The sequence below is a fragment of the Amycolatopsis samaneae genome (assembly GCF_039541975.1).
Classification (GTDB): Bacteria; Actinomycetota; Actinomycetes; order Mycobacteriales; family Pseudonocardiaceae; genus Amycolatopsis; species Amycolatopsis samaneae.
In genome coordinates this window covers 223832-335992 of the sequence record NZ_BAABHG010000007.1, presented here as the reverse complement: position 1 = coordinate 335992, position 112161 = coordinate 223832, and the positions used below count along the sequence as shown (strand labels likewise).

The window sequence follows — 112161 nt, the reverse complement described above, 5'->3', positions numbered from 1 at the left end:
GCGCGGACGCGGTGACCCCCAGCCAGGCGGCGACTTCCCCGATGGATCGCATGGCACGAGTTGACCTCAAGTCGGCTTGAACCCGCAATCTGTCCGGGTGACCTTGACGAAAACCGTTACCATTACCGGTCGCGCGGCACTGCTCACCGCGACCTTCCTCGGTACCTTCATGGCGCTGCTCGACGTCAGCGTCGTGAGCGTCGCGCTGCCGTCGATCCGCCGGGACCTGAACACCGACTTCTCCGCACTGCAATGGATCGTCGACGGCTACACCGTCGCGCTCGCGGCGGTGATCCTGTCCGGCGGCACGCTGGGCGACCGCTACGGCCGCAAGCTCGTCTACCTGGTCGGCCTCACCGGGTTCACGCTCGCGTCGCTGGCCTGCGGGCTCGCGCCGAACCTCGGCTTCCTGGTGGCCGCCAGGATCGTCCAGGGCGTCGCCGCGTCGGCGGTCATCCCCGGCGCCCTCGCGCTGCTCGCGCACGCGTTCCCCGAGCCGAAGGAACGCGCCAGGGTGATGGGACTGTGGGGCACCGTCGCCGGTGCCGCGTTCGTGGTCGGCCCGCTGGTGGGCGGTCCGCTGACCGACGGGCTGGGCTGGCAGACGATCTTCCTGATCAACATCCCGATCGGCGTGGTCGCGGTGTTCGCCGGGCTGCGCGGTATCACCGAGTCCGCCGACCCCGAGCACGGCGCGCTGGACCTGGCGGGGCAGGCGCTTTCCGTGCTGTGGGTCGGCGCCCTCACCTACGCGGTGATCGAGGCGGGCCGCGTCGGCCTCACCTCGCCGGTGCTCGCCGTCGGCGGGATCGGCCTGGCCGCGCTGGCGACGTTCCTCGTCGTCGAACTCCGCGCCGCGCATCCGATGCTGCCGGTCCGGTTCTTCGGCAGGCCACGATTCGCGGTCGCGATCCTGGCGTCGTTCGCGCTCGGCTTCGCCGCGTACCCGGCGGCGTTCCTGATCGGGATCTACCTGCAGCAGGTACGCGGCGCTTCCGCGACGGCCGCGGGCGTCCAGATGCTGCCCTACGTGCTCGGCAACCTCGTCGCCGCGTTCCTCGCCGGCCGGCTGTCCGCGCGTTTCGGCGCGGACCGCGTGCTGCCGGTCGGCTACCTGGTCACCGCCGTGGGCCTGGCGGGTTTCCTGCTGCTCGACGCGACGACCCCGTTCTGGCTGGTCACCGTGGTCTTCGCGGTACTCAGTTTCGGCGGTGGGCTGTCGATCACGCCGACGAATCTGGTCGGGCTGGCCGGGCTCCCCGGCAACCGCAGCGGGATCGCGTCCGCGACGGTCAACGCCGCCCGCCAGACCGGCACCGCGCTGGGTGTCGCGGCGCTGGGCGCGCTGGTGGCGCAGCGCGCGGACTTCTCCGCAGGCCTCCACCTCGCGATGGGGGTCGCCGCGCTGGTGCTGCTGGCGGTGACCGTGCTCACCGCGACGACCCTGCGCGGAGCCGGATGAGCCGGGGCGGACTATTCTCCCCGGTGTGGAGATCCTGTTTACGACCCTGCTGGTGATCGCCGGGCTCGCGACGGTGTGGTTCGCCGCGTATGTCGTCTACCGGCTGTACGCCGACCAGCGCTGAGCCCATGACCTCGAGTGGCGACGAAGCCATCGCGGCCGCGGAGAAGCGCGCCGAGAGCACGCGTGACCGGAACCTCCCGCAGTTCGACGACCTGCCGATCCCGGCGGACACGGCGAACCTGCGGCTGGGCCCGAACCTGAACGACGCGTGTCTCGCGTTGCTGCCCCTGGTCGGGGTGTGGCGTGGCGAGGGCGAGATCGACTATCCGACGATCGACGGCCCGCGTAAGTTCGCCCAGCAGCTCACGATCGCGCACGACGGCAGGCCCTTCCTCTACCACGAGGCGCGGTCCTGGCTGCTCGACGACGAGGGCAACGTCATCCGTCCCGCCGCCCGCGAGACCGGGTTCTGGCGGCCGCAGGAGGACGACACCATCGAGCTGCTGCTCACGCACAGCTCGGGAATCGTCGAGCTGTACTACGGGAAGCCGCTCAACCAGACGTCCTGGGAGCTGGGCACGGACGCGGTCATCCGTACCGCCACCGCCAAGGACGTCACCGCGGCGAAGCGCCTCTACGGCCTGGTCAACGGCGATCTCGGCTACGTCGAGGAGCGCGCCATGGTCGGCCAGGACATGCAGCCGCACGCGTCGGCGCTGCTCCGCCGCGTGGTGGGCTGACCGGGCGGATCCCGTGCGCTGGCGGCGGTACGGCGAGCACGCCGCGCTGCTCGACTGCGATTCGCTCACCCAGATGAGTGCCGCGCACGCCACGATCGTGGCCGCGCGGCCGGACGGCGTCGCCGAACTGGTGCCCGGTGCCCGCAGCCTCCTGGTCGTGGCGCACCCCGGCTCCTCCGCGCTCGACGACGTCCGCGCACTGATTGGGAAAGCCGATCTCACCCGGCCGCCGTCGGGCACTCCCCGGGAGATCACGATCGAGGTCCACTACGACGGCGAGGACCTGGCACTGGTCGCGGAGACGGCGGGGCTGTCCGAACGGGAGGTGGTCGACCTGCACAGCGGCGCCTCCTACACCGTGGCGTTCACCGGTTTCGCGCCCGGTTTCGGGTACCTGACCGGGCTGCCGGAGCCGTTGCGCCAGCCACGGCTGGCCTCGCCGCGGACGCGGGTGCCGGCGGGCTCGGTCGCGATCGCGGGCGAGTTCACCAGCGTCTACCCGTCCTCGACGCCGGGTGGCTGGCGGCTGCTCGGCCACACCCGCACGACGTTGTTCGATCAGCACGCCGAGCCGCCCGCGCTGCTCGCGCCGGGGGACCGCGTCCGGTTCCGGAGCGGGTGATGCGGGCGCTCGAAGTGCTGGCGACGGGACCGCTCGCGCTGGTGCAGGACCTCGGCCGCCCCGGTTACGCGCATCTCGGCGTGCCGCCCTCCGGCGCGCTCGACGTCGCGGCGCTGCGGCTGGCGAACCGGCTCGTCGGCAACGCCGAGTCGTGCGCGGGGGTCGAGTCGGTGCTCGGCGGACTGTCCGTGCGCGCGACGGCGTCGTGCACCGTCGCGGTGACCGGCCCGCCGGTGCGGGTCCGGCTGGACCGGCGGGAGGTCGGCTCGCACGTGGCGGTGCACCTGCGGGCCGGGCAGACGCTCACGGTCGGGACCCCGTCGACGGGCCTGCGGTGCTACCTCGCGGCGTCCGGCGGGATCGCGGCCGAACCGTCGATGGGCAGCCGCTCGCGGGACGTGCTTTCCGGGATCGGGCCGGACCCGCTGGCGCCCGGCGCGCTGCTGCCGCTGGGTACGACGCGGGGCGTACCGGCCGGTGCCGACGTCGTCGTCCCCCGGCCGGCGCCCGCGGAACTGGTCGTGCCGGTGGTGCTGGGGCCGCGCGACGACTGGCTCGACGACGTCGCGCGCGGGCTGAGCACCTGGTGGACGGTGACCTCCGCGTCGAACCGGGTCGGGCTGCGGCTGGACGGGCCGCCGCTGCGTCGCGCCGAGGCGTTCGCGGAGACCGAACTGCCGAGCGAGGGGTTACTCACCGGCGCCATTCAGCTACCCCCGAACGGGCTACCGGTGGTGTTCCTGGCCGACCATCCGACCACCGGCGGTTACCCCGTGGCGGCCACGGTGAGACAGGGATCACTCGATGCACTCGGACAGGTACGGCCAGGAACCAAGCTGAGGTTTGATCCGTCCTGATGGACGTGGAACAGGTAACGGTCAGCGGTGGTGGGGGTTTCGTCGACGTGAACACCGGCAAGCAGCCGGACCTGCCGGCGGCACTGCGGATCGCGCTCGCCACCGGCCAGCTGCGTCGCCCGCTCGTGGACACTCTCGACGCGCTCATCGCCCAGCTCGTGGACGGCGACTACCGGATCCTCGGCCCGCTGCGGCTCCCGGACGGACGGCCGCTCACCGCGAGCGCGGGCTGGCCGCCTGCCGACGACGCGCGGGTCACCTACTACCGCACCGCGATCAGGGACGGCCATCTGCCGGTCGCCGTCGTGCTCGCCGACGAGGACCGCGAACTCATCCTCGACGGCCACCACAAGATCGCCGCCTACCGCGCCGAAGACGTCGCCCCGTGCCTCATCCGCATCAGCCCCGGCACGGCCGCGGCGACCGAAACCGAAACCGCCTGCTGACCCAGGCCCCCGCTCGGGCATCCCCCGCCCTCCCAGGGGGGCGACCCCAGTAACAACGCTACCGCCGAGGTATGACGAAACCCCGGAAAACGGGGGTGAGCGGCCGGAGTTGTCCACAACGGCCGATGCCTGTGGACAGGCACCGTCACGGGGAGAAACCCACAGGTGCAAGCGTTTGCGCCCACCGGTGACAGCACGCCGCGACCCCGCCGACACCGGAAGTCCGCGCAGGGCTCCTTGCCCGCCCTGAACGCCAGTACTCCTGGTCCGTGGGGGCCTCCTTGAGGGACCCTGGGTCCCTCAAGGAGGCCCCCACGGACCTACCCCGCAGATACGAAGCACATCCGAGCCGTGCCCAGCAACGATCAGGACGCGTATTCGGCCTCGTAGGCCGCGATCAGCTCGGCGTGCACCGCGCCGGAATCCGGCAGCGCCCGGCCGTCCAGCGTGTGCACCCTGGTCAGCATCCGCACCGACGAGGCCAGGAAGACACCCTCGCCCGCCAGCAGGTCCGAAACGCGCAGCGGCTCCACCTTCACCGACCAGCCCCTCTTCTCCGCGCCGCGGAACAACGCGAACTGGGTCGTGCCCGGCAGGATCCCGATGCTCGACGGCGGCGTGTAGAGCGTGCCCTCCTTCGCGAGGACGACCGTCGAGGTCGGGCCCTCGAACACAGAACCGTCGGCTGCGGTGAAGATCACATCGTCCGCGCCGCGCCGGTTGGCCTCCCGCAGCGCGGCCATGTTGACGGCGTACGACACCGACTTCGCGCCCAGCAGCAGCCACGGCGCGCGCTCGGCGAGTTCCGGCGTGAAACCGCGTTCGAGCGTGACCGCCGAGACGCCTTCGGCGCGTGCGCGCAGCACCTTCGGGTCGACCTCCATGCCGAGCGCGAAACCGGTCGGCCGCCCGGCGGGATCGCCGTCGGCACCACGGGTGTAGAGGAGTTTCAGCACGATTTCCCGGCCACCACGCCAGTTCTCGATCACCGCGAGCGCCGCGCGTTCCCAGGCGGCGAGATCGGGTTCGGGCAGGTCGAGCATCGCCGCGGACCGCGCCAGCCGGTCGAGGTGCGCGCGCAGTTCCCTCGGGACGCCGTCGACCACGAGGATGGTTTCGAACACACCGTCGCCGCGGAGCAGGCCGAGGTCGTCCACCCGGATGTGGGCGGCATCGGGATCGGCCAGGGTTCCGTCGAGAAAGGCAAGCACGCGCATGGCGACACCCTACTCGCGAAAATTCGCACAAGCCGGTTACGCCGAGGCAGGACGGGGTATTGAGCCGCGGATCCCGCACCCGGTACACGAATCGACCGCGACGTCACACCGAACCGAAAGACTAGGCTGGTATTCATGCCGTACCACTCACCGCTGCTCGATGCTCCCGGCTCGATCGCGCCGCCCGAGGGACACCCCGAAGCGGGAGTGCCGTGGCACTGGGGCGATCCGTTCGCCGAACAGCGGACCGCCTCGCGCGGCGCCGTGGTGATCGACCGTTCGCACCGCGAGCTGATCGCGGTGTCCGGCCGCGAGCGGCTTTCCTGGCTGCACCTGGTCATCTCCCAGCACGTCACCGAACTCGCCGAGGGCAGCGGGACCGAGGCACTGGTGCTGGACAGCCAGGGCCGCGTCGACACCCACATGGTGCTCGCGCACCTCGACGGAACCGTCTGGCTGGACAGCGATCCCGGCGCCGCGGCCACCAGCGCGCTGCCAACGGGCGGACGGCAGCCCCTGCGCGAATACCTCGGGGCGATGAAGTTCTGGTCCGAAGTGGACATTCGCGACGCGACCGGTGAGCTGGCGCTGCTCACCGTCCTCGGGCCGGAGGCGGCCAGGCTGCTGAGCGCGGTCGGCGCCGAGCCGGGGCCGGAGCCCTACGCGGTGACAGCGCTTCCCGGCGGCGGGTTCGCCCGCCGGATGCCGTGGCCCGGCCGGTCCAGTGTGGACCTCGCGGTGCCGCGCGCCGACCTCGCCGAGTGGTGGCGGAAGCTGACCGACGCGGGCGCGCGCGCGGCCGGTTCGTGGACGTTCGACGCCCTGCGGGTCGAGTCCCTGCGCCCCCGTCTCGGCGTCGACACCGACGAACGCACGATCCCGCACGAAGTGGGCTGGGTCGGTTCCGCCGCGCACGTCGCGAAGGGCTGCTACCGCGGCCAGGAAACCGTCGCGAAGGTGCACAACGTCGGCCGCCCGCCCCGGCACATGCTGCTCCTGCACCTGGACGGCTCCCCGGAGATCACCCCCGAGACCGGCGACGCGGTGCGGGCGGGCGAGCGGGTCGTCGGCCGGGTCGGCAGCGTCATCCAGCACCACGAACTGGGGCCCATCGCGCTCGCGCTGGTCAAGCGCTCGACCTCGCCCTCGACGGAACTGCTCGTCGGCGACGAGGACCGCGTGGTGCAGGCCTCGATCGACCCCGACTCCGTCCCGGCCGAGGGTGCCGCGCCCGGCCGGGCGGCCGCGCAGCGGCTCCGTGGGTGAAGACTGTGATGACACGTGTTCACTTCACCCCTGGCGTGGGCCCCGGATGTAGAGCAGGATGACCCCGTGATCGAAGTCCGGCCTGGTGGGCGGCGGCGCATCGACCGCGTGCTCGCCCCGGGATACCTCTCCGACCTCGGTGAACTGCCCCTGGCGGTCCTTCGCGAGCGCCGGAACGAAGCGGCGCAGGAAGAGACGGATCTTTCCTACCTGCGCCGGTTGCTGCATGCCCGCATCGACATCGTGCGCGCCGAGCAGCAGCGCCGCAGTTCCGGCGGCGCCAGCAGCATCGTCGACCAGCTGGCCAGCATCCTGTCGGACAACGCGCTCGGGCCCGCCACCGGTTCGGGCAGGCACCAGCTGCTCGAACCGTCGAGAGCGGGCGAACACCGCAGACACGCCGAGGCGCTGATCGGCGACACCGACCTGACCGACGTCGGCTCCCTCACCGGCGATCGGCTGGCCGAAGCACTGAAGACCTACGCCGAAGAGGAGGCGTCGGTCTCGAAGTACCGGCGTCAGGTCCAGGGCGTGATGGACACGTTCAACGCCGAGATCGCGCGGCGTTACCAACACGGCGCGGCCACGGTCGACGAACTGCTCGACACCGAGCGCGGAGGCCGCGAGCAATGACGAACCCGGTCCTGGTCGAGGTTGTCCGGTCCGGGGTCGTGGAGAGCGTCCACCGTGGCGCGCTCGTCGTGACCGCGCCGGACGGCGAGGTGCTGCTGGAGCGGGGTGACACCACCTCGCCCCTGTTCCCGCGTTCCTCGAACAAGCCGCTGCAGGCGCTCGGCATGCTGCGTGCCGGGCTGGCGTTCGACCACGAACCGGTCGAAAACCTCGCGCTGACCTGCGCTTCCCACTCCGGCGAGCCCGAACACGTCAAGCGCGTGCTGGCGATGCTGGAGGCCGCGGGCCTGACCGAACACGACCTCGCGTGCCCGGCCGACTACCCGCTGCACGAGCCGAGCAAGCTCACGGCGCCCGGGCCGAGGAAGGCCGCGATGAACTGTTCCGGCAAGCACGCCGGGATGCTCACCACCTGTGTCCGCGCGGGCTGGCCGACCGAGGGTTACGAAGAACCGGACCATCCGCTGCAGCGGGTCATCCGGGACACCGTCGAGGAGTTCACCGGCGAGCCGGTCGCCGCCACCGGGGTCGACGGTTGCGGCGCGCCGCTGTTCGCCTTCGGCCTGCGTGGTCTGGCCGGCGCGTTCGGCAGGCTCGTGCGGGACGAGGAGGCACGCCCGGTCGCGGACGCGATGCGCGCGCACCCCTGGCTGGTCGCCGGGACCGGCCGCGAGGACACCACGCTGATGTCCGCTGTGGACGGTCTGCTCGCGAAGGGCGGCGCCGAAGGTGTCCAGGCGTACACCCTGGGCGATGGCACCGCGGTGGCGTTCAAGTTCGACGACGGCGGCAAGCGCGGTGCCGGGCCGCTGGCCGCCGCCGTGCTGCGCCGCCTCGGGGTGACCGCCGAGGGCCTCGACGCGCTGCACGGCACGGTGCTCGGCGGCGGGCGTCCCGTCGGCGAACTGCGCGTCGCCGGTCTCTGACTTCAGTTCGCGCGTTCGTGGGCGGACAGGTCGCCCCAGAAGTCCCGCAGCTCGGAGAACAGTTCCGCGAGCTCCTCGACGTTGCCGGAGCGGAGCGCGTCGAGGATGTCGTGCACCTCGTCGGCGGTCGTGTCGGACTCCAGGATCGAGTCGCCGAACAGCTGCACCAGCCCGCCGTAGTCGAGCTCGACCACCGAACCGGGGTGGAAGTTGTCCAGCCAGCGGCGCGTCTCGAACAGCACCCGGCCCGGCCCCGAATCGCCGAACGTCGCCGCCAGCAGCTCGCCCGCCTCGCGGGCCCGCTCGCGCGCGTCCCCGATCGCCGTCCGCCAGGACAGCTCCCTCGCCGGATCGTCCCGGCCCGAGCCCAGCACGAGCTTGCGCTCGTCCGGGTCGATGAGGACGAACCACGGCAGCGGCACGCTCCACGTCGTCGAGAGCGTGTGCGCGGCGTTCGTGGTCAGATCGGCCATCGCCGCCTTCGCCCGGGAGCGGACGCCGTCGGCGCTGAACTCCGCGGCCTCCAGGACCGTGTTCTTCAGCGCGGGGTGGGCGTCGCCGAGGAAGGAGACCAGCGCCGCCGCCGACCGCGCCCGCAGTTCCAGCGGGCAGACCAGCGGCGCGGGCCCGACCTCGCCCCCGCGACCCGGCGGGGACTCGTCGGGATCCAGCACCAGAACGTCGGTGTGCACACTCGCCGCCGGACGGCCGTCCGGGAGTTCGCCCGGCAGCAGTCCCCTGACCACGCCAAGCTGTGACTTGAGCCACATCAACTGCTCGCGACCGCCCGCGTCGACACGGCGCAGCTTCGCCGCGGCCACCGCCGCGCGCAGACGCGGATCCGGCGGATCGCCCAGCGCGAGCAGCGGCTCATACACCCGGAGGTAGGCCACGAAGGGTCGGAGCACCCGTGCATCGTGACACGCCGACCAGGGACTATCGCCACCGACCGGCCGGTAACCAGCGTCCGGCGGACACTGAGGCCACAAGCACACCGTGCCACGTCGCATCGAACCCCCGGGACACGGTACGGTGTCAGCAGGAAAGAATTGTCGAGACGATGCGGGGCCGCCGATTCCCCCGGCCGCCCCGCCCCTGTGCGAGGGGGTCGAGCCATGGGGCGCGGCCGGGCTAAGGCCAAGCAGACGAAGGTGGCGCGAGAGCTCAAGTACAGCTCCCACGAAACCGACTTCGATGCTTTGCAGCGCGAGCTGTCGAATAGTCCTCATCACGACACCGGGCGTGATGAGGACGACAAGCGCTACGAAGACCCATATGACGACTACGACGAGTACCGTCGTCGTTGAGCACTCGTGACACACGAGGGTGGTTCCGGGCCTGGCTCGGCAACCACCCTCGTGCGTCGTGTGCTGCCCAGATTTCGCCGTGACGTCCGCGTTCGCGACCGTCGCGGCAGGACAAAGGAGTGACGGGTGACCGACGTGGCGCGGGTAGGAGTGGTCGGTGCCGGGCTGATGGGCTCGGGGATCGCCGAAGTACACGCGAAGGCGGGACTGGACGTCCTCGTCACCGAGGTGAACCAGCCGGCGCTCGACGCGGGCCGGGCCCGGATCGAGAAGTCACTCCAGCGCGGTGTCAAGAACGGCAAGCTGTCCGCCGAGGACGCCGACGCGGCGCTCGGCAGGCTGCGGTTCACCACCGAGATCGGCGAGTTCGCCGACCGTGACCTCGTCATCGAGGCCATCCTCGAACAGGAACAGGCCAAGGTCGAGGTGTTCCGGCAGCTGGACAAGATCGTCGAGCGGCCGGACGCGCTGTTCGCGTCCAACACCTCCTCCATCCCGATCATGAAGCTCGGGATGGCCACCGAGCGGCCGCAGCAGGTCGTCGGCATCCACTTCTTCAACCCGGTGCCGGTGCTGCCGCTGGTCGAGCTCGTCCCGTCGCTGCTCACCAGCGACGAGACCGCGGCCCGCGCCGAGGAGCACTCGACGACGGCGCTGGGCAAGACGGTGATCCGCTCGCAGGACCGGGCCGGGTTCATCGTCAACTCGCTGCTCGTGCCATACCTGCTCTCGGCGATCCGGATGATCGAGTCGGGCTTCGCCTCCGCCGAGGACATCGATCGCGGCATGGAGCTGGGCACCGCGCACCCGATGGGCCCGCTGCGACTGTCCGACCTGATCGGGCTGGACACCATCAAGGCGATCGCGGACTCGATGTACGCGGAGTTCAAGGAGCCGCTGTACTCCTCGCCGCCACTGCTGCTGCGCATGGTGGACGCGGGCCTGCTCGGCAAGAAGACCGGGCGCGGGTTCTACTCCTACTCGTGACGCAACTTTCGTAGTCCGCGGCGGGTACTTTCTCGGCTGGTTCGCGTACCGGTACCGCCGATTGACTGGTGCCATGCCTACCGAGCCCGTCACCACGTTCGTCTTCGCCGCCGGCGCGAACGGGGTGTCCACGATCCCGAACGACCTCGTCCTGCGCGGCCACCGCTGCGTCGGCGTCGATCTGCCCGGCCAGCGGAGTACCGACGGCCAGTTCCGGCTGTCCTATCAGGCCCCGCAGGACCTCGCCGCGTTCGCGACCGAACGGTCACCGCTGGCCGGGGTCACGGTCGCCGAACAGATCGAGGCCACCGTCGAGGTCGTGCGCCGCGCGGCCGCGCACGGTCCGGTCGTGCTGGTCGGCGCGAGCATCGGCGGCGCCGCGATCAGCCTCGTCGCCAACCGGGTGCCCGAACTGATCGATCTGCTCGTCTACGACACCGCGCTCTGCTGCGTGGACCTGGCGACGCCGAACGACTGCATGGCGACTCCCGAGGCCGCCACCAGCCACACCGAAACGCTGCTCGGCTTCATCGCGGCGGACCCGGCGGTGACCGGCGCGCTCCGGTTCAACTGGCGGACCAACAGGCCCGAGCTGCTCGAAGCGGCCAAGACGGCGTTCCTCACCGACGGGACCGACGCGGAACTCTTCGGCTTCCTCAACGCGATGGCACCCGACGAGCTGCTCGCCAAGAGCACGACGGACTCGCGGGGCGACCTCGCGACCTGGGGCCGGATCCCCCGGGTCTATGTGCGGCACCTGCGCGACAACATCATCCCGCTCGCGCTGCAGGACCGGATGATCCGCGAGGCCGACGCCGCGACCCCGGACAACCGCTTCACCGTGTTCGACCTCGACGCCGGGCACGTGCCGAACGCGGCGAAGATGGCCGAACTCATCGGCCTGCTGGACCGCTGCGTGCCGGTGCGAAACTGACCGGTGCGTCGAAGGCGGCGCGCCGGGCGGCCCGGCGCAGCACGGTCAGTACCGCGGGCCCGACCAGGATGATCGCGGCCAGGTTCGTCACCGCGCGGCCGGTGTCCCAGCCCAGCGTCGAGGACAGCACCGTGTACACGGCGAACCGGTGCAGGTTCTCCAGCACCGGCGCGCCCGGCACGAACTCCAGGCCCGCGGTGGCCCCGGTCAGGTTGGACCCGAGCAGGAACGGCCAGTGCCACAGGTTCATCAGGAAGCCGAAGAAGTAGGCCGCGAACACGCCGTACACACCGAGCATCGCGATCTCGGTCCGGCCTCGCGGCCGTTTCGGCAGCAGTCCGGCGCCGAGACCGATCAGCGAAGAGGACAGCATCTGGAACGGCAACCACGGCCCGACCCCGGCGGTGAGCAGCGCCGAGGTGAACAGCGACGTCGAGCCCAGCACGAACCCGAAACCCGGCCCGAACACCCGCCCGGCGAGCACGAGCAGGAAGAACACCAGCTCGATACCGCCGGTACCCGCGCTGAGCGGGCGCAGTCCGGCGTTGATCGCGGACAGCACCCCGAGCATCGCGAGCGCCTTCGCGTCGATGCCGCCGCTGGACAGTTCGGCCAGCACGACCAGGATCAGCACCGGCAGGGTGGCCATGAAGACGAACGGCGCGTCCAGCCCGTGTGCCTGCGCCCCCGGCTGCGGCTGGGCGAACAACGGCCAGCCGAACATCGCCAGCCCGAGCACCGCCGCCACCGCGAGCACGAGCGCGGTGCGCGGACTGATCCGCACCGCCCTGCTCTGCGCGAGGAAGTCCGCCACCGTCCCGTCCTTCGTCAACGCAGTGCCTTCGCGACCTCGGCGACGGTGAGCCACGCCTGCGGCGCGAGGACCTTCGCGACCTGCGGGGCGAACGCGGGAGAGGCGACGACGACGTCCTTCGTGGGCCCGTCCGCGACGATCTCGCCCTCGGCCATGACGATCACGCGGTGCGCGACCGTGGCCACGAACTCGACGTCGTGCGTGGCCACCACGATCGCCCTGCCCCGCGCGGCCAGCTCGGCGAGCACCGCGGCGAACTGCCGTTTCGCCTGGTAGTCGAGGCCCCTGGTCGGCTCGTCGAGCAGCAGCACCGGCGGCGTCGCGGTGAGCTGGACGGCGAGCACGAGCGAAAGCCGCTGCCCTTCGGACAGGTCACCGGGGTGCAGGGCACCGTCGATACCGGGCGTGAGCCGGTCGAGCAGGCCGCGCGCGGTGCCGGGTGCCGCGCCGGACTCGTGGTCGGCCTGCGCGCATTCGGCGTCGACCGAATCGAGGTACAACAGGTCGCCGGGGGTCTGCGGGACGAGCCCGACCAGTGCCCGCGCCTGGCGTGGTTTGAGTGCGTGCGGGTCCGCGCCGCCGACGTCGACCCTGCCGCCCGACCGCGGACCGCTGCCCTGCACCGCCCACAGCAGCGACGACTTACCCGAGCCGTTGCGCCCCATCAACGCGAGGATTTCTCCCTGCGCGAGCCGCAGGTCGACCCCGCGCACCGCCGCCACGTCCCCGTACCGGACCTGGACGGAGCTCGCCTCGAGCGCGGGGCCCGAGCGCCCCAATGTGGCATTGGGTGCGTCCAACGCACCGAACGCCACATTGGGGCGCATCACCACCTCGGAAAGCCGGTCGCGCAACGGTCCGGCGCGACGGCGGGCGTCGCGGACCGACAGCGGCAGCGGCGACCAGCCCGCGAGCCTGCCCAGTTCGACGATCGGCGGCGCGACGTCGGCCGTCGCCAGGATCTCCGCGGGCGTCCCGGACCGCACCGAACCGTCGCCGGGCAGGTGGAGCAGGCGGTCGGCGTACTGCGCGACGCGTTCGAGCCGGTGCTCGGCGACGACGACCGTGGTTCCGAGGTCGTGCACGAGCCGGGTGATCGCGGCCAGCACGTCCTCGGCGGCGGTCGGGTCGAGCGCGGACGTCGGCTCGTCGAGCACGAGCACCTTCGGGTGCGCGGTCAGCACCGCGCCGATCGCGACCCGCTGCTGCTGCCCGCCCGACAGTGTCCGAAGTGGACGGTTACGCAGCTCGGCGATGCCCAGCAGGTCCAGGGTCTCCTCGACGCGCTTGCGCATGACCTCCGGCGGGACGGCCAGCTGCTCCATGCCGTACGCCAGCTCCTCCTCGACGGTGTCGGTGACGAATCCCGCCAGTGGGTCCTGACCGACCACGCCGACGACGTCGGCGAATTCGCGCGGCGGATGCTTCGCCGTGTCCTTGCCCGCGACGCGCACGCGTCCGGAGAGCAGCCCGCCGGTGAAGTGCGGGACGAGCCCGTTGATCGCCCCGAGGAACGTCGACTTCCCCGCGCCGGTGCGCCCGGCGACGAGGCACAGCTCGCCCTCCTCGACCAAAAGGTCCACAGTGGACAGTGTCGGCCTCGTCGCGTCCGGATAGGTGACACTCACCTGCGAGAACTCGATCACCGCGACACCTCCATGACCGGGACCGGACGCGGCGCCAGCCACGCGGGGACCACGCCGACCAGCAGCGAAAGCGCGTGCCATGGCGAAAGTTCGGGCCAGCGCAAGGGATTCAGCGACGGATAGAGATCCGTGGCGTCGACGTGCCCGGTCAGGAACAGCAACGCGCACGCGCCCACCCCGGACAGCGCGACCAGCGTCTCCTCCAGCCGCCACCGATCCGGCCGGTACCGCGTCCGCCGCACCCGGCGGCCGCCGAGGACGAATCCGACGGCGGCGGCGACGAGCCCGGCCACCAGCATCGGCAGCCCCAGCCACGTCGACGTCCCGTCGAGCACGCCGTAGACGCCGACACACACGCCCACCAGTCCGCCCAGCACACAGACGCCGATCAACGTCCGCACTCGCGGGCTCAGGTAGCCGCGCCGCCCGTAGCCACGGGAGTCCATCGCGGCGGCGAGCCGCAGCGATCGGTTCATCGCGTCCTCCAGCACGGGGATCACGACGCCCTTCAACGCCTTCATCCCGCGCTGCCGCCCGGCACGGAGCCGTCGCGCCCGCCGGACACGCTGGACGCTCTCGACGAGCTGCGGCGCGACCGACAGTGCGACCGTGACCGCCGTGCCGACCTCGTACAACGCCCCGGGGACCGCCTTGAGCATGCGTTTGGGGTTCGCCAGCGCGTTCGCCGCGCCAATACAGATGATCATGGTCGCCAGCCGGAGCCCGTCGTAGAACCCACCGAGCAGCTCCTCCGCCGACGTCGGCCCGAGCAGCGTGATCCCGGCCGCGATCGAGGGCAGCGGGATGCTCGGCAGGGTGAACAGGACGTGCCCGCCGTCCTCGCCGCCGATCAGGATCCGGAAGAAGATCCGCGAGGCTAGGACCAGGGCACCGACGTAGGCGTAGAGCCGGAAGGCCACGGCCCACGGCGCGTCGCTGCGCCGGTTCGCGACCACGAGTCCCGCCACCGCGATGATCAGCCCGAGCAGCAGCGGGTTGGTCGTGTGGCTCGCCGCGACGGCCAGCGACAACGCCCACACCCACCACGCGCCGGGATGCAGCGTCCGCGGCGCGCGGCCGAGGTTACTGAACGCCACGCCGGCGCCGCCGGGCCACGAACACGGCGGCGCCACCGACCACCACGAGCGCGGCCACGCCGAGCACGACGCCCCACGGGAAGCCCGCGTCCGCCGACGCACCGGTGGCCTGCGACGTCGCGGGCGGCTGCGCGGCGCGCACCGGCGCGACCCGCGGCGGCGGGTTGGCACCGAAGGACTTCCCGTGCGAGAACGCCCATCCCTCGAAGCCGCCCGGCGCCGGCTTGTGGGTGGTCGCGCCCTCCTGGCTCGACACCCAGGCCCCGTTCGCGCCGTTCCAGTAGCCCCAGAAGTCCGTGGCCGAGGGCATCGCGGCGCAGGATTCGGCGTCCGGGCCCGGTTTGCCGTCGATCCGGCAGGCCACCGCGAGCCCGTAACGCTGCGAGCCGGTCACGGCGAAGCCCGCGTTCTGCAGCGCGGTCATGCCGGTGGCCTGCTCGCCGGGCGCGCACCGGACGACCGGGTCCCCACCGAGGTCCCCGAAGTCCACGATCACCGTCACCCCGGCACCGTCTTGGCAGTAGCCCGGGACGCCCTTGCCCTGCTCGGCGGTCGCGGGCGTGCTCGCACCGGCTCCGCCGAGCAGCACGAGCGCGACGACGGCGAGCAGCCTCGCCAGGACCGCGGCGGACTGACGTGTGCGGGACATCGGGCACCTTTCCCGGTCCGTCGCAGGCGCCCCCGACCAGCGCACGACGGCGTCAGCCCCAGGACTCCCGGATGGACCTCGACAACTTCGGGAGCACCAGGCACGGGCGATCCGGCTCACGGTCACGGGCCGCTCACGGCTGCGGGTCAGCGCCGGACTTTCACCGGCTTCTCCCGGGCGAGGTGGTCTAACCCGCTGACGTTAACCCACGGGAGGCGGACTCCGGAAGCGACGCGAGCCACACCTACACTCACCGATCGTGGGACAGGGACAGCTTCGCGTCGGCCTCGTCGGTACCGGTCCGTGGGCACGGACGGTGCACGCGCCGAGCCTCGCCGATCATCCGGGGACGACGCTGAGCGCGGTCTGGTCCCGCCGCCCCGAGGCCGCCCGCGAACTCGCCGAGACACACTGCGCCACCGCCGCGGGCAGCGTCGAGGAGCTGTTCGCCCAGGTCGACGCCGTCGCGTTCGCGGTGCCGCCCGCCGTGCAGGCCGAGCTGGGCGTCCGCGCGGCCGAAGCGGGCAAGCACCTGATCCTGGAGAAGCCGCTGGCCGGCGATCTCGCCGGGGCCCGGCGCCTCGCGGACGCCGTCGACGCGGCCGGGGTCGCCGCCCTCATGGTGCTGATCCTGCGGTACGCGGAGCAGACCAGGGACTGGCTGGCCGGGATCGCCGAGGCGGGTGGCTGGCGCGGCGGCGGGGCCCGCTGGCTCTCCGGCGCGCTGCTGGGCGGCCAGTACGCGGGTTCGAGCTGGCGGACGGATTCGGGCGCGCTCTACGACGTCGGCCCGCACGCGTTCGACCTGCTCGACGCCGCGCTCGGCCCGATCACCGAGGTGCTGGCCGCGCACCGTGGCCCGGACGACCTCTGGCAGCTGCTCTTCGCGCACGAAGGCGGCGCGACCAGCACGGCGACGTTGTCCCTGCGGCTGCCGATTCAGCCGACCGTGGTCGAGGTCGCGATCTACGGCGAGCACGGCTACCGCACGCTGGGCCGGAAGGCGGGCGCGGCGCGCGAGTCCTACACCGCGTTGCTGGACGACTTCGCCGCGATGATCGCCAGTGGCACCACCGCGCATCCCTGCGACGCACGGCGCGGCCTGCACCTGCAGACCGTCATCGAACGCGCGCGGGAACTCGCCGCCGACGGTCACCACCGGTAACCGCGCGTTCCAGCCGCCGGGCGCGGCGTTCCACCCCATGGGAAAGCCGAAGTAGTACACAGCCGGACGACGTGGATTTTCGTTGTGACGTAAAGCTTTTCCGCGCCTGCCCAAAATTCATCCACAGGGTTGTCCACAGCATCCACTGTGGACGGTTCCCGCTCCGACCCAAGCACGGTTGCCTGCGGCCCGCCAGCCGAAGATCACCGAATAGTGCGCGCCCTTGGACATGCCAAGCGGATCTTGCGATGCGAGAGTGATCTTGCGGCGAGCCGATCTTGAAGCCCGGAAAGGGGACGGATGGCCGAGTTGCTGCACGTCTTCGGGGACATGATCCCGGTGTCGATCCTGGCTCTCTGCTACGCGTTCTTCGCCTGGCCGATGCTCGCTTCGCACCGGCAGCGCACCGCCCCGCACCGCCACGCCAGCGCCACCGCCGCGCTGGACGTCACCCTCTGCGTACTCGGCGTGCTGGTGCTGCGCCTGGCCACGATGCAGGTCGGCGACTCGCACGAAAGCATCCTCGACCTGGTGCCCGGCGCCGACCTCGCCGGCACCTTCACCAGCGGCAGCGCGTTCTGGCAGACCACCGGCAACCTGCTGCTGCTCGGCCCGCTCGGCGCCCTGCTCCCGCTGCGGGTCCCGGCGCTGCGCTCGCTCCTGCGGGTGCTGTGCGCGGCCATGGCCACCTCGACGGCGATCGAGGGCGCCCAGTACCTGATCCAGGTCGGCCGGGTGACCTCGACCGACGACGTCATCCTCAACACCGTCGGCGCGACACTGGGCGCGGCGCTGACCCGGCGGGCCTGGCGCGTGCTCGACCGGCTCGGCGCGCCGGAACCCGTCCGGATCCCGGTCCAGCGCCGCCGGACGATCTGCCCGGCACCGCCCCGCACGCTGCGCGTGCCCCGCTCGGTGTGGGACCGGCGCTATCCGGCCTGCCCGAACGAGGCGAGAACGGCCGAGGAGAACACCGCCAGACGTCCGGGCTGAGCAGGGTTAATCGTTTGCGTCGCGTGGGAGACTTCTCCCGTCAGCTTCACTTCGAGCATGAGGACAGCCAATGCCTACCGCCGCCGTCGGCGTCGGTCGCAGCTAGGCCCGACGCCTCACCCCAGCGTCCTTCGCGCCTTCATGGCGCCTCTTCGTCCTGCTCGAAAGGTCTTTCCGAAGTGTCTTTTCTCAGTTTTGTCCAGTCCTACATCCGCACCATGGCCGCACGCGGCCGGGAAACCGAGCGGATCGGACCGTTCCTGGCCACCTACAGCACGCACACCGGCCACCCGATGCTCAACTACGCCGTGCCGGACGACGGCGCGGTGCCGACCACGGCCGAGGTCGACGCGCTGACCGCGGCGTACCGCCGTCGCGAGCTGACACCCCGGCTGGAGTTCCTGACCGAGGTCGTCCCGGCCACCGAGGTGGTGCTGCGCGAACGCGGCTATGCCCTCGAACGCCGGATCCCGCTGATGACCTGCGCGCCGGAGGACGCCGTCGCGTGGCCGTGTCCCGAGGACCTCACGCTGCTCGCCCCCGGGTCCGACGTCGAGTTCCTCGCGATGATCAACGCCCAGCGCGAGGCGTACGACCAGCACGACCCCGCGGGCGACGAAGACATCGCGTCGCTGCGGGACCTCGTCGGTCGCGGCGGCCTCGCGGTGCTCGCCGTGCACACCGCCACCGGCGACCCGGTGGGCGGCGGCGTCGGCACCGAACTGCTCGACGCGACCACCGAGATCGCCGGGATCGGCGTGCGCGAACGGTACCGGCGGCGCGGGGTGGCCGCGGCGATCACCTCGTGGCTCACCGCCGAGGCTCACCAGCGGGGCGGGAAGACGGTGTTCCTGACTCCGGCGGGCGAGCCGGAGGAACGCATCTACGCCCGGATCGGCTACCGCCGCGCCGCCGAGTGCGTCCACCTCTCGCTGTCCTGACCCCTCAGGTCCGTGGGGGCCTCCTTGAGGGACCTGGAGTCCCTCAAGGAGGCCCCCACGGACCACCGCGGCTCAGTCGTCGAAGCGGCCGCCGCGGCCGCGTTTGACCTGGGCGCGACGCTTCTTCGCGGCCAGCCGGCGTTCCTTCGAGCCACGGGACGGCTTCGTCGCCCGCCGCCGTGGCGGAGGCGGCGCGGTGGCCTCCAGCAGCAACGCCGCCAGCCGGGCCCGCGCGGCTTCGCGGTTCATCAGCTGTGAGCGGTGTTCACGCGCGACGATCGTGATGACCCCGTCGACGAGCCGCGAGCGCAGCCGGGCGACGACCCGCTCCCGCAGGTCGTCGGGGATCGAGGGCGAACGGACGACGTCGAAGGACAGCTCGACCCGCGAGTCGGTGGTGTTGACGCCCTGGCCTCCCGGGCCCGACGCCCGGGAGAACCGCTCGCCCAGTTCGGCGTCCGGGATCACGAACCGGGCGCCGACCACCACATCATCAGTCACCACTCCAGTGTGACAGCCCGGTGCGAACCGATTTCCGGTTCAGAAGCGAGGGTGCTCGCCGGCGAGCACCGCGCGTGGCCCGTCCGGGTCCTCGGCGGGCTGGACGTCGCCGAGCACCCAGGCCGGGACGTGCCGCGCGGTCAGCATCGCGAGCGCCCGGTCGACGTCCTCGGCGTCGACGATCGCGACCATGCCGATGCCCATGTTGAACGTCTTCTCCAGCTCGACGCGTTCGACCTTGCCGCGCTGTCCGATCAGCGCGAACACCGGCGCCGGGGTCCAGCTCCCACGATCGAGCCGCGCGACGAGTCCGCGTGGCATGACCCTGGCGAGATTCGCCTCCAGGCCGCCACCGGTGACGTGCGCGAACGTGCGCACCTCGGTCTCGGCCGCCAGCGCGAGGCAGTCCTTGGCGTAGATCTTCGTCGGCTCCAGCAGTTCCTCGCCAAGCGTGCGGCCGAACTCCTCGACGTGCCCGTCCAGCGGCATCCGCGCGATGTCCAGCAGCACGTGCCTGGACAGCGAGTATCCGTTGGAGTGCAGCCCGGACGAGCCGAACGCGAGCACCACGTCACCCGGCCGCACCCGCTCCGGCCCAAGCACGGCCGAGGCCTCGACGACCCCGATGCCGGTGCCCGAGATGTCGTAGTCGTGCTCGGCCATCAGCCCGGGGTGCTCGGCGGTCTCCCCGCCGAGCAGCGCGCAGCCGGCCTGCACACACCCCTCGGCGATACCGCCGACGAGTGCCGCGACCTTCTCCGGGACGACCTTGCCGACCGCGATGTAGTCCTGCATGAACAGCGGCTCGGCGCCGGTGACGACGAGGTCGTCGACGACCATGGCGACCAGGTCGATGCCGATCGTGTCGTGCTTGTCCAGCGCCTGCGCGACCGCGATCTTGGTGCCGACGCCGTCGGTGGAGGAGGCGAGCACCGGCTCCTTCCACTTGTCCAGCTTCAGCGAGAACAGACCGGCGAAACCGCCGACACCGCCACGCACCTCCGGCCTGCTCGCGCGCTCGGCGTGCGGCTTGAGCAGCTCGACGGCTTTGTCACCGGCGTCGATGCTGACCCCGGCAGCGGCGTACGTGGCGCTCGTGGACTCGCTCACGACTGGTGAACTCCAAATCTGGGAAACAGGCTAGGGACGCCGGACGGCGTCCTCGGCACCGTACCCGGCGGGGGCGACCGGGGTCGCCGCGCCATTGACCGAGTCGAGGCTTTCCAGCAGATGCTTGCCGATCAGCGCGTCCTCGGGCAGCGCGATCGGGTACTCGCCGGAGAAGCACGCCGTGCACAGCCGCGATTTCGGCTGCTCGGACGCCGCGACCAGACCGTCGAGCGAGATGTAGCCGAGCGAGTCGGCCCCGATCGACCGGCGGATGCCGTCCAGGTCCACCCCGTTCGCGACCAGTTCCGCCCGCGAGGCGAAGTCGATGCCGTAGAAGCAGGGCCAGCGGACCGGCGGCGACGCGATCCGGACGTGCACCTCCAGCGCGCCCGCCTCACGCAGCATCCGCACCAGCGCACGCTGGGTGTTGCCGCGGACGATCGAGTCGTCGACCACGACCAGCCGCTTGCCGCGGATGACCTCGCGCAGCGGGTTCAGCTTGAGCCGGATGCCCAGCTGACGGATCGTCTGCGAAGGCTGGATGAACGTCCGGCCGACATAGGCGTTCTTGACCAGACCGGAGCCGTACGGGATGCCCGAGCCCTGCGCGTACCCGATCGCGGCCGGGGTCCCGGACTCCGGCACCGGGATGACCAGGTCACCGTCGGCGGGATGCTCGGCGGCGAGCTTGCGACCGATCTCGACGCGGGTCGCGTGCACGCTGCGGCCGGCGATCGAGGTGTCCGGACGCGCCAGGTAGACGTACTCGAACACGCAGCCCTTGGGCTCCGGGTTGGCGAACCGCGAGGACCGCAGCCCCTCCGCGTCGATCGCGATCAGCTCGCCCGGCTCGACCTCGCGGACGAACGAGGCACCGACGATGTCCAGCGCCGCGGTCTCGCTCGCGACCACCCAGCCGCGTTCGAGCCTGCCCAGCACCAACGGGTGCACCCCGTGCGGGTCACGGGCGGCGTACAGCGTGTTCTCGTCGGCGAAGACCAGGCAGAACGCGCCGCGCAGGGTCGGCAGCAGTTCGAGCGCCGCCGCCTCGATGCCCTTGTCCGCGGCGTTCGCGGCGAGCAGCCCGCAGACCAGGTCGGAGTCGCTGGACGAGCCGGTGAGCCCGGCGTGCGGTTTCAGACCGGCCGCGTCGGTGCGCTCCCGCAGCTCGGCGGTGTTGACCAGGTTGCCGTTGTGGGCGAAGGACAGCCCGCTGCCGGTCGAGGTGGTCCGGAAGATCGGCTGCGCGTTCTCCCAGATCGTCGACCCGGTCGTCGAGTACCGGCAGTGCCCGACGGCGATGTGGCCCTGCAGCGACTGGAGGACCTGCTCGTCGAAGACCTGGCTGACCAGGCCGAGGTCCTTGAAGACCACGATCTGCGAGCCGTCGGAGACGGAGATGCCCGCGGCCTCCTGGCCGCGGTGCTGGAGTGCGTACAGCCCGTAGTAGGTCAGCTTCGCGACCTCTTCTCCGGGCGCCCACACACCGAAGACACCACACTCTTCGCGGGGCTCCGGATCGGGCTGGTCGGGTACGGACTGTCCGGCGAGGGACGGGTCGGAAACCACCGAGGTGCTCCCAGGATGACGTGGTCAGGCCGCCTTCAGTGTAAACGGTCCGGTTATGAATCCGGCCTCACCCGACGTGGTTCTGCCCACTTCGCATTCCGGCCCGTCCCCTGCTGACACGACGCTCCGTAAACGCCGGAACGCGCCCCGCCACACCCCGGACAACGGGGGATTCGGCGTGGGCGCGCTCGGGCACCGCTGACTCCGGAGGACGACACCCGGAACCGGGAAAAGGCTTACTCGTCCGGCAGCGCCAGGACCTCCGTGAGGACCCGCGCCCCCTCGCCGCGCGAGCGCCACAACCACCGCTCCGGCTCGAAGATGTTCTCCTCGCCGCCGGGCATCCGGGTGGCCTCGACGTCGTCCTCGGAGTTGAGCCGGACGACGTCGACCACCTGGTCGTGTACCCGCACGCCGACGACGGCCGACACCTCGCCCCGTTCGTCACTCTGGTGCACGAACTGATACCCCCGGGAAATCAATTCCTGCAACCCGGATTCGATATCGGTGATTTCGGGGGCGAGAACCTCATTGAAGGACATCGTCGAATTCCCCGTCTTTGGCACCGGCGAGGAACGCGGCCATTTCGGCGCGGGTGTACACCAATGCCGGGCCGGTCGGGAATCGCGAATTACGCATCGCGACGTCCCCGCCGGCCAAAGGCGCTACTTCCACGCAATTCCCGACGGCGCCGCTGTAGCTGGCCTTGCGCCACTGAGCGCCCGCCAGCCGGTCGGCCGGAATGCCGTTCTCGAACCGCTCTGCCATGGTCCCCACCTTCCCGAACAGTGAAGCCTGGACGGATGCGTTCTCCGAGGAGATGCATCTGCATGTGCATTTGCCTGTGTGTAGAACGCTAGCACGAGCGCCTGCAACGGTAAATGCACGTGCAGAAGTTTTTGCAACTTTCTCGCTATGTAATAAACAGACTGTTGAAGACCACCCTGAAAAGGGGGTAAAGCGTCACTCGTTCAGGTCTATCGTCACGGCTCGTAGTCATGTTTTGAACCCGATACCCCGATTGAGGAAACACGAATAAGCGTCAGATTTCCTGGCGGCGCTTCGCGATCATCGTGCGGCTGCGGTCCGGCGTCTCCGCGTCGACCGCGAGCATGTCGAGAGCACGGCTGTACTTCTCGATCTCGTCCCGCTTCTCCAGGTAGTGCGCACCGGTGAGGTACTCGACGTAGGCGATGTTCGGCAGCTCCGGCTCGGCGAACCGCAGCAGCGAGAACGCGTGCTCCGCGGACAGCCCGCTGCGGTCGTACGGCAGGATCTGCACCGAGACGTGCGGCAGCGTCATCATCTCCATCAGGTGCTCGAGCTGCCGCTTGAGCACCTGCGCGCCGCCGATCGGGCGATGCAGGATCGACTCGTCGAGCACCGTCCACACCCGGGGCGAGTCCGGCCTGCTGAACATCTTCTGCCGCCGCATCCGGAGCGCGACCACCTGATCGATCCGCTCGTCGGTCATGTCGGGACGGCCGTGGCTGACGATCGACCGCGCGTATTCCTCGGTCTGCAGCAGCCCGGAGACGAACAGCGGCTCCCAGATCTGGATCCGCGCCGCGGCCTCCTCCAGACCGACGAGCCCGGACATCCAGGTCGGCATGGTCTCGTTGAAGCGCCGCCACCAGCCCGGCTCGTTGGACTGCTTGACCAGTTCGAGAAACGCGTCGCGCTCACCCTCGTCGCTGACGCCGTACATGGTCAGCAGGTCGGTGACGTCCCGCTCCTTGAAGCCCACCCGGCCCAGCTCGAGCCTGCTGATCTTGGACTCCGAACCGCGGATGCTGTACCCCGCCTGCTGCCGGGTGATGCCCGCTTCCTCGCGCAGCCGTCGCAGCTGCGAGCCGAGGATCATCCGGCGCGCTGTCGGACCAAGGCTCTGCTCACCAGTGGACGCGTTGACCGCGTTCATGATCAGCCCTTCCGTACGACACGTTTCTTCACCAGGATATGCCAGTCCAGCTACTGAAAGTACACGCACCGGACGCTCTCGCATAGGGACGGCTCGTGTTTACCGCGCGGGTACGTGGCTCTACTCTAAGTAGAGTAGAGATTTCCCCCACATGTTGCGAGGTCCTGATGACCGGAGCCACCAAATCGGAGCGGTCCGTCCCCGTCGGCGTCGACCCGACACGGGCGAGTATCGCGCGGGTCTACGACGCCTTCCTGGATGGCAAGGACAACTACGAGATCGACCGCGAGACCCTGAACAAGGTGCTCTCGGTGGCCCCGGAGGCCAAGGACCTCGCGACCGAGAACCGGGCGTTCCTGATCAGGGCCTGCCGGTTCATCGCCAGCCAGACCGGCATCAAGCAGTACCTCGACTGCGGCTCCGGCCTCCCCACCGCCGAGAACACCCACCACGTCGTCCAGCGGCTGGTCCCGGACGCCACGGTCGTCTACGTCGACAACGACCCGGTGGTGCTCGCGCACGGGCGCGCGCTGCTGGAGGAGAACGAGAACACGCACTTCGTCTCGGACGACATCTTCGTGCCCGAAGACCTGATGAACAACAAGGACGTCCGGGACTTCATCGACTTCGACGAGCCGGTCGCGTTCCTGCAGCTGGGGACCCTGCACCACTACAACGGGCCGCAGGGCCGCCCGGCCGAGATCATGCGGGAGTTCGTCTCCTACCTGGCACCGGGATCGTTCGTCGCGGTCTCGCACTTCCTCGACCCGGAGGACGAGCACAGCCAGACCGCCCGCAAGATGGAGGACATGTTCCTGCACAGCCCGATGGGCTCGGGGACCTTCCGCACCCAGGCCGAGATCGAGGGCCTGTTCCCCGGTCTCGAAATGGTCGAGCCCGGCGTGATCCGCTGCGTCGACTGGTGGCCGGACGGCCCGCGCATCAAGGACCTCAACGAGGCGCAGTACTGCATCGCGGGCGGCGTCGGGTTCAAGCGCTGAGTCAGATCCGCAGCAGCGGCAGCCACCGCGCGAGATCGGCACGGGAGCCGGAGGCGTTCACCCTGCCGGTCTCGACCGCGGTGGCCCAGTCCAGCGCACCCGTGGCAAGTTCGAGCCAGGTCCGCGGGTCGGTCTCGACGACGTTCGGCGGGGTGCCCCGGGTGTGCCGGGGACCCTCCACGCACTGCACGGCGGCGAAGGGCGGCACCCGGACCTCGACGCTGCGGCCCGGCGCGTCGGCGGCCAGGGTGCGCAGGCTCAGCCGGACCGCCGCGGCCAGCTCCGGACGGGCCGGATCGGGCCCGTTCCCCTGCAGCCACGAGGAAATCGCCGACACCGCGGCGCGTAACTCAGCGGGGTCGACCGAACGCGAAGAGACCATGGGGAAACAGTAGAGTGGCAGAACTAGATCCTTCAGGCACCCGGGACGTAGGGATGGCGATGGCGCAGCGGGACGAGGCAGATCGGATGGTTTCGCAGACTCCCGCGGGAAGGCCGGGCAAACCGGGCGGCCGGGGCGGGCAGGGCAGGACCGGGAAACCCGAGATCACCGCCGAGATGCGCCGCAACGCACGCGCCAACCCGAACAGCTGGCTTTACGTGATCGACGAGGCCTTCGACCCCAACGGCCCGGTGCCGTCCTGGGCCGTGGTGGGCGCGTATCCGGTCAACGCGGACGGAGACATCGTGGCGGACTTCCACCCCAACGACCGGTACCGCCCGTCGCCGAAGGCGCTCGGCTTCCCCGAGCCTGGCAGCGAGCTCGAACGGCTGCTGCAACTCGTGCGTACCGAGCACCGGCCCGCCGAGGACCTGCCCCGCGTCATCCTGGACTCGACGCTGTTCGTGTACGCGATGTCGCCGGTGCAGCGCACGGTGATCGGCTTCCACAACACCGACGGACGGGTCATGGTGCCGGCGTACACCGCGAAGTCGATGGTGCCGAAGGAGTGGCCGCACGCCAGGGCGGTGCTGGGCAGGGACATCGTCGCGCTGCTGGGCGGGCACCCGGTGGCGATCAACCCGCACGACCGGATCACCGCGGTCGTGCCCGCCGAGCACCTGATCCGCGCGCTCGCCGACGAACGGAAGTAGGACCCCCGACGACGTTTCCGTGAAGGCCTCCTTACCGGCGTCCGATGCTGGTAAGGAGGCCTTCACGGCGTGTGACGACCACGGTGGAAACACCTTCGGGTGATCAAGGTCGACCCACTCGCGTCACAGGGGCATCGTGAGCCTCATCGGAGTACATGCGTCCGGTGAGGGAGATTCGAGGGTGAAGCATCGTCCGGTCCGCGGCGCCGCCGCGATCGCCGCCGGGATCGTGTTATGCGCGCAGGCCCCCGCCGCCGCGGACGCCCGGCCCGTCACCGGCCCCGAGGACCACTACGCGGGGTCGCAGATCGAGCGGTACGAGCGTGCCGGTGGAGCGCCGGATCTCCGCTACGCCGCCGAAGACCAGGTGCTCGGCCACGACGTCAGCAGTCACCAGGGCGCCGTCGACTGGCCTGCCGCGGCCGGTGCGGGCGCGCGGTTCGTCTACGTGAAGGCGACCGAAGGCGTCACCTACGTCAACCCGCAGTTCCCGCAGCAGTACCACGGCGCGCACGCCGCCGGGCTGACCCGCGGCGCCTACCACTTCGCGCTGCCCGACGTGTCGAGCGGCGCCGCGCAGGCGAACTACTTCGTCGACCACGGCGGTGGCTGGCCGGGCGACGGGCGGACGCTGCCGGGCGCGCTCGACGCGGAGTACAACCCCTATGGCGAAACCTGCTACGGCAAGGACGCGGCCGGGATGGTCGCGTGGATCCGGGACTTCGTCGGCACCTACCGCGCCAGGACCGGGCGCGCGCCGATGATCTACACGTCGACCACCTGGTGGCGGCGGTGCACGGGCGACAACGGCGGTTTCGGCGACACTCCGCTGTGGCTCGCCCGGTACGACACGCAGGTCGGCCCCCTGCCCGCGAGCTGGGGATTCCAGTCGATCTGGCAGTTCGCGAACCACGGCGCGCTGCCCGGCGACCAGAACTGGTTCAACGGCTCGCCGGACCGGCTGCACGCGCTGGCGCGGGGCTGACCTGCGGGGTTACCGAGTCACGAAGTAGAGATCAACTAGCCGAGAAATTCACTCACGTGGGTGCCTAAATTCACGGAATTCGGTGACAAACCGGCGTTCGGCAGCTAAGAATCGTGCCTGGACGGCTACCTGCAGTAAGCCGTCCTCAGCGAGGGTAACTGTGAAGGGATTCGTATGACGTCCACTTCTCGAAGAGGCCGGCGATCAGCTCTGCTCGCCGTTCTCGCCGTCCCCACCGTGGCGCTCCTGCTCGGCTCCACGGTCCAGGCGACGGCCGAACCGTCCCCCACCACCAGCACGTCGGCCATCGACCAGGACCACGAGATGGGGTCCCAGATCCGCCGGGTCGAAGGCGACGGGTCCACTCCGGACACCCGCAGGGCCGCCGAACTGGCCCGCGGCACGGACGCCACCGGCCAGCAGGTCGAGGCCTCGGTCGCCGGGATCGACGTGTCCGGTCACCAGGGCAACGTCGACTGGGCCCACTGGTGGGGCCAGGGGAAGCGCTTCGCCTACGTCAAGGCGACCGAGGGCACGGGGTACACCAACCCGTACTTCGCCCAGCAGTACAACGGCTCCTACAAGATCGGGATGATCCGCGGCTCGTACCACTTCGCGCTGCCGGATCGCTCCAGCGGCGCGGCGCAGGCGAACTACTTCGTCGACCACGGGGGCGGCTGGTCCCGTGACGGCAAGACCCTGCCCGGGGCCGCCGACCTGGAGTACAACCCCTACGGCGCGACCTGCTACGGCAAGAGCCAGGCCGCGATGGGCGCGTGGATCAGGGACTTCCACAACACCTATCACGCCAGGACCGGCCGCTGGCCGGTGTTCTACACCTCGACCAGCTGGTGGAGCCAGTGCGTCGGCACGTCCCAGCAGTTCGCCGGGACGGTACCGCTCTGGGTCGCGCGGTACGCCTCCGCACCGGGTGCGCTGCCCTACAACTGGGGTTTCTACACGTTCTGGCAGTTCACCTCGAGCCCCATCGACCAGAACGTCTTCAACGGCGCCTACGACCGGCTCCAGGCGCTCGCGAACGGCTGATCCACCCGGTCCCCGACCGGTACTGGCTCCCGGTCACGCCGCCCTCACGGGCGGTGTGACCGGGAGCCGCTTTTGTGTGAAGCCGTCTCACCTTGCACAATGCTGCTGTCGAGTTCTGGGGGAACCACCGGCGTAGGCCATCCGTCAGACCGCGCGAAGCACGGCGTACCACGGAAGGCCAGACCGATGACGTATCCACCGCAACCGGGTGCCTCGCCGCACCCCGGCGGGTGGGACCCCGGCACGCCGCCGTCGTACCCGGGCCAGGGGAACCAGCCGCCGGAGCCGCCGAGGAAGAACCGGACCGGCCGGTGGGTCGCGGTCGCGGCCGGTGTCGTCGTCGTGGCCGCGCTGGGGATCACCGGCTTCGTCGCACCGGGGTTCTTCCTCGGCGACAAGGACAAGCCCGCCGCCGCGCCGACCGCGACTCCGGACCCGTCGAGCGCGGCGGGCACCTCGCGCGCGCAGACCGGAGCGCCCGTCCCGTCGTCCCGTCCGGGCACCGGGACAACGCCGACGTCCGAGCGCGAAGGCCCGGCGCCCGCCGACGGGCGCAAGCTCGTCGACACCGTCCTCGCGAAGCTGAACGCGAAGGACGCCGCCGGCCTGAACGCGCTGGTCTGCCCCGGCATGGCGGACCTGGTGAAGGAGGCCGTCACGCGGGCCACCACCGGCGATCCCCACCTCACCGCCGACGAGCCGGTCGGCGGCGAAGACACCGCCCGCACCCAGCTCGGCGGGACCCTCAACGGCAAGAAGGCCGCGGGCTTCGTCACCGCGGGCAACGTGGGCGGCACCTGGTGTGTCGCCAACCTGTTCGTGTTCGCCGGATGAAGCCACCACAAAAGACTGAGCCAGAAGACTGAGCCAGCGGAAAGGCGAGAAAGATGACCTACCCTCCCCAGCCGGGACAGCCTGGCCAGCCCTATGGCCAGCAGCCTGATCCGTACGGCCAGCAGCAGCCTCCGTCCGGCGGCTTCGGTCAGCCCCAGCAGCCCTACGGCCAGCCCGGTGGCTGGGACCCGAACACGGGCCAGCAGCAACAGCAGTACCCGCAGCAGGGCGGCTGGGACCCGAACGCCCAGCAGCAGCAACAGCAGTGGGGCGACCCCAACGCGCAGCAGCAGTGGGACCCCAACAACCCGTCCTACTCGCAGGGCTTCGGCGGACCGCCCGCGCCGCCGAAGAAGAAGAGCCTCGCCTGGCTCTGGATCACCATCGGCGTGGTCGTCGTGCTGGGTGCCGCGTTCGGCATCACCGGCTTCGTCGCGCCCGGCTTCCTGCTCACCAAGGACGAGGACAAGGCGCAGCAGACCGCGCAGGCGATCATCGACGGGCTGAACAAGCACGACAACGCGGCGCTCGTCGGGCTGAAGTGCCCGGACTCCGACAAGCTGATCGACAGCATGCTCAAGGACCTCGACAAGATCTCGGCCGTCAAGATGGAGGGCGGGCTGACGAAGAAGTCGGACACCGAGTACGCCGCCACCGTCTCCATGACCGTCAACGGCAGGCAGGGCACGTCCTCGGGCACGATCGCCAAGTCCGGTGACAACTGGTGCTGGAAGGCCGTCACCAAGTTCTCGCGGGCCGGTGGCACCAGCAGCGAGCCCTCGTCCTCGACCCCGCCGCGGACCAGCTCGTCGCGTTCGTCCTCGCCGTCGTCGTCGAGCACTCCCGGCAAGAACCACGACGCCGAGATGGCGGTGCTCAAGGACTTCATCGACAAGCTGAACGCGAAGGACAAGGACGGCGCCGTCGCGCTCGCCTGCCGCAGCATGGAGAGCTCGGTGACCCAGAGCGTCACCGAGATCACCAACGGCGACCCGCAGCTGACCATCGAGCCCGCCGACACCAGCACGACCATCGTCCGGGTGGGCGGCACGCTGGGCGGCAAGAAGGCGGCCGGGGCCGCGGGCGCGATCACCATCAGCGGCAAGCCCTGCGTGCTCAGCGTCCGGGTCTCCGCCTTCTGATCCGATGCGCTCCCCACTGCTGTGGACGTTCGTCGCCGCGACGGTGCTGCTGCTGGCCGTGGGTGGCTGGCTGCTCACCGATCCGGCAACGAGCCACAGTGACGCACTGAAGACCGGCGGGCTCGCCGGTGGCGCGATCGTCGCGCTGTACGCGCTGTGGCTCAACGACCGGCGGCGCAAGGTCGAGGAGGCCCGGCAGGAGGTCGAGCGCCAGCGGCACACGCTCGAACTCAGCCGGGCCGAACTCGACCGGGAGCGGATCGGCGACGAGCGCTTCGCGAAGTCGGTCGAGCTGCTGGGCCACGAGGCCGACCAGGTACGGGTGGGCGCGCTGCACGCGCTCGCCGGGCTCGCGCAGAGCCGGGCGGGTTACCGGCAGACCGTGCTCGACGTGTTGTGCTCGTACCTGCGGCGGCCGTTCGAGCACCCGCACGGCGACGAGGTCGCGACCGGGCAGCGGACGGACCCGGCGACGGACCGGGAGCGGCAGGTCCGGCTGACCGCGCAGCGGTTGATCCGTGAGCTGCTGCCCGCGGCCGACGCCGCCGGCGCACCGGCGTACAAGCTCGACCTGACCGGCGCGGCGCTGGAGTACTTCGACCTGTCCCGGCGCGTCATCGGCGAGCTGGTGATGCGTTACGTTTCCCTGCACAGCAGCACGAACCTCAGCCACTGCCTCGTCCGCGGCCCGGCGTACTTCACCGGCGCCGGTACCGACGGGCGCGGCCTGGGGTTCTTCCGTTGTGAGAACACGAAGTTCCACGACCGCGCCTGGTTCAGCGGGACGCTGTTCCACGAGGACGCCTCGTTCCGGGGCACCACGTTCGCGGGGAAGACCGCGTTCAAGGACGCGGTCTTCGCCAAGGGCGCGGACTTCCTCGGCGCGGTCGGCACGGAATCCCTCGATCTGGCCAGAACGGCTTTCGAGGGTCAGACCGACCTCCGGTTCGCCGAGCTGCCGGACGCCGTTTCGCTGTACAACACGACCGTCGACCCGGCGAAGGAGCAGCTGCTTCCTCCACTGTGGACGTTGGAGGAACAGCGCAACGGCGCGTTCCGGATCACCGTCAAGCATCCGTGAACCGGCTGAAATCCCCACTGCTGTGGGCATTCCTGCTCACCGCGGCGGCGTTCGCCGGGGTGCTGGCGTGGCTGCTCGCCGATCCGGCGACCAGCCGGGGCGACGCGCTCAAGACCGCCGGGCTCGCCGGCGGCGCCATCGCCGTCCTTTATGGACTGTGGCTCAACGATCGGCGGCGCCGCGTCGAGGAGGCCAGGCACGCCGTCGAAAGCAGCCGGGTTTCCGACGAACGATTCGCCAAGGCCGTCGAACTGCTCGGGCACGAAGCGGACCAGGTACGGGTCGGCGCGATGCACGCGCTCGCCGGGCTCGCCCGCGCGCGTCCGGAGGACTACGCGCAGACCGTGATCGACGTGTTGTGCGCGTACCTGCGACGGCCGTTCAAGCACCCGAACTTCGGCGACGAGCTGGAAACCGCCGAACTCGCGGCCGCGGACCAGGAGCGTCAGGTACGCCGGACCGCCCAGCAGCTGATCCGGAACCTGTTGCCACACGTGGCCGCGCCCGACGCGCCCGCGTACGCACTGGACCTGACCGGTGCCCGGCTGGACCGCTTCAACCTCGCCCGCAAGCGGGTCGCCTGGCTCGGTGCGCAACGCACGGAGATCATCAACGGCGCCGCGTTCGCGGACACTTCGTTCCGGGACATGGTGTTCTTCACCGGGGCGAAGTTCCACGGCAAGGTCGAGTTCGACCGGACGAAGTTCGGCAGCTCGCTCGGGTTCCGTGACTTCACGGCGTACGACCAGGTTTCGTTCAAGGACGTCGAGTTCGCCCAGCCGCCCGACTTCACCGACGCGACGTTCCCGCCCGGCACGGTACTGCCGGGCAAGTGAGCGCCCGGAGGGTCGGCTCGCGTACCCAGCGGGTCAGGTCGCGTACCTGAGCGGTCGGCTCGCGTACCCGGAGGGTCGGTTGCGGCCGACCCTCCGGGTACGCGGTCAGTCGAACAGGGCGGGGAGGGTGCGCTCCCAGGCCTCGCGCAGTTCGTCGAGGGTGAAGGTGGTGATTCCCTGCAGTTCCAGGGAGTTCGCCTCCGGGTCGACGACGCCGGTCTTGCGCCAGGGCAGGCCGCGCGCGGTGCACATCTCGGTGAAGCGCAGTTCCTCGGTGCGCGGCACGGCGACGAGCACCCGGCCCGCGGACTCCGAGAACAGCTGCACGAACGGGTCCTGGTCGTGGTCGAGGAAGGCGCGCGCCCCGCACTGTCCGATGAGGACGGTCTCGACGAGTGCCTGGACGAGACCGCCGTCGGCGAGGTCGTGCGCGGCGGAGATCATGCCGTCCCGCGAGCCCGCGACGAGGATCTCGGCGAGCAGCTTCTCCCTGGCGAAGTCCACCTTCGGCGGGACGCCGCCGAGGTGGCCGTGCAGCTCGCGCGCCCACGCGGACCCGTCGAGCTCGTCGCGGGTTTCCCCGAGCAGCAGCAGGGTTTCGCCCGCCTCGGCACCGATCCCGGTGGGGATGCGGCGGGTCACGTCGTCGATGACGCCGAGCACGCCGACCACCGGCGTCGGCAGGATCGCGACGTCGCCGGTCTGGTTGAAGAAGCTCACGTTCCCGCCGGTGACCGGGATGCCCAGCTCGACGCAGCCGTCGGCGATGCCGTGCACGGCCCGCTCGAACTGCCACATCACGCCGGGGTCGGTCGGGGCGCCGAAGTTCAGGCAGTCCGACACCGCGACCGGGGTCGCGCCACTGGTCGCGACGTTGCGGTACGCCTCGGCGAGCGCCAGCTTCGCGCCCTCGTACGGATCGAGGTAGACGAAGCCGCTGTTGCAGTCGGTCGACACCGCCACGCCGCGGCCGGTCGACTCGTCGATCCGGATGACGCCGGAGTCCGACGGCTGCGCGAGGACGGTGTTGCCCCGGACGTAGCGGTCGTACTGCGAGGTCACCCATTCCTTCGACGCCTGGTTCGGCGACGAGATGAGCTTGAGGATGTCGGCGCGCAGTTCGTCCGCGGTGGACGGGCGGGGCAGCTTCGCCGAGGTGTCCGCGATCAGCGCGTCCTGTGTGGACGGTCGCTGGATCGGCCGGTCGTACACCGGGCCCTGGTGCGCCACGGTGTGCGCCGGGACGTCGACCACGGTCTCGCTGTGCCAGGTGATCACCAGGTGCTCGCCGTCGGTGACCTCGCCGATGTCGGTGGCGATGACGTCCCACTTGGCGCAGATCTTCATGAACGCCTCGACGTTCTCCGGCGTGACGACCGCGCACATGCGCTCCTGCGACTCGCTGGAGAGCACCTCCGCCGGGGTCATCCCGGTGGCGCGCAGCGGAACCCGGTCGAGGTAGATGTGCATCCCGCCGTCACCGGCCGCGGCCAGCTCCGAGGTCGCGCAGGACAGCCCGGCCCCGCCGAGGTCCTGGATGCCGACGACGACGTCCGCGGCGAACAGTTCGAGACAGCACTCGATGAGCACCTTCTCGGTGAACGGGTCGCCCACCTGGACGCTCGGCAGCTTCTTGCGTCCCGCCGCGGACTCGTCGCCGGAGAACGTGTCGCTGGCGAGTACCGAGACGCCACCGATGCCGTCGAGGCCGGTCCGCGCGCCGAACAGGATGATCTTGTTGCCGGTGCCCGAGGCGAACGCGAGGTGCAGGTCCTCGACGCGCATCGCGCCGACGCACAGCGCGTTGACCAGCGGGTTGCCCGCGTAGCTCGGATCGAACACCAGCTCGCCGCCGATGTTCGGCAGGCCGAGGCAGTTGCCGTAGCCACCGACACCGGCGACCACGCCGGGCAGCACGCGCTTGGTGTCCGGGGCGTCCGCCGGGCCGAAGCGCAGCGCGTCGGCGACGGCGAGCGGACGCGCGCCCATGGCCATGATGTCGCGGACGATGCCGCCGACACCGGTCGCGGCGCCCTGGTACGGCTCCACATAGGACGGGTGGTTGTGGCTCTCCACCTTGAAGGTGACGGCCCAGCCCTCGCCGACGTCGACCACACCGGCGTTCTCGCCGATGCCCGCGAGCATCTTTTCCTTCATTTCGGGCGTGGCGCTCTCACCGAAGTAGCGCAGGTGCTTCTTCGAGGACTTGTACGAGCAGTGCTCGCTCCACATCACCGAGTACATCGCCAGTTCGGCGTCGGTGGGGCGCCTGCCGAGGATCTCGCGGATCCGGGCGTACTCGTCGTCGGCGAGGCCGAGTTCGACGTAGGGCTGCGCGAGGTCCGGGGTCGTCCCGGCGCGCGCGGTGGTGTCAACGGTGCTGGTCACGGTGTCGCCGTCTGGGTTCGCCACGGCCTCAAGAGTAGGTCGTCGCCCTGCTCACATCCGCTCCGGGTGGCCACTGCGGCGGCATAAATCGGTCGCGTGCCCGCGCGTCGATCTTTAACGTCGGTTTACGTGCTTTCCGCCACCTATCCCGTCCGAACGCTCCGGCTGCCGTCCCGGCCGACCGCCGTCCGGTACCTGCTCGCGCTCTTCCGCGCCCGGCCGTGGAACGCCCTCGCGGCGGCGGTGACCGGGGCGTTGTGGCTGCTGCCGGGTGCGGTGCTGCCGCTGGTGATCGGCGAGGGCATCACCGCGATCGCGGCGCACGACACCGCGTCGGTCTGGCGCTGGGCGCTGCTCGCGGCCGCGCTCGGTGTGTTGCAGACCGGATTCGGCACCCTGCTGCACTTCATCGAGTACGGGCTGTGGATCCACGGGGCCTCGGCGACGCAGGCGGCGGTCACCGAGCACACCACCCGGGTCGGCGCGGGCCTGCGGGAGCACACCACGACCGGCAACGTCGTGGCCGTGACCACCTCGGACGTCAACTACCTCGGCAACGTGCTCGAGGTGCTGGGCCGCACCACCGGGGCGGTGCTCTCGTTCGTGGTGATCGGGATCGCGCTGCTGTCGACCTCGACGCTGCTCGGGGTGATCACGCTGGTCGGCGTCCCGCTCGCGGTGACCGGGATCGGGCCGCTGCTGGCGCCGCTGCAGAAGCGCAAGGCGGCCCAGCGGGAGAACCTGAGCGACGTGAACGCGCTGGGCGCGGACATCGTCTCCGGCCTGCGGATCCTGCGCGGCGTGGGCGGCGAGCGGCGGTTCCTCACCCGGTTCCGCGCGGCGAGCCAGCGGGTGCGCGTGGCGGGCAACGAGGTCGGGCGCAGTGAATCGTGGCTGGCCGCGGCGGAGATCGCGCTGCCGGGCCTGGTCACCGTGGCCATCACCTGGCTGGGCGCGCGGCTGGCGATCGAAGGCGCCATCGGGATCGGCGAGCTGGTCGCGTTCTACGGCGTTTCGGCGTTCATGGTCGGCCCGGTGGCGATCATGACCGAGTTCGCGGGCTCGCTCAGCTCCGCGCTGGTGTCCGCGCGGAAGGTGTGCGGGCTGCTGGCGATCAGGCGGGAGCTGGCCGATCCGGAGGCGCCGACGCCGCTGCCGCCGGGGCCGTTGGACCTCTACGACAGCGAGAGCGGTGTCCGGATCGCGGCGGGCAAGCTCACCGTCGTCGACCTCGGCGCGGACGCGGAGGCGATCGCCGACCGGCTGGCGCGGTTCACCGACGTCGCCGAGGGCGAGCGGGTGCTGGTCGGCGGGGTGCCCGCGCACGAGATCGCGCTGGCCGAGCTGCGCGAGCGGGTGGTGTACGCGCACAACCAGGACATCTGGTTCTCCGGGATCCTGCGCGAGCAGCTGACACCGCCGCGCGCGAGCGAGGTCGAAGCGCGTGACGCGCTCTACGCGGCCGATGCCGACGACATCGTGGAAGCGCTGCCCCTGGGTGTCGAGGAGCTGATCGGCGAGCGGGGACGCGAGGTCTCCGGCGGTCAGCGCCAGCGGCTGAACCTGGCGCGGGCACTGGCGATGGACGCCGACGTGCTGCTGCTGGACGAGCCGACCTCGGCCGTCGACGCGCACACGGAGGCACGGATCACCGAGCGCGTCGCGAAGCTGCGGCGCGGACGGACCACCGTGGTGTTCAGTCAAAGTCCACTGTGGACACATGTGGCCGACGAGGTCGTGAGCGCGAAGGCACCGGTGTGACCATGAAGAAACTCCCCTCGGCGTCCCAGCGGGACGTGCGGCGCTGGGCGCGGCACACCGCGTCCGCGCACCGGCGCGAGTTCGGCGTGATGATCGGGATGTTCGGCCTGGCCACGCTGATCGGCCTGGCCGGGCCGCAGCTGCTCGGACGGCTGGTGGACGGCGTCGTCGAAGGCGGCACGACCGGGCGCGTCGATCTGCTGGCGGCGGCGTTCGTGGTGGTCCTGCTGTTGCAGGCGGCCGCGCGCAAGGCCGCGCGGTTCCGGGCGCGGAGGTTCGGTGAACGCGTGCTGGCGGAGACCCGCGAGGGTTTCGTCGGCAACGCGCTGACGCTGCCGCTCGGCACCGTCGAGGCCGCCGGTACCGGTGACCTGCTCAGCCGCGCCACCAGCGACATCGGCAGGCTGGACCACGCCGTCCGCAACGCCGCGCCGGAGATCCTCATCGCGATCGTGACGGTGCTGCTGACGACGGTCGCGATGGTGCTCACCTCGCCACTGCTCGCGGTGGCCCTGCTGATCGCGCTGCCGCTGCTGGTGCCGGTGACCATCTGGTACCAGCGGCGGATCCCGGCGGTGATGGCGTGGATGCTGGACCGGTGGGCCGGTCTCCAGTCGGTCGCGCACGAGACCGTCGAGGGCGCGCGGACCGTGGAGGCGCTCGGGCTGACCGAGCGGCGGATCCGCGCCGGCCGGGAGGCGCTCGACCAGGCGGTGCTCGGCGAGCGGAAGCTGCGGGCACTCCAGATGCGCTGGATTCCGTCGCTGGAGATCAGCTACGTGCTCCCGGCCGCGGCGATCCTGCTGCTCGGGTTGCTGGCCTACGGCCAGGGCTGGGCCGGGCTGGGCACGATCACCACGATGGTGCTCTACAGCCAGGCGATGGTGAGCCCGCTCAACGAGGCGTTGTTCTGGCTGGAGGACCTGCAGGTCGCGCAGGCCGCCGCCCGGCGCGTGCTCGGCGTCCGGCCCGCGTCGGGCGAGGGCGCCGTGACCGAGCCGCCGCGCGGCCGCGACATCGACGTCGCGGGGGTGCGGTTCGGGTACACCGCCGACCGCGAGGTGCTGCACGGGATCGACCTGCGGGTACCGCGCGGCGAGCGGCTGGCGATCGTCGGACCCTCCGGCGCCGGGAAGTCGACGCTGGGGCGGCTGCTGGCCGGGATCGCGACGCCGACGGCCGGTTCGGTGCGGATCGGCGGTACCGAGGTGTCCACACTGGCCGACGACGTCCTGCGGGGCGAGGTACTGCTGCTCACCCAGGAACACCACGTGTTTTCCGGGACGCTGCGGGAGAACCTGGCGCTGCCCGCCCGGCGTGGCGGCGGCGACTGGACCGACGAGGAGCTGTCCGCGGCGCTGGCCTCGGCCGGCGCCGCGGAGTGGGCCTCGGCCCTGCCGGACGGGCTGGACACGAAGCTCGGCTCCGGCGCGTACCCGGTGCCCGCGGCGCTGGCACAGCAGCTCGCGCTGGCGCGGGTGGTGCTGGCCGATCCGCACACGCTGGTGCTGGACGAGGCGACGTCGTTGCTGGACACCGGTTCGGCGCGGGAGCTGGAGCGGTCGCTGAACAGCGTGCTCGAAGGCCGGACGGTGATCGCGATCGCGCACCGGCTGCACACCGCGGCCGCGGCGGACCGGGTCGCGGTCGTCGAGGGCGGGCGGATCACCGAGCTGGGCAGTCACGACACGCTGCTCGCGGCGGAGGGGTCCTACGCCCGGCTGGTCGCCGCCGCGAGCTGAGGTCCCGTCCTTGGGCGGCTCCGGGGCGTATCGGGGCCGTCCGGAATGTCCGGAGCCGTGGCGGGGTTGGCCCGGGTGACACTGTCGATCAAGGGGAGATCCATATGTCGTTGGTCATGACCGCTCAGGAGCGTCAGGAGTTCTTGAGCGGAGTCCACATCGGTGTGCTCGCGATCGGGCGGGAAGGACGCGCGCCGCTGGCCGTGCCGGTCTGGTACGACTACGAGCCCGGTGGCGAGATCCTCGTCTGGATGGACCGGGACTCGCTGAAGGACCGCTCGATCCGCGCGGCCGGGAAGTTCAGTCTCGTGGCGCAGTCCGAGCAGCAGCCGTACAAGTACGTCACCGCGGAAGGGCCCGTCGTCGCCATCGACGAGGCCCCCACCCGCGAGCAGGCGACCCGGATCGCCGAGCGCTACCTGCCCGAGGAGGAGGCCAAGGCCTTCGTCGACGGCTCGCTCACCGAGAAGTCGATCCTGGTCCGGATGCGGCCGGAAAAGTGGCTCAGCACCGACTACTCCAAGGCGGGCTGAGCATCAGCCGAGTGCGGTCACCGTCGCGAGTGGACGGTGACCGTGCTCGGTGAACTCGACGTCGACCTGGTCGGCGCCGTCGAACCGGTAGCCGACGCCACGCACGGTGGTGATCGGCGCGATCACCGGTTCGAGCTTGCCGCGGATCTTGCGCACGTGGACGTCGACGGTGCGGCCGCCGTGCCCGCCCGGCAGCTCCCACACCTCGCGCATCAGCGTGTCGCGGTCGAGTACCCGGTCGGGATGCGTGGCGAGGTAGAGCAGGAGGTCGAACTCGAGCCGGGTGAAGTCGAGCGTCTCGCCGCGCAGCAGCGCCCGCCGCGACGGGACGTGCAGCCGGAGCGGGCGGTCCACCGCGGCCCCGACGGCCGGCGGCGGGACCTCGAACAGCAGTACCTCACCGGGTTCCGGACAGTCCCCGACGGCATGCTGGACAGCGTCGACTACGCGGGCGGCGATACCGGCCGCCCGCTCGTGGTCCGCGTCGACCCGGATCGCGAACGTCAGCTCGACGCGCGCCCGTGACGTGGCTGAGGTCATGTGTCCCATGCCACCACCGGTGTCCGGCCCGGTCAACCGGTTCCGCCTGGTGAGCGTCCGGAGAGGTCAGGCGTTCACCAGCGCGTCGACGGCGCTGTAGAACATGCCGAGGCCGTCGTCCGACGGCCCGGTCAGCGCGTCGATGGCGTGCTCCGGGTGCGGCATCAGGCCGACCACCCTGCCGTCGGCGCTGCGGATGCCCGCGATGTCGTTGCGGGAGCCGTTCGGGTTGCCGCCGACGTAGCGGAACACGACCCTGCCCTCGGCCTCCAGCTCGTCCAAAGTGGACTGCTCGGCCATGTAGCAGCCGTCGATGTTCTTCATCGGGATGAGGATCTCGGCGCCCGGCTCGTAGCGGGTGGTCCACACCGTGCCGGTGTTCTCCACGCGCAGCCACTGGTCGCGGCAGATGAAGTGCAGGCCGGCGTTGCGGATCATCGCGCCCGGCAGCAGCCCCGCCTCGCAGAGGATCTGGAACCCGTTGCAGATGCCGAGCACCGGCATACCGCGGTGGGCGGCCTCGATCACCGCGGTCATCACCGGTGCGTGGCGGGCGATCACGCCGGTACGCAGGTAGTCGCCGTAGGAGAAGCCGCCGGGGACGACGACCGCGTCGACGCCCTTGAGGTCCTCGTCGGCGTGCCACAGCGGGACCGCCTCGGCCTCGGCGTAGCGGACCGCGCGGGCCGCGTCGCCGTCGTCGAGGGTGCCGGGGAAGGTGATGACGCCGATCCGGGCGGTCACGCCTCCACCCGCCGGACCGTCCACTGCTCGATGACCGGGTTGGCCAGCAGGCCCTCGGCGATCTTGGCGAGCGTCTCGTCGTCGACGGAGTCGTCGACCTCGAGCTCGAAGTGCTTGCCCTGGCGAACCTCGGTGACGCCGCTGAAGCCCAGCCGTGGCAGCGCACGGGCCACCACCTGGCCCTGCGGGTCGAGGATCTCGGGTTTCGGCATGACGTCGACGACGACTCGAGCCACGGCAGGCTGCTCCTTATTCACGCAGGTCGTGGGTACCGCCAGAGCGTACTTCACTAGCCTGGGTGCCTGACGGACCGGTATCGAGGGGGAGACATGAGCCACCCGCCACAGCAGGGCCCGCATCCGCAGCAGGGCCCCTACCCGCAGCAGGGCCCCTATCCCCCACAGGGACAACCGCAGTACGGGCCCCAGTACGCGCCGCAATACGGGCAGTACCCGCCACAGCCGCCGAAGAAGAAGTCGAAGGCCGGGCTGTGGATCAGCCTCGTGGCGGTCGTGGTGCTGCTCGGCGGCGGGGTCGCGTTCACCGGGTGGGTGACGCCGGGCTTCTTCAAGGAGAAGCTGGACACGACGTCGCGGGGGACCCCCGAGCAGCTGGCGCAGTCGTTCGCCAACGTGGTCACCGAGCAGGCGATGTTCGACCGGCTGTGGTGCAAGATCCGCTCGAAGCGGTCCTACACCGCCGGGCAGGCTTTCGCCGTGGCGAAGGACGAGGCGAAGATCAGCAACCCGGTGCATCCGACCGGGCCGCAGGAACGCGCGGCGACGGTGACCGCGGGGCCGATCAGCTACGGCATCGCGATGATCCCCGGTGAGCAGGGCTGGTGCGTGCGTGACGCCAAGGCGGGCGGCGAGCCCGAGCCGCTGGCCAGCACGTCGACGGATCCGAAGCCCCGGCCCGAGGTGAAGGACGGCGCGGACGCGATCGGCCAGTTCATCACCGCCGTCAACGGCCGTGACATCCCGGCGGCACTGTCGGTGATGTGCGAGAACGCGCCGGACACCACCCGCAGCGGCACCCAGCAGCTGATCAACGGTGAGGTGCGGCTCACCGCGCGGTCGACGGACGTGCTGCGCACCGCGGGCCGGACGATCGTGCACCTCGACACCAAGGTCGACGGCGTCACCGGGCAGGGCCGGGTGGAAACCAACGACCACGCGACCGGCGGCCCGTGCGTGACCTCGTTCGATCCCCGCTCGGACTGATCCGCTTTCGGCGGAGTTGCGCGTAGGGTGAGCTGCGTCATGATACTCCTTGGCAGGGTGCCAATACCCCGGGAGGCAACGTGGCCGAGCAGGACTCCTTCGACTACGTCATCGTCGGCGCGGGCAGCGCGGGCTGCGTGCTGGCGAACCGGCTGAGCGAGGATCCCGCGGCGAGGGTGCTGCTGCTGGAGGCCGGCGGCGAGGACACCGCCGACGAGATCCACATCCCCGCCGCGTTCGCCGCGCTGTTCAAGACCAAATGGGACTGGAACTACGAGACGGTCGAACAGAAGCACACCGGGAAGACGTCGTACTGGCCGCGCGGGAAGACGCTGGGCGGCTGCTCGTCGATCAACGCGATGATCTACATCCGCGGCAACCGCGCCGACTACGACGCCTGGCGCGACACGCACGGTGCCGAGGGCTGGGGCTTCGACGACGTGCTGCCGTACTTCAAGCGCGCCGAGGGCAACCAGCGGTTCGGCGGCCCGTGGCACGGCACGGACGGGCCGCTGCACGTCGAGGACCGGCGGTTCACCCACGAGTTGTCCCACGCCTGGGTGGACTCGGCGGTCTCGTGGGGTCTCAAGCGCAACGAGGACTTCAACGGCGAGACACAGGACGGCGCCGGGCTCTACCAGGTGACGTGCCGGAAGGGCGCGCGCTGGTCCACCGCGGACGCCTATCTGCGTCCGGCGCTGACGCGGCCGAACCTGACCGTCCGCACCGGCGCGCAGGCGACCCGCGTGCTCTTCTCGGGCACACGTGCCACCGGAGTGTCCTATCTGGACAGTGGAACCGAGCGGACCGCGCACGCCTCGGCCGAGGTACTGCTGTGCGGCGGGGCGATCAACTCACCACAGCTGCTGATGGTGTCCGGGGTGGGGCCCGCCGAACACCTGCGGGAGCACGGCATCGACGTCGTGACCGCGCTGCCCGGGGTCGGCGAGAACCTGCACGACCACCCGGCGGCGCCGGTCATCTGGTCCACCAGGGGCACGACGGACCTGGTGGACGCCGCGACCCCGGCCGGGCTCGTCCGCTACCAGCTGACCAAGCGCGGCCCGCTGGCGTCCAACGTGGGCGAGGCGGGCGGCTTCATGTCCACTGTGGACGGATTGACCGCGCCGAACATGCAGTTCCACGTCGCGCCGACGTTGTTCTACGACAACGGTATGCGCGAGCCGACGGTGCCGGGATTCACCTCGGCGACCACACTGGTGGACGTCGCGAGCCGGGGGCGGCTGCGGCTGAAGTCGGCGAATCCCCTGTGGAAGCCGTTGATCGACCCCGCGTACTACGCGGATCCCGCGGACATGGAGGCGACCCTCGCCGGTCTGCGGACGCTGATGGAGATCGCGAAATCCGGCCCGCTGGCACGTTTTCTCGACAAGCCTTTCCTGCCCGACCGGTCCGATGTGGACGAAGACGCGCTGCGGGAGCACGTCCGGGCGAACACGCAGACGCTGTATCACCCGGTGGGCACGTGCTCGATGGGCACCGGGGAGCAGGCCGTGGTCGACCCCGCGCTGCGCGTGCGCGGTGTGGACGGGCTGCGCGTGGTGGACGCCTCGATCATGCCGATCGTCCCGCGCGGCAACACGAACGCCCCGACGATCATGGTCGCCGAGAAGGCCGCCGACCTCATCAAGGCCGCCGGCCACTGAACCCGGCCCCGCTCGCGTCCCCGCACGGCTCCGTGTACGGGCGGCAAAAGCCCCCACCGCGGCACCCCTCGGTGCTGCCCCTACCGAAAACCCGCCCTCCACTGAGAGAGTGTCCCCCGCCCTCTCCGGGGGGCGACCCCAACACCATTCTACCGCCGGGGTACGACAAAACGGGGTTCAAGATCAACAAAGGGCGGAGTTGTCCACAACGGCGCGGGGCTGTGGACAAGTGTGTGGGCAACCCGCCGCTGTCCGGGTGCCCAAGTCTCCGAAGGCCACCTTCGGGGACTTGAGCGCCGCCAACTCGGCCTTGGCGTGTGCCGACACGAGGGCAACGACGTGGGGGCCTCCCTGAGGGACCTGTAGTCCCTCAGGGAGGCCCCCACGGACCGAGCAAAGACCCGCTACCGCTTCCCGTGCAGCACCGTGATCAGCTTCGCCACCAGCGCGTCCGTGGAAGGCTTGCGACTGAACGAGGTCAGCGTGATCGGCGCGGTGAACCGCTGTCGCGCGATGGCCTTGGGCCGCGCGAACTCCCGCAGGCCCTCCGGGCCGTGGATCCGGCCGAACCCGGAATCGCCCACACCGCCGAACGGCAGCGACGCGACGCCCGCGAACGAGAGCGGCGCGTTGATCGAGGTCATGCCCGTGCGCAGCCGCTGGGCCAGTTCGAGGCCACGCGACTTCGAGAACACCGTGGAGCCGAGGCCGTACTTGGTGTCGTTGGCCTTCCGGACCGCCTCGTCCATGTCACGCACCTTCGCGATGGTGACGGTCGGGCCGAAGGTTTCCTCGCGCACCGCTTCGGAGTCCTCGGGGACGTCGACGAGCACCGTCGGCTGGACGTACCGGTCGCCGACGGCGTCGACCCCGCCGAGCACCGCCTTCCCACCACGGGCCAGCGCGTCCGCGATGTGCTTGCGGATCACCCCGAGCTGCGAGGGCATGGTGACCGGACCGTACTGCGCGGCCTCGTCCGAGCCCGCCCGCACGTCCTTCGACTTCTCGACGACCTTGCGCACGAACTCGTCGTGCACGCGCTCGTGGACGTAGACACGCTCGACGCCGATGCAGGTCTGGCCGGAGTTCGAGAAGGCGCCCCACACCGTGGCGTCCGCGGCGGCGTCGAGGTCCGCGTCGGCGTCCACCAGCACGGGGTCCTTGCCGCCGGCCTCGATGACCACCGGCGTCAGCGTCTCGGCGGCCGCGGCCATGATCCTCTTGCCGGTCGCGGTCGAACCGGTGAAGGCGATCTTGTCGACACCGGCCCCGACCAGCGCCGCGCCGGTCTCCCCGAAACCGGTGACCAGCTGGAGCACGGGGTGCTCGGGGACGACCTCGGCGAACGCGTCGACCAGCCACTTCCCGACGCCCGGGGTGTACTCGCTCGGTTTGAAGACGACCGCGTTCCCGGCCGCGAGCGCGTACGCGATGGAGCCGAGCGGGGTGAACACCGGGTAGTTCCACGGCCCGATCACGCCGACGACGCCCAGTGGGCGGTACTCGACCGTCGCCGCCTGGTTCGCCATCAGCAGCCCGGCCGCGCGCCGCTGCCTGCCGAGGTACTTGCGCGCGTGCTTGCCCGCCCAGGCGACGTGCTCGATCGCGAGGACGCTCTCCAGCTGCGCGTCGGCGATCGGCTTGCCGGTCTCGTCGCGCACGACCTGACACAGCTGCGGCAGGCGACGCGTCAGCACGCCCTTCCACCGGCGCAGCCGTTCGGCGCGGCCCGCGTAGTCGAGGCCCGCCCACCAGTCGGCGGCCGCCCTGCCCCGTTCGACCGCGGCCCTCACCTCGTCCGCGGTGGTGATCGGGTAGGTCCCGACCACCTCGTCGGTCGCCGGGCTCAGCGAGTCGAAGGTCTCGCCGACCGAGGTCGGCTTGGGCTGCACGGCGGTCATCGGCGTCACTCCCGTGGTATCGACGTAAGACCCAGGCTACGACGTTGCTGACGCAGTGCCAACAGTTCGCCGGGCCCGGGTCCCCAGCATGACAACGACGAACGCCGCGGAAAAGGTACCGAACAACGGCGCGAGCCAGAGCGGAAGCACGCCGACGCCGAGCGAACCGAGCCCGAACCCGGTCGCCTGGACGGTGAAGGCCAGCGAGTCACCACGCGGCGCGGGCGCGAGGTTCGCTACCGGCGCACCGAACTCGGCGACGCCCTGATCCGGCCCTGACCGGGTTTCAGCGGGCCCAGTCCGGTACCCAGACGTCGTCGCGGGCCGTCGACTCGTATCGGGCGCGGAGATGGTCGAGGAAATCGGCGAGAACGGGGTGCGTGTTGTCCGCTCGCCAGATCACCGAGAGCGGGTAGACCGGGACGGGGTCGACCACCGGGATCCGGCGCAGATCGTAGCTTTCCGGCCAGAGGTAGCGCGAGCCCTCACCGGCGAACGTGGCGAGCCGGTCCGAGTCCGCGAGTTCGTCGAGGAGCGTTTCGACGCCGAAGCTCGGACCGATCGTGTCGATGGTGAGCCCGAACGCCTTCGCCAGGTCCTCGTAGTAGCCGATCGGCTCGGGGTCGGTCATTCCCGGCATCCAGACGGGGTGCCCGACGAGGTCCGCGAGTGTCACGGTTCCGGCGTTCGCCAGCGGATGCCGGGGCCCCACCAGCAGCTCGTGCCGGTCGTCGATGACACGCGCCGCCTGGAGCCCGCCCGGCACCTTGCGCGCGGTGGCCCGCAGGGAGCGGAAGGTCGCGTCGAGGGTGCCCGCGCCGACCTCGGCCAGCGCCGAGGGGGCGTCGGCCCCGGTCAGCGCGACGACGTCGAGGTCGATGCCGGGATTTCGCCGATAGAAGTCGCGGAGCACGTGGGAGGGCGCGATCCGGCGGCTGATGACGTCGATCCGCAGCGCCCGGCGGCCCGGGGTCACCGCCGCCGTGGCGCGTTCGGCGGCGCGCAGGAGTTCACGCGCGTGGGGCAGCAGCGCCTGTCCGTCGGCGGTGAGCCGGACACCCCGCGCGGTCCGTGCGAAAAGCTGGACGCCGAGCTCGCGTTCCAGAGTCGCCACGCGTTTCGACGCCGCCTGCTGGCTGATGCCCAGCTCGTCGGCGGCGGCCTGGAACTGGTCGGCCGCCGCGACGGCGGTGAAGGTCCGAACCGCGTCGAGGTCCACGTGAGCGAACCTACTGCCACAACCGGGAGTTGTGACACGCCGCCCGATCCGTTGTTGGTGGCCGGGCCCCTTCGTCGGCTTCGATCTCCCCGGGCGACAGCGGGCCGCCCCCACGACGTGAAGCGAGTGCGAAAACATGGGGCGTAGGGCGAAACTGGGCCGGGCGCTCGGGTGGTTGTGGGCCGCGTACGCGGTCAGCGCCTACGGGACCGGGCTCGGCTTCGGCGCCTTCTCGGTGGTCGCCATCGAGGTCCTCCACGCGGGCTCGGCGGAGGTCGCGACCCTGTCCTCGGCCGGGCTCGCACTCGGGGCGTTGCTGGCGATCCCGCTCGGGCCGTGGATGGAGTTCCGTGCCAAGCGGCCGGTCATGATCGCGACGGACGTGGTCCGTTTCGCGGTACTGGCCTCGATCCCGCTCGCCTACTGGCTGGACGTGCTGTCCTTCGCGCAGCTCCTGGTGGTGTCCATGATCGCCGCGGCCGCGAAGATCGCGTTCACCGCCGCCAGCGGCGCCCACCTCAAGACCCTCGTCCCCGCCGATCGGCTCCTGGTGGCGACCAGCCGTTTCGAGTCCACCACCTGGTCGGCCACGGTGCTCGGGCCACCGCTGGGCGGCGCGGCCATCGGGCTGCTGGGGCCGGTGATCACCGTCGCCGTCGACGCGCTGAGCTACCTCCTCTCGGCGCTCGGCGTCCTCGCGATCAGGGAACCCGAGCGACGTCCCGAGCCCAGGAAAGCCGCGGCGCGGCGCTGGAGCGACGTCGTCGAGGGCTGGCGCTATCTGTTCGCCCACGCCACCCTGCGCGGACTCTTCGTCAACGCCCTGCTGGTCAACGGGCTGATCATGGCCACGGAGCCGCTGTTGTCCGTGCTGATGCTCGCCCACCTGGGATTCCCGGTCTGGCAGTACGGGCTGGCGTTCGCCGTTCCCTGCGTCGGCGGCCTGCTCGGCTCGCGGCTCGCCCGCCACGTCACGGCGCGTTTCGGCGAACGAACGGTGCTGCGCGTCTTCGGCACGCTCCGCGCCTGCTGGTCTCTCGGGCTCGCGTTCGTCCAGCCGGGCGTGGCCGGGCTGGCGGTCGTGATGGTCACCGAATTCGGCCTGATCGTCTGTGTGAGCCTCTTCGCCCCTGTGCTCGCCGCGTATCGGCTGAACACCGTCGAGGCCGATCGCCAGGCACGGGTGCTCACCGCCTGGTCGATCGGCACGAGCCTCAGCATCGCCGTGATCACCGTGGCGTGGGGTCTGCTGGCGCAGCTCGTCGGTCCGCGGCCGGCCATCGCACTGGCCGGGGTCGCGCTCCTCGCCACCCCGTTCGTGCTGCCACGGCGGTTCGCCGCGTCCGACCGGCGAGTTGGCGCGGCCTCGTTCCAGGCATAGAGTGGAAACCGACGATCCTAAGGAGAATCTCGATGCGTATTGTCCATTTCGGACATTCCTGCGTGCTTCTGGAGACCGAAGGGGCACGGATTCTTGTCGATCCGGGCACGTTCTCCGCCGGTTTCGAAACCGAACGCGAACTCGACGCGGTTTTCGTTACCCACCAGCATTTCGACCACCTCGACGTCGAGCGGTTGCCCGCGCTGCTGGAGGCCAACCCCGGCGCGAAGCTGGTCATCGACCCCGGTTCGGTCGAGACCGTCCGGAAGACCGGCGCGGAGTTCGAGGTCGCGAAACCGGGTGACGCGTTCGAAATCGGGCGCAGCACGGTGAACGTCGTCGGCGGTGAGCACGCGGTGATCCACCACGACATCCCGGTGATCCCGAACGTCGGCTACATCGTCGACCACGGCGCGTTCTACCACCCCGGCGACTCGTTCTTCGTGCCGGAGCAGAAGATCGACGTGCTCGGCCTGCCCACCGGTGCGCCGTGGCTCAAGGCGGGCGAAGCGGTGGACTACCTGCGCGCGGTGGCACCGCGGCTGGCCGTGCCGATCCACGAGGCCGTGCTGGCGAATCCGGCCCTGCACTACGGGCTGTTCGGCAACCTCGCGCCCGAGGGCACCGAGGTGAAGGTGCTCGACCGCGCCGAGCCCACCACCGTCTGACTCAGGCGGCCACCCGGCGGAGCGCGCCGTAGGTGGAGCCGAAGGCCCGGTTCTCCAGCGCGACGTCGACCGCGTCCAGCAGTGCCTGCCGGAGGCCGGGACGCGCGAGATCGGCGGCCTCGACCCCCAGGCGGACGAGGCCGCCCTTCCTGGCGGCCCGCGCGCTCGCGAGCACGAGCGCGAAACAGCGCACGGTCTCGGTGCGCTGGGACTGACTGCTGAACTCCAGGACCCGCGAGCGCCAGGACTCGCCGTTTTCCAGGTCCCGCACCGAAACGAGATCCGCGCACAGCCGGAAACCGTGTTCCGCCAACGCCTGCACGGTGCCCTGTGACGCGATCCAGCGCGGCGGCGCGAACCCGTCGACACCGAGCCCGGCGCCGTCGAGGGCGGCCTTCGCGGCGATCAGCCGCAGCCGCGCCTCATGCGCGGGCAACGCCGCGAACTCGGCCTTCTTGCCGAGGTGGACGGCGCGGTGGGTGGGCGTGACGCGGTGGTCGTATCCGTGCAGCAGCACGGAATCACCGGCCGCCGCACGCACCCGCGTCCACTCCGTCACCGGGCCGTCGCCGGTCCGCGCGGCGTACAGGACCGACAGCGGCACCTTCCGCCGCTCCAGCTCGGCCGCGAGGTCGGCACAGCGGTGCAGTGTGCGCGGAGTGATCCCGGCCAGCGAAACCAGCAAACGAGCGTCCACGCTGCCTATTGCGCCGCACGCCGATGGCGCCCGCCTGACCACCCCGTGAACTGCGTCGAACGGTCCGACGACGGTTGCGGAGGCGTTCACTCGGCCGGGGGAACGGGCGCGCTCAGCCCGGCCAGTCCGCGAGCGAAAGGCCGGTGATGCGCTCGTAGGCCTCGACGTAGCGCGCGCGGGTCGCGGCGATGACCTCGTCGGGCAGCGGAGGCGGCTGGGTGTTGGACGCGCGGTCCCAGCCGGAGTCCGGCCCGGTCAGCCAGTCGCGGACGTACTGCTTGTCGAAGGAGGGCTGCGCGCGGCCGGGGACGTAGCCCTCGGCCGGCCAGTACCGCGAGGAGTCCGGCGTCAGCACCTCGTCGGCGAGGACGAGAGTGCCCTGCCCGTCCTGGCCGAACTCGAACTTCGTGTCCGCCAGCAGGATCCCGCGCTCCGCGGCGAGCTCGGCGCCGCGCCGGTAGATCGCGAGGGTGGCCTCGCGGACCCGCTCCGCCAGCTCCCGCCCGATCGCCGCCGCGGCGGTGTCGAAGCTGACGTTCTCGTCGTGCGCGCCGAACTCGGCCTTGGTGGCCGGGGTGAAGATCGGCTCGGGCAGCTTCGCGGACTCGGGCAGCCCGGCGGGCAGCTCGACCCCGCAGACCGCGCCGGTACGCCGGTAGTCGGCGAACCCGGAGCCGGTGAGGTAACCGCGGGCGACGGCCTCCACCGGCAGCATCTTCAGCCGCCGCGTCAGCAGCGCGCGGCCGCGGACCTCGGCGGGGATGCGCGGATCGTCGTAGGCGACGAGGTGGTTCGGCATCAGGTCGGCGAGCTGGGTGAACCAGAAGACGCTCATCGCCGTGAGCACCCTGCCCTTGTCCGGGATGGGCGTGTCCAGGATGAAGTCGTAGGCGGAGATCCGGTCCGAGGTGACCAGCAGCAGGTGGTCGTCGTCGACCGCGTACAGGTCGCGGACCTTGCCTGCGGAGATCTTCGGGTAATCGGCGAGCGTCGTCACCGCAGCACCCTAACCCGCGAGATGATGCAGGTCATGACGTACCGGTGGATCTCGTTCACGACCGACTACGGCCTGCGGGACGGGTTCGTGGCGGCCTGCCACGGGGTGATCGCGCGGCTCGCGCCCGACGTCCGGGTGATCGACGTCACCCACGAGGTGCCGCCGCAGCAGCTCCGGCACGGCGCGACGGCGCTCGCGCAGACCGCGCCCTACCTGCCCGAAGCGGTACACCTCGCGGTGGTCGACCCCGGCGTCGGCACCGCTCGGCGTGGTGTCGTGGTGGTCGCGCGGCACGGCCTGCTCGTCGGGCCGGACAACGGGCTGCTGCTGCCCGCGGCGTCGGCGCTCGGCGGCGTCGTCGAGGTCTTCGAGCTGTCCGAGCCCTCGCTGCGGCTGTCGGAGACCTCGGCCACTTTCCACGGTCGTGACATTTTCGCCCCGGCCGCCGCGCATCTCGCGCTGGGTGTGGCGCCCGCGGAGTTCGGCGCGCGGGTGCCCGATCCGGTGACGCTGCCGGACCCGCTGGTCGCGGCGTTTCCCGGCAAGCTGGTCGCGGAGGTCGTGACGGTGGACCACTTCGGCAACGTCCAGCTCGCCGCGAGCCCCGCCGACCTGGCACTGGCCGAGCTGGCCGGCGCGGTGTCGGTGCACAGCGCGCGGGTCGCGGTGCGCGCGGTGGTGGGGCGGACGTTCGGGGACGCGGGCCGGGGCGAGGCGGTGCTCTACACCGATTCGGCGGGGCGGCTGGCGGTCGCGATCAACGGGGGCTCGGCGGCCGCGACGCTGGGACTCGGGCCCGCCCAGGAGTGCACGATCACCTCGTCGCCGACCGCGAGCTGACCGGGTTCGGTGACGGCGGCCTTGATCCCGAACGTCACGCCGCCCTCGGGAGCACGGCGGTACGTGGCGAGCGAGCGGATCGGCTCCGGGCCGGACTTGACGCCGGTTTCCTGGTCGACCATCGGGACCGAGCACCGCACGCACGGCTTGGCGTACCCCAACCCGGCGCTCCCGGCCCGCATCGCGCGGACGTCGTCCTCGGTGTGCGGGTCGGTCCAGCCCGCCACGACGATGTTCGGGCGAAAGCGATCCATCGGCACCGGGGTGCCGCCCCGCGCCTCGATCCGCTCGTTGAGACCGTCCAAAGAGGACTCACTCACGACGAGCAGCGCGTGTCCGTCGGCGAAGGCCGCGGTGCCCGGTGTCTGGCCGCTGGTGGCCCGCTCGTGGTCCGGCGCGACGCCGACGAGCACCGACTCGGCATGCAGCAGCGTGGAGAACCACTCCTGCGCGTCCTCGCCCTGGTGCACGGCGTCGCCATGCCAGGTGAAGGTGGACGCGGGGTGCCGGGGGCCGTCGTGCCTGATCTCGACTTCGAGATCCTCGATCCCCGGCGCGGACAGCACGAGCTTCTCCCCGTCGGCGATCCGGGGGCGGACGGTGGCGAGCGCGGCGTGCTTGCGCTGACTGCGGAAGTCGCCGTCGGGCGCGGCGATCATGAAGGTGCGGTCGTGTGCCAGCCCCGCCGCGGTGACGACCGCCGTGTCCACCGAGATCCCGGCGCATCCCTTGACCGGGTAGTACGTCAGCCGCGCGATTCTCGCCATGATCGCAGGTTACTCCGGTGGCCTGGCGACGCCGCGATGATCGTGGTGTGTACGACGCTCACCTGCCTCGCGTGCTGCGTGTTCCGGATATGTCTCGCGTGCGCTGTCCGGTTTGCTCGGTCCCGGTGACACACGATGAGCACGTCCTGAACGACGCGTTCGGGACATCACCGCCGGTACGAGGACGCGGCGCAATGTGCTGAAGGCGTCCTTCACTGCGTTGGCCGCACTGATGGCGTCCCTCAGCACGTTCAACGCACCGAAGGCGTCCTTCAGCACATCCCGGAAGCCCGGCAGCAGCGGCACATCGGACGAAAGCCGCACATTCATAACCGGCACCACACAGGACACAGCCGTTGGGCGCCGCCCCCGATCACCATGGTCGCGGCGGGTACCGACGGTCGTGGCGGGGAATGGCTCCGGTGGCGGGAGTTGTCCACAACCGCACCGGCCATCCACAGATTTCCCGCGCGCACCCTCCCGGCCCCACAACCTCGATACGCTGGTTGCAGGGGCGCCCCCGGGAGGGTGGGGGAATGCCTACCGGTTGCGGGGCCGATCGCGGGGTTCAGAGGACCTGTGAGAGGAAGCGTTGCAGGCGTGGGCTTTTCGGGTTGTCGAAGATCTCGGCGGGCGGGCCCTGTTCGACGATCTTGCCCGCGTCCATGAAGGCGACCTCGTCGGCGACGCTGCGGGCGAAGCCCATCTCGTGGGTCACCACCAGCAGGGTCAGGCCGCGTTCGGCGAGGCCGGCCATCAGGTTCAGCACACCCTTGACCAGTTCGGGGTCCAGCGCGCTGGTCGCCTCGTCGAACAGCATGACCTCGGGCTCCATCGCCAGCGCCCGCGCGATCGCGACCCGCTGCTGCTGGCCGCCGGAGAGCGCGCTCGGCCGGTACGGCGCCTTGTCCGCGAGGCCGACGTCGGTCAGGCGAGCGTGGGCGATCGCCGCGGCTTCCTCCTTGCCGAGCCGTTTCACACTGCGCAACGGCAGCACGATGTTGTCCAGCACGCTCCGGTGCCCGAACAGGTTGAAGTGCTGGAACACCATCCCGACCCGCTGCCGCAGCACGTCCGGGTCCGCGGCGATGACGCTCTCGCCGTTCAGCAGCAGATCACCGCTGTCCGGCTCCTGGAGCCGGTTCACACACCGCAGCAACGTCGACTTGCCCGACCCCGACGGGCCGATGACGCAGGTCGTCTTGCCCTTCTCGACGCGAAGATCCACCCCGCGCAGGACCTCCAGGGTCCCGAACTTCACGTGGATGTCGCGCAGCTCGACACTCGACGAGTGCACCGGCGCACGCACGCTCACTGGGGAGTACCTCCGCCCGCGTAGTTGGCCGGGGTGTACTCCGTGTTGGGATCCACGGTGTCGACCTTCTTCCCGGTCCGCAGCTTCTTGTCGATGTAGTTCACCAGGTGCGTCAGCGGCACGGTGATCACCAGGTACACGAACCCGGCCGCGACCAGCGGCGACAGGTTCCCGGTGTTCGCGGCGACGTCCTGCCCGATCCGGAACAGCTCACGCTGCTCCGGCAGCAGGCCGAGGAAGTACACCAGGCTCGAATCCTTGATCAGCGCGATGAACTGGTTCACCAGCGCGGGCAGCACCCGCCGCACGCCCTGCGGGATGACCACCAGCGTCATCGCCTTGGTGTAGCTCATCCCCAGCGCGCGACTGGCCTCCAACTGTCCTTTTTCGACACTCTGGATGCCGGACCGGAAGATCTCGCCGATGTAGGCCGCCGCGATCAGGCTCAGCGCCAGGATCCCCAGCGGATACGGGTTCGTGCCGACGATGTCCCGCGCGAGCGTGCCGAGCCCCTGACCGATCACCAGGATCGTCAGGATCGCGGGCAGGCCACGGAAGATGTCGGTGTACACCCGCGCCGGCCAGCGCAGCCACTTCTTCGTGGACAGGCCCATCACCGCGACCACCATGCCCAGCACGGTGCCGATCACCGCCGAGACCACGGCGAGGATCAGGGTGTTCAGCAGGCCTGTCTTGAGCAGATCCGGGAACACCTGCCAGATGTATTCCCAGTTGAGAAACGTGTCGAAGAACTGGTTCATCTACTTGTTTGCCTTGAAGTCGGCGGGAATCGGCGTGTTCGGCTCGAACTGCTTGAACAGCTTTTCCCAGGTGCCGTCCGCGACGACCTGCTTGATCCCGTCGTTGAGCTTGTTCAGCAGTTCGGAGTTCCCGCGCTTGACCGCGTAGCCGAGCGGGATGTTGGTCGTGATGACCTTGGCGACCTTGAACTTCGCGTCCGCATTGGACTTCGCGTAGTCCTCGGCGGACGCCTGGTCGAACACCGCACCGTCCACACCGGACGACTTGAGCGCGCTCAGCACCGCCGCGTCGCTCGGGAAGCGGACGGCCTGCGCGGTCGGCGCGTTGGCGGTCAGCCAGGTGTCGGAGGCGGTGCCCTGCACGACGCCGATCCGCTTGCCCGCCAACGAGTTCTCGTCGGTGATCGGGGTGCCTTCCTTCGTCTCGATCCCGAGCGCCTGGTAGGCGTAGGGCACCGAGAAGTCGACCGTCTTCTTCCGCGCCTCGGTCTGCGCGACGCTGGCGCTGCCGATGTCGTAGGTGCCGTTCGCCACCTGGCCGAGCAGTGCCGAGAAGTCGGTCGCGGCGAACTCCAGCTTGAGGTTCACCTTGGCCGCGATCGCCCGGAGGAGTTCGTTGTCCAGACCGGTGTAGGTGCCGTTCTCCTGGTAGGCGTTCGGCCGCGAGTCACTCAGCGTGCCGACCCGCAGCGTCTTGCCCTCGGAACCGCTCCCGCCGCACGCGGTGAGCGTGGCCAGCAGGGTGGCGGCGACGGCGGTGACCAACGTCCGTTTCATGTCACTCCTCAGCTTCCGGCAGATCGGTTCCCGACCGCTCAGCTTCCAAAACCGGCGGGCACCGGAGCGGTCGGCAGGAACTGCTGATGGAGCTTAAGCCACGTACCGTCCTTGACCACCTGCTTGAGGCCGTCGTTCAGCTTCCCCAGCAGGTCGGTGTTGCCCTTGCGGACGGCGAAACCGTGCGGCACGTCGGTGGTGAAGCTCTTCACGACCGCGAGTTTCGCGTCCGGGTTCTCCGTGACGTTCTTCTCCGCGATGCTCTGGTCGAGGACGTACGCGTCGACGGCGCCGGTCTTCAACGCGGTCAGTGCGGCGGCGTAGTCCGGGAACCGCACCGGCTTCGCGTCCGGCACCGTGGTGGTCAGCCACCGGTCGCCGACGGTCGCCTGGATCACCGCGACACGCTTGCCGGACAAGCCCTTCTCGTCGGTGATCTGGCCCGGGTGCGGGTGTCCCGCATCAGCGCTGCCCTGCTTGGTCTGGATGCTCATCGTCTCGAAGTCGTAGGCATCCGAGAAGTCGACGGTCTTCTTGCGCTCGTCGGTCTGCGCGATCGCCGAACTCGCGATGTCGTAGCGGCCCGAGGACACCTGGCCGAGCAGCGAGGAGAACTCCGTGGCGGAGAACTCCAGCTTGAGGTTCTTCTTCGCCGCGATGGCGCGGAGCAGCTCGTTGTCGAACCCGGTGTACGTGCCGTCCTTGACGAAGATGTTCGGCGGCGCGTCCCCGAGCGTGCCGACCCGGAGGGTGTCCGAGGCCTCGCCCGAGCCGCCGCAGGCGGTCAGCGTCGCGGCCAGACCGGCGACCAGCGTGGTGAGCAGGATCTTCTTCACGACGTCACGCTCCGGGGTTGGTCACGGGGAGGCCGGCGCCGCCCTGTTCGAGTTCGGGCGTCAGCGGGGCCTGCTTGAAGAACTGCGCGTGCAGCCGCGCGACGGTGCCGTCCGCGATCGCCTTGGCGATGCCGTCGTTCAGCTTCGCCAGCAGCTCCTTGTTGCCCTTCGCGACGGCGAAGGCCGACGGGGTGTCCTTGTTCGGCTGGGTGAAGCCGAACTCCAGCGGCACGGCCGGGTTCTGGTCGAGGTACTGCTGGCCGATGTCCTTCGGCACCACCCAGCCGTCCAGGGTGCCGTTCTTCAGCTGCGCGAAACCGGCGTTGTAGTCCGGGAAACGGACCACGCTCGCGCCGGCGATCTTGCCGGCGAACTCGTCCTGCACGGAGGCCTGGACCACCCCGAGCCGCTTCCCGGCGAAGGCGGCCGCGTCCTTGAGGTTCGCGTCCTTCTTCGTCACGATCGTGGTGTAGCCCACGTCGTAGCCGTTGGTGAACGCGACGGTCTTCTTGCGCGCGTCGGTGGTCGAGATGGTCGAGCTGCCGACGTCGAACTTGCCGTTCGCGACGCTGGCGAGCAGACCGGCGAACTCCGTGCCGACGAACTCGACCTGGAAGCCCTCCCGCTTCGCGATGTCGCGGAGCAGCTCGTTGTCGTACCCGGTGAAGACGCCGTTCTGCAGGTAGATCGACGGCGGCCCGTCACTGAGCGTGCCCACCCGCAGCGTCTTGCCCGCGCCGGACTCACCCGACGACGAGCCGCAGGCCGCGAGGCTCAAGGCGAGCGCTCCGGTGGTGACGACGGCGGCAATTCTCGACAGCGTGGATCTCATCGCTTCTTCCGTGGGTAGGCGCGCGCATGCGCGATACAACACGCCAGGCCGCGGGATGGGCGGCCCGGCGCTCCGGTTTCCAGCGGTCGAGATTAGAGATTTCGCCCGTTCGGGTAATTCCGTCTCACTCTGTGAGCGACTTCAGGTGCCCTTGCTCACAGGATGGGCTGCGGGGCGTACTCACGCGCTTCCGGGAAGCGTTCCAGCACCGCTTCCACCCGCCGCGCGACCTCCGCGACCTGGCGCGGCGCCACCCCGGTGAACGAGATCCGGTCGGCCAGCAGCTTGTCCAGCTCGTCCCGGTCCAGCGGGATGCGCTCGTCGGCGGCGAGCCGGTCCAGCAGGTCGTTCTCGGCCAACCCACGTTCCCGCATCTCCAGCGCGACCGCGACGGCGTTCTCCTTGATCGCCTCGTGCGCGGTCTCCCGGCCGACGCCCGCGCGCACCGAGGCCATCAGCACCTTGGTGGTGGTCAGGAACGGCAGGTAGCGGTCCAGCTCACGCTCGATCACCGCGGGGAACGCGCCGAACTCGGCGAGCACCGTGAGGAACGTCTCCAGCAGCCCGTCGAGCGCGAAGAACGCGTCCGGCAGCGCGACCCGGCGCACCACCGAATCGGAAACGTCACCCTCGTTCCACTGGTCACCGGCCAGCTCGCCGATCATCGACAGATAGCCACGCAGCACCACGGCGAGCCCGTTGACCCGCTCACAGGAACGCGTGTTCATCTTGTGCGGCATCGCCGACGAGCCGACCTGGCCGGGCTTGAAGCCCTCGGTGACCAGCTCGTGGCCCGCCATCAGCCGGATCGTCTTGGCCAGGCTCGACGGCGCGGCGGCCAGCTGGACCACAGTGGACAGTACGTCGAAGTCGAGTGACCGAGGGTAAACCTGGCCGACGCTGACGAACCCCTGCCTGAAGCCGAGATGCGCGGCGACCCGCGACTCCAGTTCGTCCAAAGTGGACTCGTCACCGAGCAGGTCGAGCATGTCCTGCGCGGTGCCCACCGGGCCCTTGATGCCACGCAGCGGGTACCGCTCGATCAGGTTGTCCAGCCGCGAAAACGCGACGAGCAGTTCGTCGGCCGCGGTGGCGAACCGCTTGCCCAGCGTGGTCGCCTGCGCGGCGACGTTGTGCGAGCGCCCGGCCAGCACCCGGTCGGCGTGCTCGACGGCGAGCGCCGCCAGCCGCGAAAGCACCGCGGCGACCCGCGCGCGCATCAGTTCGAGGGAGCGCAGCACCTGGAGCTGTTCGACGTTCTCGGTGAGGTCCCGCGAGGTCATTCCCTTGTGGACGTGCTCGTGCCCGGCCAGCGCGTTGAACTCCTCGATCCGCGCCTTGACGTCGTGGCGGGTGACGCGCTCACGCGCGGCGATCGAGTCGAGGTCGACCCGCTCCAGCACCCGCTCGTAGTCGGCGACGACGCCGCTCGGGACCTCGACGCCGAGATCGGCCTGCGCGCGGAGCACGGCGAGCCACAGCTCGCGCTCCAGCACGACCTTGCGCTCCGGGGACCACAGCGAGACCAGCTCGGTGGAGGCGTAGCGGGTGGCGAGCACGTTCGGAATGCGGGGCTTGTCCGTCACGACCTCACGATACTCGGCGCGCTTGCGCACAGCCGCAGGCGGCCGCGACACTCGGCGCCATGGATCTTGTCCTCGTGGGCGGCTACGGGCCGACCGGCATCGTCATCTTCCGCCGCTCCGCCGCCGGCGAGCTGACCCCCGCGGGCACGCTGCCGATGGAGTCGCCGTCCTGGCTCACCCGGCATCCGGCGCTGCCGGTGCTCTACGCCGCCAACGAAACCGCGGACGGCGCGATCACCACGGTCGGCGTCGACGACGCGGGCACGCTCACCGCGCTGGGCACCGTCGGCTGCGGTGGCGACGACCCGTGTCACCTCGCGGTCACTTCGGACGGTCGATTCCTGTTGTGCGCCAACTATTCCAGCGGCAGTCTCGCGGTGTTCGGCCTGGCCGGCGACGGGCGGGTCACCGGCCGGACCGACCTCGTGCGGCACCAGGGCGGCGGCCCGGTCGAGGACCGGCAGGAAAGCGCCCACGTGCACATGGCGGTCCCCGGCGCCGACGAACGCGGCCCGTTCGTCAGCGCGGTCGACCTCGGCACCGACGAGATCCGCAGCTACCGGATCTCCGAGGAAGGGAAGCTCACCGAGTTCGCGGTCTCGACCGTGCCCGCGGGCACCGGGCCCCGGCAGCTGATCCGACGACCGGGCACCGACCTCGCCTACGTCGTCGGCGAGCTGGCGAGCACCCTCATCACGATGCGCGAGGTCAGCCCCGGCGCGTTCGAGGTCGTGGCCGTGACCCCGGCGACCGCCGCGGCCGACAACAGCACGAAGAACCTGGTGGCCCACGTCGAGCTGGCGGGTGACCGGCTCTTCCTGTCCAACCGCGGCGAGGACTGCGTCACGGAGTTCGCCCTCGACCCGGCAGCGGTCGCGGTCACCGATCACCCCGCCGGTGTCTGGCCCCGGCACTTCGCGGTGGACGGCGACACCTGTTACGCCGCCTCGCAGCTCAGCGACGAGATCCTCGTGTTCCCGCTCGACGGTTCCGGCGAGCCCCGGCGCTACCCGACGCCCCAGCCCAGCTACGTGCTGCTCAGCTGACCCCGGCGGCGTTCTCGGTGAGCGCGCTGTGCAGCATGCGCGCGGCGGCGGCGCGCGGATCGGGGTCGACCTCGATCAGCGCGTTGACCACGGCACCGTCGACCAGCGCGACCAGCCGCTCCAGCTCGGCGTCGGTCACCGGCGTCCCGGACCGGGTGAACGTCTCCAGCAGCAGTTCCTTGAACTGGTCGCCCAGCCGCCGCATGATCGGCCGCAGGTACTTCCGGCGGCCGGTGGCGACCAGCCGCTCGTAGCGCAACAGGACCGCCTCGGCGTCGGCCTCCGGATCCCCGGTGGCCGGGCCGAGCAGCATGTCCAGCGCCAGCTCGATGGTGGCCTGGACCCCGCGGTTGCGGGTGGCCATCACCTCCAGCCGCTGCCTGCTCGCGGTGAGCTCGATCCGGGAATGGTGCTCGACGGCGGTCGTGACGAGATCTTCGAGCGAGTCGAAGTAGTACGTCGTGGAGGCCAGCGGGAGACCGGCGCGCTCGGCGACCGCACGATGCCGCACGGCGTCGAATCCGCCTTCGGCCAGCAGCTCCGCGGCCGCCTCGGCGAGCGCGGCGCGCCGTCGTTCCCCTTTGGGCGTGGTGGCTGCGGCAGTCATGGGCCACCATTGTGCCAGCTCGTGACCGGTGCCCGGTCAGAAGCGCGCGGCGAGGTCACCCGCGATCCGGCCGAGTTCACCCGCGAAGGGCACCGGGTGACCCGCCGTCCCCGCGACACTGACCAGCACGAGCGTGCCACCACCACGGGCCGGGAGCCGGAGGATCGCCGCCCCCGCGGGCTGCCGCGGCTCGTCGAGCGGGGCACCGGCGGGAAGTACCGCGACCGAGATCATGCCGTCGGGCAGCGGGAACCCCGCGGCGCGCGCGCCCGTCGTACAGGCGCCGCCCGGTGAAGCCCCATCGGCGGCGACAGGGACCGGGAGCTCGCCAGCGAGGGCGGTGGCGAGCTCCCGGTCGACCTGCTCGCACCCGGAGGTGCCTTCGACCCGAGGGCCGGTCTTCCCGTCCCCGTCACCCCCCTGCTGGGGCGACGCGGACGAAAAGTTCGGTGCCTCCCCCGAACCTGAAGGACGTGCGGGTCCAGCGCTGGGTTGCCCGGGAACCGGCGCCGAGTTCGCCCTGATCCCCGAGGACGCCGACTTCGGCCCCCCGAAATCGACATTGCCGACAATCCCGAAGATTCCCGCCCCGGCGAGGACGAGCACGACCGCGCTGGTCGAGACGGCCAGCCGCGACCGGTGTCGGGCGGACTGCCGCTTCGACTCGGCGACGACGTCGGATTCGGTGAAGGTCGAGGGCGGCGGTTCACCGGGCGCGGCGGAGAACAACGTTTCGAGGTCGCGCTCATCCATTGGTCTCCACCTCCCGTTCCAGAACCTGTTTCAGATTCGCCAGCCCGCGCGCGGTCTGGCTCTTCACATTGCCCTCGCTGCACCCCAGCGCCCTGGCCGCGGCGCTGACGTCTAGCCCCTCGAAGAACCGCATGACCAGGACCGCGCGCTGCTTCGGCGGCACCTCCCGCAACGCGGCGAGGAGGTCCTCCCTGGTGGCGACGCGCTCGGCGAGGCCGGGCCCGTCCGGCACCGGCTCGGGCAGTTCGTCGGTCTGCCGTTCCCGCCGCCACGGACGCCGCGACTCGTCGATCGACGCCCGTACCAGGGTCTTGCGCAGGTAGGCGTCCGTCGCCCCGCGATCCCTGATCTTCTTCCACCTCCGGTGCAGCGCCACGAACGCCGTCTGCGCGAGGTCGTCCGCGCGGTGCCAGTCACCGCAGAGCATGTACGCGGTCCGGCGCACGGCGTCCCGCCTTGCGGCGAAGTACTCCGCGAACTCCTGCTCGTCGCGCTGGTCCACGCGCAGTCGTGCTCCACTCTGTTGTCGTCGGCGGTAGGACGGAACCGGGGGCGTCCACGGTTGCACGGCCCGCGAAGTTCGACCAGCCTCCTGCCGCATTGATCCGCCTGCCGTCCATGTGATGTGATCGGACCGTGACCTCGACGCCGCAGCCGCTCGACTTCCGCTCCGACACCGTCACCCGGCCGGACGAGACGATGCGCAGAGCGATGGCCGCGGCGGAGGTCGGCGACAACGTCCTCGACGCCGACCCGACCATCGCCGAGCTCGAACGGCGCGCGGCGCGGGTGCTGGGCATGCCCGCCGCGCTGTGGACCCCGACCGGCACCATGGCCAACCTGATCGCGCTGACTGCGCACCTGCGCCGCGGCGACCGGTTCCTCGCGATGCGCGGCGCGCACGTGCTGCACAACGAGCTCGGCTCCGCCGCCTGGCTCGCGGGCGGGATGCCGGAACCGCTGGAGCACGACGCCGGGCCCGGCCGGCCCACCGCCGAGGCGCTCGAACGGGCCATCGGCACCGTTGGCCCCTACTTCACCCTGCGTACTTCGTTGCTGTGCCTGGAAAACACGCACAACTCGGCGGGCGGCGCGGTCACCCCGCCGGACGAGCACGCCCGGTTGCTCGCGGTAGCGAGGCAGGCCGGGCTGAAGGTCCACCTCGACGGCGCGCGGATCTGGCACGCCGCGGTCGCGCTGGGTGTCCCGCCCGCCGCGCTGACCGTCGGCGTCGACACCGTGTCGGCGTGCTTCAGCAAAGGGCTCGGCGCGCCGGTCGGTTCGGTCGTCGCGGGGACACCGGAGTTCGTCGAGCTGGCGCGGCGGACGCGGCAGATGCTCGGCGGCGGTGTCCGCCAGGGCGGGGTGCTCGCGGCCGCCGGTCTCGTCGCGCTCGACCGCGTCGACGAGCTGGCCGAGAGCCACGAGAACGCCCGTCGCCTCGCCGCCGGACTCGCCGAGCACGGCTGGTCGGTGCCGGCACCGGAGACCAACATCGTGCTCGCCGAGGTCCCGGACGTCCCGGCCGCGACGAAGTCGCTCGCCTCGCTGGGGATCCTGGCGTACCCGCTGCCGGAACGGGTGCGGTTCGTGCTGCACCGCGACCTGTCCGCCGCCGACGTCGAGGAAACGCTGTACCGGATCAAGACGAGCCGGGCGAAGCCCGGTTCCTGACGGCATGGGGGATGCGATGAACTGGATCGTGTTCGACTACGGCAACGTGCTGAGCACGTCGTTCACCGAACTGCCGAAACTCGCCGCCACACTGGGTGTCGAGGCCGGGCGGCTCGAAGCGCCCTACTGGGCCACGCGGGACGCCTACGACCGGGGCAGCAGCGACCTGGAGTACTGGCGGTCGGTCGGGAACGCGCTCGGCATCGAGGTCGACGAGGCGAAGAGCCAGGAGCTGACCAGCATCGACGTCGCGGGATGGTCCCATCTCGAACCGTCCTCGCGCGAGCTGCTCGAAGCGCTGGCCGAGGCGGGCGCGGCACTCGCGCTGCTGTCCAACGCGTCGGCCACCTTCGGCCGCTGGGTCCGGGAACAGGACTGGGCCCGGCATTTCCGCGTCACGCTGTTCTCCGGCGATCTGGGCTGTGCGAAGCCGGACGAGCGCATCTACCGGATCCTGCTCGACCGGCTCGGCGCGGCGCCGGAGGACTGCCTGTTCTTCGACGACCGGAAGTCCAATGTGGACGGCGCGGCGGCGGTCGGCATCCGGGCACACGTCTGGGACGGCGCCGAGGCGGCGCGGGCCGCACTCGGCTGAACTCACCCAAACGGCAGATCCGCCTACACAGTGTCAGGCCCAGGGGCCTAAGCTGGCTGGACCCACACCGACTTCCCGCGGTAGGTGACATGCCCGCGCACGATCCGCTGTCCGGCACCCGGCCGGCCGTACTGCCGTCCGACTTCGATCGGCCGAGCATCGCGCGGGTCTACGACGCCCTGATGGGCGGGCAGGACAACTACGCGGTCGACCGCGCGGTACTGCGGCAGATTCTCGACATCGCGCCGGGCTCGCCGGAAATGGCGAAGGAGGTGCGGGGCTGGCTCGTGCGCGCGGTCCGCTTCCTCACCGAGCGGATGGGGATCGACCAGTTCCTCGACCTGGGCTCCGGCTTCCCGACCGTGGAGAACACGCATCAGGTCGCGCAGCGCTACAACGCCGAGGCGCACGTCGTCTACGTCGACAACGATCCGGTCGTGCAGGCACACGCCCGCGCGTTGCTGGTGGAGAACGACCACACCCACATCTCCGGCAGCGACCTGCTCGACCCGGACGCGACGCTGGCCGACGAGACGCTGGTCCGCAATCTCGACTTCCGCCGCCCGGTCGGCCTGATCATGTGCGCGGTCATCCACCACATCGCCGACCTCGAACAGGCACGGCACGTGGTGAAGACCTACGTCGAGGCGATGGCGCCGGGCTCCTACCTCGTGCTGCTGCACCAGCACAACCCCGCCGACGGCAGCGAGGCCGCCGAAGTGGCGGCCTCGCTGGAGAAACGCTTCTGTGGCACCGGGCTCGACACCCTCTACCGCACCCGGGAGGAGATCGAGCCCTTCTTCGACGGTCTGGAGCTCGTCAGGCCCGGGCTGACCCACCCGCACGAGTGGTGGCCGGACGGGCCGCGCCTGGCCAAGCTGACGCCCGTGAACTACACGTCGCTGGCCGGGGTGGCGCGGATCCCGTGACCGGCATCCGGCCCACCGGCTTCACTGATTGATACGCCTGGGGTCCTTCTTGCCCGTGACCGCCCGGTAGCCGGCCGCGCCGATGAACAGCACGGCACCGATCACGCCGATCCACAGGATCGCCTTGAACACGAACCCGATCACCGAGCCGAGCACCATGAACGCCACCCACGCGACGATCAGCGCTCCGACGATCTTCCAGAACATGGCTCCTCCGATTGCGTTCCCGTGCCCTGCCGGCCCGGTATGACCAGCTTCCCACCCTCGGCGCGAAAACTCTCTCGTCCGGGCCAACGTTCAGGGGGATCTCCGGGTTCCCCCTGACCGGTTTCACCCGAGCCAGGATCCGATCCGCCGGACGCCCTCGTCGATGTCCCCGGCCGAGCCCGCGAAGGAAAACCGCACGTAGCGCCCGCCGTCGACCGGGTCGAAGTCGACTCCGGGCGCGATCGCGACGCCGGTGTCGTCGAGCAGCCGACGGCACCAGCTCAGGCTGTCCGTGGTGTACGCCGAGACATCCGCGTACGCGTAGAACGCCCCGTCGGCGGGCGCGAGCTTGTCGATGCCCACCGCGCGCAGCCCGGCGAAGAGCCGGTCCCGGTTGGCGCGGTAACGCTCGACGTGCGCGTCGGCCTCGGCGTAGGACTCGGGTGTGAAGGCCGCCACCGCGGCGTGCTGGGAGACCGCGGGCGGGCAGATGGTGAAGTTGCCGGTCAGCACGTCGACGGCGCGGTGCAGCCGCCGGGGGACCAGCATCCAGCCGAGCCGCCAGCCGGTCATCGCGAAGTACTTCGAGAAGCTGCCGAGGACGAGCGCCTCGTGCCCGTACTGCCAGGCGCAGTCCAGCTCGGCGCCGTAGGAGATGCCGTGGTAGATCTCGTCGCTGATCAGCTGGACGCCGCGGGACGAGCACCAGGCGCTGATCGCGGCCAGCTCGCCGGGCGGCAGCACGGTGCCGGTCGGGTTGCTCGGCGCGGCCACGATGAGGCCGTCGATCGGGCCGAGTTCGTCCAGCCGCGCGACCGTGGGCTGGAAGTGCGTCTCCGGACCGGTGGCGAACTCCACGACCTCGCAGCCGAGGACGCGCAGCAGGTTCCGGTACGCCGGGTAGCCGGGCCGGGCCATCGCGACCCGCGACCCCTGGTCGAACGCGCTGAGGAAGGACAGCAGGAAACCGCCGGACGAGCCGGTCGTCATGACGACGTCACCCGCGTCGACGTCGATCCGGTAGCGCCGCCGATAGTGCGCGGCCACGGCTTCACGCAGCTCGGGGATGCCGAGCTGTTCGGTGTAGCCGAGGGTCTGGGTCTCCAGCGCCCTCTTCGCGGCTTCCAGCACCGGAGCGGGCGCGGGCGCCGACGGCTGGCCGGCGCAGAGCGCGACCAGGTCACCGTGACTGCGCTGCCGCGCCTGCGCCGCGGAGAGGACGTCCATGACGTGGAACGGGGGAACTCCGGACCGCGGCGCGGGCCCGGCGAAAGCACCAAGGTCGACCATGACAGCAGGCTAGCCCGGCTACGTCCGGCCACGGGGTGACGCGGTCCGCGCGATCAACGCCCCGTAGCCGTCGAGCAGGCGTTGCAGGCCGAAACCGAACAGCCGGTCCAGCTCGAAGTCGAAGTCGCCGCGGGCGATGACGGCGGCGAAGGACGGATAGCGACCCTGGGCGATCAGCTCGAACACCTTGGGCTCGTGCTCGGCCAGCCACTCCTCGTCCGACCGCGCGGATCCGGCCTCGGCCTCGGCCTCCCATTCGAAGTTCAGCGCCGTCGCGCGGACGTAGTTGAACAGCGTGATGTGCGCGTACATGATCGTCGAATGCGCGAGGCCGTGGCCGTCGAGCGCGCGGACGGCCCACTCGGCGTGGTCGAGCAGGTTCGGCAGCGGCTGCGGGCGGGTGACCGAAAGCGCCTGCGCGAGCCAGGGATGCCGCCGGAACAGCTGCCACTGGCGGGTGGCCAGCAGTTCGAGCTGCGCGCGCCAGCCCTCCGGCGGCACGGCGGGGAAGCTGACCTCGCCGAGGACGAGATCCGCCATTTCGAGCACGAGGTCGTCCTTCTTGGGGACGTGCCGGTAGAGCGCCATCGTGGCGACCCCGAGTTCCGAGGCGATCCGCCGCATCGCCAGCGCGCCGATGCCCTCGGTGTCGGCGATGCCGACGGCGGCACGCACGATGCTCTCCCGGGACAGCTCGGCCTCCCGCTTCGGCGCGTGCCGTGCCGGTGCCGCGACGACGGTCCCGGCGCCGGGACGAGTGACCACGAGCCCCTCGTCGCGCAGGGTCGCGATCACCTTGGTCGCGGTGGCCATCGCGACGCCCCAGTCCCGGACGATCTGCCGGGTCGACGGGACCCGCGCGCCCGGCGCCAGCTCGCCCGCGGCGATCCGGCGGCGGATCTCGGTGACGATCCGGCGGTAGGGCGGTTCCTGCGGCGTGCCCATCTTTCCTCCCAGTGCACTAGTGCGCTCGCTCCGCAGAGCCTAGTGCGCTCCTGCTCGGAGCCCCTCCGCGCACTAGTGCTCTGATCTTAGATCTTCCCAGCTCTAGGCCCATACATCCCGAAGTGCATACCTTGTACGCATCGCACTTCGGACAACGTACACAAGGGGCGTCATGACCACGAAGAACATTCTGATCTCGGGTGCCGGGGCCGCCGGGATCACGCTGGCCTACTGGCTGCGCCACCACGGTTTCCGGCCGACCGTCGTCGAACGCGCCGAGGCGCCGAGGCGCGGCGGGCACGCGATCGACATCCGGGGCAGCGCGCTCGGCGTCGTCGAGCGGATGGGCGTGGCGGACCTCCTGCGGGAGAAGCGCACCGACATGCGCGGCATGTCCTGGTACAACGCTCGCGGCCGGAAACTCGTGGACGTCACCGAGCACACGCTGACCGGCGGCCTCGTCGGCAACGAGGACATCGAAATCCTGCGCGACGAACTGACCGACATCCTCTACGCGACAACCGAAGGCGTCGAGTACGTCTTCGACGACGCGATCACCGGACTGACCCAGACCCCCGACGGCGTCGACGTCACCTTCGCCGCCAGCGCGCCGCGCACGTTCGACCTCGTGGTCGGCGCGGACGGCATCCACTCGGCGGTGCGGCGGCTGGCCTTCGGCCCGGAAGCGCGCTACGTGCACCACCTGGACACCTACCTGGCCGTGTTCACCATGCCGAACTACCTGAACCTGGACCGCTGGCAGTCCTTCCATATGTCACCGGGGCGGCTTGCCGGTGTCTACAGCGCGCGGGGCAACGCGGAAACGCGGGCCATGCTGGGATTCGAGTCACCGGTGCTGGACTACGACCATCGCGACCGTGCCCAGCAGGAAAAGCTCGTCACGGACGCGTTTCTCGGCGGTGGCTGGGAAACCCCGCGCCTGCTGCGGGAAATGCGTTCGGCGCCGGAACTGTACTTCGACTCGATGAGCCAGGTCCGGATGGACTCCTGGACCGCCGGACGCGTCACCCTTGTCGGCGACGCGGGCTACGGCCCGTCGCCCCTTTCCGGACAGGGCACCAGTTTGGCGCTCGTCGGCGCCTACGTCCTGGCGGGCGAACTGCGGGCCGCGCGCGGTGACCATCAAACGGCGTTCGCGCGGTACACCGAGATCATGCGGCCGTTCGTGGCGAAGAACCAGGAGTTGGCGACGGCGAACCAGCGGCGCCAGTCCCGGACGCGGGCCGGGCAGTGGCGGCAGATCCAGAGCATGCGGGCGCTGCGTTACCTGCCGTTCCGGGAGCAGATCATGCGTAAGGCGATGCGACCGCTGGCCGACTCCGCGAACTCGGTGCGCCTCAAGGACTACTGACGGTCCGTGAATGCCACATTGAGGGACTCTGAGTCCCTCGATGTGGCATTCACGGACTTCGGAATCAGTAACCCTGGTAGGCGCCGCCGTGCGACATCGACTTCAGGCCGGGGACGTTACCGATCGAACCGTATCGGCTGATCGAGTACTTCACGCCCGCGATGATGTTGTCGACCGGGTTGTAGATGTTGTCGTGCCCGGGCAGTTTGTGCGAATTGAACGTCGAGTCGATGCACTGCATGAGCCCCTTCGACGGGTGCCCGGCGGCGGCGTTCGAATCCCAGTTGTTGATCGCGTTGGGATTGCCGCCCGACTCGTGCTGGATGATGGCCCAGATGTTCGGGATGTCGGCCTCGGTGACGTTCACGCCCGCGGCCTGGAGCGCCTTGATCGCCTCCTGGATCCACTGCTGCACGTTGCCCGGCGGCGGGGACGAAGGCGGCCCGCCACTCGGCCCGAGGCCGCCGCCCCCACCACCGCCACCGCCGCCCCCTCCGCCGCCACCACCGTGGTTCGACATGGCGCCGTTGCTGTGGATACCGCCGGTGCTCTGCGGAATCGTCCCGTCCTTGCCCGGCGGCGGAACGTCCTTGTAGCCGCCCTCGATCTGCGTCTTCATCAGTTCTTGGGACTTGGCGATCAACCGGTCGGCCGTCGCCATCAGGCCTTCCACGTCCGTGGCCGTGGTCGTGACGAGCTGTTCGTTGCCGGTGCGGGCCTGCTGGACGAGCTGGCTCGCCGACGGATTGGGCATCTCGCCCTTGCCGTTGTCGCGAACGGCGTCGGCCTTGGCCTGCGCGGCGTCCGCGGCGGCCTGCTGCTTCGGGATCTCCCCGTCGAACTTCGCCTTCAGATCGTCGCGCTTGCTGGTGATGTTCCGCTTGATGTCGGCCAGCTGCCCCTGCAGCTGGGTCAGATCGTCGCCGACCTCCGTCAGGTGCTTCTGGACCTTGTCGCCCGCGGTGGTGATCTGCTTGACGTAGGCGAAGAAGTTGTCCGCCGCGGGACCCGACCACACCCCGCCGTTGAGGGCGTCCGTCGAGGACTTGAGTGCCGCGCTGTGGTCACCGGCCTGACTGGCCGCGTTCTTGAACTGGTCGGCGGCCTGCTGAATGGCCTGCGGATTGATCTTCTCGATCTGCGCGACCTTGTCCTGGAGCACATTCCAGTTCTTCGGCGGATTCTCGATCTTCTCGGCCGGCACTACTCCACCCCCTCACTCGCGAAAGTCCTCATGGCCACGATCGACACGCTCACTGGTTTCCCGACTGGTGCAACGTCACGTCGCTCTTGGCGACCTGGTCGGCCTCGTTGATCAGGCCCGCGGCCTTGCGCAGGGCGAGACCGGTCGCCTCCATCAGCTTCCCGGCGGCGTCGAACTCGTTGTGCACACCCTGCTTGAAATGACCGACCGCGCCGTGCGCGTCATCGGCACCGGTCATGCCGCCGAAGGGGCTTTCCTTCTCGTGGTCCATCCCCGTGAGGTGCTTCTTGGACTTCTCGAACTCGTCCTTGAGCTTCTCGACCTGCTTGGCGGCAATGCCCATCGAGTCCGGGTCGTACACAGGCACGGTTCGTCATCCCCTTCGGAAAGCTGCGTCCGCCTGGTGTGACGTCGGCACCACCAGGACGGTTCCCGCGCATACTGTAAGACTTCGGCTGCGCCCCGTGCGCGGATCTTCGTCAAACTCCACCCGGTGATGCGTGCGCGCCCACCGGACGCGCTTTGTAGCATGCGTCCGGGGAGGTGGGTGATCATGAAACCGTTGAATCCGGGTGAATCCCGGCAAGTCGGACGCTATCGGCTGGTCGCGCTGCTCGGTGAGGGTGGCATGGGCCGGGTGCTGCTCGGCGTGTCGCCGGACGGACGGCTCGTGGCACTGAAGCAGGTCCATCCGGGTTTCGCGCACGACGAGGGTTTCCGTTCCCGGTTCCACCGCGAGGTCCAGACGTCCCGCATGGTGTCCGGTGCCTACACCGCGGCCGTCATGGACGCGGACCCCGAAGCCGCGACGCCCTGGCTGGCCTCCGTGTTCGTCGCCGGGCCTTCGCTCAAGGAGGCCATCGACGCCGCCGGACCGCTGCCGGTCGAGTCGGTGCGGTTCCTCGCGGTCGGCCTGGCCTCGGCGTTGGGCGAGATCCACCGGGTCGGGCTCATCCACCGCGACCTGAAGCCCAGCAACGTCCTGCTCACCGACGACGGCCCCCGCGTGATCGACTTCGGCATCGCCCGCGCCGCCGAGGGCGACACCGAACTCACGCACACCGGGTCGATCATCGGCTCGCCGGGCTTCATGTCGCCCGAGCAGGCCGACGGCCGCCCGGTGACCCCGGCGAGCGACATCTTCTCGCTGGGCGCGCTGCTGGTGATGGCCGCGACCGGACAGGGACCGTTCACCGGCACGTCCACGCCGCAGACGCTCTACAACGTGGTCCACACCCAGCCCGACCTGCGGATGCTGCACCCCGACGTGCGTCGCCTCGCCGAACCGTGCCTGGCGAAGGACCCCGCACAGCGGCCGACACCGGCACAGATCCTCGACTTCCTCGGCTCGGTCACCCCGAGCGCCACGCCTTGGCCGCCGACGGTGCACACCATGATCGCCCGGCAGAAGGCCGAGGTGAACACCGCGCTTTCGCTCCCGGCCCCCGCGCCCGAGCCGGTCACGGCTCGCCCCGGAAAACGGCGAGGGCGGCTCATCGCGGCCATCGCCGCGGCGAGCGTCGTCGTGCTGGGTGCGGCGGCGACCACGGTCGTACTGCTCAACCGTGATTCGTCCCCACCGGCCGCCGCGCCCGCCGGTTCGACACCCGGCCCGCCCCCGGTGGACCCGTTGAGCTTCGAGGTGCTGCGCACGGTGGATCCCTGCAAGCTGCTCGACCGGGACTCGACTCCCCAGTCCGGGCCCATCACCGGCGCCGAAGACCAGACCGAGTTCACCAAGTGCAAGTACGGTCTCCAGAACTCCGCGCTCGGCAAGAACACGCCGGTCACCATTTCCCTGGCCGAACCCATGACCAGGGTGAGCGGCGGCGAACCGGTGACCATCGAATCCCTCGAAGCGGTCCAGAAAAAGAGCTCGAGTTCGGGCTGCGTTGTCATGGTCACGATTCCGACGCAGACCGGCTTCGGCCTCCAGGCGGACTCCAGCGACGCCGGAGCGAACGACTGTGCCGTGGCGACCGAATTCGCGCAATCCATGGTCAAACGGTTACGCGCGGGCAATCCGCCGACCGTTCCGACGAACACCGGAACCGCGCTCACCGTGGATATGTGCACCACAGTTCCCAAGAAGGAACTGGAAAAGGTCGTCGGACAAACCGTTCGCGTGGAAGTGAAAGGGCTCTTCGAGTGTAGCTGGACCGCCGGGGGAATCTACAGTATCCGACCGTTGCGAGCCTCGGACCCCGCCGGGAAACTGACCGGGCCGAACGTATCGGAAATCGCGGGCGTCCCCGTCCTCGACGAACGCGACACGTCGTCGTGCTCCATCAGCTGGCTACAGCGCAAGATCACCCATGAAATCGCCGAAAAGACCACGCTTTCGCACACCCTGTCGGACAGTGAGCAAAAAGATCCCGGCCGCGCCTGCGCGCAAACCAGGGAATTCGCGAAGGTGGTGATTTCCGCATTGCCCAAGGCCTGAGTCAGGCTTCGGCGAGCAGTTCCCGGATCCGTTCGGCCAGCAGCGCGTTGTCGGCCGGGGCGACGGTCGCCCAGTCGCTGCCGTCGGCGTCCTTGCCGAGCTGGAACAGGTACCGCCCGGCGTCGGTGTCGTAGAAGGCGACGACGCGCGAGGCCCGGTGGGCGACGCCGTCACGGCCGATCCGCTCGGCGCCGAACTGGCCACGGGCATGCTGGCCGAGGAGCATGCCCGCCAGCTCCTGGGCCTGGAACAGCGGGATCCGCCGATCCTCCAACGCGGTGACCAGCGCCTTCGCGTCACCGCGCGCGTCGGCGTCGGCGGCCATCAGTACGTCGTGCGGGACGCTGACGGCCTGGCCGATGCCGGGCTCCAGCTCCCCGGCGACCGTCACCGCGGCCTCGGGCAGCATGCCCTCGCGGGCCGGGATCAGCCACACCTGCCCCTCGTCGACCACGCCCAGCAGCGCCTGACGGCCGAGGCTGACCGCGCGGCCGCGGATCTCCCGCTCCGCCCACACCCAGACGTCGACCGCGAGCCGCGGGCGCGCCAGCAGGTGGAACAGGTCGATCAGCTCGCCGGTCGCCCGGCGACCTCGGGCCAGGCGCCGCTCGGCCAGCGACGCCCAGGCCTGCTCGACCAGTTCGGCCCGCTCGGTGTGCGTCACGCCCGGAGTCGGCACGTCCAGCGAGACATGTCGCGGTGGCAGGCCCTCGGCCTCCCAGAGCATGTCGAACTCCAGCGCGGACAGCACGATGCTGCCGTTTTCCGCGGGCACGGTCAGCGCACATCCTTGTCACCGATGACGTCCGGGGACACCATGCGCTGGTCCTCGAACAGGTCCTTGTCGTCCACGCCGTACCGGCGCACGTGCTCGGCGTCCTCGGTCTCCCGGCGGTCCTGCGGCGCCGCCTTCGCGAGCAGCTTCGCGTCGCCGCGCGACTGCTTCGGGTTGAGCTGCTCCGACCTCCGCAGCGCGACCGCCTCCTCCTCCGGCAGCTCGCCGACCGGCAGCGGACCGGCCTTGCCCTTGCCGGAACCACCGGAGCCGAAGCCGCGGCGCTCCCGATCCCGCTCGCCGCTCAGCGCGCCACCGACACCGCCCGCGCCGATCGCCGCCACTCCCGCGCCCACGTCACCCGCGGACGCACCCGGCTTCGGCGCCACCACTCCGGCACCGCTGACGGGGCCCGTCGGCAGGGGCGCCTGGCCGGGCGCCTGCGGCAGCGACCCGACCGTGCGGCCCTTGCCGAGCGCCTGGTCACCCCGGGTCTCGGCGGTACCCGCGACACCCCGGCCCAGCGCACCGTCGACACCGGTCGCGCCGCCGGACACCGCGCCGCCGCCACCGGCGCCGACCGGACGTCCCGGCTGCGAGCCCGGCGCGCCGGGGCCACCACCCGTACCGCCGGGGCCGCCCGTTCCACCGGTCCCGCCGGTGCCACCGGTTCCACCGACGACCGGGCCGGTGCCGACCGGCGCGCCCGGCGGGACGAACTCGCCGGGGCCGGACACCGCGGGTGCCGGTCCGAGCGGTGGCCGCGCGGGCGTGGAGTCGCCGGTACCGCGGCCCGGCACGTTGACCCAGCCGGGCGGCGGGGACGCGGGCTGCCGCTGGACACCGGCCGGCGCCGTCGGGGCAGAGCTCGGGCTGGTCGGCTGGTACCCGGCGGGGGTACCCGAAGTGGTCTGCCGCGGCGCCTGCGCCGCGATGCCGTACGCCGGGGTCGGCGGGTCGGCGGGCAGGGACGCGGGCGCCGGGGCCTGGTACCGCACCGGCTGCGGCTCGACGTACTGCGAGCGGACCTCGGCCGACGCGGGTTTCACGCTGCCGTCCGGGGTGAGGTCGACCGCGGAGCCGGCGAGTGCGGCCGAGCCGAATTCCCCGGTCGGCGTGGCCTTGAGCGTTTCCGGCCTGGTCAACGTCTCGGTGGAGAGCAGGTTTTCGCCGCTCTCCTTGGCGTAGTCGTTCAACGCGGCGAGCGCCTGGCCCCGCGCGTTGTTGGCGGCGCTCACCTGGCGCGCGTGGTCGGTCTCGAAGCCGATCAGGCTCAGCAGGGAGTCACCGAAGGTGAACCCGCCCGCGCCCTTGCGCACGGTTTCGGCGTCGGGCAGCTTGTACCGCGCGCGGTTGAAGGCCTCGCCCTGCGCGAAGATCATCTCCGCGGCGTGGTTCACCTTCGTCTTCGCGTCCTGGGAGAACCCGGCCTGCTCGGTGAACACCTGCCCGGCCTGGCCGCCCGCCTGGCTCTGCCATTCGACGCCCATCTTGGCCAGCTCGGTGCGCAGCGTGCGATCGGTCTCGGCGAGGGCGTCCGCGACCGAGTTCAGCGCGTCCACCGCGACACCGATGCTGCCGATGCCATCGCCGGTGTTCATCCGCTCGATCTCGGTGGCGATCGCGGTGTTGGTCCAGCCGTCGAAACGCTGGTCGCGGATCCTGCCCGCGAGCTCGGAGATCTTCACGCGCGCTCCCTCAGTTGCGTGCTTTCAGGGTCTGCAGGGCGAGATCCGCCGCCTGCCCGGACATCTCGCACAGCCGCGGCTGGGTGAACGCGCCCGCGGTGATCGCGAACGCCTGCACCGCGAGCGTCTGCCCGGCGGCGACGCCGACGAGCGTTTCGCAGTCGGCGGGGGTGCCGACGGCCCGATAGTTCGTGATCGCGGGGAAGCCGCCGACGGGTTTCGGCTGCGTGGTCATGCTGTTCTTGCGCCGCGCCCCGGTGAGCCATTCGGTGACGTCCGCGCCGATCACGCGGACGTGATAGGCGAAGAACGGCTCGGCGTCCTTCGCGTCCAGCACGCAGACCGGCCCGCCCTGCTGCTCGGTCGTCGGCCGCGGCGCGGCGGTGATCTTGAGCTGGGCGAGCTGCGGCTGGCTCAGCAGCGCGCACGGGTCGACGCCGGCGACCGGCAGCTCCGCCGGCCGGGCCGGAAGTTCCGTGGCCTTCGCGCGCTGCGAGAGCGAGCTGGCCGCGGGCTCCACCGGATACGGGGTGCCCTCCATGCCGGCCGAGCAGCCCGCGAGTGCCGCGGTGGCGAGCACGCCACCGGCGAGCCACACCCGGTGGTTACGTGGGGTGGCCACCGCGCTCCCTGATCACCGCTGCCTTGTCCGCCTCGCCGGTGCTGTACTTCTTCGCCGCCTCGTGGAGCTGGGCGACGAGCCGGTGCAGCCCGGCCACGTACGCGCGGACCTGGGCCGTGTACGACTCGTCCCCGTCCACGACGAGACCGTTCCACGCCTCGACGGCCTTGGTGCTGATGATGTCCGCCGACGGGCTGTCGATCCGCAGCTGGCCCAGCCGCGTGAGCAGCTTGTCCTCGAGCGCCTTGACCTGCTCCTCCACCACCTTCGCGACGGCGAGCAGCTTGTCCGGGTCGACCATCACGTCCGCGACGCCCGGCGCCACGGGAACGGCACCGGTGAGGTCGAGTCCCTCGGTGGTTGCTGGGGTTCCTGGCATGCGCTCCCCTGACGTGATACGGACGGTCACCGGCTGGCTGCGTCGAGGCTACCAACGCGGATGTGACGGTGGTCTGAATTCGACGAAGTCCGCCGGGGCCCGGTTCCGTTCGGCCAGGGGGAAGTTACGCGTGCTGGTCCGCGGCCGGGGCCGTGACCTCGCCGTTCACCGCGCGCAGCGCGATGTCCGTGCGGTGGTGCGAACCGGCGAGGTGCACCTTCGCGACGGTCTCGTACGCCTGCTTGCGCGCGGCCTTGAGCGTGCGGCCGGTACCGACGACCGACAGCACGCGTCCGCCCGAGGAGACCACCGCGCCGTCGTCGCGACGGCGCGTGCCCGCGTGCAGGACGCCCTCCAGCTCACCACCGGTGATGACGTCACCCGTACGGGGTTTACCCGGGTAGCCGTCCGCGGCGACCACGACGGTCACCGCGGCGCCGCCGGACCACTCCAGCGGCGGATGCTCGGCGAGCGTGCCGGTGGCGGTCGCGTGCAGCACCCCGGCGAGCGGGGACCGCAGCAGCGCCAGCACGACCTGCGTCTCGGGGTCGCCGAACCGGCAGTTGAACTCGATGACCTGCGGGCCTTCGGAAGTCAGCGCGAGACCCGCGTACAGCAGCCCGGAGAAGGAGGCGTCGCGGGCGACGAGCTCGTCCACGACCGGCTGCACGATCCGCGCGACGACGTCGTCGACGAGGTTTTCCGGCGCCCAGGCCAGCGGCGCGTAGGCACCCATACCGCCGGTGTTCGGACCGGCGTCGCCGTCACCCACACGCTTGAAATCCTGCGCGGGGAGCAGCGGGACGACGGTGCGACCGTCGACGAAGCAGAACAGCGAGACCTCCGGACCGTCCAAAAAGGACTCCAGGAGGACCGGGTGGCCGCCGTCGAGCAGCATCAGCGCGTGCTTGCGCGCGACCTCGATGTCCTTGGTGACCACGACGCCCTTGCCGGCGGCGAGACCGTCGTCCTTCACCACCCAGGTCGGGCCGAAGCGGGCGAGCGCCGCGTCGAGCCGCGCGGGCGTGTCCACGACCTCACTGTGCGCGGTCGGCACGTTCGCCGCTGTCATGACGTCCTTGGCGAACGCCTTGGAGCCCTCGATCCGCGCGGCCGCTGCCGACGGGCCGAAGCAGGCGATACCCGCCTTGCGCACGGCGTCGGCGACGCCGGCGACGAGCGGGACCTCCGGCCCGACGACGACGAGGTCGGCCCGCCAGTCCTTGGCCAGTGCCGCCACCGCGGCCGGATCGGCGGCGTCGACGCCGAGCTGCTCGGACACCGCGGCGGTCCCGGCGTTGCCGGGGGCACAGGCGAGTGCGGTGACGGCGGGATCGCCGGACACCGCGAGGGCCAGTGCATGCTCACGGGCGCCGGACCCGATTACCAATACGCGCACGCCGGACAGGGTACCGGCGACCCCCGCGCCGGACACTTCGCCGTCACCCTCGGCAGCTGTGACCGCGAGCTGTTCACCCGGACGTCAGGCGTCCTTACGGGCAGCGACGCCGCGCGGACGCTTGCGCTGTCAAGGGTGGCGCGGTAAGTCGGGACCCGTCCCGGAAGCGAAAGAGGTTGTAGATGAAGCGCAAGCGTGTGGGTGTGCTCGCACTGACCGGTCTCGCCCTGCTCGGCGTCGCCGGGCTGGCCGTCGGTCCGGCGAGCGCCACGCCGAACGACACCGCGGACGCCCCGGATGCGGCGGCGTACGGCCGGGGTCACCATGACCCCGTGATCATCGGACACCGGGGCGCGCCCGGCTACCGCCCGGAGCACACGCTCGCCTCGTACGAACTCGCGTTCCGCCAAGGCGTGAACTGGGTCGACGTGGATCTCGTGCCCACCAAGGACGGGCAGCTCGTCGCGCGGCACGAGCCGGAGATCGGCGGCACCACCGACGTCGCGAAGCATCCGGAGTTCGCCTCGCGCAAGACGACGAAGGTGATCGACGGCACATCGCTGACCGGCTGGTTCACCGAGGACTTCACGCTGGCCGAGCTGAAGACGCTGCGCGCGGAGGAGCGGATCCCGCAGAACCGCCCGAACAACCAGATGTACAACGGGCGCTACCAGATCGCGACGTACCAGGAGGTGCTCGACCTGACGAAGCGGCTCTCGCGCGAGCTGCACCGGACGGTCGGGACCTACCCGGAGGTCAAGCACTCGACGTACTTCCAGTCGATCGGCAACCCGACCGAGCCGAAGCTGGTGTCCATCCTCGACCGCAACGGGCTCAACCGCCGCAACGCGCCGGTGATCATCCAGTCGTTCGAGGTGTCGAACCTGATCGCGCTGCACCGCCAGGTGCGCGTGCCACTGCTCCAGCTGACCGACGCGACCGGCGCGCCCGCCGACTTCGTCGCGAAGGGCGACAAGCGGACCTATGCGGATCTTGTTACGCCGCAAGGACTTCGTGAGGTCGCGAAGTACGCGGACTACCTCGGGCCCGCGAAGTCGCAGATCATCCCGCTGGACGCGGCGGGCAATCTGACGCAGCCGACGGCCATCGTCCGCGACGCCCACGCGGCGGGCCTGAAGGTCCAGCCGTACACGTTCCGCAACGAGAACCCGTTCCTGCCGAAGAACCTGCGCTCGTCGGACAGGCCCGACGCGTACGGGAACGTCTTCGCGGAGGAGGCGGCGTTCTTCAAGGCCGGCGTCGACGGGTTCTTCGCCGACCAGCCGGACACCGCACTGGAGTCGCTGCACGACTTCCTCGGCCGCTGAGCCACTCCGTCAAAGGTCCGTGGGGGCCTCCTTGAGGGACCTAGAGTCCCTCAAGGAGGCCCCCACGGACCTTCGCGTTTCTTGACGTGACCTTGACACCCGATGTGACGCGGGCTACTTTTCTGCGGATCTCAATGGTCTGTCCGCATACCTTTCGAGGGGTAGCCCGATGGATGTCTCCGATCAGACCGACACCGAACCCGCCGATGACGACGACAGCGCCCGCCTGCACCAGCTCGGGTACGCGCAGGAACTGAAACGGACGATGTCGGCGTTCGCCAACTTCGCCGTGTCGTTCACGATCATCTCCGTCCTTTCGGGCTGCCTCACGCTGTACGGCTTCGGCATGAAGACCGGCGGGCCCGCCGCGATGATCTGGGGCTGGCCGCTGGTCGGCCTGTTCGTGGTGCTCGTCGGGCTCGGCATGGCCGAGGTCTGTTCGAGTTATCCGACCGCGGGCGGGCTCTACTACTGGGCGGCGAAACTGGCGCCCCGCAACGGTCCCGCGTGGTCCTGGTTCACCGGCTGGTTCAACCTGATCGGGCAGATCGCGGTCACCGCGGGCATCGACTTCGGCGCGGCGCTGTTCCTCAACGCGTTCCTCGACCTGCAATGGGGTTTCGCGGCGACGCCCGGCCACACGATCCTGCTGCTCGCGATCATCCTCGTCGTGCACGGCGCGCTGAACACCTTCGGTGTGCGGATCGTCGCGATCCTCAACAGCGTCAGCGTGTGGTGGCATCTGCTCGGCGTGCTGGTGATCGTCGGGGTACTCGTGTTCGTGCCGGCGAAACACCAGGACGCGTCGTTCGTGTTCGGCAGTTTCCAGAACCAGACCGGCTGGGGCTCGTCGGTGTACGTGTTCGCGCTCGGGCTGCTGCTCGCGCAGTACACGCTGACCGGGTACGACGCCTCCGCGCACATGACCGAGGAGACGAAGAACGCCGCCAAGGCCGGACCGCGCGGCATCGTCACGTCGATCCTGGTTTCCCTTGTCGCGGGCTGGATCCTGCTGATCGGGCTGGCCTTCGCGATCCAGGACTACGACGGCGCGGTCGGCTCGGCGACCGGGGTGCCGCCCGCGCAGATCTTCATCGACGCGACCGGCGCGGTGACCGGCAAGTTCCTGCTGCTGATCTGCATCGGCGCGCAGTTGTTCTGCGGCATGGCCTCGGTGACCGCGAACTCGCGGATGATCTACGCCTTCGCGCGCGACGGCGCGATCCCCGGCTCGAAGATCTGGCACCGCATCAACAAACGCACCCAGACGCCGACGAACGCGGTGTGGCTGGCCGCCGGTGGCGCGCTGGTGCTCGCGCTGCCGTACCTGTGGAGCGCGACGGCGTACGCGGCGGTGACCTCGATCGCGACGGTCGGACTCTATGTGGCGTATGTGATTCCGGTGTTCCTACGGGTCCGGATGGGCGAGCGGTTCGAGAAGGGACCGTGGCATCTCGGCCGCTGGGGTAAACCGATCGGCATCGTCGCGAGCGCCTGGGTCGTCGTGATCTTCGTGCTGTTCATGCTGCCGCAGGCGTCGCCGATCACGGTGGACACGTTCAACTACACGCCGATCGCGTTCCTCGTCGTCCTCGGCGGCGCGGCGCTGTGGTGGGCGCTCTCCGCCCGGAAGTGGTTCACCGGGCCGAAGGTGCAGGGCAGCGCGGAGGAACTGGCCGCGGTGGAACGGGACCTGCTCAAGTAGGGCGTGGCTCAAACGCCCCAATGTGGCATTCGCTGCGCTGGACGCACCCAATGTGGCGTTCGGTGCGTTGGACGCACCGAACGCCACATTGGGGCGCATGTCCCCGGGCGGATCCGGACCGGTGAAACGATCTGCGTTCAGGCCTGGGGTAGCGAGCCGAGCAGTCCCCACGTACGCACCCGCTCCTCCGGCGAGCGCAAAACGGCCTGTGACGCGAGCACTTCCGTGGCCCCGGCGTCGAAGTAGCGCTGGATCCCCGCGGCGACCTCGCGCTCGTCGCCGATAAGCGTGAGATCCGCCGGGTGCGAGACGCCCTCCAGGTCGAGCAGCCGCCGATACGACGGAAGATCACCGTAGAAGGCGAGCTTCTCGACCGCGTTGGCGCGGGCCCCGTCTACGTCGTCGGTCACCACCACCGACACCGCGGCGATGACGCGTGGCGACGGCCGCCCCGCCGATTCGGCCGCTTGGACCAGGCGGGGCACGATCTCCTCGGAAAGCGCTTTCGGCCCGGCCAGGAACGTCAACGTGCCGTCGGCCAGTTCCCCGGTGACCCGCAGCGCCTGCGGACCGAGCGCCGCGACGATCAACGGCAGCTCACCGGAACCGGTGACCGTGGCGGGGAACGGCGGGCGCGCGACGACGGTGTCCCCCTCGAAATCCGGCTGGCGTCCGGAAAAGACCTCGCGCAGCACGGTCAGGTACTCCCGCAGATGCCGGATCGGCCGCGGATACTCGATGCCGTACACCGGCTCCAGAAATTCCTTCGCGCCGAGGCCGACGCCCAGGCTGAACCGGCCACCGGTGGCCGCCTGCGCGGTCTGCGCGAGCGCCGAGACCAGCAGCGGATGCCGGGGATAGATCGGCACGACGGACGTCCCGACCTCGATACCGGGCACCTCGCGCCCGGCGATCGCGGCCGCGGCGATCGCGTCGTGCCCGAAGAGCTGGGCGAACCAGGCGGACGAGAGACCGGCGTCCGCGGCGTCCCTGGTGAGCGCGACGAGCTCGTCGATGGTGTTCTTCGCGGGCTGGCTGTCCCCGGACAGCAGCGTCACTCCGATGGTCATGATCAGCACTACCGCCGCGCGTCGTGCGGTATTCCACTCCCAGGACTTGGGAAGCCGCGCGCGAAGGGCGGGAAATCCGGACGCTGTGACCTACGCCTTTCCCTACGAGGAGTAGTCATGTCGCTCATCGACGTCATCGAAGGCACGCGTGAAGCCATCGACAAGGATCTGCACAACGCCGCGGTTTCGTTCCGCGTCACGAACGCGCTCGCCCCCGGCACCGCGACCGTGGTCGAGGTCAAGGTGCGGGACAAGACCTTCACGGTCGACGAGCCCGGCGCGCTCGGCGGGACCGACACCGCGGCCAACCCGGTCGAGTACGCGCTCGCCGCGCTCGGCTCCTGCCAGGTGATCACCTACCAGTTCTGGGCCGCGAAGCGCGGTATCCCGCTCGGCTCGGTCCGGGTGACCGTGGACGGCGACCTCGACCTACACGGCTTCTTCGGGTTCTCGCTCAACGCCCGGCCGGGTTTCGGTGACGTGCGCGTGTCGGTCGAGCTCGACGGCCCGGCGACCCGTGAGCAGTACGAACAGCTGCGCCGCGAGGTCGACGAGCACTGCCCGGTGCTCGATCTGTTCCGGCACGAGACCCCGGTGAGCACCCGCCTCACCTGAGCGCGCCGCCATCTCGTGCCCGGACGGCGCCGATGGGCGAAGATCGCCTTCGGAGGTCGTCGATGGATGTTCTGACCCTGATGGGGCTGCTCGCCGGTTCACTCGGGCTGACCGCGCTGTGCCGCCGGTACAACCTGTCCGCGCCGCTGGTGATCGTCGTGGTCGCGCTCGCCGTCGCCCTGATTCCCGGGGTGCCGAGGATCGAGCTCGCCCCCGAGCTGATCCTCACCGTGGTGCTGCCGCCGCTGCTGTATTCGACGTCGCTGGACAGCTCGATCACGCAGTTCCGCGACAACCTGCGCCCGATCATCGCGCTCGGGGTGCTGCTGGTGGGGCTCACCGCGGTCGTCGTCGCGGTGGTGGTGCACCTACTGCTGCCCGATCTGCCGTTCGCGACCTGCCTGGTGATCGGCGCCGTGGTCGCCCCGCCGGACGCGGTGAGCGCGGTCGCGGTCGGCAGCAAGCTCGGCCTGCCGCGCCGGGTCATGGCGGTGCTGACCGGGGAGAGCCTCGTCAACGACGCGGCCGCGCTGACGTTGTACAAGGTCGCGCTGGCGGCGGTGGCCGGGACGGCCGGCTCGATCGGGCACGGTTTCGCGGTGTTCGCGGTGGCCGCCGTGCTCGGGATCGCGGTCGGCCTGGTGATCGGCATGCTCGTCGGGCTGATCCGGCGCACGCTCACCGATCCGGTGCTGGAGTCGGCGTTCGGGATCATCGTGCCGTTCGCCGCGTACGTGCTCGCCGAGCACCTGCACCCGTTCGGGACCGGGTTCAGCGGTTCCGGGGTGCTCGCGGTCGTCGCGGCGGGGCTGTACCTCGGGCGCGGGTCGCTCAGAGCCTCGTCCGCGACCCGGGTCCAGGACGCGTCGGTGTGGGCCTCGATCGACGTCGTGCTGGAGGCGCTGGTGTTCGCGCTGATGGGCCTCCAGCTGCCGTTCGTGCTCGACACCGCCGACCACGCCGCGCGTGACAACGGGCAGCTCGCGCTCGTCGCCGTCGTCGTGCTGGCGGTGACGATGTTCGTCCGGATCCCCGCGGTGCTCGGGATGAGTTATCTGCCGCGCGGGCTGCGCCTGTTCGGCCGTGAGGGGCCGGCCCAGTCCTGGCGGTCCAACCTGGTGATCTCCTGGGCGGGGATGCGCGGCGTGGTCACGCTCGCCGCCGCGGCCGGTGTCCCGTTCGACGCGCCCGGCCGCGCCGAGATCCAGCTGTTCGCGTTCTCCGTCGCGATCGGGACGGTGCTGATCCAGGGACTCACGCTGCCGCCGCTGATCCGCGCCCTCAAGGTGCAGGACCCGAACGAGGCCGCGCGCGATCAGGCGGAGGAGATCGCCGCGCGCACCGCGGCCAAGGACGCGGCGATCGCGAAGCTCGACGAGCTGGTCACGTCCCGGATGTCCACTATGGACGTTCCGTCCGATCGGGCGGAACGGTTCCGCGAACGGCTGCGGACCATCGTGGACACGCGGTACCAGTCCGCGATCGAGGCGATCTCGCTGTCCGCCGAGGAACGCGCGACCAGCAAACAGGCGGCGTTCTACGACGCGCGCCGGGAGATGCTCGTCGCCCAGCGGCGCGCGCTGCTGGCCGAACGCGAGGCACATCGTCTTGACGACGAAATCCTGCGAAAGGTGCTGCGGGAACTCGACCTGGAGGAACTGAGTCTCTCCGCGTCCCCGCTCAGCCCCCGCCTGACCTGACACCGCAACGGTCCGTGGGGGCCTCCTTGAGGGACCTAGAGTCCCTCAAGGAGGCCCCACGGACCTTCGAAGCAGTGGTGGATCAGGCGAACTCGTGGCGCACGATGGTCTGCTCGCGGCCGGGGCCGACGCCGATCGCCGAGACCCGCGCGCCGGACAGCTCCTCGATCCGCTCGACGTAGGCGCGCGCGTTCGCGGGCAGTTCCTCGAACGTCCGGCAGCCGGAGATGTCCTCGAACCAGCCGGGCAGCTCTTCGTAGATCGGGATCGCGTGGTGCACGTCGGTCTGCGTCATCGGCATGTCCTGGGTGCGGAAGCCGTCGACCTCGTAGCCGACGCACACCGGGACCTTCTCCAGCCCGGACAGCACGTCCAGCTTGGTGAGGAAGTAGTCGGTGATGCCGTTGACACGCACCGCGTAGCGCGCGATCACCGCGTCGAACCAGCCGGTGCGCCGCGAGCGCCCGGTGGTGACCCCGAACTCGCCGCCCTGCTTGCGCAGGAACTCGCCGGACTCGTCGTTCAGCTCGGTCGGGAACGGCCCGGAGCCGACGCGGGTGGTGTACGCCTTGAGGATGCCGAGCACCGTGGTGATCCGGCCCGGCCCGATGCCCGAACCGGCGCTCGCGCCGCCGGAGGTCGGGTTCGACGAGGTCACGAACGGGTAAGTGCCGTGGTCGACGTCGAGCAGCGTGCCCTGCGACCCCTCCAGCAGCACCGTCTCCCCGCGTTCGAGGGCCTGGTTGAGCTGCAGGCGGGTGTCGGCGATGCGGTGCGCGAACTTCTCGCCGGCGGACAGCACCTCGTCGGCGACCTGGTCGGCGTCGAGCGCCTTCCGGTTGTAGACCTTGACCAGCACCTGGTTCTTGAACTCCAGCGCGGCCTCGACCTTCTGCCGGAAGATCTTCTCGTCCAGCAGGTCCTGCGCGCGAACGCCGACGCGGGCGATCTTGTCCTGGTAGCAGGGTCCGATGCCGCGGCCGGTGGTGCCGATCTTGCGGCTCCCCAGGTAACGCTCGGTGACCTTATCGATCGCCACGTGGTACGGCATGATCAGGTGCGCGTCGGCGGAGATCAGCAGCCTGCTGGTGTCGACGTCGCGGGCCTCGAGACCGGCGAGCTCGTCCAGCAGCACACCGGGGTCGACGACGACGCCGTTGCCGATGACGTTGGTGACGCCGGGGGTGAGGATGCCGGACGGGATGAGGTGCAGCGCGAAGTTCTCGCCGTTGGGAAGGACGACGGTGTGGCCGGCGTTGTTCCCGCCCTGATAGCGGACGACCCACTGCACACGGTCGCCGAGCAGGTCGGTGGCCTTGCCCTTGCCTTCATCTCCCCATTGGGCACCGATGAGCACGATGGCCGGCATGTGACACTCCAGGTGTTCGACGACAAAGCAGGAAATGGGCGCTGGTGAATGCCGGTGCATGAGCGTAACGGAGGACCTGCGGGTGCGCGGAATCGTGGTGGCCTGTGGCGAGGACTCGCCGGGATTCGAGGACATCGACGACGTCACGTCGGTCCGGGTTCCCAGCCGCCCCGGCAAGGCGGAAATCGACCCCTTGCTGGGCGAACACGATCATCTCGTGGTGTCGGGGACGGACGCCGACCTCGCCGCGGTGGTGTTGCGGTTGTTACGCAAGGAACAGCTCGCGGGCGTGTCGGTCGGCTTCGTGCCCGCCTCGCCGGACTCCGCCGTCGCCTCCCTGTGGGGCCTGCCGACGGCGCCGGTGCGTGCGCTCGCGCTGGCGCTGCGTGGCGAGGTCGACCCGGTGCCGTTGATCCGTGACGACGCGGGCGGCGTGCTCATCGGGCGCGGCGAACTCGGCATGGTGCGCGGGGTGGCCTACTGCGACGAGCAGGTCGCGCTGCGCGGGGCGGCGCGATCGATCGTCGTCGAGCCGGACGCCGACGGGCCCGGCCTGCGGGTCCGCGTCGTGAAGGGCACCTTCTTCAAGCGGCCGACGACGCTGTACTCACGGGCGTTCCAGATCGGCTGCATCCCGACGCGGCCGATGTCCGACGGCGTCGCGCACCCGCGCGCGATGAACCGGTGGACCTGGTACCGGCACACCCAGGATCTGCGCCTGGTGCGCGGCGCCCTCTGAAATCCACCTCGGGACGTTTGTAGCTCGCGCGTGCTATTTTATGTAGCATGCTCGTGCCATAAACGACTCTTCGCAGGGGGATCCATGACCGACGCACTGATCTTCGCCGGCATCCTGCTGGTCCTGGTGTTCACGACCCAGATCGGCCGCCGCAGGCACACCGTCTTCCTGACGGTGATGCCGTTCATCTCCTCGACGGTGATCGGCGTACTGGTGCTGGGCACCGGCGAGCACCACTACGAGCCCGCGGACCTCGCCATGGGCGCGCTGGGCATCGGGATCGGCCTGCTCGCCGGGCTGGCGCTGACCAGGGCGATGGCCGTCTGGCGCGATCCGGGCACCGGCAAGCTCTACACCCGCGGCGGCCTCGGCTACCTCGCGATCTGGCTGGTCGTCCTGATCGGCAGGCTGGTGTTCATCTACGCGCTGGAGCACTCGCACTCGTTCGCCGCGTGGTTCGGCGACCTGCTGGTCTCGACACACACGACCCCGGACGGCGTCACCGCGTTCTTCCTGCTCATGGCGCTGATCATGGTCGTCACACGGGAGATCGGCGTGCTGGTGCGCGGCCGCGGGCTGGAGCGCGTCCCGGCGTAGTGGTTTCACCATCAGCTGACAACTTGTCACCTGATGGTGTTGCGTACGCCACTTTCGTGAGTCAAAGTTACCGGGTTCCCGCACCCGACTCTGAGGGGGAAAAGTGCCAACAGCGCGTACTCTTCGTCGATCCTTGACCGTCATGGCCACCGCCGCGGTCCTCACCGGGACCCTGACCGGCATCGCCGACGCGACCCCGCCTGGAATCCCGTCCGGCGCGACCGCGAAGTCCGAGCTGGCGACGCTGAAGGTGGCGCCCGACGGCTCGATGAGCGGGTACAGCCGCACGAAGTTCCCGCACTGGATCGACCAGGGGAACAACTGCAACACGCGCGAGGTCGTGCTGAAGCGGGACGGCACGAACGTCAAGACCGGCAGTGACTGCGCCCCGACGTCGGGTACCTGGAAGAGCCCGTACGACGGCGGGACATGGAGCAAACCGTCCGATGTGGACATCGACCACGTGGTGCCGCTCGCGAACGCGTGGCGCACCGGGGCGGCGGCGTGGACCACGGCGCAGCGCCAGGCGTACGCGAACGACCTGAACGACCCGCAGCTGATCGCCGTCACCGACAACGTCAACCAGGAGAAGGGCGACAAGTCGCCGGACGCCTGGAAGCCGCCGCTCACCAGCTACTGGTGCACCTACGCGAGCATGTGGGTCGCGGTGAAGCACAAGTTCAAGCTCACCGTGAACTCGGCCGAGAAGTCCGCGCTGACGGACATGCTCAACCGCTGCTGATCCCGGGCGCCCCAAACGCCCCAATGTGGCATTGGGTGCGTCTGACGCAGCGAATGTGGCGTTCGGTGCGTCCAACGCACCGAACGCCACATTGGGGCGCATGACCGCCGTCAAGGGGAACCTCGCGAGAGTTCAGGGAGTGGGAGCGGGGTTCGGAAAGTGGGACGGGCTCAAGGACGTGATTAGCGTGAAACGGGTCGGCGCAAGCGAAAGCGCCCCGTTCCCCGCTGGAGCCGCCCGGTGTCTGGATCACCCCTGTCCCGCGTGCGCGTCGTCACCGCCGCGCTCGTCCTGCCCCTGCTGCTGACCACGGCCGCCTGCGCCGCCGCGGGCGGTGACCCCGCCGCCGACGCGGGCCCGCCCCGTCCCGGCGGCACGCTGCGGCTGGGCATCTCCTCCAACCCCGACTGCGTGGATCCCCAGCAGTACGGGACGAACGCCGCGCTCAACGTCGGCCGCCAGCTCGTCGACTCGCTCACCGACCAGGACCCGAAAACCGGTGAGATCAAGCCGTGGCTGGCCCGGAAATGGGACGTCAACGCGGATTCGACGGCGTTCACCTTCCAGCTGCGCGAGGGCGTCACGTTCTCCGACGGCGCCCCGCTCGACGCGGCCGCGGTGAAGGCGAACTTCGACGGGATCAAGGCGCTCGGCGCGAAGGCCCAGCTGGCGTCCGGATATCTGGCCGCCTACCAGGCGAGCACGGTGCTCGACCCGCACACCGTCCGTGTCGAATTCGGCGCGCCGAGCGCCCAGTTCCTCCAGGCCAGCTCGACGATGTCGCTCGGCCTGCTCAGCCCGGCCGCGTACCGGAAGACGCCGGATCAGCGCTGCCAGGGCGACGGGTTGATCGGCTCGGGACCGTTCGTGTTCCGGAGTTTCCGGCAGAACCAGGAAATCGTGCTCGCGAAGCGCGCGGGCTACACCTGGGGCTCGTCGCTGTTCCGGCACCAGGGCGAGGCCTACCTCGACCAGATCGACTACAAGATCGTGCCCGAGCCGGGCGTCCGCACTGGTGGTCTCGCCTCCGGGCAGCTCGACGCGATCACCGACGTCCAGCCGGTCGACGAACCGCAGTTCGCGGCCAACGGCTTCACCGAGCCGGTCCGGCCGAACCCCGGTGTCGTGTTCAACCTGCACGCGAACACCACGCGGGGAGTGCTCACCGACGAGAAGGTGCGCCAGGCCGTGGTGAAGGGCATCAACCGGCCGGAGGTCACCAGCACGGTGCTGACCGGGAACTACCGGCCCGCCACGAGCATCCTCGGCTCGGCGACCCCGCTGCACGCCGATCTTTCCGCGCAGCTCGCCTACGACCCGAACGGCGCTTCCGCGCTGCTCGAAGGCGCCGGCTGGCAGCCGGGGCCGGACGGGATCCGCACGAAGGGCGGGCAGCGCCTGACCGCGACCGTGCAGTTCTCCCCGGTGTTCAACCAGAACCGCAGCGTGCTCGAACTCGTCCAGCAGCAGCTGCGCAAGATCGGTTTCGATCTGCGCATCGACCAGCGCACCACCGCGGAGACGGTGCAGGCACAGCAAAGCGGGGACTACGACTACATCTGGTACAACGTGACCAGGGCGGATCCGGACATCCTTCGCGGCATCTTCTCCACCAAGGCGAGCAACCGCAGCAAGCTCCCCGCCGGCAACCCGCTCGACGCCGCGCTCGACGACCAAGCGTCCACAGTGGACGCCGCAAAACGCAGGCCCGCCGTCGAGCTGACCCAGAAGCTCATCGTGGAGCACGGGTACGCGGTCCCGGTGTTCGAGCTGACCCAGGTACTGGCCGTCGGCCCCCAGGCGCACGCGGTCGACTTCGAGGCGTCCTCCCGGCTCCAGCTGTTCGACACCTGGGTTTCGGGCGCATGAGCGGCTATCTCCTCCGCCGCGCCGGACAGGCGGTGTTCGTGCTGTGGGCGGCGTTCACGCTGTCGTTCGTGATCCTCTACCTGCTGCCGGGCGACGCGGTTTCGGCGAAGCTCGGCGGCGGCGAGGGCGGCATCACCGTGACGCCCGAACAGCTCGCACAGGCACGCGCGGAGTACGGACTGGACGACCCGCTGCCCGTACAGTACGGAAAGCGCTTACTCTCCGCGCTGCACGGCGACTTCGGGCGCAGCGTCACCACCGGCGACGGCGCGGCGCACATGGTCGTCTCGGCGCTGCCACCGACGCTCGCGGTCACCGGGATCGCGGTGCTGCTGGCGATCCTGCTCGGCGGCGGGGTCGCGTTCGCCGGGACCTACACCCGGCTGCCGTGGCTGCGTCAGCTCCTGCTTTCCCTTCCCCCGCTGGGCATCTCCCTGCCGACCTTCTGGGTGGGGCTGCTGCTCATCCAGTTCTTCTCCTTCCGCCTCCGGCTGTTCCCCGCGCTGGGCACGCAGGGCTTCGCCTCGCTGGTCCTGCCCGCGGTCACACTCGCGCTGCCCACGGCGGCGATCATCGGGCAGGTGCTGGCGAGGAGCCTGCGTGCCCAGCTCACCGAGCCCTACGCGGAAACCGCGTCCGCCAAGGGCGCGAGCCGCCTGCGTGTCCACTTCGGACACGTACTGCGGAACGCGGCCGTCCCGGCGCTGACCGTCACCGGGGTGGTGGCGGGTCATCTGCTCGCCGGGTCCGTCATCGTCGAGACGGTGTTCTCCCGCGACGGTGTCGGCCGGGTCACCGCGGCCGCGGTGACGAACCAGGACATCCCGGTGGTGCAGGCGGTGATCGTGCTCGCCGCGCTGGTGTTCGTGGTGCTGAACCTCGTGGTCGACCTGCTCTGCCCGCTGCTGGACCCGCGGCTCGCCGCGGCGAGGACACCGGAGGTGGCCCGTGGTTGATCTCGCTCAGCGCACCGGCGTCGTGCTGCGCAGACCGGGCCTGGTGGTGGCGGTCGTGGTCCTGGTGCTCGCGCTGCTCGCCGCGGTCGCGCCGGCGTTGTTCACCGGCTACGACCCGATCACCGGTGTCCCCGCCGAGAAGCTGCGCGGTCCCTCGCTCGCGCACCTGTTCGGCACCGACGAAACCGGCCGCGACGTGTTCGCCCGTGTCGTGCACGGCGCGTCGTTGTCGTTGCGCGCCACCGTCATCGCCGTGCTCGTCGCGCTCGTGAGCGGGTCCGCGCTCGGCCTGGTCGCCGGGTTCCGCGGCGGGGTGCTGGACACCGTGGTGATGCGGATCGTGGACGTCCTGCTGGCGATCCCGTCGATCCTGCTCTCGCTCGCGCTGGTCACCGCGCTGGGGTTCGGCACGACGAACGTCGCGATCGCGGTCGGCATCGCCAACCTCGCCGCGTTCGCGCGGCTGATGCGCGCGGAGGTGCTCCGGGTGCGCGGCACGGTGTACGTCGAGGCCGCGCGGGCGAGCGGGGTGCGCTTCACCGGTGTGCTCGGCAGGCACGTGCTGCCGAACGCGCTCGGCCCGGTGCTCGCGCTGGCCACGCTCACGCTCGGCACGGCGGTGCTGGAGGTGTCGGCGCTGAGCTTCCTCGGTTTCGGCGCGACGCCGCCGACGCCGGAATGGGGCGCGCTCGTCGCGGGCGGGCGCAACTTCCTGGCCACCGCTTGGTGGCTGACGACCTTTCCCGGGCTGACGGTCGCCGCGGTGGTCCTTTCCGCGAACCGGCTTTCCCGGGCGTTGGACGGAGGCGATCGATGACCGGCGAACTACTGCGCGTCCGCGATCTCGCGGTGTCCTACCGGACGAGTTCAGGGACGGTGCCCGCGGTGCGGGGCGTGGATCTGACCGTCCACACCGGACAGGTGGTGGCGGTGGTCGGCGAGTCCGGCTCCGGCAAGAGCACCACGGCGCACGCGACGATCGGGCTGCTGCCGCGCGGCGGGCGGATCGACGGCGGTGAGATCACCTTCGCCGGGCGCGACCTCACCCGGCTTTCGGATCGGCGGTGGCGCGGGGTGCGTGGCCGGGAGATCGCCCTCGTGCCGCAGGATCCCGCGGTGTCGCTCAACCCGGTGCACCGGATCGGCGACCAGGTCGGCGAGGTGCTGCGGATCCACGGGTTCGCCGACCGGCGTACCGCGGGCATCGAGGCCGTGGAGTTGCTGCGCCGGGCCGGGATCCCCGAGCCCGAGGCCCGCGCGCGGCAGTACCCGCACGAGCTTTCCGGCGGGATGCGGCAGCGCGCGCTGATCGCCGCCGCGCTGGCGGGGAGGCCGAAGCTGATCATCGCGGACGAGCCGACCAGCGCGCTCGACGTCACCGTGCAGAAGCGGATCCTCGACCAGCTCACCGAACTGGCCGCCGAGTCGGGCACCGCGATCCTGCTGATCACGCACGATCTCGGCGTCGCCGCGGACCGCGCTTCGCACGTCGTGGTGCTGGCCGAGGGCAAGGTTGTCGAAGCGGGCACCGTCGGCGAAGTGATCGGGGCTCCTTCGCAGCCGTACACGCGGCGGTTGCTCGACGCGGCACCGAGCATGTCCGGTCCGCCGCCCCGGGAATCCCGGCCCGCCACCGAACCGATCGTGTCGGTGCGTGGGCTGTCGAAGACCTACCCGCTTCCGGGCGGCCGGGTGGTGCGCGCGGTCGACGACGTGTCGTTCGACATCCCGCGCGGCCAGACGCTCGCGCTGGTCGGCGAATCGGGTTCCGGGAAGACGACGACCGCGCGGATGGTCCTGCGGCTGGAGACACCGTCGGCCGGGTCGGTGACCTTCGACGGCCAGGACGTCACCGCGTCGCGGGGTGAGGACCTGCGGCAGCTGCGGCGTCGAATCCAGCTCGTGTACCAGAACCCGTACACGTCGTTGAACCCGAAGTTCACCGTCGAGGAGATCGTCGCGGAGCCGCTGCGCGCGTTCGGCGTCGGCACGCGGGCCGAGCGGCGGGCGCGGGCGGCGGAACTGCTCGACCAGGTGGCGCTGCCAACGACGACGTCACGGCGCAGGCCCGCCGAACTTTCCGGCGGGCAACGGCAGCGCGTCGCGATCGCGCGTGCGCTGGCACTGCGCCCGGAACTGCTCGTGTGCGACGAGCCGGTGTCCGCTTTGGACGTTTCGGTGCAGGCGCAGATACTGCGGCTGCTGGCCGAGCTACAGGCCGGGCTCGGGTTGAGCTATCTGTTCATCTCGCACGACCTCGCCGTCGTGCGGCAGCTCGCGGACCGGGTCGGGGTCCTGCGCGCGGGCGCGCTCGTGGAACTGGGACCGGCCGCCGAGGTGTTGCACCAGCCGAAGGCCGAGTACACCCGCGAACTCCTCGCGGCGATCCCCGGCCGTTCCGCGCAGGAGGTCCGATGAAGTTCGCGCTGTTCTCCCTGGTGGCCAACCATCCCGATCCGGCGACCGGACGGACGCCGAGCCAGCACGAGCGGCTGCGGCAGGTCGTCGACTACGCGAAGTTCGCCGAAGAACTCGGTTTCGACGCGTACGGCGTCGGGGAACGGCACGGCGAGCCGTTCCTGTCTTCGGCGCCGCCGGTGATCCTCGCCGCGATCGCCGAACGCACCTCGCGGGTCCGGCTGCTGACGACGTTGACCGTGATCAGCGTGCTCGACCCGGTTCGCGTCGCCGAGGACTACGCGACGGTCGACCAGTTGTCCGGCGGGCGGCTGGAACTGATGATCGGCAAGGGCAACGATCCCCGGCACTTCCCGTTGTTCGGGCTTTCCGAAGAGCGGCAGTGGGAGTACCAGGCGGAGAAGTTCGAGCTGCTGCGCCGCTTGTTGCGCGAGGAGAACGTGACGTGGTCCGGCGAGTTCCGGTCACCGCTGGAGGACGTCACCACGCAGCCGCGTCCGTTCCACGCGCGGCCGCGGATCTGGCACGGCAGCGCGTCCAGTACCGAGTCGACCGAGCTGGCCGCGCGGTTCGGGGACCCGTTGTTCAGCGCCAACGGATTCCACCCGAAGAAGAAGTACGCCGACCTGATCGACCACTACCGGCGGCGGTGGGCGGACCACGGCCACGATCCGGCGGACGCGCTGGTCGGCTCCGGCGCGGGCGGGCTGTACGTGGCGCGGACGTCGCAGGAGGCGCTGGAGGGCTACCGCCCGTACTTCGAGGCGTTGATGAAGACCCCGGCCTATCAGCACAACAAGTCGGAGTTCACCACCCTGGAGGACAAGATCGCGAACGGGTCGGCGCTGGTCGGGAGTCCGGAGCAGGTGATCGACAAGATCGGCGACTACCACGCCTCGTTCGGGCACGAGGTGCAGGCGGTGTCGGTGGACGGGCTGACCGACGGTGAAGCGCGCGAGGTGCTGGACCTGTTCGCGGCGGAGGTGATGCCGGTGGTCGCCAAGGAACTGCCCTCCCGCGACTGGTGACCCCGAGCCGGGTCACCGTCCACTCCACACCCACACTGGGCCAGGAGACTCGGGACCATGCCCGCACCCGTGGCCCCGCTCCGCCCCCCGCAGGCATCTATCCACTGTGGACACCCGCACGTCTCCTACCTCCGGGCATCCCCCTCCCACCCTGGGGGGCGACCCCACAAACATTCTACCGCCGGGGTACGACGAGAACGGTTCGTGACGGGAAATGGTGCGGAGTTGTCCACAACTGGGGGCCCCTGTGGACAACCCCTGTGGACAACCTCAACACCCGTTGCGAGCGTCCGTGAATGCCACATTGAGGGACTCTGAGTCCTTCAATGTGGCATTCACGGAGCGGGGTGCCGGGACGTCGCGTACGCGTCGTTCGGGGCGTACCTGCGCCGATTCCCTTCCGCAGTGCCCACGTCCCGAACGGCCCGTTCGCGACACCCGTCTCAACGCTCGCCGGTCAGCCGCAGGATTTCGCGGGCCGTCGCGTCGTTTTGCCGGAAGGACGCCGCGTTGGTCCGGGGCCGGGTGAACGCCGCGGCCGACCGCGCGCTGGTGTGTGGTCCGACCGCGAACCAGCGCGGGCGGGGATCGCCCACGGCGTCCAGCATCCGCGCGTCGCTCACCCGCGTGTGAATCCGGCCCGAGGCCAGCCGATCACCGGTCGTGGAATCCACAATGGACTCTTCGGTCAGCTCACCGGAATCACGCAGCCGGCGCAGCAGCACGTCCGACGCGCGCCCGATCCCGGCGTCCGGCAGCCGCGCTTCGATCAGGGTCCGCGCGGTCACCTCGCCGGGAAAGCTCGCACCCGAGGCGGTGAACACCCCGGCTTCGGCGTCCGCGCGTACCCGCATCTCCGCGCCGACGAAGGACACCAGCCCGGCTTCGTGCAGCGCGAGCAGTTCCTCCAGCCGTCGTGGGGGCGGCCCGCTGGCGAAGTAGGAGAAGAAACCGTGGAACCAGCCGTCCATTTCGGACACCTGAGACTCCGCGTCGAGCCTACCGGTGGCGACGAGGCCGGCCAGCTGACCGTACACCGAAAGCAACGCCATGAACGCGCCGAGGTCGGCGCTGAACTCAGCGTCGGCACGCCGGGAGAGATCCGCCTCGACGTACTCCCGCAACTCCTTGGCGAACTCCTCCGCCGTCCCGGACCGGCGTCCGGCGAGCGGACGGTCCAAAGCGGACAGATCGAGACGGTCCTGCTCGCCGGGCACGGCGCGGGCGATCAGCGCCCGCATCGTTTCGGAGTCCCACGACGCGTCGGCGAAGGCGTCGGCGAACACCGCGAAGTCGAGCCGGACCCGCTCCGGGTGCCCGGTGAACAGCTCGCTGTAGTACCCCCAGGCGATCTCCTTCGCGATCAGCGGCCAGACGTCCTCGCGAAAGCGCACCGGCCCGGGCGTCTCGCACAGCTTCCTGATCGCGTAGTCGTCGAAGAACCTGGGCAACCGCAAGGGTTTTCCTCGCAACCGGTAGCCGATCTTCGCGTGGTAGGGCACGCCACGCCGCGAGCCGACGTGCAGGCGCGGTTCGGCGCCGCTCGGGTGATAACGCAGCCCGCCGCAGGTCAGCTCTTCGAACCGGCCGCCGCGGCCCTCGGTCAGCAGCAGCATGAGATCCACGAAGGCGAGCCCGAACCCGCGCACCAGCACCGGTTCCCCGGCGGGCACGGCCGAGTAGTCGACGTCGGCGGTGTACCCGGCCGGGTAATACGCCAGCCCGTGCCGGGTGGCGAAACCGGCGAGTTCGCTCTCCCGCTCGTCCGGCTCGGCGTCGATGTGGCCGACGGTGAACAGCACCGCGTCGGCGCGCACGGGCTCGTCGGCACCGGCGAGCCAGACACGCTGGGGAATACCGTCCTCGACCCGCACCGCGTGCGCGCGGTGCTCGACCACTTCGATGCCGTCGGGCAGTTCGGCGCGTACCTTCCGGTAGAACCAGTCCAGGTAGGCGCTTTGCAGCCGCCGCGTCGGGAAGTCCGTGCCGGACAACGCTTCCAGCTCGGGCCGGACGTCGGCGGGCACATGCGCGTCGAGCGTGCCGTCACGCACCTGGCGCACCCACTCGATCAGGGAAGGGCCCGGCCGGATCGGCCCGTCGACACGCACCGAATCGTCGGTGAAGACCGTGACGTCCTCGGGCATCGAATTCATGCGCAGCAACGGGGACTGCTCGTAGCGCCACACCCGGCCGGGCCCCGGTGGGAACGGGTCGATCAGGTGCACGACGAGCCGTCCGGAGAGCAACTCCGGAGCGTTCGCGGAGATTCTTTCGAGGACACCGACCCCACGCGGTCCGGCGCCCACGACGGCGAGGGTGAACGGCGGATCTTCGGCCACGAAACCGAAGCTACGCCCGGTACGCGCCGGGGCGGAGTCTTCCCACAGTGCGGACACCCGGTGGATTTCCTTGCCGCCACGGCCATCCGGGGCGTAGCCGTGGAAACAACGACGAGCGAAGGTGGCGGCATGCCGGTCGAATTCCTGGGCATCGGGGGAACGCACGACGGTTCGGAGACACACGCGCGGTCCGGCGGTGTCTTCGACAGGGACTACACACTGCGGCTGGCCCGCGCGCACGAGGACTTCGGCTGGGACCGGGTGTTGTTCGCCTACGGCTCGGGTTCGCCCGATCCGGCGCAGGCCGCCGCGTATGTCGCGACGAAGCTCGACACCCTGCAGATCCTGCTCGCGCATCGGCCGAACGTCTCGTACCCGACCTTCGCGGCGAAGACGTTCGCCAGCCTCGACCAGATCTCCGACGGCCGCCTCACCGTGCACTTCATCACCGGCGGTAACGACCACGAGCAACAGCGCGAGGGCGACTACCTGACCAAGGACCAGCGCTACGACCGCACCCGCGAGTACATCCGGATCGTCAAGCGGGCGTGGACCTCGTCGGAGCCTTTCGACCACGAAGGCGAGTACTACCGCTTCGCCGACTTCGTCAGCGACATCCGCCCGGTTCAGCAGCCGAGGCCGGGCGTGTCGTTCGGCGGTTCGTCGCCCGCCGCCTACGCCGCGGGTGGCGCCGAAGCCGACATCTACTGCCTGTGGGGGGGGGGAGCCGCTCGCCCAGACGGCCGAGCAGATCGAAGCCGTCGTCAAGGCGGCGAAGGCGGCGGGCCGCACGGACGTCCCGCGCATCCAGGTCGCGTTCCGCCCGATCATCGCGCCCACCGAGGAACTCGCGTGGGAGAAGGCGTACCGCACGGTCGGCGCGATCAAGGAGCGCACCGCGGGCGGTCAGCCGCTGACCCGGCGCCACCGGCTGACCGATCCGGAGAACACCGGCTCCCAGCGGCTGCTCGAAATCGCCGAACGCGGTGAGCGGTTCGATCGCGCGCTGTGGACGCCGACCGCGGCGGCCACCGGCGGCGCGGGGAACTCCAACGCGCTCGTCGGGACGCCGGAAACGGTCGCACAGGCATTGCTGGACTACTACGACCTCGGCGTCGACATCTTCTCCGCCCGCGGCTACGACATGCTCGGCGACACGATCGACTTCGGCCGCCACGTCATCCCGATCGTCCGGGAAGAGGTCGCGAAGCGCGACGCCGCACCGGCAACCACCCACACGCCCGCACCGGCCGCACTCGCCGTCGACGGCTGAGCAAGGGGATCTTGGTCACGATTCCCGAACGACCTCGATCAAAACTTCGTGGAGCAGGCGAGATACCGGCGAAAGAACCTAGAGATTCACCAACTCCGCACGAGACACTGACCCCGGCAACTCACTTATCGTGACGAGGCGGTGACCACGGGCCCCATGGGTCTCCGCCTGGTCACCGGTGCAGTACGGTCTGCACACGAAGCCGGGGAGAAGAACGTATGGCACCACCGTCGGCCCGGGTCACATTTCGTGAGGTCTTCGGCGTTCCCGAATTCCGCGCACTGTGGTTCGGGGAGCTGCTGTCCATCGCGGGCGACCAGCTCGCCAGGGTGGCGCTGTCGGTCCTGGTGTTCACCGGCACGAACTCCGCGACGCTCACCGGCCTCACCTACGCCCTGACGTACGCGCCTTCGCTGCTCGGCGGCGTCTTCCTCACCGGCCTCGCCGACCGTTTCCCGCGCCGCACCGTCATGGTCGCCGTCGACCTGATGCGAGCGGCGCTGATCCTGCTGGTCGCGATCCCGGGGGCGCCCTTCTGGGTGATGTGCGTGCTGGTCGGCGCGGTTTCCCTGCTCAACCCGCCGTTCAAGGCCTCCCAGCTGGCGCTGCTGCCCCAGGTGCTCGAGGGCGACCGGTTCGTGGTGGGCATGGGCATCCGCAGCATGACCGTGCAGTCGGCGCAGCTGCTCGGCTTCGCCGGCGGCGGCGCACTGCTCACCACCCTCGACCCCCGGCTCGCGCTCGTGCTGGACGCGGTGACGTTCGTGCTGTCCGCGGCGTTCGTCCGGTTCGGCGTCCGCGCGCGGCCCGCCGCGGCGCCGAGCACCGAGAAGCGCAAGTCGTTCTTCGCGAGCCTCGGCGCGGGCGGACGGATCGCGTTCGCCAACCCCGCCCTGCGCACGCTGGTGATCTTCACCTGGCTGATGGGGCTGCTGCCGGTGTACGAGGGGATCGCGGCGCCATACGTCGCGTCCTCAGGCGGCGGTCCCCAGGTGATCGGCCTGCTGCTCGCCGCCGACCCGATCGGCAGCGTCATCTTCACCTTCGTCTACACCCGCTGGGTGCCCGCCGGGATCCGCCCCAAGCTCATCGGGCCGCTGTCCGCGCTCACCGCGGTTCCCCTGTTGCTCTGTTTCCTGCAGCCGGGCCCGGTCGCGTCGATCGTGTTGTTCATCGTGTCCGGCGGCTTCGGGACGGTGGCGTTGCTGCAGGCCACGGCGTCACTGACGCTCGCGGTGCCGGACGAGCACCGGGCACAGGCGATGGGCCTGTCCAACACCGGTCTGACCACGATGATGGGCATCAGCCCGTTGCTCGGCGGTATCCTCGCGGACCAGGTCAGCGCGCAGACGACCGTGGGCATCTTCGGGGTCGCCGGCATCGCGCTGACGGTGCCGCTGGCGCTCGTGTGGTGGCGGGCCCTTCACTCGGAGCCGGACCGCTGGCTCGATGAAGAAGCCGCACGCGCCGAGCACGCCTGACGTACCCCGCGCGTGAGGCTCTACCTGCGCGACCGCTGCGGTGCGCCTACGGTCACTGGTCTTTGCCGCGCATCGCTGGCCACCCTTCCTCCGACTTCAGGGAAAAAAGTACACACCCAAAGCCCTTGTGGACAGGCGGCGAACGGGCTGAAACTGTCCGTGAGGGCTTTGTAACAGACATCCGCGCAAGGGGTTGGGGGAAAAATGGTCACATCGGGGGAACACACTGGACAACGATTGATTTCTGGTGTTGCCGACTGGGCGTTGTGGTCGCGGCCGCGCCACTGGATCGTGGCGACGCTGAGCGCGCTGGCCGTGACACTGGTCTGGACCGCCATCAGCACCCTGACGACGCCAGTCACCTGGCGGCACGTCTGGCTCTTCGCCCTGCTGGCCGCGCTCGCGGTGGCACAGTCCGAGGTGACCCGCCGCATCGAGCGTCAGCGTCGCATCCTGAGCAACGGCCCCCACGTCAACATGACCTCGGTGTGGCTGCTCCCCGGCGGTCTGCTGCTCCCCGCCCATCTCGTGGCCGCGCTCGGCGTGGTCCTGTACGTCTACATGGCACTCCGCAGCTGGCAGGGCACGCGCCCCGCGCAGCCGCACCGCGTCGTGGCCAACGCCACGACCATGATCCTGTCCGGGGTCACCGCCGGGCTCGTGGGGGAATTTCTGCCCGTCGGCGACGGGGTCACGATTGTCTGTGCCGCCGCGATCGCCTTCTTCGTCGTCAACACCGTGCTCACCGGCCTCGGGCTCTACCTCGCCGACCCCGGATCGGCGACGGCGGAGTCGTGCCTCGGCGGCATGGACGACAACCTGCTCGAACTGTCCACTTTGTGCGTCGGCGGCCTGCTGGTGATGGTGCTGCAGAACGAGCCGCTGCTGTCGGTGCTGGTGATCCTGCCGCTGTACGTGTTGCAACGTTCCATGCTGGTCAAGCGGCTGGAAGAGCTGGCGACCACCGACCAGAAGACGCAGCTGCTCAACGCCGCGACCTGGCAGGACGGTGCGCAGCGCGAGATCTCCCGCGCCGAGCGCGAGGGGGGCGGTTTCGGCGCGCTGATGATCGACCTCGACCACTTCAAGCGCATCAACGACACCTACGGCCACCTCGCCGGCGACGACGTCCTGAAGGCGGTCGCCGCCGCGGTGAAGGCCGAGACCAGGGCGCACGACCTCGTCGGCCGGTTCGGCGGCGAGGAGTTCGTCGCGCTCCTGCCCGCGACGTCCAAAGAGGACGCCATCGTGACGGCCGAGCGGATCCGGCGCCGGGTCAGCGAGCTCGTCATCGACACCAGGACCAACGAGGGCGAAACGGTGGCGATCGAACGCCAGACGGCGTCGATCGGCGTCGCGTCGTATCCGCTCGACGGGTCCAGTGTGGAGGAGGTGATGGCGTCCGCCGACGCGGCTGTCTACGCCGCCAAACACGGCGGACGCAATCGCGTGGTCGGCTCGGTGGCGACACTCGCCGCCGTGGCTTGACCCTGCTCCGAAGACTCGAAAGGCTCTGAAGGCCACCATGAGGGACTTGAACGCCCTCATGGTGGCCTTCAGAGCGTCCTGACCACTGCGTCCAGCGCGCGAAGAATGATTGTCCACAGCCAAATCGCGGTTGTGGACAACTTTCGTATCGCAGCCCCGTTTCCGGGGTCCCGTCGTACACCGGCGATAGAATGTTGCTGGGGTCGCCCCCCGGAGAGGGCGGGGGATACCCCGGGGATACGAGGCGGCGCCGGGAGGTCAGGCGAGGCCGGTAGCTTCGGCGGCGGCCGGGTCGGAGTCGGTGAGGAACTGGCGGCAGCGGTCGTATTCCTCGTTCTCGCCGATCTTGCCCGCGGCGCGGGCCAGCGCCGCCAGCGCGCGCAGGAAGCCCTGGTTCGGGCGGTGCGCCCACGGCACCGGGCCGAAGCCCTTCCAGCCGGCGCGGCGCAGCTGGTCGAGGCCGCGGTGGTATCCGGTGCGGGCGTAGGCGTAAGCGGCGACGGCGTCGTCCGCGTCCAGCGCCTTCTCCGCAAGCGAGGCCCACGCCTCGCTGAAGTACGGGTGCTCCGCGGCGACGGTCGCCGGATCGGTCCCGGCGGCCAGCGCGGCCTGTGCGGCGGTGTGCTCGGGCAGATGCGTCGGCTCGGGGCCGAGCAGGTTGGCGTGCGTCATGCCCGCCATTCTGCCCAGCACACCACCGGCCTAGAAGAAGAGACTCCCGAGCACGCCGCCACCGGCGAGCACGAGCGCGGCGATGACCACCGCGGCGACAACACGTTTGGGCATCATGGCCGGACACCATGCCGCGCCGACCACGCCGGTGGCAAATCCGCCACCCCTACGGGTGAACCCTGGTTTTCGCGGCGTCCGCCACGTTTTCCGCCCGGTCGTCCCGGCGAGCAGGGATGATGTCCGGCATGACGAAGGCAGGAGACGTCACCGGGGCACTCGAGCCCGACGTCGTTCCCCGCGGCCCCATCGGGAAGACGAAGCTGTTCTTCCAGCGGCACTGGCACCGCGGCGCGCCGGGCACGCCGACGCCGGACTGGGTGCTGCGCTTCTGCTACGGGATGTGGCTGGCCGCGTTCGCCTTCAAGCTGCTCGGCTCGTCGTGGGACATGTCGTGGCACTTCATGTGGCTGCGCGACGACCTCGCCCCGCCGCACCTGATCAACACCGTCGGCACCGTGATCATCCTGGTGCTGGTGGCGATCCACAGCTACACCGGCATGGGCTGCGACAAACGTTCGCTGCGGCTGATGCAGATCGGGCTCGTCGTGTTCCTGGTCGCCGCGCCGCTCGACGTCATCAACCACCGCGTCAACGGCCTCGACCTGACCGCGTGGAGCCCCTCGCACATGATGCTCTACCTGGGCACCGGCATCATGCAGGCCGGAGTGCTCCTCGGCTGGCTCAGGCTGGCCGCGCCCGGACGGTTCCGCACCGGCGTGCTGCTCGCGCTGTGGGCGTTCTTCCTGGAGAACACGTTCTTCCCCAACGGCCAGCAGGAGTACGGCATCCTCGGGCTGCGAGCCTGGGAACGCGGGACACCGGAGGCCGAGCCGACGCTGCTGGACTTCGCCGCGAACCAGATCGGCCACCCCGTCGACCGGACGGCGGTCCTGCACTTCACCATGCCGATCCCGGAGTGGGTCTACCCGCTGTGGGGCATCGCCGTGATGGCGCTGATCCTCGCGCTCGCCCGCAAGACCGTCGGGACGCGCTGGGCCGCGACGACCGTCGCCGCCGCGTACGTGGTCTACCGCGCGGTGATGTGGCCACTGCTGCTCGGCATGGGCTTCCCCGTCTCGACCGTGCCGTTCTACCTGCTCGCGGTCGGTCTCGCGATCGACCTCGCCTACCGGATCGGCCGCGAGCACGTCCTGTCCACCGCGGCGATCGGCGCCCTGCTGGTCACCGCGTTCGGCTACGGCGCGCTGTGGCTCCAGACGCAGTTCCGGCCGTGGCTCCTCGGCGACGCGCACACCGAGTCGGCGCCGCCGTTCGCGTACTGGACGGCCGGGGCCGCGCTCGTCGGCGTCTTCGCGCTGTGGGCCGCCGCGGTCCCGCTCACCCGCTGGTCGGCCACACGCAAGGCCCGGATCGCCGCTTCCTGACCCGCATGCGCTGAAGGCCACCATGAGGGCGTTCAAGTCCCTCATGGTGGCCTTCAGAGGCTTTGTGCCTTACTTGAGCTTGTTGCCCGCCGAGCCCAGTGACTGCGCGGCCTCGACGACGCGGGCGGCCATGCCGGCCTCCGCGGCCTTGAGGTAGCTGCGCGGGTCGTAGACCTTCTTGTTGCCGACCTCGCCGTCGATCTTCAGCACGCCGTCGTAGTTCTTGAAGAAGTGATCCGCGATCGGGCGAGTGAACGCGTACTGCGTGTCGGTGTCGACGTTCATCTTCACCACGCCGTAGGACACCGCCTCCCGGATCTCCTCCGGCAGCGAGCCCGAACCGCCGTGGAACACCAGCTCGAATGGCTTCGAGCCGGCCGCGAGGCCGAGCTTCTTCGCCGCCGCCTCCTGGCCGCCCTTGAGCACGTCCGGGCGCAGCTTGACGTTGCCCGGCTTGTAGACGCCGTGCACGTTGCCGAAGGTCGCGGCCAGCAGGTAGCGGCCGTTCTCCCCGGAGCCGAGCGCGTCGATCGTCTTCAGGAAGTCGCCCTCGGCGGTGTACAGCTTCTCGTTGATGTCGTGCGCGACGCCGTCCTCCTCGCCGCCGACGACGCCGATCTCGACCTCGAGGATGATGTTCGCGGCGGCGGCCTTGGCCAGCAGCTCCTGCGCGATCTGCAGGTTCTCGTCAAGGTCGATCGCCGAACCGTCCCACATGTGCGACTGGAACAGCGGGTGCTGACCGTTCTTGACCCGCTCCGCGGAGATCTCGATCAGCGGCCGGACGAAGCCGTCCAGCTTGTCCTTCGGGCAGTGGTCGGTGTGCAGGGCGACGTTGACGTCGTACTTGGCGGCGACGACCTGCGCGAACTCGGCCAGCGCGACCGAGCCGGTGACCATGTCCTTGACCTTCTGCCCGGACGCGAATTCGGCGCCACCGGTGGAGAACTGGATGATGCCGTCGCTCTCCGCCTCGGCGAACCCGCGGATCGCGGCGTTCAGGGTTTCCGACGAGGTCACGTTGATGGCCGGGTAGGCGAACTCGTTCGCCTTGGCCCGGTCCAGCATCTCCGCGTAGACCTCGGGGGTGGCGATGGGCATCGGTTTCCTCCTCGGAACGGCTTGGCTCTCGGGCGCATCGTACGAGGTGGACCGGCACGACACACCGGTCCCATGGCCTCGCCCACATCATCCCGCGGCGGCGCGCAGCAGCTTCAGGTCGGGCTTGCCGATGTCGGTCAGCGGAATCTCGTCGACCAGGCGCAGCGCGTGCGGCGCGTACATCGCCCCCATCCGCGCGGTGACGAACTCCCGGACCTCGTCGAGCGTGATCGTCCGGCCGGGCGCGGGCCGCGCCGCGACGTGGATGCGTTCGAGCCGGTCCTCGTCGGGCACGCCGAAGACCGCGACCTCGGCGACGGCGTCGTAGCCGAGCAGCACGTCCTCGAGTTCGGCGGGGTACGCGTGGCCGCCGACCACGATGATCATGTCCTTGATCCGCCCGGACAGGTGCAGGTAGCCCTCCTCGTCGAGGAAGCCGACGTCGCCGGTGTGCACCCAGCCGTCGCGGAACACCTGGGCGGTCAGCTCCGGGTTGCGCCAGTACCGCGTCGCGCCGACCGCGGAGCGCACGCAGACCTCGCCGCGTTCCCCGGCAGGAAGATCCCGGCCCCGCTCGTCCCGGATCGCCACCTCGACACCGGGCAGCGGGCGCCCCGCGGTCTCGATCAGTTCGGGCCGCTGGTGTTCCTCCGCGCTCAGCCGCGCGATCACGCCCGCTTCGTTCGTGCCGTAGGCCTGGATCAGGACCGGCCCGAACCGCTCCATCGCGGCCCTGATCCGCTCCGGCGAAGCCGGGCAGCCGCCGTAGTTGACCCGCCGCAGGCTGGACAGGTCGTGCTCGTCGACCGCCGGGTGATCCATCAGCGCGTAGAGCAGCGGCGGCAGCACGATCAGGTCGGTGACCCGGTACCGCTCGACCCTGGCGAGCACCTTGGCCGTGTCGAACCGCGCGAGCAGCACCAGCTTCCCGCCGGCGAGGAGTACCGCGTCGGCGCTCATTCCGGCGATGTGCGCGAGTGTGGTGCAGACGAGCTGAACGGTGTCCGGGTGGACGAGCACGCTCATGAACTCGACGATCCCGGCGTGGGTGCGGAAGCTCCACGGGATTCCCTTGGGGTGCCCGGTGGTGCCGCCGGTGTGCCGGATGCAGAACAGGTCGTCGTCGCCGACCGGGCACGGCGTCAGCGGGGTCGCGTCCGCGGCGGGCAGTTCGTCGAGGGTCAGCGTCAGCGGTACCGACGTGAGTTCGCCGAGTTCCTTGGCGCGGACGGCGAGATCCGGGTCGACGAGCAGCACGTCGGTGTCCACATCGGACACAATGGCGGCCTGCACCGCGGCCGCGACTCCTTCGTACAGGCCGACGACGCGGGCACCGAGCAGGCTCACCGCGTACCGCGCGGCGAGCACCTCGGCCCGGTTCGCGGACAGCGTCGTCACCGTCGAGCCCGGCCCGACGCCGCGATCGGCGAGCCCCCTCGCCATCCGGTGCACGAGCGTGGCCAGCTCGCCCCGGCGCACCTCGGTGCCGTCCGGCTGGACGCACGCCACGGTGTCCGGCTCGACGGCGAGCGCGGCGAGGATCGATCCGACGTAGTTACCGGTCATGGGTTCCTCCCAGGTTCAAGATCACGAACCAGGGTGGCCCCTCAAGTAAGGTCGAGCTCAAGGAAACTCCCGCCATTCGACGGAAACTTCCACCGAAGGCGCCCCGAGTCGCGTAATCCCGCCATCACGGGGCTTCCGGTCCCGGTCCGTGAATGCCACATTGAGGGAGTCAGAATCCCTCAATGTGGCATTCACGGAACGTCAGAGCAGGACTTCGGCGAGCGCGCGATAGCCAGGCAGCGGGTCCTCGCCGAGTACCTGGACCGTCACGTGGTCGGCGCCCGCGTCGAGGTGGGCCCGGATCCCGGCGGCGATCGTCTCGGCGTCGCCGTGCAGGGCGAGCGCGTCGACCAGCCGGTCACTGCCCTCGCCGGCGAGGTCCTCGTCGGTGAAGCCGAGCTTGCGCAGATTGGCGGTGTAGTTGGAAAGACCGAGGTAGAACTGCACGGTCGCGCGCCCGATCTCGCGTCCCTTGGCCGGATCGGTCTCCAGTACGACCTTGTGCTCCGGCGCCAGCAGCGGGCCCTCGCCGAGGATCTCCCGCGCCTGCCGGGTGTGCTCCGGCGTGGTCAGGTAGGGATGCGCGCCCGCGGTGCGGTCCCCGGCCAGCTTGAGCACCTTGGGGCCGAGCGCCGCCAGCGCCCGCGCCTCGACCGGGACCCCGCCCTTGTCCAGCGCGTCGAGGTAGTCGACCAGCGCGGTGTAGGGCTTGGTGAACTCCTGCGTGTGCTCGCGGTGGCCCGCGCCGACGCCGAGCAGGAAGCGGTCCGGGTGCTTGGCCGCGATCCGCCGGTAGGACGCGGCCACCGTCTCGGCGTCGTCCTTCCAGATGTTGACGATCCCGGTCGCGAGCGCGATCCGGTCGGTCGCGTCGAGCAGCCGCTCGACCGCCGCCAGGTCCCCCGAGGGCGACGCGCCGATCCACAGCGCGCCGTAGCCCAGTTTCTCCAGTTCGACGGCGAGTTCGGGGGAGAACTCGTGCCGCCAGATGCCGATCCTGCCCAGTTCGATACCCATGTCCCTGGCCAACACCGGCCGGGCCGGATTTCTGCCCGGTCCGCTAACTTACTTTCTAGTAGCTTACTCGGGGTAGGTTGAGGTACGGTGCCGGAACAGTCATCGAGGAGGCATCGTGGCCAATCCCTTTTCGCTGCTCAGCGGTCCGAAAAAGGTGGACGGCAAGGTCGTCTTGATCACCGGGGCCGCCCGCGGCATCGGCGCCGGACTCGCCGAACGCCTCGCCGCGCGCGGGGCGAAGGTCGCCCTCGTCGGTCTCGAAGCCGAGGAACAGCGCAAGGTCGCCGAGCGGATCGGCCCGAACGCGCACGCGTGGGAGGCCGACGTCACCGACTGGGCCGCGCTGGAAAAGGCCACCGCCGGGGTCGTCGAGCGCTTCGGCGGGATCGACGTCGTCATCGCCAACGCCGGGATCGCGACCGCCGGTTTCGTGCGCTCGGTGGACCCGGCCGCGTTCGAGAAGGTGATCGAGGTCGACCTGCTCGGTGTCTGGCGCACGTTCCGGGTCACGCTGCCGCACGTCGTCGAGCGCCGCGGCTACCTGCTCGCCATCTCCTCGCTCGCCGCGATCACACACGCGCCCGGCATGGCGAACTACGCCGCCGCGAAGGCGGGCGTGGAGGCGTTCTCGAACAGCCTCCGCGCCGAGGTCGCGCATCTCGGTGTCAGGGTCGGGGTCGCGCATCCGACCTGGATCCGTACCGACCTCGTGGAAAGCGCCGACGCGCACCCGGTCTTCGGCAAGCTCCGCGCGAGCATGCCCGGCCTGATCGGCAAGACGTATCCGCTGAACGTGGCGCTCGACAACCTCGAAGCGGGCATTCTCAAGCGCGCCAGGACGATCCACGTACCCCGCTGGGTCGGCGGACTCAAGCTGCTTCGCTCGTTCCTGCCGCCGATCATCGAGATCGGCTCCCGCAGCCGCGTCCCGTCGGCGGACAAGGCCGCACTGGAGGACGTGAAACAGCGCGGCGCGTACGAAGCGTCGGTCACCGGACACGGCGGACGGGCCGCGACGAAACGGTCTTGATCTCGACACGGGCGGCCCTTCCGGGAGACAGTTGACCCACTGACAACAATCTCCGGAGGCCGCCCGTGTCCCGTCGCGATCAGATCCGTATGACGTCCGACGAAGTCCGCGAATACCTCGCCGGACAGAAGGTCATCAACGTCGCCAGCATCGGCCCGAACGGCCGCCCCCACCTGGCGCCGCTGTGGTACTACCCGCACGAGGACGGCGTCGCGACCTGGACGTACCGCACCTCCCAGAAGGCGAAGAACCTCTATCGGCTGGCGCAGGCGACCGTGCTCGTCGAGGACGGCGACTCGTACGAGCGGCTGCGCGGCGTCTCCTTCGAGGCCGACGTCGAGATCGTCGAGGACACCGCCGAGGTCACCCGGATGGGGATCGCGCTGATGCAGCGTTACGCGGGCGCCAAGCCCGGCGACCCCGTCCCCGACGAGCTGACGGCGTTCATCGGCGGCCAGGCCCCGAAGCGGATCGGCCTGGTCCTGCGGCCGACCAAGACCGCGAGCTGGGACCACACGAAGCTCGGCAGCGGCGTCTACTAGCCCGTCACCGAGGCGTGGAAGACGGCCGCCGCCTCGGTACGGGAGCCGACGCCGAGCTTGGCCAGGATGTTCGCGACGTGGAATTTCACCGTGGACTCGCTGATCCGCAGTTCCGCGGCGATCTCACGGTTGCGGTGGCCGAGCGCGATCCGTTGCAGCACCTCGGCCTCCCGCGCACCGAGCCCGGCCGCCGGATGCCGGGGGACCCGCGGCGCAAGCGGCAGGTTCGCGCGGACCGTGAGTCCCCAGCCGGGGGTGGCGTCGACCTCGAACCGCCCGCGTTGGGCGCGGACGCGTTCGGCGAGGTGCCCGAGGTCGATCCGGTCGCGGAGTTCGCCGGGACCGTCGTCGCGGACCAGCACGACCAGTTCGCCTTCCCGCAGCTGCCAGCCGACCCGGATCCGCCGGACCTTGTCCTGCTCCAGGACCGCGAGCACCACGGCGCGGGTGGTGACCCGGGCAGCATGCGCGATGTCGGACGGCACGAACTCACTTTCACCGGGTGGGTCCAGCTCCAGCTCGACCGGCCCGTGCCGCAACAGCGGCCGCAGTGATCCGGCGAGCCGCTGGAACGCCCGTCCCAGCGGTTCCTCTCCGCCGGAAGTCCTGCGGCGCTCGGCGTCGGCCCTCAGGTCCTCCAGGGCGTTCAACGCGAGGTCGATGGCCGACGCGCGAGCGGTTGCGTCGTCGACCTGGCGGCTGCGCAGCACGCCGAGCAACCCGGCCATCGCCGCCGCGTGCGCCTCGCTCAGCTCGGCCACCGCGGTTTCGCTCGCCTGCGCGATGGCCCGCGCGCGGGCGAGCACCTCCGGCTGGGAGGTGAGCGTGAGCTGGTACTGGATCATCGTCGCCAAGTCCCACAACGCCTGGACCAGCTCGACGGTTTCCTCCGGCAGCGGCTCGGCGTCCGGCCGGACGAACACCACCAGCGCCCCGCTCGGCGCCCGGTCACTCGCCACGGCCAACACGGGGAACTCTCCACCGGCAATCCGAACTGTGCCCTGCCAAGGCTTTCCGGCCGTGACACACCCGAGCAACGCACCGAGTTCCGCCCCGGTGACGGCCGCGGCGAGGTCCGGCTCGCCGACGGCCCGCACCGGCGTCGCCGTGCAGTAGATCGCCAGGTGGGCAGCCATCCGGTGCGGCAGGTACTCGCCAAGGACCTCGGACAGGCGGTCGAGCGTTTCCGGCCCCGGCTGCTGCGCGACCCGCACCGCGAGGCCAAGCGCGGGCTCCATCCCCCCAGCGTACGTTCTTTCGGCCAGGCACGAACCGGCCGAACGACCAGCGCACCGGCACGCGTACCCGCCCAGGATCGAGGGTATGCACGCACTGCTGACGGAGTACTTCCGCGACAAAAGCAACCTGGACCTCGACCGGACGATGGACTACTTCTCCCGCGCCGGCACCACCTACCTCGACGCCACGCTCGGCTGGGCCATGCACTCCTGGCAGGAGGTGTACGACGCCTTCGCGCAGAACATGCCGAACTGGCCGCCCGTCTCGGCGTCGTACCCGACCCGCGTAATCGGCGACGAGAACAGCGCGATCGTGTTCTTCACCGACGCCGCCGGGATGTTCGGCCCGAAGGAAATCCGCCTCGCCGGCGCCGTCGACGTGCGGGACGGCAAGATCGTCCGCTGGGTCGACTACTGGGACGGCCGGCACTTCGGCGTCGAAAGCTTCCAGAAGCTGCGAATGCCCGAGGCACCCACCGACTACGGCGAGGCGCGCGCCGGGGTGGCCGCGTCCGAGGCCGCCCAGCAGACCGTGACGAACCTCACTTCGGCTCTCCGCGCCGGAAACCCGCCGGCCGCGGTGGAGTGCTTCACACCCGACGCGGTGTACGAGGATCTGCCCGCCCACCTGCAGGTCATCGGCCAGCAGAGCATCGGCGCGTTCCTCACCAAGGCCGCGAAGCCGCTGCCGTACGCCGGCCCGGACGTCGAGGTCCGGCACGTGCTGAGCGGCGGCTACGAGTGGACCGGTCCGGACGGCTTCGGCATCACCGCGCTGGAGCTGGACGACGAGGCCCGGATCTCGCGGCTGACGTCGACATGGAACGGCGCCCTGGTCACCCCCGACACGCTGCTCGAGCTGGCTGCCGCCGCGATCGAGTACTGACCAGTAGGGAGTACTTCCGAGTAACTGTTACTTGAGGTAACGTCATAGGCGGAGCACCCCAGCGCAGCGGAGGCCGTCTGATGACCGAACGCTTCAAGGTCGTGATCGTTGGCACCGGGTTTTCCGGGCTCGGCCAGGCGATCCAGCTCGAAAAGGCCGGGATCCGGGACTACGTGATCCTGGAGAAGGCCGACGAGGTGGGTGGCACCTGGCGCGACAACTCGTACCCGGGCTGCGCCTGCGACGTGCAGTCGCACATGTACTCCTTCTCCTACGAGCAGAACCCCGACTGGTCGCGGTCGTTCTCGCCGCAGCCGGAGATCTTCGACTACCTCAAGGGCGTCGCGGACAAGTACCGGCTGCGCGAGAAGATCCGCTTCGGCATCGAGATCACCGGGGCGCACTGGGACGAGGGCGAGCGGCGCTGGACCGTCGAGACCAAGTCCGGCCAGGAGTTCTCCGCGCGGTTCCTCGTCTCCGGCGTCGGCGGCCTGCACATCCCGCAGATCCCGGAACTGCCGGGGATCGAGAAGTTCAAGGGCCAGAAGTGGCACTCCGCGCAGTGGAACCACGAGTACGACCTGAAGGGCAAGAAGGTCGCGGTCGTCGGCACCGGGGCCAGCGCCGTCCAGTTCGTGCCGAAGATCGCGCCCGAGGTCGGCGAGCTGACGCTGTTCCAGCGGACGCCGCCGTGGATCATGCCGAAACCCGACCACGCGATGCCCGGCTGGGCGAAGACGCTGTTCCGCCGCGTCCCCGGCACCCAGCGCGCCTACCGCAACGTGCTCTACTGGCTGCTCGAAGCCCGCGCGATCGGGTTCAACGGCCACCCGGCGATCATGAAGGCCGGCGAGCTCATCGCGCGGCGGAACATCGCCAAGGGCATCAAGGATCCCGCGCTGCGCCGCAAGGTCACCCCGGACTACACCATGGGCTGCAAGCGGGTCCTCATCTCCAACGACTACTACCCGGCGCTCGACCGGTCCAATGTGGACGTCGTGACGAGCGGGGTACGCGAGGTGAAGGCGCACAGCGTCGTCGACGGCGCCGGGGTCGAGCACGAGGTCGACGCGATCATCTACGGCACCGGTTTCCACGTCACCGACGCGCTGGAATACCTCGACATCACCGGTGTCGAGGGCCGCAGTCTCGCGAAGACCTGGGCCACCAACGGGCTGGAGACCCACAAGGGCATCACCGTCTCCGGTTTCCCGAACCTGTTCTTCCTGCTCGGCCCGAACACCGCGCTGGGCCACAACTCCGTGGTGTTCATGATCGAATCGCAGTCCCGGTACGTGGTCGACGCGATCAAGCTCGCCGACTCCCGCGACGCCGCCGCGCTGAACGTCCGACCCGGCGTGCAGGACCGGTTCCAGGCCGAGATCCAGGACAAGCTCGTCAAGGGCGTGTGGACGCAGGGCGGCTGCAAGAGCTGGTACCTGGACGCGAAGGGCGTCAACCGCACGATCTGGCCCGGGTTCACCTGGCGCTACTGGTTGGAGACCCGGAAGGTGGACCCGAGCGACTACGAGCTGTCCGGACGTGCTCGGTGACGGCCACGCACGAGGAGCACGAACAGATCGTCCTGCACGCGCGCGACGTCAGGTTCGACTGGGCTTCGCTGCCGATGCACTGGATTCCCGGCGAGCCACAGGCGACCCACACGATCAACGTGCTGCACATCGCGCTGCCCGAGGGCGAACGCTGGTTCGTCGAGGTGTTCAAGCAGGCCGTACCGCTGATCCGCGACGAGCGGCTCAAGGAGGACGTGCTCGGCTTCATCGGCCAGGAGGCGATGCACGCCGAGGCACACGACGGCGCCGCCGCGCACCTCGAAGCCGCCGGGCTGTCCGTGCGACCCTACGTCGCGCAGATGGAATGGCTGTTCCGCAAGCTGCTCGGCGACCGGGACCTGACCGGCAGGGCCGCCGAGGAATGGCTGGTCGAGCGGCTCGGCGTGATCGCCGCGATCGAGCACTACACCGCGTTCCTCGGCCAGTGGGTCCTGGACGCGAAGGCACTGGACGCGGCGGGCGCGGATCCGACGATGCTGGACCTGCTGCGCTGGCACGGCGCCGAAGAGGTCGAACACCGGTCCGTCGCCTACGACCTGTTCCGCCATCTCGACCGGCGCTACACCCGGCGCGTGCGGAGCATGGCGGTGGTGACCCCGGCGCTGCTGTGGATTTTCGTGCGCGGCACCAGGTTCCTCATGCGCAACGACCCGGCGTCGCCGGGGAAGGCGAGTTTCCGCGCCTATCGCCGGGCGGCGAAGAAGGGCCTGCTGCCCACCGGGCGGCAGCTGCTGCGCGAGATCCGGCCCTACTTCCGCCGGGACTATCACCCGACCGAGACGGGCAACACCGAACAGGCCGTGGCGTACCTGGCGAGCTCGCCCGCCGCGCAGGCGGCCGACGCGCCGAAGTGAACCTCCCGCACCGGCTCGACGGCGGGCCGGGCACCGATCGCGCACTGTCCCTTTTGGCCGGTGCGGCCGCGGTGTACCGGCGGCTCAGCGAGTTCAGCGGACGTCGCCGCGCCCCGGTCCGCGCCGTCGACCGGAACCTGAGGCTGCGGGTCGAGCGCGCCCGCGCCGAAGCCGACGAGGTCGTGAGCCTGCGCCTGGCCCCGCTCTCGGGCGGCCCGCTCCCCGCCTGGCGGCCGGGCGCGCACCTCGACCTCGTGCTGCCTTCCGGCGCGACGCGGCAGTACTCGCTGTGCGGAGATCCCGGCGACCGCACGGCCTATCGGATCGCGGTGCGGCGGATCGGCACCGCGTCCTCGGAGGCACACACACTGCGCGCGGGCGACGAGGTGACCGGCCGCGGGCCCCGCAACGCCTTCCCGTTCGTGACCGCGCCGCACTACCTGTTCGTCGCGGGCGGGATCGGGATCACCCCGATCCTGCCGATGGTGCGCCGGGCCGACGCGCTCGGGGCGGACTGGCGGCTCGTCTACACCGGACGGTCCCGCGCGTCGATGCCGTTCCTCGACGAGCTGGCGGGCTACGACGGGGAGCGCGTCTGGATCCGGCCGGACACCGAGTACGGGATCCCGGCCTCGGGCGCGGAGCTGCTGGAGGGGGTTCCGGACGGCGCGTCGGTGTACTGCTGCGGGCCGACGCCGATGATCACCGGCGTCCGGGTGGACCTGGCGACGACCGGCGCCTCGGCGGTGTACTTCGAGCGGTTCTCCACGCCGCCGATCGTGGGCGGGCGGCCGTTCCGGGTCGAGCTGCGGCGGTCCGGGCTGGTGCTGGACGTGCCGGCGGACCGGTCCACCCTCGACGTCGTACGCGACGTTTTGCCTGATGTGCCGTATTCGTGCCGTCAGGGGTTCTGCGGGACGTGTGTGGTGCCCGCCACCGGCGGCGGCTCGGTGCGGATCTGCGTGGACCGCGGCGACGCGACACTGGAGCTGTAGCCGCGCCGCCACGAACCGTACATTTCGGACGTTCAGTCCGCCTCGGGGACCCAGGCGCCGATGAGCGGCTTGAACTCACGCACCGTGCGCTCGACGATCACCCCTTCGAGGTGATACGGGTCCTGATCGATCAGCGCGGTCAGCGCCGCCTCGTCGTCGGCCTGGTACAGCACGAGACCGCCGGTACCGTCGCCGAACGGACCCGCGATCGCGACGCGGCCCTGCGCGGCGAGGTCCTGCAGGAATTCGCGGTGGCGCGGCCGCACCTCCGCCAGTTTCTCCTGCACGTAGCGGATCTCGACGAGATACCAGGCCATGGTGACCTCCGGGTCGGCGATGTGGGGGACGCTCGACACGTTACCGAGGGCCATGAGGGCAGTCCCACCATCCGATCGGTGGCACAGGCGGGGCGACCCGATAGGCTGGTCGTGCGCCGGGAGCTGTGCGAACGCTGTGAAATCACCACGGCACAACCAGCCAGCACCCGCGCGGGTAAGGGTGCCGGAATCGCGGCACGGTCGGGGTCGAGACAGGCAGGGATTCATGCTCGAAGGCAATGCGGAACGCAGTGTCGAGGCGACCCTCGGACACCTACGCGTGCTGGACGGGCCCGCCGGCCCACCGCAGCCGGCCGCGCCACTGAATCTCGAAGACCTCTACCGGCAGCATCGGATGCGCCTGGTCCGGCTGGCGATCCTGCTCGTGGACGAACCGGCGACCGCCGAGGACGTCGTCCAGGAGGCCTTCACCGGGCTGCACCGCAACTGGGGACGGCTGCGGGACGCGGCCGCCGCCGTCGGCTACCTGCGCACCGCGGTGGTCAACGGCTCACGAAGTGTGTTGCGCCGCAGGAAAACCGCCCGCGAATACGTTCCGCCACACGCGGTGAACGCGCGCTCGGCCGAAAGCCTGGCAATGCTCTCGAGCGAACACCAGGCCGTCGTCAGCGCGCTCTCGAAACTGCCGCCCCGGCAGCGCGAGGTGCTGGTGCTGCGCTACTACGGTGGTCTAAGCGAAGCGGAGATCTCCGAGGCCGCCGGGATCTCCAAAGGTACGGTTAAATCGACCGCCAGCCGGGCGCTGGAAGCACTGCAAAAGGCGATGCAGAGCCCACACTGAGCCCAGTTGGACCACACCGATCACTGAGTTGCGGCACCATGCTTGGTCCAGACCAATATATGCTGGGGCGCGTGAGAGGCTCCGGAGATTTCGTGATCACGGGCGGCCGAGTCGCCGCCCCGGACCGTGTACTCGACGACGGCTGGCTGGCCGTCTCCGACGGGCGGATCGCCGGGGTGGGCTCGGGGACCCCACCGGAGGGCCCCGCCGTCGACGTCGCCGGGGCGCTGGTCGTCCCCGGCTTCATCGACACGCACTGTCACGGTGGCGGTGGTGCGTCCTTCAGCACCCTCGCCCCGGACGAGGTACAGACCGCCGTGCAGGCACACCGGCGGCACGGGACGACGACCATGCTCGCCAGCCTGGTCTCCGACCACGTCGACATCCTGCGTGAGCAGATCGCCGCGCTGCGTGAGCTGGTCGAACAGGGCGACCTCGCCGGGATCCATCTGGAAGGCCCGTTCATCTCGAA

At 70.3% G+C, this 112161-nt stretch carries 110 protein-coding genes, 2 pseudogenes and 1 riboswitch (2 of these 113 only partly in view); of the genes and pseudogenes, 61 read left to right on the top strand and 51 right to left on the bottom strand.

The genetic code is table 11. The features are described from left to right. Positions 1 to 52, bottom strand: partial view of a helix-turn-helix domain-containing protein gene (locus ABD987_RS20640; RefSeq protein ID WP_345395740.1) — the 5' portion only. The gene continues 347 nt to the left of window position 1, outside the view; the window shows 52 of its 399 coding nt (coding positions 1-52); the start codon lies at positions 50 to 52; the stop codon falls past the left edge of the window. 45 nt (positions 53 to 97) lie between these two features. On the opposite strand from ABD987_RS20640, the gene ABD987_RS20635 reads away from it, so the two are divergent. The 5 genes from ABD987_RS20635 (at position 98) to ABD987_RS20615 (ending at position 4130) form a co-directional block, all read left to right on the top strand. Next, positions 98 to 1462, top strand: a complete 1365-nt coding sequence (locus ABD987_RS20635) for a DHA2 family efflux MFS transporter permease subunit (protein WP_345395736.1) — start codon at positions 98 to 100, stop codon at positions 1460 to 1462. Between the two features lie 128 nt (positions 1463 to 1590). Beyond that, positions 1591 to 2205 carry a heme-binding beta-barrel domain-containing protein gene (locus ABD987_RS20630; protein WP_345395733.1) on the top strand — a complete coding sequence of 205 codons (615 nt, stop codon included), beginning with the start codon at positions 1591 to 1593 and terminating at the stop codon, positions 2203 to 2205. A gap of 13 nt (positions 2206 to 2218) precedes the next feature. Continuing rightward, on the top strand, positions 2219 to 2827 hold the full coding sequence (gene pxpB, locus ABD987_RS20625; protein ID WP_345395730.1) for a 5-oxoprolinase subunit PxpB: 609 nt from the start codon (positions 2219 to 2221) through the stop codon (positions 2825 to 2827). Next, positions 2827 to 3684: a 5-oxoprolinase subunit C family protein gene (locus tag ABD987_RS20620; protein WP_345395727.1), complete on the top strand. Its 858-nt coding sequence runs from the start codon at positions 2827 to 2829 to the stop codon at positions 3682 to 3684. The genes pxpB and ABD987_RS20620 overlap by 1 nt, the downstream gene beginning before the upstream one ends. Positions 3685 to 3689: 5 nt before the next feature. Next, on the top strand, positions 3690 to 4130 hold the full coding sequence (locus ABD987_RS20615; protein WP_345396217.1) for a hypothetical protein: 441 nt from the start codon (positions 3690 to 3692) through the stop codon (positions 4128 to 4130). Positions 4131 to 4495: 365 nt separating this feature from the next. On the opposite strand, the gene ABD987_RS20610 is transcribed toward ABD987_RS20615, so the two are convergent. After that, positions 4496 to 5347: an aminodeoxychorismate lyase gene (locus ABD987_RS20610; RefSeq protein WP_345395724.1), complete on the bottom strand. Its 852-nt coding sequence runs from the start codon at positions 5345 to 5347 to the stop codon at positions 4496 to 4498. Between the two features lie 135 nt (positions 5348 to 5482). On the opposite strand from ABD987_RS20610, the gene ygfZ reads away from it, so the two are divergent. The 3 genes from ygfZ (at position 5483) to ABD987_RS20595 (ending at position 8172) form a co-directional block, all read left to right on the top strand. Beyond that, the gene (gene ygfZ / locus ABD987_RS20605; RefSeq protein WP_345395721.1) at positions 5483 to 6613 is read left to right on the top strand and encodes a CAF17-like 4Fe-4S cluster assembly/insertion protein YgfZ; all 1131 of its coding nucleotides are present in this window, start codon (positions 5483 to 5485) and stop codon (positions 6611 to 6613) included. Between the two features lie 66 nt (positions 6614 to 6679). After that, positions 6680 to 7246 (top strand): RsiG family protein, encoded by a 567-nt coding sequence (locus tag ABD987_RS20600; RefSeq protein WP_345395718.1) that lies wholly within the window; start codon positions 6680 to 6682, stop codon positions 7244 to 7246. Continuing rightward, complete coding sequence (locus ABD987_RS20595) at positions 7243 to 8172, top strand: asparaginase (RefSeq protein ID WP_345395715.1); 930 nt, start codon at positions 7243 to 7245, stop codon at positions 8170 to 8172. Before ABD987_RS20600 ends, ABD987_RS20595 begins: the two co-directional genes overlap by 4 nt. 2 nt (positions 8173 to 8174) lie before the next feature. On the opposite strand, the gene ABD987_RS20590 is transcribed toward ABD987_RS20595, so the two are convergent. Next, complete coding sequence (locus ABD987_RS20590; protein ID WP_345395712.1) at positions 8175 to 9080, bottom strand: DUF8083 family protein; 906 nt, start codon at positions 9078 to 9080, stop codon at positions 8175 to 8177. A 207-nt stretch (positions 9081 to 9287) separates the two neighbouring features. Between ABD987_RS20590 and ABD987_RS20585 the strand changes: the two genes are divergently transcribed. The 3 genes from ABD987_RS20585 (at position 9288) to ABD987_RS20575 (ending at position 11400) form a co-directional block, all read left to right on the top strand. Beyond that, positions 9288 to 9479 carry a DUF3073 domain-containing protein gene (locus ABD987_RS20585; protein ID WP_345395709.1) on the top strand — a complete coding sequence of 64 codons (192 nt, stop codon included), beginning with the start codon at positions 9288 to 9290 and terminating at the stop codon, positions 9477 to 9479. Between the two features lie 126 nt (positions 9480 to 9605). Further along, on the top strand, positions 9606 to 10466 hold the full coding sequence (locus tag ABD987_RS20580; RefSeq protein ID WP_345395706.1) for a 3-hydroxybutyryl-CoA dehydrogenase: 861 nt from the start codon (positions 9606 to 9608) through the stop codon (positions 10464 to 10466). A 73-nt stretch (positions 10467 to 10539) separates the two neighbouring features. After that, a complete protein-coding gene (locus ABD987_RS20575; RefSeq protein WP_345395703.1) occupies positions 10540 to 11400 on the top strand; it encodes an alpha/beta fold hydrolase in 861 nt (286 codons plus the stop codon). Here ABD987_RS20575 and ABD987_RS20570 read toward each other — a convergent pair. From ABD987_RS20570 to ABD987_RS20555, 4 genes are read right to left on the bottom strand one after another with little or no spacing between them, the layout of a single operon-like run. Beyond that, positions 11360 to 12214: an ECF transporter S component gene (locus ABD987_RS20570; protein WP_378214199.1), complete on the bottom strand. Its 855-nt coding sequence runs from the start codon at positions 12212 to 12214 to the stop codon at positions 11360 to 11362. The two genes, ABD987_RS20575 and ABD987_RS20570, sit on opposite strands and share 41 nt — an antisense overlap. A 14-nt stretch (positions 12215 to 12228) precedes the next feature. Further along, positions 12229 to 13860, bottom strand: a complete 1632-nt coding sequence (locus ABD987_RS20565) for an ABC transporter ATP-binding protein (protein WP_345395697.1) — start codon at positions 13858 to 13860, stop codon at positions 12229 to 12231. Beyond that, positions 13857 to 14957, bottom strand: a complete 1101-nt coding sequence (locus tag ABD987_RS20560) for a CbiQ family ECF transporter T component (RefSeq protein ID WP_345395694.1) — start codon at positions 14955 to 14957, stop codon at positions 13857 to 13859. Before ABD987_RS20560 ends, ABD987_RS20565 begins: the two co-directional genes overlap by 4 nt. Next, complete coding sequence (locus ABD987_RS20555) at positions 14944 to 15606, bottom strand: hypothetical protein (protein ID WP_345395691.1); 663 nt, start codon at positions 15604 to 15606, stop codon at positions 14944 to 14946. Before ABD987_RS20555 ends, ABD987_RS20560 begins: the two co-directional genes overlap by 14 nt. A gap of 87 nt (positions 15607 to 15693) precedes the next feature. Next, a riboswitch (cobalamin riboswitch) is annotated at positions 15694 to 15832 on the bottom strand. Positions 15833 to 15865: 33 nt separating this feature from the next. Here ABD987_RS20555 and ABD987_RS20550 point away from each other — a divergent pair. The 3 genes from ABD987_RS20550 to ABD987_RS20540 all read left to right on the top strand — a co-directional run bounded on the left by ABD987_RS20550 (position 15866) and on the right by ABD987_RS20540 (position 18705). Beyond that, entirely contained in the window at positions 15866 to 16771 is a 906-nt protein-coding gene (locus ABD987_RS20550) for a Gfo/Idh/MocA family protein (RefSeq protein WP_345395689.1), read from the top strand. 300 nt (positions 16772 to 17071) lie between these two features. Continuing rightward, on the top strand, positions 17072 to 17764 hold the full coding sequence (locus ABD987_RS20545) for a VanZ family protein (RefSeq protein WP_345395686.1): 693 nt from the start codon (positions 17072 to 17074) through the stop codon (positions 17762 to 17764). Between the two features lie 179 nt (positions 17765 to 17943). Then, entirely contained in the window at positions 17944 to 18705 is a 762-nt protein-coding gene (locus tag ABD987_RS20540; protein ID WP_345395683.1) for a GNAT family N-acetyltransferase, read from the top strand. A gap of 72 nt (positions 18706 to 18777) precedes the next feature. On the opposite strand, the gene arfB is transcribed toward ABD987_RS20540, so the two are convergent. The 6 genes from arfB to ABD987_RS20510 all read right to left on the bottom strand — a co-directional run bounded on the left by arfB (position 18778) and on the right by ABD987_RS20510 (position 23806). Continuing rightward, a complete protein-coding gene (arfB, locus tag ABD987_RS20535) occupies positions 18778 to 19206 on the bottom strand; it encodes an alternative ribosome rescue aminoacyl-tRNA hydrolase ArfB (RefSeq protein WP_345395680.1) in 429 nt (142 codons plus the stop codon). Between the two features lie 39 nt (positions 19207 to 19245). Next, on the bottom strand, positions 19246 to 20316 hold the full coding sequence (gene purM / locus ABD987_RS20530; RefSeq protein ID WP_345395677.1) for a phosphoribosylformylglycinamidine cyclo-ligase: 1071 nt from the start codon (positions 20314 to 20316) through the stop codon (positions 19246 to 19248). A gap of 30 nt (positions 20317 to 20346) precedes the next feature. Next, positions 20347 to 21885 (bottom strand): amidophosphoribosyltransferase, encoded by a 1539-nt coding sequence (gene purF / locus ABD987_RS20525; protein WP_345395674.1) that lies wholly within the window; start codon positions 21883 to 21885, stop codon positions 20347 to 20349. Between the two features lie 236 nt (positions 21886 to 22121). Beyond that, positions 22122 to 22343, bottom strand: a complete 222-nt coding sequence (locus tag ABD987_RS20520) for a hypothetical protein (RefSeq protein WP_345395671.1) — start codon at positions 22341 to 22343, stop codon at positions 22122 to 22124. Positions 22344 to 22413: 70 nt separating this feature from the next. Next, positions 22414 to 22653: a DUF397 domain-containing protein gene (locus ABD987_RS20515; RefSeq protein WP_345395669.1), complete on the bottom strand. Its 240-nt coding sequence runs from the start codon at positions 22651 to 22653 to the stop codon at positions 22414 to 22416. A 274-nt stretch (positions 22654 to 22927) separates the two neighbouring features. After that, on the bottom strand, positions 22928 to 23806 hold the full coding sequence (locus ABD987_RS20510) for a helix-turn-helix domain-containing protein (protein WP_345395666.1): 879 nt from the start codon (positions 23804 to 23806) through the stop codon (positions 22928 to 22930). Positions 23807 to 23973: 167 nt separating this feature from the next. On the opposite strand from ABD987_RS20510, the gene ABD987_RS20505 reads away from it, so the two are divergent. Beyond that, positions 23974 to 24807 carry an SAM-dependent methyltransferase gene (locus tag ABD987_RS20505; protein WP_345395663.1) on the top strand — a complete coding sequence of 278 codons (834 nt, stop codon included), beginning with the start codon at positions 23974 to 23976 and terminating at the stop codon, positions 24805 to 24807. A gap of 1 nt (position 24808) precedes the next feature. On the opposite strand, the gene ABD987_RS20500 is transcribed toward ABD987_RS20505, so the two are convergent. Continuing rightward, positions 24809 to 25189, bottom strand: a complete 381-nt coding sequence (locus ABD987_RS20500; protein ID WP_345395661.1) for a sterol carrier family protein — start codon at positions 25187 to 25189, stop codon at positions 24809 to 24811. 53 nt (positions 25190 to 25242) lie between these two features. Here ABD987_RS20500 and ABD987_RS20495 point away from each other — a divergent pair, with 53 nt between their 5' ends. The 7 genes and pseudogenes from ABD987_RS20495 (at position 25243) to ABD987_RS20465 (ending at position 31827) form a co-directional block, all read left to right on the top strand. Next, entirely contained in the window at positions 25243 to 25902 is a 660-nt protein-coding gene (locus ABD987_RS20495; protein WP_345395658.1) for a type VII secretion system-associated protein, read from the top strand. Between the two features lie 181 nt (positions 25903 to 26083). Then, on the top strand, positions 26084 to 26887 hold the full coding sequence (locus ABD987_RS20490) for a lysozyme (RefSeq protein ID WP_345395656.1): 804 nt from the start codon (positions 26084 to 26086) through the stop codon (positions 26885 to 26887). 174 nt (positions 26888 to 27061) lie between these two features. Continuing rightward, the gene (locus ABD987_RS20485) at positions 27062 to 27934 is read left to right on the top strand and encodes a lysozyme (RefSeq protein WP_345395654.1); all 873 of its coding nucleotides are present in this window, start codon (positions 27062 to 27064) and stop codon (positions 27932 to 27934) included. 186 nt (positions 27935 to 28120) lie between these two features. Next, positions 28121 to 28768, top strand: coding sequence for a hypothetical protein (locus ABD987_RS20480; protein WP_345395652.1), 648 nt, complete (start codon positions 28121 to 28123; stop codon positions 28766 to 28768). Between the two features lie 53 nt (positions 28769 to 28821). Then, positions 28822 to 29232, top strand: a pseudogene (locus ABD987_RS44610) (hypothetical protein); the annotation flags it as partial. Positions 29233 to 29914: 682 nt separating this feature from the next. After that, a complete protein-coding gene (locus ABD987_RS20470) occupies positions 29915 to 30991 on the top strand; it encodes a pentapeptide repeat-containing protein (RefSeq protein WP_345395647.1) in 1077 nt (358 codons plus the stop codon). Next, the gene (locus ABD987_RS20465; protein WP_345395645.1) at positions 30988 to 31827 is read left to right on the top strand and encodes a pentapeptide repeat-containing protein; all 840 of its coding nucleotides are present in this window, start codon (positions 30988 to 30990) and stop codon (positions 31825 to 31827) included. Before ABD987_RS20470 ends, ABD987_RS20465 begins: the two co-directional genes overlap by 4 nt. 105 nt (positions 31828 to 31932) lie before the next feature. Here ABD987_RS20465 and purL read toward each other — a convergent pair whose 3' ends face one another. Continuing rightward, entirely contained in the window at positions 31933 to 34215 is a 2283-nt protein-coding gene (gene purL / locus ABD987_RS20460; RefSeq protein ID WP_345396214.1) for a phosphoribosylformylglycinamidine synthase subunit PurL, read from the bottom strand. A 129-nt stretch (positions 34216 to 34344) separates the two neighbouring features. Between purL and ABD987_RS20455 the strand changes: the two genes are divergently transcribed. The 3 genes from ABD987_RS20455 (at position 34345) to ABD987_RS20445 (ending at position 38251) form a co-directional block, all read left to right on the top strand. Next, positions 34345 to 35976 carry an ABC transporter ATP-binding protein gene (locus ABD987_RS20455; protein WP_345395643.1) on the top strand — a complete coding sequence of 544 codons (1632 nt, stop codon included), beginning with the start codon at positions 34345 to 34347 and terminating at the stop codon, positions 35974 to 35976. Between the two features lie 2 nt (positions 35977 to 35978). After that, a complete protein-coding gene (locus ABD987_RS20450) occupies positions 35979 to 37718 on the top strand; it encodes an ABC transporter ATP-binding protein (protein ID WP_345395640.1) in 1740 nt (579 codons plus the stop codon). A gap of 116 nt (positions 37719 to 37834) precedes the next feature. Then, positions 37835 to 38251 (top strand): pyridoxamine 5'-phosphate oxidase family protein, encoded by a 417-nt coding sequence (locus ABD987_RS20445; RefSeq protein ID WP_345395637.1) that lies wholly within the window; start codon positions 37835 to 37837, stop codon positions 38249 to 38251. Between the two features lie 3 nt (positions 38252 to 38254). Here the strand turns inward: ABD987_RS20445 and ABD987_RS20440 are convergent, their stop codons facing one another. From ABD987_RS20440 to purS, 3 genes are all read right to left on the bottom strand, one after another. Next, complete coding sequence (locus tag ABD987_RS20440; protein ID WP_345395634.1) at positions 38255 to 38791, bottom strand: winged helix-turn-helix domain-containing protein; 537 nt, start codon at positions 38789 to 38791, stop codon at positions 38255 to 38257. A 66-nt stretch (positions 38792 to 38857) separates the two neighbouring features. Beyond that, the gene (gene purQ / locus ABD987_RS20435; RefSeq protein ID WP_345395631.1) at positions 38858 to 39535 is read right to left on the bottom strand and encodes a phosphoribosylformylglycinamidine synthase subunit PurQ; all 678 of its coding nucleotides are present in this window, start codon (positions 39533 to 39535) and stop codon (positions 38858 to 38860) included. Then, positions 39532 to 39771, bottom strand: coding sequence for a phosphoribosylformylglycinamidine synthase subunit PurS (gene purS / locus ABD987_RS20430; protein WP_345395628.1), 240 nt, complete (start codon positions 39769 to 39771; stop codon positions 39532 to 39534). The genes purQ and purS overlap by 4 nt, the downstream gene beginning before the upstream one ends. 93 nt (positions 39772 to 39864) lie before the next feature. Here purS and ABD987_RS20425 point away from each other — a divergent pair, with 93 nt between their 5' ends. Both ABD987_RS20425 and ABD987_RS20420 read left to right on the top strand, forming a co-directional pair. Continuing rightward, positions 39865 to 40758 carry a hypothetical protein gene (locus ABD987_RS20425; RefSeq protein WP_345395626.1) on the top strand — a complete coding sequence of 298 codons (894 nt, stop codon included), beginning with the start codon at positions 39865 to 39867 and terminating at the stop codon, positions 40756 to 40758. An 80-nt stretch (positions 40759 to 40838) separates the two neighbouring features. Further along, on the top strand, positions 40839 to 42425 hold the full coding sequence (locus ABD987_RS20420) for a GMC family oxidoreductase (RefSeq protein WP_345395623.1): 1587 nt from the start codon (positions 40839 to 40841) through the stop codon (positions 42423 to 42425). Positions 42426 to 42829: 404 nt separating this feature from the next. Here the strand turns inward: ABD987_RS20420 and ABD987_RS20415 are convergent, their stop codons facing one another. Further along, a complete protein-coding gene (locus ABD987_RS20415) occupies positions 42830 to 44326 on the bottom strand; it encodes an aldehyde dehydrogenase family protein (protein WP_345395620.1) in 1497 nt (498 codons plus the stop codon). An 88-nt stretch (positions 44327 to 44414) separates the two neighbouring features. Here ABD987_RS20415 and ABD987_RS44605 point away from each other — a divergent pair, with 88 nt between their 5' ends. Beyond that, a complete protein-coding gene (locus ABD987_RS44605) occupies positions 44415 to 44594 on the top strand; it encodes a hypothetical protein (RefSeq protein WP_378214185.1) in 180 nt (59 codons plus the stop codon). 18 nt (positions 44595 to 44612) lie between these two features. Here the strand turns inward: ABD987_RS44605 and ABD987_RS20405 are convergent, their stop codons facing one another. After that, positions 44613 to 45545, bottom strand: coding sequence for a LysR family transcriptional regulator (locus ABD987_RS20405; protein WP_345395617.1), 933 nt, complete (start codon positions 45543 to 45545; stop codon positions 44613 to 44615). A gap of 136 nt (positions 45546 to 45681) precedes the next feature. Here ABD987_RS20405 and ABD987_RS20400 point away from each other — a divergent pair, with 136 nt between their 5' ends. Beyond that, the gene (locus tag ABD987_RS20400) at positions 45682 to 46926 is read left to right on the top strand and encodes an MFS transporter (protein WP_345395614.1); all 1245 of its coding nucleotides are present in this window, start codon (positions 45682 to 45684) and stop codon (positions 46924 to 46926) included. A 32-nt stretch (positions 46927 to 46958) separates the two neighbouring features. Then, complete coding sequence (locus ABD987_RS20395; protein ID WP_345395611.1) at positions 46959 to 47594, top strand: MBL fold metallo-hydrolase; 636 nt, start codon at positions 46959 to 46961, stop codon at positions 47592 to 47594. A 1-nt stretch (position 47595) separates the two neighbouring features. Here the strand turns inward: ABD987_RS20395 and ABD987_RS20390 are convergent, their stop codons facing one another. Continuing rightward, complete coding sequence (locus tag ABD987_RS20390; protein ID WP_345395608.1) at positions 47596 to 48291, bottom strand: DUF2334 domain-containing protein; 696 nt, start codon at positions 48289 to 48291, stop codon at positions 47596 to 47598. Between the two features lie 112 nt (positions 48292 to 48403). Next, on the bottom strand, positions 48404 to 49288 hold the full coding sequence (locus tag ABD987_RS20385) for a phosphoribosylaminoimidazolesuccinocarboxamide synthase (RefSeq protein ID WP_345395605.1): 885 nt from the start codon (positions 49286 to 49288) through the stop codon (positions 48404 to 48406). Between the two features lie 33 nt (positions 49289 to 49321). Between ABD987_RS20385 and ABD987_RS20380 the strand changes: the two genes are divergently transcribed. Further along, positions 49322 to 50128 (top strand): SAM hydrolase/SAM-dependent halogenase family protein, encoded by an 807-nt coding sequence (locus ABD987_RS20380; protein WP_345395602.1) that lies wholly within the window; start codon positions 49322 to 49324, stop codon positions 50126 to 50128. Here ABD987_RS20380 and ABD987_RS20375 read toward each other — a convergent pair. The 7 genes from ABD987_RS20375 to purB all read right to left on the bottom strand — a co-directional run bounded on the left by ABD987_RS20375 (position 50011) and on the right by purB (position 57002). Continuing rightward, positions 50011 to 50895 (bottom strand): MOSC domain-containing protein, encoded by an 885-nt coding sequence (locus ABD987_RS20375; protein ID WP_345395599.1) that lies wholly within the window; start codon positions 50893 to 50895, stop codon positions 50011 to 50013. The two genes, ABD987_RS20380 and ABD987_RS20375, sit on opposite strands and share 118 nt — an antisense overlap. Before the next feature lie 568 nt (positions 50896 to 51463). Beyond that, positions 51464 to 52204, bottom strand: a complete 741-nt coding sequence (locus ABD987_RS20370) for an amino acid ABC transporter ATP-binding protein (protein WP_345396211.1) — start codon at positions 52202 to 52204, stop codon at positions 51464 to 51466. Between the two features lie 2 nt (positions 52205 to 52206). Next, a complete protein-coding gene (locus tag ABD987_RS20365; protein ID WP_345395596.1) occupies positions 52207 to 52971 on the bottom strand; it encodes an amino acid ABC transporter permease in 765 nt (254 codons plus the stop codon). Then, positions 52972 to 53748, bottom strand: a complete 777-nt coding sequence (locus ABD987_RS20360; RefSeq protein ID WP_345395592.1) for a substrate-binding periplasmic protein — start codon at positions 53746 to 53748, stop codon at positions 52972 to 52974. Between the two features lie 38 nt (positions 53749 to 53786). Beyond that, positions 53787 to 54584, bottom strand: coding sequence for an ABC transporter substrate-binding protein (locus tag ABD987_RS20355; RefSeq protein ID WP_345395589.1), 798 nt, complete (start codon positions 54582 to 54584; stop codon positions 53787 to 53789). Positions 54585 to 54588: 4 nt separating this feature from the next. Then, positions 54589 to 55416, bottom strand: a complete 828-nt coding sequence (locus ABD987_RS20350) for a substrate-binding periplasmic protein (RefSeq protein ID WP_345395586.1) — start codon at positions 55414 to 55416, stop codon at positions 54589 to 54591. A gap of 155 nt (positions 55417 to 55571) precedes the next feature. After that, a complete protein-coding gene (purB, locus tag ABD987_RS20345; RefSeq protein ID WP_345395583.1) occupies positions 55572 to 57002 on the bottom strand; it encodes an adenylosuccinate lyase in 1431 nt (476 codons plus the stop codon). A 59-nt stretch (positions 57003 to 57061) separates the two neighbouring features. Between purB and ABD987_RS20340 the strand changes: the two genes are divergently transcribed. Next, a complete protein-coding gene (locus ABD987_RS20340; protein WP_345395580.1) occupies positions 57062 to 58048 on the top strand; it encodes a lactonase family protein in 987 nt (328 codons plus the stop codon). On the opposite strand, the gene ABD987_RS20335 is transcribed toward ABD987_RS20340, so the two are convergent. Genes ABD987_RS20335 through ABD987_RS20325 form a run of 3 tightly spaced genes read right to left on the bottom strand, consistent with a single transcriptional unit; the run spans position 58041 to position 59910 of the window. Then, positions 58041 to 58655: a TetR/AcrR family transcriptional regulator gene (locus ABD987_RS20335; protein ID WP_345395577.1), complete on the bottom strand. Its 615-nt coding sequence runs from the start codon at positions 58653 to 58655 to the stop codon at positions 58041 to 58043. The genes ABD987_RS20340 and ABD987_RS20335 overlap by 8 nt on opposite strands. A 36-nt stretch (positions 58656 to 58691) precedes the next feature. Further along, positions 58692 to 59408, bottom strand: a complete 717-nt coding sequence (locus ABD987_RS20330; protein ID WP_345395574.1) for a hypothetical protein — start codon at positions 59406 to 59408, stop codon at positions 58692 to 58694. After that, on the bottom strand, positions 59401 to 59910 hold the full coding sequence (locus tag ABD987_RS20325; RefSeq protein WP_345395571.1) for a SigE family RNA polymerase sigma factor: 510 nt from the start codon (positions 59908 to 59910) through the stop codon (positions 59401 to 59403). The genes ABD987_RS20330 and ABD987_RS20325 overlap by 8 nt, the downstream gene beginning before the upstream one ends. A 134-nt stretch (positions 59911 to 60044) precedes the next feature. Between ABD987_RS20325 and ABD987_RS20320 the strand changes: the two genes are divergently transcribed. From ABD987_RS20320 to ABD987_RS20310, 3 genes are all read left to right on the top strand, one after another. Further along, the gene (locus ABD987_RS20320; protein WP_345395568.1) at positions 60045 to 61082 is read left to right on the top strand and encodes a threonine aldolase family protein; all 1038 of its coding nucleotides are present in this window, start codon (positions 60045 to 60047) and stop codon (positions 61080 to 61082) included. A gap of 16 nt (positions 61083 to 61098) precedes the next feature. After that, positions 61099 to 61677 (top strand): HAD family hydrolase, encoded by a 579-nt coding sequence (locus ABD987_RS20315; RefSeq protein WP_345395565.1) that lies wholly within the window; start codon positions 61099 to 61101, stop codon positions 61675 to 61677. Positions 61678 to 61766: 89 nt separating this feature from the next. Further along, a complete protein-coding gene (locus ABD987_RS20310) occupies positions 61767 to 62606 on the top strand; it encodes an SAM-dependent methyltransferase (protein ID WP_345395562.1) in 840 nt (279 codons plus the stop codon). Positions 62607 to 62627: 21 nt separating this feature from the next. Here ABD987_RS20310 and ABD987_RS20305 read toward each other — a convergent pair whose 3' ends face one another. The 3 genes from ABD987_RS20305 to ABD987_RS20295 all read right to left on the bottom strand — a co-directional run bounded on the left by ABD987_RS20305 (position 62628) and on the right by ABD987_RS20295 (position 65048). Continuing rightward, positions 62628 to 62813, bottom strand: coding sequence for a hypothetical protein (locus tag ABD987_RS20305; protein WP_345395559.1), 186 nt, complete (start codon positions 62811 to 62813; stop codon positions 62628 to 62630). 123 nt (positions 62814 to 62936) lie between these two features. Further along, positions 62937 to 64103 (bottom strand): pyridoxal phosphate-dependent aminotransferase, encoded by a 1167-nt coding sequence (locus tag ABD987_RS20300; protein ID WP_345395556.1) that lies wholly within the window; start codon positions 64101 to 64103, stop codon positions 62937 to 62939. A gap of 18 nt (positions 64104 to 64121) precedes the next feature. Next, on the bottom strand, positions 64122 to 65048 hold the full coding sequence (locus tag ABD987_RS20295) for a TetR/AcrR family transcriptional regulator C-terminal domain-containing protein (protein WP_345395553.1): 927 nt from the start codon (positions 65046 to 65048) through the stop codon (positions 64122 to 64124). 172 nt (positions 65049 to 65220) lie between these two features. Here ABD987_RS20295 and ABD987_RS20290 point away from each other — a divergent pair, with 172 nt between their 5' ends. Continuing rightward, complete coding sequence (locus ABD987_RS20290) at positions 65221 to 66420, top strand: FAD-dependent monooxygenase (RefSeq protein ID WP_345395550.1); 1200 nt, start codon at positions 65221 to 65223, stop codon at positions 66418 to 66420. Positions 66421 to 66484: 64 nt separating this feature from the next. On the opposite strand, the gene ABD987_RS20285 is transcribed toward ABD987_RS20290, so the two are convergent. Both ABD987_RS20285 and ABD987_RS20280 read right to left on the bottom strand, forming a co-directional pair. Next, positions 66485 to 67624 carry a WXG100 family type VII secretion target gene (locus ABD987_RS20285; RefSeq protein ID WP_345395547.1) on the bottom strand — a complete coding sequence of 380 codons (1140 nt, stop codon included), beginning with the start codon at positions 67622 to 67624 and terminating at the stop codon, positions 66485 to 66487. 49 nt (positions 67625 to 67673) lie between these two features. Beyond that, positions 67674 to 67991 (bottom strand): hypothetical protein, encoded by a 318-nt coding sequence (locus ABD987_RS20280; RefSeq protein ID WP_345395544.1) that lies wholly within the window; start codon positions 67989 to 67991, stop codon positions 67674 to 67676. A gap of 186 nt (positions 67992 to 68177) precedes the next feature. Here ABD987_RS20280 and ABD987_RS20275 point away from each other — a divergent pair, with 186 nt between their 5' ends. Further along, positions 68178 to 70067, top strand: coding sequence for a serine/threonine-protein kinase (locus tag ABD987_RS20275; protein WP_425551088.1), 1890 nt, complete (start codon positions 68178 to 68180; stop codon positions 70065 to 70067). A 1-nt stretch (position 70068) separates the two neighbouring features. Here the strand turns inward: ABD987_RS20275 and ABD987_RS20270 are convergent, their stop codons facing one another. The 5 genes from ABD987_RS20270 to purD form a co-directional block, all read right to left on the bottom strand. After that, positions 70069 to 70842 carry an ESX secretion-associated protein EspG gene (locus ABD987_RS20270; protein WP_345395541.1) on the bottom strand — a complete coding sequence of 258 codons (774 nt, stop codon included), beginning with the start codon at positions 70840 to 70842 and terminating at the stop codon, positions 70069 to 70071. 2 nt (positions 70843 to 70844) lie between these two features. Then, the gene (locus tag ABD987_RS20265) at positions 70845 to 72530 is read right to left on the bottom strand and encodes a hypothetical protein (RefSeq protein ID WP_345395538.1); all 1686 of its coding nucleotides are present in this window, start codon (positions 72528 to 72530) and stop codon (positions 70845 to 70847) included. Between the two features lie 10 nt (positions 72531 to 72540). Next, positions 72541 to 73152, bottom strand: coding sequence for a DUF3558 domain-containing protein (locus ABD987_RS20260; protein WP_345395535.1), 612 nt, complete (start codon positions 73150 to 73152; stop codon positions 72541 to 72543). Further along, entirely contained in the window at positions 73136 to 73531 is a 396-nt protein-coding gene (locus tag ABD987_RS20255) for a hypothetical protein (RefSeq protein WP_345395532.1), read from the bottom strand. The genes ABD987_RS20260 and ABD987_RS20255 overlap by 17 nt, the downstream gene beginning before the upstream one ends. Positions 73532 to 73655: 124 nt before the next feature. Further along, positions 73656 to 74930, bottom strand: a complete 1275-nt coding sequence (gene purD, locus ABD987_RS20250) for a phosphoribosylamine--glycine ligase (RefSeq protein WP_345395529.1) — start codon at positions 74928 to 74930, stop codon at positions 73656 to 73658. Between the two features lie 182 nt (positions 74931 to 75112). Between purD and ABD987_RS20245 the strand changes: the two genes are divergently transcribed. Together ABD987_RS20245 and ABD987_RS20240 are read left to right on the top strand one after the other, a co-directional pair. Next, complete coding sequence (locus ABD987_RS20245; protein WP_345395526.1) at positions 75113 to 76258, top strand: glycerophosphodiester phosphodiesterase; 1146 nt, start codon at positions 75113 to 75115, stop codon at positions 76256 to 76258. 169 nt (positions 76259 to 76427) lie between these two features. Beyond that, on the top strand, positions 76428 to 77963 hold the full coding sequence (locus tag ABD987_RS20240; RefSeq protein WP_345395523.1) for an amino acid permease: 1536 nt from the start codon (positions 76428 to 76430) through the stop codon (positions 77961 to 77963). 137 nt (positions 77964 to 78100) lie between these two features. Here the strand turns inward: ABD987_RS20240 and ABD987_RS20235 are convergent, their stop codons facing one another. Then, complete coding sequence (locus ABD987_RS20235; RefSeq protein ID WP_345395520.1) at positions 78101 to 79033, bottom strand: TIGR03564 family F420-dependent LLM class oxidoreductase; 933 nt, start codon at positions 79031 to 79033, stop codon at positions 78101 to 78103. 117 nt (positions 79034 to 79150) lie between these two features. On the opposite strand from ABD987_RS20235, the gene ABD987_RS20230 reads away from it, so the two are divergent. After that, entirely contained in the window at positions 79151 to 79648 is a 498-nt protein-coding gene (locus ABD987_RS20230; RefSeq protein WP_345395517.1) for an OsmC family protein, read from the top strand. Between the two features lie 62 nt (positions 79649 to 79710). Then, positions 79711 to 81348, top strand: coding sequence for a Na+/H+ antiporter (locus ABD987_RS20225; protein WP_345395514.1), 1638 nt, complete (start codon positions 79711 to 79713; stop codon positions 81346 to 81348). An 82-nt stretch (positions 81349 to 81430) separates the two neighbouring features. Here ABD987_RS20225 and ABD987_RS20220 read toward each other — a convergent pair whose 3' ends face one another. Further along, positions 81431 to 82717 (bottom strand): adenylosuccinate synthase, encoded by a 1287-nt coding sequence (locus ABD987_RS20220; RefSeq protein WP_345395511.1) that lies wholly within the window; start codon positions 82715 to 82717, stop codon positions 81431 to 81433. A 58-nt stretch (positions 82718 to 82775) separates the two neighbouring features. On the opposite strand from ABD987_RS20220, the gene ABD987_RS20215 reads away from it, so the two are divergent. The 8 genes from ABD987_RS20215 to ABD987_RS20180 all read left to right on the top strand — a co-directional run bounded on the left by ABD987_RS20215 (position 82776) and on the right by ABD987_RS20180 (position 91066). Continuing rightward, a complete protein-coding gene (locus tag ABD987_RS20215; RefSeq protein WP_345395508.1) occupies positions 82776 to 83456 on the top strand; it encodes a hypothetical protein in 681 nt (226 codons plus the stop codon). An 84-nt stretch (positions 83457 to 83540) separates the two neighbouring features. Continuing rightward, a complete protein-coding gene (locus ABD987_RS20210; RefSeq protein WP_345395505.1) occupies positions 83541 to 84053 on the top strand; it encodes a DUF1453 domain-containing protein in 513 nt (170 codons plus the stop codon). A 142-nt stretch (positions 84054 to 84195) separates the two neighbouring features. Continuing rightward, a complete protein-coding gene (locus ABD987_RS20205) occupies positions 84196 to 84795 on the top strand; it encodes an HNH endonuclease family protein (RefSeq protein ID WP_345395502.1) in 600 nt (199 codons plus the stop codon). Between the two features lie 240 nt (positions 84796 to 85035). Continuing rightward, positions 85036 to 86664: an ABC transporter substrate-binding protein gene (locus tag ABD987_RS20200; RefSeq protein ID WP_345395499.1), complete on the top strand. Its 1629-nt coding sequence runs from the start codon at positions 85036 to 85038 to the stop codon at positions 86662 to 86664. Further along, the gene (locus ABD987_RS20195; protein WP_345395496.1) at positions 86661 to 87620 is read left to right on the top strand and encodes an ABC transporter permease; all 960 of its coding nucleotides are present in this window, start codon (positions 86661 to 86663) and stop codon (positions 87618 to 87620) included. The genes ABD987_RS20200 and ABD987_RS20195 overlap by 4 nt, the downstream gene beginning before the upstream one ends. Beyond that, complete coding sequence (locus ABD987_RS20190) at positions 87613 to 88437, top strand: ABC transporter permease (protein ID WP_345395493.1); 825 nt, start codon at positions 87613 to 87615, stop codon at positions 88435 to 88437. The genes ABD987_RS20195 and ABD987_RS20190 overlap by 8 nt, the downstream gene beginning before the upstream one ends. Continuing rightward, positions 88434 to 90038, top strand: coding sequence for a dipeptide ABC transporter ATP-binding protein (locus ABD987_RS20185; RefSeq protein ID WP_345395490.1), 1605 nt, complete (start codon positions 88434 to 88436; stop codon positions 90036 to 90038). The genes ABD987_RS20190 and ABD987_RS20185 overlap by 4 nt, the downstream gene beginning before the upstream one ends. After that, entirely contained in the window at positions 90035 to 91066 is a 1032-nt protein-coding gene (locus ABD987_RS20180; protein ID WP_345395487.1) for an LLM class flavin-dependent oxidoreductase, read from the top strand. Before ABD987_RS20185 ends, ABD987_RS20180 begins: the two co-directional genes overlap by 4 nt. Before the next feature lie 443 nt (positions 91067 to 91509). On the opposite strand, the gene ABD987_RS20175 is transcribed toward ABD987_RS20180, so the two are convergent. Further along, the gene (locus tag ABD987_RS20175; protein ID WP_345395484.1) at positions 91510 to 93408 is read right to left on the bottom strand and encodes an FAD/NAD(P)-binding protein; all 1899 of its coding nucleotides are present in this window, start codon (positions 93406 to 93408) and stop codon (positions 91510 to 91512) included. 129 nt (positions 93409 to 93537) lie between these two features. Here ABD987_RS20175 and ABD987_RS20170 point away from each other — a divergent pair. From ABD987_RS20170 to ABD987_RS20160, 3 genes and pseudogenes are all read left to right on the top strand, one after another. Beyond that, positions 93538 to 94681, top strand: a pseudogene (locus ABD987_RS20170) (LLM class flavin-dependent oxidoreductase). 218 nt (positions 94682 to 94899) lie between these two features. Further along, positions 94900 to 96162 (top strand): MFS transporter, encoded by a 1263-nt coding sequence (locus tag ABD987_RS20165; protein WP_345395481.1) that lies wholly within the window; start codon positions 94900 to 94902, stop codon positions 96160 to 96162. A 321-nt stretch (positions 96163 to 96483) separates the two neighbouring features. Beyond that, a complete protein-coding gene (locus tag ABD987_RS20160) occupies positions 96484 to 97650 on the top strand; it encodes a GGDEF domain-containing protein (protein WP_345396205.1) in 1167 nt (388 codons plus the stop codon). 258 nt (positions 97651 to 97908) lie between these two features. Here the strand turns inward: ABD987_RS20160 and ABD987_RS20155 are convergent, their stop codons facing one another. Continuing rightward, a complete protein-coding gene (locus ABD987_RS20155) occupies positions 97909 to 98322 on the bottom strand; it encodes a DUF3151 domain-containing protein (protein ID WP_345395478.1) in 414 nt (137 codons plus the stop codon). 245 nt (positions 98323 to 98567) lie between these two features. On the opposite strand from ABD987_RS20155, the gene ABD987_RS20150 reads away from it, so the two are divergent. Further along, positions 98568 to 99767, top strand: a complete 1200-nt coding sequence (locus ABD987_RS20150; RefSeq protein ID WP_345395475.1) for a hypothetical protein — start codon at positions 98568 to 98570, stop codon at positions 99765 to 99767. A gap of 69 nt (positions 99768 to 99836) precedes the next feature. On the opposite strand, the gene fbaA is transcribed toward ABD987_RS20150, so the two are convergent. The 3 genes from fbaA to ABD987_RS20135 all read right to left on the bottom strand — a co-directional run bounded on the left by fbaA (position 99837) and on the right by ABD987_RS20135 (position 103451). Beyond that, positions 99837 to 100868, bottom strand: a complete 1032-nt coding sequence (fbaA, locus tag ABD987_RS20145; protein WP_345395472.1) for a class II fructose-bisphosphate aldolase — start codon at positions 100866 to 100868, stop codon at positions 99837 to 99839. Positions 100869 to 100955: 87 nt separating this feature from the next. After that, positions 100956 to 102434 (bottom strand): AMP-binding protein, encoded by a 1479-nt coding sequence (locus ABD987_RS20140; protein WP_345395470.1) that lies wholly within the window; start codon positions 102432 to 102434, stop codon positions 100956 to 100958. A 201-nt stretch (positions 102435 to 102635) separates the two neighbouring features. Next, entirely contained in the window at positions 102636 to 103451 is an 816-nt protein-coding gene (locus ABD987_RS20135; protein WP_345395468.1) for an LLM class F420-dependent oxidoreductase, read from the bottom strand. Positions 103452 to 103566: 115 nt separating this feature from the next. Between ABD987_RS20135 and ABD987_RS20130 the strand changes: the two genes are divergently transcribed. Together ABD987_RS20130 and ABD987_RS20125 are read left to right on the top strand one after the other, a co-directional pair. Further along, on the top strand, positions 103567 to 104481 hold the full coding sequence (locus ABD987_RS20130; protein WP_345395465.1) for an SDR family oxidoreductase: 915 nt from the start codon (positions 103567 to 103569) through the stop codon (positions 104479 to 104481). Positions 104482 to 104546: 65 nt separating this feature from the next. Further along, the gene (locus ABD987_RS20125) at positions 104547 to 105023 is read left to right on the top strand and encodes a pyridoxamine 5'-phosphate oxidase family protein (protein WP_345395462.1); all 477 of its coding nucleotides are present in this window, start codon (positions 104547 to 104549) and stop codon (positions 105021 to 105023) included. Here ABD987_RS20125 and ABD987_RS20120 read toward each other — a convergent pair. Then, on the bottom strand, positions 105020 to 106261 hold the full coding sequence (locus ABD987_RS20120) for a LuxR C-terminal-related transcriptional regulator (protein ID WP_345395459.1): 1242 nt from the start codon (positions 106259 to 106261) through the stop codon (positions 105020 to 105022). The genes ABD987_RS20125 and ABD987_RS20120 overlap by 4 nt on opposite strands. An 85-nt stretch (positions 106262 to 106346) precedes the next feature. Between ABD987_RS20120 and ABD987_RS20115 the strand changes: the two genes are divergently transcribed. The 4 genes from ABD987_RS20115 to ABD987_RS20100 all read left to right on the top strand — a co-directional run bounded on the left by ABD987_RS20115 (position 106347) and on the right by ABD987_RS20100 (position 110570). Then, positions 106347 to 107147 carry a nuclear transport factor 2 family protein gene (locus ABD987_RS20115; protein ID WP_345395456.1) on the top strand — a complete coding sequence of 267 codons (801 nt, stop codon included), beginning with the start codon at positions 106347 to 106349 and terminating at the stop codon, positions 107145 to 107147. A gap of 80 nt (positions 107148 to 107227) precedes the next feature. Further along, entirely contained in the window at positions 107228 to 108700 is a 1473-nt protein-coding gene (locus ABD987_RS20110; RefSeq protein WP_345395453.1) for a flavin-containing monooxygenase, read from the top strand. Continuing rightward, positions 108697 to 109575 carry a metal-dependent hydrolase gene (locus tag ABD987_RS20105; RefSeq protein ID WP_345395450.1) on the top strand — a complete coding sequence of 293 codons (879 nt, stop codon included), beginning with the start codon at positions 108697 to 108699 and terminating at the stop codon, positions 109573 to 109575. Before ABD987_RS20110 ends, ABD987_RS20105 begins: the two co-directional genes overlap by 4 nt. Then, positions 109572 to 110570 (top strand): PDR/VanB family oxidoreductase, encoded by a 999-nt coding sequence (locus tag ABD987_RS20100; protein ID WP_378214187.1) that lies wholly within the window; start codon positions 109572 to 109574, stop codon positions 110568 to 110570. The genes ABD987_RS20105 and ABD987_RS20100 overlap by 4 nt, the downstream gene beginning before the upstream one ends. Before the next feature lie 32 nt (positions 110571 to 110602). Here ABD987_RS20100 and ABD987_RS20095 read toward each other — a convergent pair whose 3' ends face one another. Next, a complete protein-coding gene (locus ABD987_RS20095; RefSeq protein ID WP_345396199.1) occupies positions 110603 to 110887 on the bottom strand; it encodes a YciI family protein in 285 nt (94 codons plus the stop codon). A 226-nt stretch (positions 110888 to 111113) separates the two neighbouring features. Between ABD987_RS20095 and ABD987_RS20090 the strand changes: the two genes are divergently transcribed. Both ABD987_RS20090 and nagA read left to right on the top strand, forming a co-directional pair. Beyond that, on the top strand, positions 111114 to 111689 hold the full coding sequence (locus tag ABD987_RS20090) for a SigE family RNA polymerase sigma factor (RefSeq protein ID WP_345395447.1): 576 nt from the start codon (positions 111114 to 111116) through the stop codon (positions 111687 to 111689). A 92-nt stretch (positions 111690 to 111781) separates the two neighbouring features. After that, positions 111782 to 112161 carry the start of an N-acetylglucosamine-6-phosphate deacetylase gene (gene nagA, locus ABD987_RS20085; protein ID WP_345396196.1) on the top strand. The gene runs 772 nt beyond the window's last position, so only the first 380 of its 1152 coding nucleotides appear in the window; it begins with the start codon at positions 111782 to 111784; the stop codon falls past the right edge of the window.

Excerpts from the sequence above, each read along its gene's own strand:
- ABD987_RS20630 (WP_345395733.1), top strand. The coding sequence starts at position 1,591 with ATGACCTCGAGTGGCGACGAAGCCATCGCGGCCGCGGAGAAGCGCGCC.
- ABD987_RS20620 (WP_345395727.1), top strand. The coding sequence starts at position 2,827 with ATGCGGGCGCTCGAAGTGCTGGCGACGGGACCGCTCGCGCTGGTGCAG.
- ABD987_RS20610 (WP_345395724.1), bottom strand. The coding sequence starts at position 5,347 with ATGCGCGTGCTTGCCTTTCTCGACGGAACCCTGGCCGATCCCGATGCC.
- ygfZ (WP_345395721.1), top strand. The coding sequence starts at position 5,483 with ATGCCGTACCACTCACCGCTGCTCGATGCTCCCGGCTCGATCGCGCCG.
- ABD987_RS20595 (WP_345395715.1), top strand. The coding sequence starts at position 7,243 with ATGACGAACCCGGTCCTGGTCGAGGTTGTCCGGTCCGGGGTCGTGGAG.
- ABD987_RS20585 (WP_345395709.1), top strand. The coding sequence starts at position 9,288 with ATGGGGCGCGGCCGGGCTAAGGCCAAGCAGACGAAGGTGGCGCGAGAG.
- ABD987_RS20575 (WP_345395703.1), top strand. The coding sequence starts at position 10,540 with ATGCCTACCGAGCCCGTCACCACGTTCGTCTTCGCCGCCGGCGCGAAC.
- ABD987_RS20555 (WP_345395691.1), bottom strand. The coding sequence starts at position 15,606 with ATGTCCCGCACACGTCAGTCCGCCGCGGTCCTGGCGAGGCTGCTCGCC.
- ABD987_RS20545 (WP_345395686.1), top strand. The coding sequence starts at position 17,072 with ATGGCCGAGTTGCTGCACGTCTTCGGGGACATGATCCCGGTGTCGATC.
- ABD987_RS20515 (WP_345395669.1), bottom strand. The coding sequence starts at position 22,653 with ATGGCAGAGCGGTTCGAGAACGGCATTCCGGCCGACCGGCTGGCGGGC.
- ABD987_RS20510 (WP_345395666.1), bottom strand. The coding sequence starts at position 23,806 with ATGAACGCGGTCAACGCGTCCACTGGTGAGCAGAGCCTTGGTCCGACA.
- ABD987_RS20505 (WP_345395663.1), top strand. The coding sequence starts at position 23,974 with ATGACCGGAGCCACCAAATCGGAGCGGTCCGTCCCCGTCGGCGTCGAC.
- ABD987_RS20500 (WP_345395661.1), bottom strand. The coding sequence starts at position 25,189 with ATGGTCTCTTCGCGTTCGGTCGACCCCGCTGAGTTACGCGCCGCGGTG.
- ABD987_RS20495 (WP_345395658.1), top strand. The coding sequence starts at position 25,243 with ATGGCGATGGCGCAGCGGGACGAGGCAGATCGGATGGTTTCGCAGACT.
- ABD987_RS20485 (WP_345395654.1), top strand. The coding sequence starts at position 27,062 with ATGACGTCCACTTCTCGAAGAGGCCGGCGATCAGCTCTGCTCGCCGTT.
- ABD987_RS20480 (WP_345395652.1), top strand. The coding sequence starts at position 28,121 with ATGACGTATCCACCGCAACCGGGTGCCTCGCCGCACCCCGGCGGGTGG.
- ABD987_RS20470 (WP_345395647.1), top strand. The coding sequence starts at position 29,915 with ATGCGCTCCCCACTGCTGTGGACGTTCGTCGCCGCGACGGTGCTGCTG.
- ABD987_RS20450 (WP_345395640.1), top strand. The coding sequence starts at position 35,979 with ATGAAGAAACTCCCCTCGGCGTCCCAGCGGGACGTGCGGCGCTGGGCG.
- ABD987_RS20445 (WP_345395637.1), top strand. The coding sequence starts at position 37,835 with ATGACCGCTCAGGAGCGTCAGGAGTTCTTGAGCGGAGTCCACATCGGT.
- ABD987_RS20440 (WP_345395634.1), bottom strand. The coding sequence starts at position 38,791 with ATGACCTCAGCCACGTCACGGGCGCGCGTCGAGCTGACGTTCGCGATC.
- ABD987_RS20425 (WP_345395626.1), top strand. The coding sequence starts at position 39,865 with ATGAGCCACCCGCCACAGCAGGGCCCGCATCCGCAGCAGGGCCCCTAC.
- ABD987_RS20415 (WP_345395620.1), bottom strand. The coding sequence starts at position 44,326 with ATGACCGCCGTGCAGCCCAAGCCGACCTCGGTCGGCGAGACCTTCGAC.
- ABD987_RS44605 (WP_378214185.1), top strand. The coding sequence starts at position 44,415 with ATGACAACGACGAACGCCGCGGAAAAGGTACCGAACAACGGCGCGAGC.
- ABD987_RS20400 (WP_345395614.1), top strand. The coding sequence starts at position 45,682 with ATGGGGCGTAGGGCGAAACTGGGCCGGGCGCTCGGGTGGTTGTGGGCC.
- ABD987_RS20395 (WP_345395611.1), top strand. The coding sequence starts at position 46,959 with ATGCGTATTGTCCATTTCGGACATTCCTGCGTGCTTCTGGAGACCGAA.
- ABD987_RS20380 (WP_345395602.1), top strand. The coding sequence starts at position 49,322 with ATGACGTACCGGTGGATCTCGTTCACGACCGACTACGGCCTGCGGGAC.
- ABD987_RS20375 (WP_345395599.1), bottom strand. The coding sequence starts at position 50,895 with ATGGCGAGAATCGCGCGGCTGACGTACTACCCGGTCAAGGGATGCGCC.
- ABD987_RS20365 (WP_345395596.1), bottom strand. The coding sequence starts at position 52,971 with ATGAACCAGTTCTTCGACACGTTTCTCAACTGGGAATACATCTGGCAG.
- ABD987_RS20360 (WP_345395592.1), bottom strand. The coding sequence starts at position 53,748 with ATGAAACGGACGTTGGTCACCGCCGTCGCCGCCACCCTGCTGGCCACG.
- ABD987_RS20350 (WP_345395586.1), bottom strand. The coding sequence starts at position 55,416 with ATGAGATCCACGCTGTCGAGAATTGCCGCCGTCGTCACCACCGGAGCG.
- ABD987_RS20340 (WP_345395580.1), top strand. The coding sequence starts at position 57,062 with ATGGATCTTGTCCTCGTGGGCGGCTACGGGCCGACCGGCATCGTCATC.
- ABD987_RS20335 (WP_345395577.1), bottom strand. The coding sequence starts at position 58,655 with ATGACTGCCGCAGCCACCACGCCCAAAGGGGAACGACGGCGCGCCGCG.
- ABD987_RS20330 (WP_345395574.1), bottom strand. The coding sequence starts at position 59,408 with ATGGATGAGCGCGACCTCGAAACGTTGTTCTCCGCCGCGCCCGGTGAA.
- ABD987_RS20315 (WP_345395565.1), top strand. The coding sequence starts at position 61,099 with ATGAACTGGATCGTGTTCGACTACGGCAACGTGCTGAGCACGTCGTTC.
- ABD987_RS20310 (WP_345395562.1), top strand. The coding sequence starts at position 61,767 with ATGCCCGCGCACGATCCGCTGTCCGGCACCCGGCCGGCCGTACTGCCG.
- ABD987_RS20305 (WP_345395559.1), bottom strand. The coding sequence starts at position 62,813 with ATGTTCTGGAAGATCGTCGGAGCGCTGATCGTCGCGTGGGTGGCGTTC.
- ABD987_RS20300 (WP_345395556.1), bottom strand. The coding sequence starts at position 64,103 with ATGGTCGACCTTGGTGCTTTCGCCGGGCCCGCGCCGCGGTCCGGAGTT.
- ABD987_RS20295 (WP_345395553.1), bottom strand. The coding sequence starts at position 65,048 with ATGGGCACGCCGCAGGAACCGCCCTACCGCCGGATCGTCACCGAGATC.
- ABD987_RS20290 (WP_345395550.1), top strand. The coding sequence starts at position 65,221 with ATGACCACGAAGAACATTCTGATCTCGGGTGCCGGGGCCGCCGGGATC.
- ABD987_RS20275 (WP_425551088.1), top strand. The coding sequence starts at position 68,178 with ATGAAACCGTTGAATCCGGGTGAATCCCGGCAAGTCGGACGCTATCGG.
- ABD987_RS20255 (WP_345395532.1), bottom strand. The coding sequence starts at position 73,531 with ATGCCAGGAACCCCAGCAACCACCGAGGGACTCGACCTCACCGGTGCC.
- ABD987_RS20245 (WP_345395526.1), top strand. The coding sequence starts at position 75,113 with ATGAAGCGCAAGCGTGTGGGTGTGCTCGCACTGACCGGTCTCGCCCTG.
- ABD987_RS20240 (WP_345395523.1), top strand. The coding sequence starts at position 76,428 with ATGGATGTCTCCGATCAGACCGACACCGAACCCGCCGATGACGACGAC.
- ABD987_RS20235 (WP_345395520.1), bottom strand. The coding sequence starts at position 79,033 with ATGACCATCGGAGTGACGCTGCTGTCCGGGGACAGCCAGCCCGCGAAG.
- ABD987_RS20230 (WP_345395517.1), top strand. The coding sequence starts at position 79,151 with ATGTCGCTCATCGACGTCATCGAAGGCACGCGTGAAGCCATCGACAAG.
- ABD987_RS20225 (WP_345395514.1), top strand. The coding sequence starts at position 79,711 with ATGGATGTTCTGACCCTGATGGGGCTGCTCGCCGGTTCACTCGGGCTG.
- ABD987_RS20220 (WP_345395511.1), bottom strand. The coding sequence starts at position 82,717 with ATGCCGGCCATCGTGCTCATCGGTGCCCAATGGGGAGATGAAGGCAAG.
- ABD987_RS20215 (WP_345395508.1), top strand. The coding sequence starts at position 82,776 with ATGAGCGTAACGGAGGACCTGCGGGTGCGCGGAATCGTGGTGGCCTGT.
- ABD987_RS20210 (WP_345395505.1), top strand. The coding sequence starts at position 83,541 with ATGACCGACGCACTGATCTTCGCCGGCATCCTGCTGGTCCTGGTGTTC.
- ABD987_RS20205 (WP_345395502.1), top strand. The coding sequence starts at position 84,196 with ATGGCCACCGCCGCGGTCCTCACCGGGACCCTGACCGGCATCGCCGAC.
- ABD987_RS20195 (WP_345395496.1), top strand. The coding sequence starts at position 86,661 with ATGAGCGGCTATCTCCTCCGCCGCGCCGGACAGGCGGTGTTCGTGCTG.
- ABD987_RS20185 (WP_345395490.1), top strand. The coding sequence starts at position 88,434 with ATGACCGGCGAACTACTGCGCGTCCGCGATCTCGCGGTGTCCTACCGG.
- ABD987_RS20180 (WP_345395487.1), top strand. The coding sequence starts at position 90,035 with ATGAAGTTCGCGCTGTTCTCCCTGGTGGCCAACCATCCCGATCCGGCG.
- ABD987_RS20165 (WP_345395481.1), top strand. The coding sequence starts at position 94,900 with ATGGCACCACCGTCGGCCCGGGTCACATTTCGTGAGGTCTTCGGCGTT.
- ABD987_RS20155 (WP_345395478.1), bottom strand. The coding sequence starts at position 98,322 with ATGACGCACGCCAACCTGCTCGGCCCCGAGCCGACGCATCTGCCCGAG.
- ABD987_RS20150 (WP_345395475.1), top strand. The coding sequence starts at position 98,568 with ATGACGAAGGCAGGAGACGTCACCGGGGCACTCGAGCCCGACGTCGTT.
- fbaA (WP_345395472.1), bottom strand. The coding sequence starts at position 100,868 with ATGCCCATCGCCACCCCCGAGGTCTACGCGGAGATGCTGGACCGGGCC.
- ABD987_RS20140 (WP_345395470.1), bottom strand. The coding sequence starts at position 102,434 with ATGACCGGTAACTACGTCGGATCGATCCTCGCCGCGCTCGCCGTCGAG.
- ABD987_RS20135 (WP_345395468.1), bottom strand. The coding sequence starts at position 103,451 with ATGGGTATCGAACTGGGCAGGATCGGCATCTGGCGGCACGAGTTCTCC.
- ABD987_RS20120 (WP_345395459.1), bottom strand. The coding sequence starts at position 106,261 with ATGGAGCCCGCGCTTGGCCTCGCGGTGCGGGTCGCGCAGCAGCCGGGG.
- ABD987_RS20115 (WP_345395456.1), top strand. The coding sequence starts at position 106,347 with ATGCACGCACTGCTGACGGAGTACTTCCGCGACAAAAGCAACCTGGAC.
- ABD987_RS20110 (WP_345395453.1), top strand. The coding sequence starts at position 107,228 with ATGACCGAACGCTTCAAGGTCGTGATCGTTGGCACCGGGTTTTCCGGG.
- ABD987_RS20095 (WP_345396199.1), bottom strand. The coding sequence starts at position 110,887 with ATGGCCTGGTATCTCGTCGAGATCCGCTACGTGCAGGAGAAACTGGCG.
- ABD987_RS20090 (WP_345395447.1), top strand. The coding sequence starts at position 111,114 with ATGCTCGAAGGCAATGCGGAACGCAGTGTCGAGGCGACCCTCGGACAC.